The 110,977-nt window shown below is 67.3% G+C and carries 105 protein-coding genes, 1 tRNA gene, 1 other RNA gene, 1 pseudogene and 1 riboswitch (2 of these 109 running past the window's edge); of the genes and pseudogenes, 57 read left to right on the forward strand and 51 right to left on the reverse strand.

The features are described from left to right. The 3 genes from ACZ42P_RS10335 to ACZ42P_RS10345 all read left to right on the forward strand — a co-directional run. Window positions 1–524: the final stretch of an MFS transporter gene (locus ACZ42P_RS10335; RefSeq protein WP_464897460.1), read on the forward strand. Its footprint begins 871 nt before the window's first position; only the last 524 of its 1,395 coding nucleotides appear in the window; its start codon lies off the left edge, out of view; its stop codon occupies window positions 522–524. Next, on the forward strand, window positions 508–966 hold the full coding sequence (gene ssb, locus ACZ42P_RS10340) for a single-stranded DNA-binding protein (RefSeq protein ID WP_464897461.1): 459 nt from the start codon (window positions 508–510) through the stop codon (window positions 964–966). Before ACZ42P_RS10335 ends, ssb begins: the two co-directional genes overlap by 17 nt. A gap of 324 nt (window positions 967–1,290) precedes the next feature. Then, window positions 1,291–2,190 carry an HDOD domain-containing protein gene (locus tag ACZ42P_RS10345; RefSeq protein WP_464897462.1) on the forward strand — a complete coding sequence of 300 codons (900 nt, stop codon included), beginning with the start codon at window positions 1,291–1,293 and terminating at the stop codon, window positions 2,188–2,190. Here ACZ42P_RS10345 and xth read toward each other — a convergent pair. Genes xth through ACZ42P_RS10360 form a run of 3 tightly spaced genes read right to left on the reverse strand, consistent with a single transcriptional unit; the run spans window position 2,180 to window position 3,969 of the window. Beyond that, on the reverse strand, window positions 2,180–2,947 hold the full coding sequence (xth, locus tag ACZ42P_RS10350; RefSeq protein WP_464897463.1) for an exodeoxyribonuclease III: 768 nt from the start codon (window positions 2,945–2,947) through the stop codon (window positions 2,180–2,182). The genes ACZ42P_RS10345 and xth overlap by 11 nt on opposite strands. A 27-nt stretch (window positions 2,948–2,974) precedes the next feature. Then, a complete protein-coding gene (locus ACZ42P_RS10355) occupies window positions 2,975–3,499 on the reverse strand; it encodes a glutaredoxin family protein (RefSeq protein ID WP_464897464.1) in 525 nt (174 codons plus the stop codon). Then, window positions 3,499–3,969: an SH3 domain-containing protein gene (locus tag ACZ42P_RS10360; RefSeq protein ID WP_464897465.1), complete on the reverse strand. Its 471-nt coding sequence runs from the start codon at window positions 3,967–3,969 to the stop codon at window positions 3,499–3,501. Before ACZ42P_RS10360 ends, ACZ42P_RS10355 begins: the two co-directional genes overlap by 1 nt. Before the next feature lie 151 nt (window positions 3,970–4,120). On the opposite strand from ACZ42P_RS10360, the gene ACZ42P_RS10365 reads away from it, so the two are divergent. After that, a complete protein-coding gene (locus tag ACZ42P_RS10365) occupies window positions 4,121–7,723 on the forward strand; it encodes a hydantoinase B/oxoprolinase family protein (protein WP_464897466.1) in 3,603 nt (1,200 codons plus the stop codon). Between the two features lie 43 nt (window positions 7,724–7,766). Here ACZ42P_RS10365 and folE read toward each other — a convergent pair whose 3' ends face one another. From folE to ACZ42P_RS10410, 9 genes are all read right to left on the reverse strand, one after another. Further along, window positions 7,767–8,405 (reverse strand): GTP cyclohydrolase I FolE, encoded by a 639-nt coding sequence (gene folE / locus ACZ42P_RS10370; protein WP_464897467.1) that lies wholly within the window; start codon window positions 8,403–8,405, stop codon window positions 7,767–7,769. Window position 8,406: 1 nt separating this feature from the next. Further along, complete coding sequence (locus ACZ42P_RS10375; RefSeq protein ID WP_464897468.1) at window positions 8,407–9,015, reverse strand: nitroreductase family protein; 609 nt, start codon at window positions 9,013–9,015, stop codon at window positions 8,407–8,409. 198 nt (window positions 9,016–9,213) lie between these two features. Then, a complete protein-coding gene (gene hemW / locus ACZ42P_RS10380; RefSeq protein ID WP_464897469.1) occupies window positions 9,214–10,404 on the reverse strand; it encodes a radical SAM family heme chaperone HemW in 1,191 nt (396 codons plus the stop codon). Window positions 10,405–10,455: 51 nt separating this feature from the next. Beyond that, the gene (locus ACZ42P_RS10385) at window positions 10,456–11,799 is read right to left on the reverse strand and encodes a nicotinate phosphoribosyltransferase (RefSeq protein WP_464897470.1); all 1,344 of its coding nucleotides are present in this window, start codon (window positions 11,797–11,799) and stop codon (window positions 10,456–10,458) included. Window positions 11,800–11,806: 7 nt separating this feature from the next. Next, the gene (locus tag ACZ42P_RS10390) at window positions 11,807–12,391 is read right to left on the reverse strand and encodes a nicotinamidase (protein WP_464897471.1); all 585 of its coding nucleotides are present in this window, start codon (window positions 12,389–12,391) and stop codon (window positions 11,807–11,809) included. A 96-nt stretch (window positions 12,392–12,487) separates the two neighbouring features. After that, the gene (rdgB, locus tag ACZ42P_RS10395; protein ID WP_464897472.1) at window positions 12,488–13,090 is read right to left on the reverse strand and encodes an RdgB/HAM1 family non-canonical purine NTP pyrophosphatase; all 603 of its coding nucleotides are present in this window, start codon (window positions 13,088–13,090) and stop codon (window positions 12,488–12,490) included. An 84-nt stretch (window positions 13,091–13,174) separates the two neighbouring features. Beyond that, window positions 13,175–13,891, reverse strand: a complete 717-nt coding sequence (gene rph / locus ACZ42P_RS10400) for a ribonuclease PH (RefSeq protein WP_464897473.1) — start codon at window positions 13,889–13,891, stop codon at window positions 13,175–13,177. Between the two features lie 67 nt (window positions 13,892–13,958). Further along, window positions 13,959–14,879 carry a PP2C family protein-serine/threonine phosphatase gene (locus tag ACZ42P_RS10405; RefSeq protein ID WP_464897474.1) on the reverse strand — a complete coding sequence of 307 codons (921 nt, stop codon included), beginning with the start codon at window positions 14,877–14,879 and terminating at the stop codon, window positions 13,959–13,961. Window positions 14,880–14,888: 9 nt separating this feature from the next. Then, on the reverse strand, window positions 14,889–15,830 hold the full coding sequence (locus ACZ42P_RS10410; protein WP_464897475.1) for a serine/threonine protein kinase: 942 nt from the start codon (window positions 15,828–15,830) through the stop codon (window positions 14,889–14,891). 105 nt (window positions 15,831–15,935) lie between these two features. Between ACZ42P_RS10410 and ACZ42P_RS10415 the strand changes: the two genes are divergently transcribed. The 7 genes from ACZ42P_RS10415 (at window position 15,936) to ACZ42P_RS10445 (ending at window position 23,282) form a co-directional block, all read left to right on the forward strand. Further along, window positions 15,936–16,802 carry a YicC/YloC family endoribonuclease gene (locus tag ACZ42P_RS10415; protein ID WP_464897476.1) on the forward strand — a complete coding sequence of 289 codons (867 nt, stop codon included), beginning with the start codon at window positions 15,936–15,938 and terminating at the stop codon, window positions 16,800–16,802. A gap of 9 nt (window positions 16,803–16,811) precedes the next feature. Beyond that, on the forward strand, window positions 16,812–17,423 hold the full coding sequence (gene gmk / locus ACZ42P_RS10420; RefSeq protein ID WP_464897477.1) for a guanylate kinase: 612 nt from the start codon (window positions 16,812–16,814) through the stop codon (window positions 17,421–17,423). A 33-nt stretch (window positions 17,424–17,456) separates the two neighbouring features. Beyond that, window positions 17,457–17,663: a DNA-directed RNA polymerase subunit omega gene (gene rpoZ, locus ACZ42P_RS10425; protein ID WP_347307327.1), complete on the forward strand. Its 207-nt coding sequence runs from the start codon at window positions 17,457–17,459 to the stop codon at window positions 17,661–17,663. Between the two features lie 40 nt (window positions 17,664–17,703). Then, the gene (locus ACZ42P_RS10430) at window positions 17,704–19,809 is read left to right on the forward strand and encodes a RelA/SpoT family protein (RefSeq protein ID WP_464897478.1); all 2,106 of its coding nucleotides are present in this window, start codon (window positions 17,704–17,706) and stop codon (window positions 19,807–19,809) included. Between the two features lie 88 nt (window positions 19,810–19,897). Beyond that, window positions 19,898–20,281 carry a RidA family protein gene (locus ACZ42P_RS10435; RefSeq protein WP_464897479.1) on the forward strand — a complete coding sequence of 128 codons (384 nt, stop codon included), beginning with the start codon at window positions 19,898–19,900 and terminating at the stop codon, window positions 20,279–20,281. Between the two features lie 10 nt (window positions 20,282–20,291). Next, window positions 20,292–22,355, forward strand: coding sequence for an ATP-dependent DNA helicase RecG (gene recG, locus ACZ42P_RS10440; RefSeq protein WP_464897480.1), 2,064 nt, complete (start codon window positions 20,292–20,294; stop codon window positions 22,353–22,355). 120 nt (window positions 22,356–22,475) lie between these two features. Beyond that, window positions 22,476–23,282, forward strand: coding sequence for a phosphate/phosphite/phosphonate ABC transporter substrate-binding protein (locus tag ACZ42P_RS10445; protein WP_464897481.1), 807 nt, complete (start codon window positions 22,476–22,478; stop codon window positions 23,280–23,282). 28 nt (window positions 23,283–23,310) lie between these two features. Here ACZ42P_RS10445 and ACZ42P_RS10450 read toward each other — a convergent pair whose 3' ends face one another. Together ACZ42P_RS10450 and thiS are read right to left on the reverse strand one after the other, a co-directional pair. Further along, window positions 23,311–24,099, reverse strand: coding sequence for a thiazole synthase (locus ACZ42P_RS10450; protein WP_464897482.1), 789 nt, complete (start codon window positions 24,097–24,099; stop codon window positions 23,311–23,313). Window positions 24,100–24,152: 53 nt separating this feature from the next. Beyond that, window positions 24,153–24,353, reverse strand: coding sequence for a sulfur carrier protein ThiS (thiS, locus tag ACZ42P_RS10455; protein WP_464899400.1), 201 nt, complete (start codon window positions 24,351–24,353; stop codon window positions 24,153–24,155). 103 nt (window positions 24,354–24,456) lie between these two features. Here thiS and ACZ42P_RS10460 point away from each other — a divergent pair. The 4 genes from ACZ42P_RS10460 to ACZ42P_RS10475 all read left to right on the forward strand — a co-directional run bounded on the left by ACZ42P_RS10460 (window position 24,457) and on the right by ACZ42P_RS10475 (window position 29,141). Next, window positions 24,457–24,530, forward strand: a tRNA-Gly gene (locus tag ACZ42P_RS10460). A 338-nt stretch (window positions 24,531–24,868) separates the two neighbouring features. After that, complete coding sequence (locus ACZ42P_RS10465; protein ID WP_464897483.1) at window positions 24,869–27,079, forward strand: AsmA family protein; 2,211 nt, start codon at window positions 24,869–24,871, stop codon at window positions 27,077–27,079. A gap of 2 nt (window positions 27,080–27,081) precedes the next feature. Continuing rightward, window positions 27,082–28,143, forward strand: a complete 1,062-nt coding sequence (gene mutY, locus ACZ42P_RS10470) for an A/G-specific adenine glycosylase (RefSeq protein WP_464897484.1) — start codon at window positions 27,082–27,084, stop codon at window positions 28,141–28,143. Next, window positions 28,125–29,141 carry a sodium:calcium antiporter gene (locus ACZ42P_RS10475; protein ID WP_464897485.1) on the forward strand — a complete coding sequence of 339 codons (1,017 nt, stop codon included), beginning with the start codon at window positions 28,125–28,127 and terminating at the stop codon, window positions 29,139–29,141. Before mutY ends, ACZ42P_RS10475 begins: the two co-directional genes overlap by 19 nt. A gap of 18 nt (window positions 29,142–29,159) precedes the next feature. On the opposite strand, the gene ACZ42P_RS10480 is transcribed toward ACZ42P_RS10475, so the two are convergent. Then, window positions 29,160–29,837, reverse strand: coding sequence for a mechanosensitive ion channel family protein (locus ACZ42P_RS10480; protein WP_464897486.1), 678 nt, complete (start codon window positions 29,835–29,837; stop codon window positions 29,160–29,162). A 167-nt stretch (window positions 29,838–30,004) separates the two neighbouring features. Here ACZ42P_RS10480 and ubiD point away from each other — a divergent pair, with 167 nt between their 5' ends. From ubiD to ACZ42P_RS10510, 6 genes are all read left to right on the forward strand, one after another. After that, window positions 30,005–31,468: a 4-hydroxy-3-polyprenylbenzoate decarboxylase gene (gene ubiD, locus ACZ42P_RS10485; protein WP_464897487.1), complete on the forward strand. Its 1,464-nt coding sequence runs from the start codon at window positions 30,005–30,007 to the stop codon at window positions 31,466–31,468. Between the two features lie 263 nt (window positions 31,469–31,731). Then, window positions 31,732–32,139: a gamma-butyrobetaine hydroxylase family protein gene (locus ACZ42P_RS10490; RefSeq protein WP_464897488.1), complete on the forward strand. Its 408-nt coding sequence runs from the start codon at window positions 31,732–31,734 to the stop codon at window positions 32,137–32,139. A 6-nt stretch (window positions 32,140–32,145) separates the two neighbouring features. Beyond that, window positions 32,146–32,877, forward strand: coding sequence for a bifunctional demethylmenaquinone methyltransferase/2-methoxy-6-polyprenyl-1,4-benzoquinol methylase UbiE (ubiE, locus tag ACZ42P_RS10495; RefSeq protein WP_464897489.1), 732 nt, complete (start codon window positions 32,146–32,148; stop codon window positions 32,875–32,877). A gap of 79 nt (window positions 32,878–32,956) precedes the next feature. Next, on the forward strand, window positions 32,957–33,526 hold the full coding sequence (locus ACZ42P_RS10500; protein ID WP_464897490.1) for a ubiquinone biosynthesis accessory factor UbiJ: 570 nt from the start codon (window positions 32,957–32,959) through the stop codon (window positions 33,524–33,526). Next, entirely contained in the window at window positions 33,526–35,052 is a 1,527-nt protein-coding gene (ubiB, locus tag ACZ42P_RS10505) for a ubiquinone biosynthesis regulatory protein kinase UbiB (protein ID WP_464897491.1), read from the forward strand. The genes ACZ42P_RS10500 and ubiB overlap by 1 nt, the downstream gene beginning before the upstream one ends. A gap of 76 nt (window positions 35,053–35,128) precedes the next feature. After that, complete coding sequence (locus ACZ42P_RS10510) at window positions 35,129–36,565, forward strand: high affinity choline transporter 1 (RefSeq protein ID WP_464897492.1); 1,437 nt, start codon at window positions 35,129–35,131, stop codon at window positions 36,563–36,565. A gap of 10 nt (window positions 36,566–36,575) precedes the next feature. On the opposite strand, the gene ACZ42P_RS10515 is transcribed toward ACZ42P_RS10510, so the two are convergent. After that, window positions 36,576–37,013, reverse strand: coding sequence for a GNAT family N-acetyltransferase (locus ACZ42P_RS10515; protein ID WP_464897493.1), 438 nt, complete (start codon window positions 37,011–37,013; stop codon window positions 36,576–36,578). Continuing rightward, window positions 37,010–39,049 (reverse strand): M3 family metallopeptidase, encoded by a 2,040-nt coding sequence (locus tag ACZ42P_RS10520; RefSeq protein ID WP_464897494.1) that lies wholly within the window; start codon window positions 39,047–39,049, stop codon window positions 37,010–37,012. Before ACZ42P_RS10520 ends, ACZ42P_RS10515 begins: the two co-directional genes overlap by 4 nt. A gap of 66 nt (window positions 39,050–39,115) precedes the next feature. Between ACZ42P_RS10520 and ACZ42P_RS10525 the strand changes: the two genes are divergently transcribed. Further along, a complete protein-coding gene (locus tag ACZ42P_RS10525) occupies window positions 39,116–39,649 on the forward strand; it encodes a gamma carbonic anhydrase family protein (RefSeq protein WP_464897495.1) in 534 nt (177 codons plus the stop codon). Between the two features lie 111 nt (window positions 39,650–39,760). Next, window positions 39,761–41,383, forward strand: coding sequence for a tetratricopeptide repeat protein (locus tag ACZ42P_RS10530; RefSeq protein WP_464897496.1), 1,623 nt, complete (start codon window positions 39,761–39,763; stop codon window positions 41,381–41,383). 192 nt (window positions 41,384–41,575) lie between these two features. On the opposite strand, the gene mpl is transcribed toward ACZ42P_RS10530, so the two are convergent. After that, window positions 41,576–42,928, reverse strand: coding sequence for a UDP-N-acetylmuramate:L-alanyl-gamma-D-glutamyl-meso-diaminopimelate ligase (mpl, locus tag ACZ42P_RS10535; RefSeq protein WP_464897497.1), 1,353 nt, complete (start codon window positions 42,926–42,928; stop codon window positions 41,576–41,578). A 161-nt stretch (window positions 42,929–43,089) separates the two neighbouring features. Here mpl and ACZ42P_RS10540 point away from each other — a divergent pair, with 161 nt between their 5' ends. Continuing rightward, window positions 43,090–44,016, forward strand: a complete 927-nt coding sequence (locus ACZ42P_RS10540) for a CobW family GTP-binding protein (RefSeq protein WP_464897498.1) — start codon at window positions 43,090–43,092, stop codon at window positions 44,014–44,016. Here ACZ42P_RS10540 and ACZ42P_RS10545 read toward each other — a convergent pair. Further along, window positions 43,997–44,911, reverse strand: a complete 915-nt coding sequence (locus ACZ42P_RS10545) for a DUF1853 family protein (RefSeq protein WP_464897499.1) — start codon at window positions 44,909–44,911, stop codon at window positions 43,997–43,999. The genes ACZ42P_RS10540 and ACZ42P_RS10545 overlap by 20 nt on opposite strands. A gap of 76 nt (window positions 44,912–44,987) precedes the next feature. On the opposite strand from ACZ42P_RS10545, the gene ACZ42P_RS10550 reads away from it, so the two are divergent. Then, the gene (locus ACZ42P_RS10550; RefSeq protein WP_464897500.1) at window positions 44,988–46,451 is read left to right on the forward strand and encodes a DegQ family serine endoprotease; all 1,464 of its coding nucleotides are present in this window, start codon (window positions 44,988–44,990) and stop codon (window positions 46,449–46,451) included. 54 nt (window positions 46,452–46,505) lie between these two features. On the opposite strand, the gene ACZ42P_RS10555 is transcribed toward ACZ42P_RS10550, so the two are convergent. Continuing rightward, on the reverse strand, window positions 46,506–48,341 hold the full coding sequence (locus ACZ42P_RS10555; protein WP_464897501.1) for a TonB-dependent receptor domain-containing protein: 1,836 nt from the start codon (window positions 48,339–48,341) through the stop codon (window positions 46,506–46,508). Between the two features lie 117 nt (window positions 48,342–48,458). Continuing rightward, a riboswitch (cobalamin riboswitch) is annotated at window positions 48,459–48,678 on the reverse strand. Between the two features lie 116 nt (window positions 48,679–48,794). Here ACZ42P_RS10555 and zapB point away from each other — a divergent pair. The 6 genes from zapB (at window position 48,795) to ACZ42P_RS10585 (ending at window position 51,598) form a co-directional block, all read left to right on the forward strand. Beyond that, the gene (gene zapB, locus ACZ42P_RS10560) at window positions 48,795–48,989 is read left to right on the forward strand and encodes a cell division protein ZapB (protein ID WP_464897502.1); all 195 of its coding nucleotides are present in this window, start codon (window positions 48,795–48,797) and stop codon (window positions 48,987–48,989) included. Between the two features lie 2 nt (window positions 48,990–48,991). After that, window positions 48,992–49,306 carry a cell division protein ZapA gene (locus ACZ42P_RS10565; protein WP_464897503.1) on the forward strand — a complete coding sequence of 105 codons (315 nt, stop codon included), beginning with the start codon at window positions 48,992–48,994 and terminating at the stop codon, window positions 49,304–49,306. Window positions 49,307–49,341: 35 nt separating this feature from the next. Then, a non-coding RNA gene (ssrS, locus tag ACZ42P_RS10570) (6S RNA) lies at window positions 49,342–49,518 on the forward strand. Window positions 49,519–49,661: 143 nt separating this feature from the next. Further along, on the forward strand, window positions 49,662–50,246 hold the full coding sequence (locus ACZ42P_RS10575; RefSeq protein WP_464897504.1) for a 5-formyltetrahydrofolate cyclo-ligase: 585 nt from the start codon (window positions 49,662–49,664) through the stop codon (window positions 50,244–50,246). Between the two features lie 97 nt (window positions 50,247–50,343). Then, window positions 50,344–50,793, forward strand: a complete 450-nt coding sequence (locus ACZ42P_RS10580; RefSeq protein ID WP_464897505.1) for an EVE domain-containing protein — start codon at window positions 50,344–50,346, stop codon at window positions 50,791–50,793. A 7-nt stretch (window positions 50,794–50,800) separates the two neighbouring features. Then, the gene (locus ACZ42P_RS10585) at window positions 50,801–51,598 is read left to right on the forward strand and encodes a sulfite exporter TauE/SafE family protein (protein ID WP_464897506.1); all 798 of its coding nucleotides are present in this window, start codon (window positions 50,801–50,803) and stop codon (window positions 51,596–51,598) included. A 45-nt stretch (window positions 51,599–51,643) separates the two neighbouring features. On the opposite strand, the gene ACZ42P_RS10590 is transcribed toward ACZ42P_RS10585, so the two are convergent. From ACZ42P_RS10590 to htpX, 9 genes are read right to left on the reverse strand one after another with little or no spacing between them, the layout of a single operon-like run. Next, window positions 51,644–51,997: a S24 family peptidase gene (locus ACZ42P_RS10590; RefSeq protein ID WP_464897507.1), complete on the reverse strand. Its 354-nt coding sequence runs from the start codon at window positions 51,995–51,997 to the stop codon at window positions 51,644–51,646. A gap of 37 nt (window positions 51,998–52,034) precedes the next feature. After that, complete coding sequence (locus tag ACZ42P_RS10595) at window positions 52,035–53,213, reverse strand: OmpP1/FadL family transporter (RefSeq protein ID WP_464897508.1); 1,179 nt, start codon at window positions 53,211–53,213, stop codon at window positions 52,035–52,037. 31 nt (window positions 53,214–53,244) lie between these two features. Then, window positions 53,245–55,086 carry an AMP-dependent synthetase/ligase gene (locus tag ACZ42P_RS10600; RefSeq protein WP_464897509.1) on the reverse strand — a complete coding sequence of 614 codons (1,842 nt, stop codon included), beginning with the start codon at window positions 55,084–55,086 and terminating at the stop codon, window positions 53,245–53,247. A gap of 3 nt (window positions 55,087–55,089) precedes the next feature. Then, on the reverse strand, window positions 55,090–55,968 hold the full coding sequence (locus tag ACZ42P_RS10605; RefSeq protein WP_464897510.1) for a phosphoribosylaminoimidazolesuccinocarboxamide synthase: 879 nt from the start codon (window positions 55,966–55,968) through the stop codon (window positions 55,090–55,092). Window positions 55,969–55,971: 3 nt separating this feature from the next. After that, entirely contained in the window at window positions 55,972–56,406 is a 435-nt protein-coding gene (locus ACZ42P_RS10610) for a phosphate-starvation-inducible protein PsiE (protein WP_464897511.1), read from the reverse strand. 15 nt (window positions 56,407–56,421) lie between these two features. Then, window positions 56,422–57,597 (reverse strand): 5-(carboxyamino)imidazole ribonucleotide synthase, encoded by a 1,176-nt coding sequence (locus ACZ42P_RS10615; RefSeq protein ID WP_464897512.1) that lies wholly within the window; start codon window positions 57,595–57,597, stop codon window positions 56,422–56,424. Beyond that, entirely contained in the window at window positions 57,594–58,088 is a 495-nt protein-coding gene (purE, locus tag ACZ42P_RS10620; RefSeq protein ID WP_464897513.1) for a 5-(carboxyamino)imidazole ribonucleotide mutase, read from the reverse strand. The genes ACZ42P_RS10615 and purE overlap by 4 nt, the downstream gene beginning before the upstream one ends. A 59-nt stretch (window positions 58,089–58,147) precedes the next feature. Beyond that, window positions 58,148–59,122, reverse strand: coding sequence for a TerC family protein (locus ACZ42P_RS10625; RefSeq protein ID WP_464897514.1), 975 nt, complete (start codon window positions 59,120–59,122; stop codon window positions 58,148–58,150). Window positions 59,123–59,126: 4 nt separating this feature from the next. Then, on the reverse strand, window positions 59,127–60,002 hold the full coding sequence (htpX, locus tag ACZ42P_RS10630; protein WP_464897515.1) for a protease HtpX: 876 nt from the start codon (window positions 60,000–60,002) through the stop codon (window positions 59,127–59,129). A gap of 102 nt (window positions 60,003–60,104) precedes the next feature. Between htpX and nhaR the strand changes: the two genes are divergently transcribed. Further along, window positions 60,105–61,010: a transcriptional activator NhaR gene (nhaR, locus tag ACZ42P_RS10635; RefSeq protein ID WP_464897516.1), complete on the forward strand. Its 906-nt coding sequence runs from the start codon at window positions 60,105–60,107 to the stop codon at window positions 61,008–61,010. 4 nt (window positions 61,011–61,014) lie between these two features. Here nhaR and ACZ42P_RS10640 read toward each other — a convergent pair whose 3' ends face one another. From ACZ42P_RS10640 to ACZ42P_RS10655, 4 genes are all read right to left on the reverse strand, one after another. After that, window positions 61,015–61,635, reverse strand: coding sequence for a glutathione binding-like protein (locus ACZ42P_RS10640; RefSeq protein WP_464897517.1), 621 nt, complete (start codon window positions 61,633–61,635; stop codon window positions 61,015–61,017). Then, a complete protein-coding gene (locus tag ACZ42P_RS10645; RefSeq protein ID WP_464897518.1) occupies window positions 61,632–62,864 on the reverse strand; it encodes a multifunctional CCA addition/repair protein in 1,233 nt (410 codons plus the stop codon). Before ACZ42P_RS10645 ends, ACZ42P_RS10640 begins: the two co-directional genes overlap by 4 nt. A gap of 40 nt (window positions 62,865–62,904) precedes the next feature. Further along, window positions 62,905–63,951 (reverse strand): complex I NDUFA9 subunit family protein, encoded by a 1,047-nt coding sequence (locus tag ACZ42P_RS10650; protein WP_464897519.1) that lies wholly within the window; start codon window positions 63,949–63,951, stop codon window positions 62,905–62,907. A 139-nt stretch (window positions 63,952–64,090) separates the two neighbouring features. Then, window positions 64,091–64,846, reverse strand: a complete 756-nt coding sequence (locus tag ACZ42P_RS10655; RefSeq protein ID WP_464897520.1) for a 3',5'-cyclic-nucleotide phosphodiesterase — start codon at window positions 64,844–64,846, stop codon at window positions 64,091–64,093. A gap of 98 nt (window positions 64,847–64,944) precedes the next feature. On the opposite strand from ACZ42P_RS10655, the gene ACZ42P_RS10660 reads away from it, so the two are divergent. Beyond that, entirely contained in the window at window positions 64,945–66,825 is a 1,881-nt protein-coding gene (locus ACZ42P_RS10660; RefSeq protein WP_464897521.1) for a pyruvate kinase, read from the forward strand. A gap of 16 nt (window positions 66,826–66,841) precedes the next feature. Here the strand turns inward: ACZ42P_RS10660 and pap are convergent, their stop codons facing one another. The 9 genes from pap to ACZ42P_RS10705 form a co-directional block, all read right to left on the reverse strand. Further along, window positions 66,842–68,308, reverse strand: a complete 1,467-nt coding sequence (gene pap, locus ACZ42P_RS10665; protein ID WP_464897522.1) for a polyphosphate:AMP phosphotransferase — start codon at window positions 68,306–68,308, stop codon at window positions 66,842–66,844. Between the two features lie 5 nt (window positions 68,309–68,313). Continuing rightward, entirely contained in the window at window positions 68,314–69,828 is a 1,515-nt protein-coding gene (locus tag ACZ42P_RS10670; RefSeq protein ID WP_464897523.1) for a CYTH and CHAD domain-containing protein, read from the reverse strand. Next, on the reverse strand, window positions 69,821–71,902 hold the full coding sequence (gene ppk1 / locus ACZ42P_RS10675; RefSeq protein ID WP_464897524.1) for a polyphosphate kinase 1: 2,082 nt from the start codon (window positions 71,900–71,902) through the stop codon (window positions 69,821–69,823). Before ppk1 ends, ACZ42P_RS10670 begins: the two co-directional genes overlap by 8 nt. An 89-nt stretch (window positions 71,903–71,991) precedes the next feature. After that, complete coding sequence (locus ACZ42P_RS10680) at window positions 71,992–73,809, reverse strand: GGDEF domain-containing protein (protein ID WP_464897525.1); 1,818 nt, start codon at window positions 73,807–73,809, stop codon at window positions 71,992–71,994. Between the two features lie 107 nt (window positions 73,810–73,916). After that, window positions 73,917–74,192 carry an oxidative damage protection protein gene (locus tag ACZ42P_RS10685; RefSeq protein WP_464897526.1) on the reverse strand — a complete coding sequence of 92 codons (276 nt, stop codon included), beginning with the start codon at window positions 74,190–74,192 and terminating at the stop codon, window positions 73,917–73,919. Window positions 74,193–74,246: 54 nt separating this feature from the next. Further along, window positions 74,247–77,063, reverse strand: coding sequence for an EAL domain-containing protein (locus ACZ42P_RS10690; protein ID WP_464897527.1), 2,817 nt, complete (start codon window positions 77,061–77,063; stop codon window positions 74,247–74,249). 199 nt (window positions 77,064–77,262) lie between these two features. After that, window positions 77,263–78,609, reverse strand: a complete 1,347-nt coding sequence (gene argA, locus ACZ42P_RS10695) for an amino-acid N-acetyltransferase (protein ID WP_464897528.1) — start codon at window positions 78,607–78,609, stop codon at window positions 77,263–77,265. Between the two features lie 42 nt (window positions 78,610–78,651). Continuing rightward, window positions 78,652–79,383, reverse strand: a complete 732-nt coding sequence (locus tag ACZ42P_RS10700; RefSeq protein WP_464897529.1) for a 16S rRNA (uracil(1498)-N(3))-methyltransferase — start codon at window positions 79,381–79,383, stop codon at window positions 78,652–78,654. A gap of 5 nt (window positions 79,384–79,388) precedes the next feature. Next, the gene (locus ACZ42P_RS10705) at window positions 79,389–80,246 is read right to left on the reverse strand and encodes a phosphate/phosphite/phosphonate ABC transporter substrate-binding protein (protein WP_464897530.1); all 858 of its coding nucleotides are present in this window, start codon (window positions 80,244–80,246) and stop codon (window positions 79,389–79,391) included. 144 nt (window positions 80,247–80,390) lie between these two features. On the opposite strand from ACZ42P_RS10705, the gene ACZ42P_RS10710 reads away from it, so the two are divergent. The 8 genes and pseudogenes from ACZ42P_RS10710 to ACZ42P_RS10745 all read left to right on the forward strand — a co-directional run. Next, the gene (locus ACZ42P_RS10710; protein WP_464897531.1) at window positions 80,391–80,954 is read left to right on the forward strand and encodes a thioredoxin family protein; all 564 of its coding nucleotides are present in this window, start codon (window positions 80,391–80,393) and stop codon (window positions 80,952–80,954) included. Beyond that, window positions 80,951–81,757, forward strand: a complete 807-nt coding sequence (locus ACZ42P_RS10715) for an inositol monophosphatase family protein (protein WP_464897532.1) — start codon at window positions 80,951–80,953, stop codon at window positions 81,755–81,757. Before ACZ42P_RS10710 ends, ACZ42P_RS10715 begins: the two co-directional genes overlap by 4 nt. Before the next feature lie 255 nt (window positions 81,758–82,012). After that, window positions 82,013–83,998, forward strand: a complete 1,986-nt coding sequence (gene tkt / locus ACZ42P_RS10720; RefSeq protein WP_464897533.1) for a transketolase — start codon at window positions 82,013–82,015, stop codon at window positions 83,996–83,998. A gap of 90 nt (window positions 83,999–84,088) precedes the next feature. After that, entirely contained in the window at window positions 84,089–85,090 is a 1,002-nt protein-coding gene (gap, locus tag ACZ42P_RS10725) for a type I glyceraldehyde-3-phosphate dehydrogenase (RefSeq protein ID WP_464897534.1), read from the forward strand. Between the two features lie 106 nt (window positions 85,091–85,196). Further along, window positions 85,197–86,378: a phosphoglycerate kinase gene (locus tag ACZ42P_RS10730; protein WP_464897535.1), complete on the forward strand. Its 1,182-nt coding sequence runs from the start codon at window positions 85,197–85,199 to the stop codon at window positions 86,376–86,378. A 107-nt stretch (window positions 86,379–86,485) separates the two neighbouring features. After that, window positions 86,486–87,922, forward strand: coding sequence for a pyruvate kinase (pyk, locus tag ACZ42P_RS10735; protein WP_464897536.1), 1,437 nt, complete (start codon window positions 86,486–86,488; stop codon window positions 87,920–87,922). A gap of 67 nt (window positions 87,923–87,989) precedes the next feature. Continuing rightward, entirely contained in the window at window positions 87,990–89,054 is a 1,065-nt protein-coding gene (gene fba / locus ACZ42P_RS10740; RefSeq protein WP_464897537.1) for a class II fructose-bisphosphate aldolase, read from the forward strand. Window positions 89,055–89,123: 69 nt separating this feature from the next. Next, window positions 89,124–89,381: pseudogene (locus ACZ42P_RS10745) on the forward strand (STAS domain-containing protein); the annotation flags it as partial. Here ACZ42P_RS10745 and ACZ42P_RS10750 read toward each other — a convergent pair. After that, a complete protein-coding gene (locus ACZ42P_RS10750; protein WP_464897538.1) occupies window positions 89,326–90,240 on the reverse strand; it encodes a LysR substrate-binding domain-containing protein in 915 nt (304 codons plus the stop codon). The pseudogene ACZ42P_RS10745 and the gene ACZ42P_RS10750 overlap by 56 nt on opposite strands. 152 nt (window positions 90,241–90,392) lie before the next feature. Between ACZ42P_RS10750 and ACZ42P_RS10755 the strand changes: the two genes are divergently transcribed. The 7 genes from ACZ42P_RS10755 (at window position 90,393) to ACZ42P_RS10785 (ending at window position 98,148) form a co-directional block, all read left to right on the forward strand. Beyond that, window positions 90,393–91,814 (forward strand): form I ribulose bisphosphate carboxylase large subunit, encoded by a 1,422-nt coding sequence (locus ACZ42P_RS10755; protein ID WP_464897539.1) that lies wholly within the window; start codon window positions 90,393–90,395, stop codon window positions 91,812–91,814. An 86-nt stretch (window positions 91,815–91,900) separates the two neighbouring features. Beyond that, a complete protein-coding gene (locus ACZ42P_RS10760; RefSeq protein ID WP_464897540.1) occupies window positions 91,901–92,257 on the forward strand; it encodes a ribulose bisphosphate carboxylase small subunit in 357 nt (118 codons plus the stop codon). A gap of 164 nt (window positions 92,258–92,421) precedes the next feature. Next, on the forward strand, window positions 92,422–93,225 hold the full coding sequence (locus ACZ42P_RS10765; RefSeq protein ID WP_464897541.1) for a CbbQ/NirQ/NorQ domain-containing protein: 804 nt from the start codon (window positions 92,422–92,424) through the stop codon (window positions 93,223–93,225). A gap of 96 nt (window positions 93,226–93,321) precedes the next feature. After that, window positions 93,322–95,670, forward strand: coding sequence for a nitric oxide reductase activation protein NorD (locus tag ACZ42P_RS10770; protein WP_464897542.1), 2,349 nt, complete (start codon window positions 93,322–93,324; stop codon window positions 95,668–95,670). 22 nt (window positions 95,671–95,692) lie between these two features. Then, window positions 95,693–96,877, forward strand: coding sequence for a class II fructose-bisphosphate aldolase (locus ACZ42P_RS10775; RefSeq protein ID WP_464897543.1), 1,185 nt, complete (start codon window positions 95,693–95,695; stop codon window positions 96,875–96,877). Next, the gene (locus ACZ42P_RS10780) at window positions 96,870–97,172 is read left to right on the forward strand and encodes a hypothetical protein (RefSeq protein WP_464897544.1); all 303 of its coding nucleotides are present in this window, start codon (window positions 96,870–96,872) and stop codon (window positions 97,170–97,172) included. Before ACZ42P_RS10775 ends, ACZ42P_RS10780 begins: the two co-directional genes overlap by 8 nt. A 7-nt stretch (window positions 97,173–97,179) precedes the next feature. Next, window positions 97,180–98,148, forward strand: a complete 969-nt coding sequence (locus ACZ42P_RS10785) for an L-threonylcarbamoyladenylate synthase (RefSeq protein ID WP_464897545.1) — start codon at window positions 97,180–97,182, stop codon at window positions 98,146–98,148. A gap of 17 nt (window positions 98,149–98,165) precedes the next feature. Here ACZ42P_RS10785 and ACZ42P_RS10790 read toward each other — a convergent pair whose 3' ends face one another. Beyond that, window positions 98,166–98,366 carry a DUF2905 domain-containing protein gene (locus tag ACZ42P_RS10790; protein ID WP_464897546.1) on the reverse strand — a complete coding sequence of 67 codons (201 nt, stop codon included), beginning with the start codon at window positions 98,364–98,366 and terminating at the stop codon, window positions 98,166–98,168. Window positions 98,367–98,383: 17 nt separating this feature from the next. Here ACZ42P_RS10790 and ACZ42P_RS10795 point away from each other — a divergent pair, with 17 nt between their 5' ends. The 4 genes from ACZ42P_RS10795 (at window position 98,384) to merB (ending at window position 102,114) form a co-directional block, all read left to right on the forward strand. After that, on the forward strand, window positions 98,384–98,806 hold the full coding sequence (locus ACZ42P_RS10795) for an archease (protein ID WP_464897547.1): 423 nt from the start codon (window positions 98,384–98,386) through the stop codon (window positions 98,804–98,806). A gap of 147 nt (window positions 98,807–98,953) precedes the next feature. Beyond that, window positions 98,954–100,384: an RtcB family protein gene (locus ACZ42P_RS10800; RefSeq protein WP_464897548.1), complete on the forward strand. Its 1,431-nt coding sequence runs from the start codon at window positions 98,954–98,956 to the stop codon at window positions 100,382–100,384. Between the two features lie 485 nt (window positions 100,385–100,869). Next, a complete protein-coding gene (locus ACZ42P_RS10805) occupies window positions 100,870–101,379 on the forward strand; it encodes a GlcG/HbpS family heme-binding protein (protein ID WP_464897549.1) in 510 nt (169 codons plus the stop codon). 84 nt (window positions 101,380–101,463) lie between these two features. Beyond that, complete coding sequence (merB, locus tag ACZ42P_RS10810) at window positions 101,464–102,114, forward strand: organomercurial lyase (protein WP_464897550.1); 651 nt, start codon at window positions 101,464–101,466, stop codon at window positions 102,112–102,114. Between the two features lie 5 nt (window positions 102,115–102,119). Here merB and ACZ42P_RS10815 read toward each other — a convergent pair whose 3' ends face one another. Both ACZ42P_RS10815 and ACZ42P_RS10820 read right to left on the reverse strand, forming a co-directional pair. Further along, a complete protein-coding gene (locus ACZ42P_RS10815; protein WP_464897551.1) occupies window positions 102,120–102,746 on the reverse strand; it encodes a hypothetical protein in 627 nt (208 codons plus the stop codon). Window positions 102,747–102,806: 60 nt separating this feature from the next. Further along, the gene (locus ACZ42P_RS10820) at window positions 102,807–103,010 is read right to left on the reverse strand and encodes a YgaP family membrane protein (RefSeq protein ID WP_464897552.1); all 204 of its coding nucleotides are present in this window, start codon (window positions 103,008–103,010) and stop codon (window positions 102,807–102,809) included. Between the two features lie 235 nt (window positions 103,011–103,245). Here ACZ42P_RS10820 and ACZ42P_RS10825 point away from each other — a divergent pair, with 235 nt between their 5' ends. Then, window positions 103,246–103,551 carry a hypothetical protein gene (locus tag ACZ42P_RS10825; RefSeq protein WP_464897553.1) on the forward strand — a complete coding sequence of 102 codons (306 nt, stop codon included), beginning with the start codon at window positions 103,246–103,248 and terminating at the stop codon, window positions 103,549–103,551. A gap of 7 nt (window positions 103,552–103,558) precedes the next feature. Here the strand turns inward: ACZ42P_RS10825 and ACZ42P_RS10830 are convergent, their stop codons facing one another. The 5 genes from ACZ42P_RS10830 to ACZ42P_RS10850 all read right to left on the reverse strand — a co-directional run bounded on the left by ACZ42P_RS10830 (window position 103,559) and on the right by ACZ42P_RS10850 (window position 107,898). Further along, entirely contained in the window at window positions 103,559–104,602 is a 1,044-nt protein-coding gene (locus tag ACZ42P_RS10830; protein WP_464897554.1) for a transglutaminase-like domain-containing protein, read from the reverse strand. Window positions 104,603–104,720: 118 nt separating this feature from the next. Further along, window positions 104,721–105,761 carry a hypothetical protein gene (locus ACZ42P_RS10835; RefSeq protein WP_464897555.1) on the reverse strand — a complete coding sequence of 347 codons (1,041 nt, stop codon included), beginning with the start codon at window positions 105,759–105,761 and terminating at the stop codon, window positions 104,721–104,723. Between the two features lie 4 nt (window positions 105,762–105,765). Continuing rightward, window positions 105,766–106,572, reverse strand: coding sequence for a DUF2189 domain-containing protein (locus ACZ42P_RS10840; protein WP_464897556.1), 807 nt, complete (start codon window positions 106,570–106,572; stop codon window positions 105,766–105,768). 102 nt (window positions 106,573–106,674) lie between these two features. Continuing rightward, window positions 106,675–107,091, reverse strand: coding sequence for an OsmC family protein (locus ACZ42P_RS10845; protein WP_464897557.1), 417 nt, complete (start codon window positions 107,089–107,091; stop codon window positions 106,675–106,677). A 48-nt stretch (window positions 107,092–107,139) separates the two neighbouring features. Continuing rightward, window positions 107,140–107,898, reverse strand: a complete 759-nt coding sequence (locus ACZ42P_RS10850) for a YdcF family protein (RefSeq protein WP_464897558.1) — start codon at window positions 107,896–107,898, stop codon at window positions 107,140–107,142. Between the two features lie 364 nt (window positions 107,899–108,262). On the opposite strand from ACZ42P_RS10850, the gene rplM reads away from it, so the two are divergent. The 4 genes from rplM to ACZ42P_RS10870 all read left to right on the forward strand — a co-directional run. Continuing rightward, on the forward strand, window positions 108,263–108,691 hold the full coding sequence (gene rplM / locus ACZ42P_RS10855; RefSeq protein ID WP_464897559.1) for a 50S ribosomal protein L13: 429 nt from the start codon (window positions 108,263–108,265) through the stop codon (window positions 108,689–108,691). A 9-nt stretch (window positions 108,692–108,700) separates the two neighbouring features. Then, window positions 108,701–109,093, forward strand: a complete 393-nt coding sequence (gene rpsI, locus ACZ42P_RS10860; protein WP_464897560.1) for a 30S ribosomal protein S9 — start codon at window positions 108,701–108,703, stop codon at window positions 109,091–109,093. A 227-nt stretch (window positions 109,094–109,320) separates the two neighbouring features. Then, a complete protein-coding gene (argC, locus tag ACZ42P_RS10865) occupies window positions 109,321–110,349 on the forward strand; it encodes an N-acetyl-gamma-glutamyl-phosphate reductase (protein WP_464897561.1) in 1,029 nt (342 codons plus the stop codon). Window positions 110,350–110,355: 6 nt separating this feature from the next. Continuing rightward, window positions 110,356–110,977 carry the 5' portion of a DUF6776 family protein gene (locus ACZ42P_RS10870; protein WP_464897562.1) on the forward strand. It continues 122 nt past the right edge of the window, so the window shows 622 of its 744 coding nt (coding positions 1–622); it begins with the start codon at window positions 110,356–110,358; its stop codon lies off the right edge, out of view.

Below are 110,977 nucleotides of genomic sequence, written 5' to 3' on the forward strand. Positions count from 1 at the left end.
TCGTCACCCAGCTGCTGCTGGCGCGCTTCATCGATGAGTTCCCCGCGCTGCTTGCTCTGCTCACCGCCTATTTCGTCTCCTTCAACCTGCTGGAAGCGAGCCTGCCGTCCCTCATTTCCAAGATCGCGCCCGCCTCGGCCAAGGGCACCGCCATGGGGGTGTATAATGCCTCCCAGTCCTTCGGCATGTTCCTCGGCGGCGCGGCGGGCGGAGCCCTCTCCCAGCATTACGGTCCTTCGGCGGTTTTCCTGTTCTGCAGCGTGCTGGTCGGCATCTGGCTGCTCGCCGCGAGCCCCATGAAGCGTCCCCCCGCCGTGCGCACCCGCCTGTTCCACGTCCGCGAGATGGATGCCGGACAGGCCGCCGAGCTGGCGCGGCGCCTGGCCGCGCGCCAGGGTGTGTCGGAAGCCGTGGTGGTGGGCGAGGAAGGTGTCGCCATCCTGAAGGTGGACCAACGCGGCTGGGACGAGGCCGGCGTGATGCAATTGATCGAGGAGGAACGAGCCCATGGCATCAGTCAATAAGGTCATCCTGATCGGCAACCTGGGGGCCGATCCGGAAGTGCGCTACACGACGGGTGGCGATGCCATTACCAGCATCCGGGTGGCCACCACCGAGGTTTGGAAGGACAAGAACGGCGAAAAACAGGAACGCACCGAATGGCACCGCGTGGTGTTCTTCGGCAAGACTGCCGAGATTGCCGGCGAATACCTGAAGAAAGGCAGCCAGGTCTATGTGGAGGGCCGGCTGCAGACGCGCAAATGGCAGGACAAGGACGGCCAGGACCGCTACACGACGGAGATCGTCGCCGACCGCATGCAGATGCTGGGTGGCCGCGCCAGCGGGTCCGCCGGCAACGGCTTCGAAGTGCAGGAGCGTCCGGCACCCGCGCCCGCCGGCGGGGCCACCAAACCCGCGAAGAAAGGCGGGGACTTCGAGGATTTCGAGGACGACATTCCCTTCTAGACACGGAGCGCCCGCGCCTGCATGGCGCGCGACGACGGCCTGCCGAGGGGACACCGCCAGACCAGCGGCCCCCCGGCGGGTTTTGAGGCCTTCACGGGGGCTGGATTCTGCCCCCCGCAGGGCACGCATCGAAGCCAGGACCCCGCCTGCCCGCCAACCCCTCCATGATCCCATAGGGATTCCCCCGGCCTGGCTCTCCCCCTGGCCTGGGGCGGGCCGGATTCCCGCCGGGGCTTTGCCCCCGCCTCCTTCCCCTTGCCGCAAAGCGGTAAAGTCGGCGCGGCGCCGGCCGTTATATCGGTGAGGCGTTTGCGGCGGATGACCATGATCGACCGGCCACTCAAGGACGTTAAGGCCTGGGTCCAGTACTTCGACCAGGTGGACGTGCCGGTGTTACAGCGCACCGTGGAGATGCTCGCCCATTTCAGGGCACGGGAGGACGACCTGGACGCGCGGGAGCTGGCCGATGCCATCATGCACGACCCGCTCATGACCCTGCGGGTGCTGCGCTTCCTGCAGGTGCATCACAGCCGGCGGCAGAGTCGCGACATCACCACCATCGCCCATGCGCTCATGATGGTGGGTACCACCCCCTTCTTCCGGCACTTTTCCAACCTGCCGGTGGCGGAAGAGGTGCTCAGGGACCAGGTGGCGGGCCTCACCGGCCTGCGCCGGGCCATGAGCCGGGCGCGCCATGCCGCGCTGTTCGCCCAGGACTGGGCGGCGCTGCGTCACGACATCGAGTCGGACGAGGTCATGGTGGCGGCCCTGCTGCGGGATCTGGCGGAAATGCTCATGTGGTGTTTCGCGCCGCGTCTGATGATGATGGTGCGGACCCTCCTTCAGCGGGAGCCGGGCCTGCGCAGCGCGGAGGCCCAGAAAAGGGTGTTCGGCTTCCGGGGCATCGAGCTGCAGCTGGCCCTGGTGCGGGCCTGGCATCTGCCGGAGCTCCTCCAGACACTGATGGACGAGGACCATGCCGACCATCCGCGGGTGAAGAACGTGGCCCTGGCGGTGCGGCTGGCGCGGCATCTCGCCAATGGCTGGGACGATCCGGCGCTGCCGGACGACTACCGCGACATCGCCCAGTTTCTCCATCTGCCGGAGGAGGCGGTGTACGCCCGGGTGGTCAGGACGGCGCTCCTTGCGGCACGCAGCTGGACCTGGTACGGCGTGCCGCCGGTGGCGGCGGGTCTGCCCCTGATCGCGGCGCCTAGGGCTTGAGCTCGGCGATCACCGGGGCGTGATCGGAGGGACGCTCGAGCTTGCGCAGGTCCCGTTCGATGCTGCAGGCCGTGCAGCGGCGGGCGAGGGTTTCCGACAGCAGGATGTGGTCGATGCGCAAGCCGTGGTTGCGGCGGAAGGCCATCATGCGGTAATCCCACCAGGTGAAGGACTTGTCCGGCTGCTCGAACAGCCGGAAGGCATCCCGGAAGCCCAGGGCCAAAAGCGCCTGAAAGGCGGCGCGCTCCGGCTCCGAGAACAGCACCTGTCCCTCCCACAGGGCCGGGTCGTGCACGTCGCGCGGCTCCGGCGCGATGTTGAAGTCGCCCAAAAGGGCCATGTCGGGGTGGCGCGCGAGTTCCAGGCGCAGCCACTCCTTCAGCGCCGCCAGCCATTTCAGCTTGTATTCGTATTTGTCGGTGCCCACCGCCTGGCCGTTGGGGACGTACAGGCAGACGAAGCGGATCCCTTCTATCGTGCTCGCCAGCACCCGCTTCTGGTCGTCGGCAAAGCCGGGAATGCCCACGCTCACATCGGACTGGGGCGCCCGGCTCAGGATGGCCACGCCGTTGTAGGTCTTCTGGCCGGCGAACACGGCCTCGTAGCCCGCCTCTTGCAGGGCCTGCACGGGAAAGGCGTGGTCCTCCAGCTTGGTCTCCTGCAGGCACACCACATCGGGCGCGGCGCGGGCCAGCCATTCCAAAAGCTGGGGCAGGCGAACCTTGAGGGAATTGACGTTCCAGGTGGCGATCTTCATGGAAGCAGGCGGCCGGCGCCGCCCCGGTCACTGGCCCGGCTTGGCTGCGGGCGTCTCGTCCTTGGGCAGGGGCGGTTCCCGGTAGCCGTAGGGCCGGCTCCTGGGGTAGCCGGCGGCATCCAGGGCGGCATCCCAGGCTGCGGCGTCATAGCCGGTGAGCGGGCGCTTGCCCACCACCAGCACCGGCACCTGGGGCGAGCCCACCAGTTTGGCCAGGGCGTCGGCATCCGCCTGGTTTGCCGCCGGATTGCGCGCCGTGTAGGGAATCCCGCGCCGGCTGAGATGGGCGCGCGCCTGGGTGCAGGGTTCGCCACAATCGGACACGAACAGGGTGACGGGAAAGGCTTCCGCGGCACGGCGGGTGGCATAGGGCAGGTCACCCCCCGAGGCGGTGTTCGCGGGGACCCGCTTCTCCTCCACCTGGCGGGCGCCGGGAGGCGGCGGCGAGTCGCTGTAATGCACCTTGCCGTCCCGGTCCACCCAGCGGTAGAGCTCGGCGCCGGCCATCGGGGCAAGGGCCAGGGTCAGAAGAAACAACCAGAGGGGGCGCATCAGATCCGCAATCCGTTGAGACGCTTCCGATAATACGCTTCATGGGCGGCGATGCCCACCACCGCGCCGAGCAAGAAGCCCAGTCCGCCCGCGACCCAGGCCCAGGGGAAGGCGCCGGCAGAGGTCCGCGGCGCTGCGGCCGGCTGGGCCGGCCCGGGGGCCGGTGCGGCAGGCGCTGCCGAGGGCACGGGCTCGGCAGCGGGTTTCGCCGCCGAAGGCGGTTCCGGTGCCAGGACCAGCAGGCGCAGGGGCAGCCAGCCCGTTTCCCCCGTCTCCGTGCGCACGCGCGCCACCTGGCCTTCGGTCTCCAGCACTTCCAGCGGGGTGCCCGGCGGCAGCACGCGCACGATGCGGAAACTTTCCGTCTTGCCGGCCCGCAGGTTCACGTGGCTGCCGGGTGCCACCGTGGCGTTGCCGGCCCACAGGCTCGGGGCGCACCCCAGGAGCAGGACCAGGAGAACACGCCGCATATGCGAAAATCCCCCTTTTTCGAGGCCAGGTCAAAGCCGGATTTTCCACGAGGTCGGCCCCGGGTTCAATGACGGCGTCACGGCCCGCGCGTGGTCCCGGCGTTCCGGGCATCATTGCGGCCACCTGGCACATTTTCTTGAGAGCCAAGCAATGGGCAACGGCCGTTGGGAATTCTGGATCGACCGCGGGGGCACCTTCACCGACATCGTGGCGCGCCGTCCCGACGGCAGCCTGGTGAGCCACAAGCTCCTCTCGGAAAACCCGCGGCGCTACCGCGATGCGGCCCTGGCGGGGATCCGGGAGTTGATGGGACTGGCGCCCGGGGCGCCCCTGCCCACCGGGGCCATCGGTGCGCTGAAAATGGGCACCACCCTCGGCACCAATGCGCTGCTCACCCGGCGCGGTGCCCGCGTGGCCCTGGTGATCACGGCGGGCTTCGGCGATACCCTGACCATCGGCTACCAGAACCGGCCCGACATTTTCGCCCTGCGCATCGAGCGGCCGGCGCCCCTGTTCGAGCGGGTGATCGAGGTGCAGGAACGCCTGGGCGCGGACGGCCGGGTGGTAGAGCCCCTGGACGAGGCGGGGCTCAAAGCCCGGCTCGATGAGGCGCGCGCGGCGGGCATCGAGGCGGTGGCCATCGTGTTTGTGCATGGCTACCGTTATCCCGAGCATGAGGCCCGCGCCGCGCGCATCGCCCGGGAGCTGGGGTTCCGGCATGTCGCGGTGTCCCACGAGGTGAGCCCCCTTGCCAAGCTGGTGGCGCGCGGCGACACCACCCTGGTGGATGCTTATCTGACGCCGCTTCTGGCGGAATACGTGGCGGGCATCCGCGCCGCCCTGCCCGAGACGCAGGTGCTGTTCATGCAATCCCATGGCGGGCTCGTGCAGGCGGAAGCCTTCCGCGGCCGGGACTGCCTGCTGTCGGGGCCGGCGGGCGGCATCGCCGGCGCGGTGAAGACTGCGGCTCAGGCGGGCCTGAACAAGCTCATCACCTTCGACATGGGTGGCACCTCCACCGACGTGGCCCATTACGACGGCGAGCTGGAACGCAGCTTCGAGACCGAGGTGGCCGGCTGCCGGGTGCGCGTGCCCATGCTGGCCATCCACACGGTGGCGGCCGGGGGTGGCTCCATCCTGCACTTCGACGGCCGGCGCTTCCTGGTGGGACCGGATTCCGCCGGGGCGCAGCCCGGTCCGGCCTGCTACCGCAATGGCGGGCCGCTCACCGTGACCGATGCCAACCTGTTCCTGGGCCGGATTCAGGCGCGGCATTTTCCCCGGGTGTTCGGGCCCACGGGCGATGCCCCCCTGGACGAAGCCGTGGTGCGCGCAGGCTTCGCGGCGCTGGCCGGGCGGCTCCATGCCGCGGGCATGGCGCGCAGTCCCGAGGCAGTGGCCGAGGGCTTCCTCGCGGTGGCGGTGGAGAACATGGCCCAGGCCATCCGGCGCATCACCCTGGAACGGGGCCATGATCCCGCCGAATACACCCTGTGCTGCTTCGGGGGCGCGGGCGGCCAACTGGTGTGCCGGGTGGCCGATGCCCTGGCCATTCCCCGGGTGTTCCTGCATCCCCTGGCCGGGGTGCTGTCGGCCTTCGGCATGGGCGTGGCGGACCAGCGCCTGGTTTACGAGCAGGCGGTGGAACTGGCGCTGGAGTCCAGCCAATTGGCCCGCCTTGCCGACGCCATTGATGCCCTCGCGCGCCGGGGGCGGGACACGCTGCTTGAACAGGGGGTGAGGGCAGACTGCATTCGCACCGAGGCGCGCCTGAAACTCCGCTATGCCGGCACCGACACGCCCTTGCCGGTGGCCTGGGACAGCCTCGAAGCCATGCGGGCGGCCTTCGAGGCGGCCTATCGGCGCCTGTTCGGTTTCGTCGAGACGGAGGTGCCCATCCAGGTGGAGGCGGTCCTGGTGGAAGCCATAGCCGAGACACCGCCGCCCGCCCTGACGGTGGCGCCCCCTGCGGGCAGCGGCCATGCCCGCGAGACCTGCCGCCTGTTCACGGCGGGACGCTGGCAGACCGCGCCCCTCTATCTGCGGGAGGACCTGCGTGCCGCCCAGTGCATCGCTGGCCCGGCGCTGGTGATCGAACCCACCTCCACGCTGGTGATCGAGCCCGGCTGGCAGGCCACCGTGGGAGAAAGGGGCGAGCTTTGGCTCGAGCGCGTGAGCGCGCGCGGGGAAGCCGCGAGCCTGTCCGCCACGCCGGGACGCGATCCGGTGGCGCTGGAACTCTTCAACCGGCGTTTCATGGCCATCGCCGAGGAAATGGGGGTGGCCCTGCAGCACACCGCCCACTCGGTGAACATCAAGGAACGCCTGGATTTTTCCTGCGCCATTTTCAACCGGCGGGGCGAGCTGATCGCCAACGCCCCCCACATCCCGGTGCATCTGGGCTCCATGGGCGATGCGGTGCGCGCCGTGCGCGAGCGCTTTGCCGACGGCATGCGCGTGGGGGACGTGTTCCTGATCAATTCCCCCTATCATGGCGGCACCCATCTGCCGGACATCACCGTGGTCACGCCGGTCTGGGACGAGGCGGGGCGGGAGGTCTGGTTCTACACCGCTTCCCGCGGCCATCATGCCGATGTGGGGGGCATCACACCGGGTTCCATGCCGCCGGGAAGCCGCGTGATCGACGAGGAGGGCGTGTGGACGCCGGGCCTGCGCATCGTCGCCGACGGCCGCTTCCTGGAAAGGGAGGTGCGCGCCTGGCTCGCCGGCGGGCCCCATCCCGCGCGCAATCCCGCCCAGAACCTGGCCGACCTCAAGGCCCAGATCGCCGCCAACGAAAAGGGGGCCCAGCAGTTGCGGGCGCTGGTGGCGCGCCACGGACTCGCCCTCGTGGAAGCCTACATGGACCATACCCTGGACTTGGGCGAGGCCGCGGTGCGGGAAGTCATCGGCGGGCTTGCCGACGGCCGCTTCGAGCTGGAAATGGACAGCGGCGCGCGCATCGTCGTGAACCTCGGCATCGACCGCGAGCGGCGCGCGGCCGTGATCGACTTCACCGGCACCTCGCCGCAGCAGGCCGACAACTTCAACGCCCCCGCCGCCATCGTGCGCGCGGCCGTACTCTACGTGTTCCGCACCCTGGTGCGCCGGGACATTCCCCTCAATGCCGGGTGCCTGCGGCCCCTCGTGATCCGCATCCCGGCGGCCTCCCTGCTCGACCCGCGGCCGCCGGCGGCAGTGGTGGCGGGCAACGTGGAGACCTCCCAGGCCATCGTGGATGCCCTGTTTGGCGCCCTGGGCGTGCTCGCCGCCTCCCAGGGCACCATGAACAACCTGAGCTTCGGCGATGCCAACCACCAGTATTACGAAACCATCTGCGGCGGTGCCGGCGCGGGGGCGGATTTCGATGGCGCCGATGCGGTGCAGACCCACATGACCAATTCCCGCATGACGGACGTGGAAGTGCTGGAGAACCGCTTTCCCGTACGCGTGGAGACCTTCGCCATCCGGCGCGGCAGCGGCGGGGCGGGACGTCACCGGGGCGGCGACGGCGTGGTGCGGCGCATCCGCTTCCTTGCGCCCATGCAGGCGGCGATCCTTTCCCAGCGGCGGCGGGTGCCGCCCTTCGGCCTCGCGGGCGGCGCCCCGGGTCGGGTGGGGGCGAACCGGCTCATTCGCGCCGATGGCCGGGTGGTGATGCTGCCTGCCTGCGCCGGGGTGACGGTGGCGCCGGGCGATGCGCTGGAAATCGCCACGCCCGGGGGCGGCGGCTACGGGACGCCGCCGGACTGAGGAACGGGAGCAGGGCGCAGCGCCCTGCCAGGCAGGGCCGGACTCAGGGACGGCGCGCCTCCAGGGCCCGCAGGAATTCGTTGCGCAGCTGGTCGCTGTCGCGGAACACGCCCTCGAAGGCCTGGGTGTAGACGCGCTCGTCGCCGCGCCGGTCTTCCCCCAGAAGCAGGCAGAGCTGTTCGGCCTCGATGACGCAGGCCGCGCCCCTGGCATGGCCGTGTACCACCAGGGCCTCGGCGATGTCCCGCGTCATCCATTCCTGGTAGGTGAAACGGTGGCCGATGGCATCCACCATGCGCGCGATGCGGCCGAAGCCGTGCAGGCGCCCGCCCGGCACGTAGGCCACATGGGCCACTCCCCGGAACGGCACCAGGTGATGGGGGCACACGCCGTGAATGGCGATGCCGCGCACCACCACCATGTCGTCGCGGGGATCGGGAAAGCCTTCGCCCAGGGCGTCGGCGGGGTCGAGGCCATAGCCGCCCAGCAGTCTTTTTTCCCACAGTTCCCGCACCCGGCGGGCGGTCTTGCCGGTGTGCTGGGAGGCGGGATCGATGCCGGCGGCGGTGAGCAGGTCGGTCACCGCGCGCTCGAAGGCTGCACCGTCGAAGGGACGCAGCTGGGGAATGCCGATACCGGGCGGGCGGGCGACCGGCGCCTGGTCGGCGCAGCACAGGACCATGTCAGGCTCCGAAGCGGTCGGTGATGAGGACCTCAGACAGGGGCAGTTGCCCACCCCGCGGCCAGGGTTCCTTCACCGCCTTGCCCACCGCGATCATGAAGGCGATCACGTGATCGGCGGGCAGGTTGATGAGGCGCGCCACGGCGTCGAAATCGAAGCCGTCCATGGGACAGGTGTCGTAGCCCATTTCCTTCGCCGCCAGCATCAGGGTCATGCCCGCCAGGCCGCAGGAGCGCATGGCTTCGTCCCGCTGCACCTGTTCCCGGCCGGCGTAGTAGTCGTGGATGGCGGGCACGATGAAATCCTGCACGGCCTGGGGTGCGTTGCGCCAATAGCGGGCGGGCTCCTTCGCCCAGGCCTTGAGGTCGGCGCACAAAATCACCAGCAGCGAGGCGTCGGTGACCTGGGGCTGGTCCCAGGCCACCTTGCGAATCTCCGCGCGCAGGGCGGGATCGCGCACCAGCACGAAGCGCCAGTGCTGGATGTTGAAGGCCGTGGGCGACAGGATGGTGAGGCCCAAGAGCCTCGTGATCTCCTCCTCCGTCATGCGGTGGCCGGGATCGAAGCCCTTGATGGAGCGACGGGTTTCGATGGCGGTGTGGACATCCATGCATTCCCTCCTTGCGTGTCTGGGTCCCATGGTAGGCCACAAGCTCCTGGGCAACAAGGGCAGGCCTGTGAGGACGTAGTGGGGAATGGCCGGCTGCAGGGCGCGCGGTGCGCAGTAGCCGCAACATCGACAGCAGTCGAGCGAGCGACCCCGCGCCCCGGCGCAGGGGGTCCGCCCCAGCCGTTTTTCACCGCGTTGTCAGTCCGGCAGGAACAGCGTCAGCAGGTCGTTGAGGAAACGGCGGCCCAGGGGGGTGGGGCGGATGCACGCCGGCGTGTGCTCCAGGAGGCCGCGTGCCTGGGCGTCGCGCAGGACGGGTTCCACCACCGCCAGCGGCAGTCCGGTGCGTGCCGAAAACAGCCCGGGCGGGAAGCCCGCAGTGAGGCGCAGGGCGTTCATCATGAATTCGAACGGCCGCTCGTGCGCAGAAACCGCCTGTCGCGTTTGCACCGCGTCGCCCCGTTGCGTGGCCTCCATGTAGGCTCTGGGCTGCTTCACGCGCATTTCGCGGGTGATGGTCTTGCGCGTGCTCAGCTTGCCGTGGGCGCCGGCACCGATGCCGAGATAGTCGCCAAACAGCCAGTAGTTGAGGTTGTGGCGGCATTCGTGGCCGGGGCGGGCGGCGGCCGACGTCTCGTAGCGAACGAGCCCCTCGGCTTCGAGCCTGGCATCGATGGCCTCCTGCATGGCCGCCACGGTGTCCTCGTCCGGGAGGGTGGGCGGCCGCGCGTGGAACAGGGTGTTGGGTTCGACGGTGAGGTGGTAGGTGGAAAGGTGGGCCACACCGCTGGCCAGCGCGGTTTCCACGTCGGCCAGGGCCTCTTGAACGCTCTGGTTCGGCAGGCCGAACATGAGATCCACGTTCACCCGGGGAAACAGCTCCAGGGCGCACGCCAGCGCCGCCCGCGCCTCGCGCCCGCCATGGATGCGCCCCAGGGCGGCGAGGTGACGGTCGCTGAAGCTCTGGATGCCCAGGGACAGGCGGGTGACGCCCGCTTCCCGGAAGGCACGGAATTTCTCCACTTCGAAGGTGCCGGGATTGGCTTCCAGGGTGATCTCCGCCTCGGGATCCAGGGGCAGCAGGGTGTGCACCGTGGTGAGCAGCCGCTCGATCGTGGCCGGTGCAAACAGGCTGGGCGTGCCGCCGCCGATGAACACCGTCTGCACCCGCCGGCCGGCCACGGCCGGGAGGGTGGATTCCAGATCCCGTGTGAGGGCCTTCAGGTATTCCTCTTCCGGCACTCCGGTGCGCAGCTCGTGGGAGTTGAAATCGCAGTAGGGGCACTTGCGCACGCACCAGGGCAGGTGGATGTAGAGGGCGAGGGGCGGTAGGGCAGGCAGCTCCGGGCTCACCGCCTGGGGGCTGCTGCCGGAAACCGTCGCGGACATGGGCAGTGCCGGAGGGACGATGGAACGGGCGGCGTGCCGCGGCGCAGCGCCTCAGGCGCGGTGCTCATCCACCGCGGCCGCCATTGCCCTCAGGCCGCGGGAGATGGTGACCGGATAGGGCGGCGCACCGTCCAGGCTTTTCAGGGACTCGGGCAGACGGGCGAGATCTTGGGCGCACAACCGCCGGGCCTCGGCAAGCCCGGGCAGATGCCCGGTGCGCTTGCCTCCCTTCATCACCAGTCTGAGCAGCGGCTCCCCGGTGTAGCCCTCGCTTTCCAGACAGAGCGTGTCGCCGGCCATGCGTCCTGCGCTGTCGTATTCCCGATAGACCTGCTTGCGGCCGGGCCAGGTGGCCTTGCCCTCGGAGCGCTTGCGGCGCGCGTGGCCGGCGTATTCCATGAGCTTGTAGGCACAGTCGAGATAGGGGGCGTCGCTCGAGGTGAGCATGCGCGTGCCCACGCCAAAGCCGGTGATGGGAGCGCCCTGCGCCAGCAGACGCTGGATCTCGTATTCGTCCAGGTTGCCGCTGGCGAAGATGCCGGTGTCGGTGAGCCCGCCTGCGTCCAGGATCTGGCGCACGGCAAGGGCGTGGCGGGCCAGATCGCCGCTGTCGATGCGCACCGCGCGGATGGGGATGCCGGCGGCTTTCAGTCGGGGCGCGATTTCCACCACCTTGCGCGCGGCCGCCTCGGTGTCATAGGTGTCGATGAGCAGCACCACGTTGCCGGGCTGGGCGCGGGCGAAGTGCTCGAAGGCGGCGGCCTCATCGTCGTGGGCCTGGATGAAGGAATGGGCCATGGTGCCGTAGCTGGGAATGCCGAACAGATGCTCGGCCAGCACATTGGAGCTGCCACTGAAGCCTGCGATGTAGGCCGCGCGTGCCCCCAGCAGCGCCGCCTCGGCTCCGTGGGCGCGGCGCAGGCCGAAATCCACCAGCAGCCGGTCGGGCGCCGCCAGCACCACCCGCGCCGCCTTCGACGCCACCAGGGTCTGGTAGTGCAGCAGGTTGATGATGCGGGTCTCCACCAGCTGCGCTTCCAGGATGGGCGCGGTGATGCGCAGAATGGGCTCGTCCGGAAAGAACACCCGCCCCTCCGGCATGGCATGCACGTCGCCGGTGAAGCTGAAATTCTCCAGATAGTCGAGGAAGCGCCGGTTGAAGCGGCCGGTTTTTGCCAGGAAGCGGATCTCGTCCGGCGCGAAGCGCACCGTGAGCAGGTAGTCGAGCACCGATTCCAGTCCGGCGGCCACCAGGAAGTTGCGTCCGGGTGGCAGCTTGCGCACGAAGAACTCGTACACCGCCACCTCGTCCATGTGGCTCTCCAGGTAGCCCTGGAGCATGGTGAACTGGTAGAGATCCGTGAGCAGGCCGCTCACCTTGCCGCTGCTCAGCATCCGGCTCTCACTGGATGTCGCGGCTTTCGGCTTCCACCACGCCGAGGGCGCGCATTTCCGCCAGCGCCTTGTCGCCATCGCCCGGGTGCACGTTGACGGCGCGCACGGCGTCGGTGAGCAGGACCACGGAGAAGCCGTTTTTCACTGCGTCCCGCACCGTGTTGAGCACGCAGTAATCGGTCGCCAGCCCCCCCACCAGCACCCGTTTCACGCCATACATCATGAGCTGCATCGCCAGGGGGGTGTCTTCGAAGGCGGAATAGGCGTCCTTTTCCGGGGTGGTCGCCTTGGAGACGATGGCGGTGAAGGCCGGCAGTTGCAGGGCTTTGGGAAACTGGGCGCCTTCCGTGTCGGCGATGCAGTGGGGCGGCCAGGGTCCGCCCTGCTCCCGGAAGGAACAATGGTTGGCCGGGTGCCAGTCCCGGCTGGCGAAGATGGGCAGGCCCCGGGTGTGGAAGATGTCCAGCACCCGGTTCAGGGGTTCGATCACCGCATCCCCGTCCGGCACGGCCAGCGCGCCGCCCGGGAGGAAATCGTTCTGCACATCGACGATGATGAGGGCATCCCCTTCGGTGGCCTTGATGGTGGTCATGGTCGTTCCTCGCAATCCTCAAAGCAATGGGTCGCGCGGCAAAGCCTGTCGCCGGGCTCTGCGACCGCTTTGCCCGTTCCCGGCAAAGGCCCTGTTTCAGAGCTGCAAAATGCCGCCCGCCTTCAATTTCTCCACCAGCGCCGCCAGGGCCTTGCCGCGGTGGCTGATGCGGTTCTTCACGTCCATGGGCAGCTCGGCGCCGGTCTTGCCCAGTTCCGGGATCAGAAAATGGGGATCGTAGCCGAAACCACCGCTGCCGCGCGGCTGGTCGATGATCTCCCCTTCCCAGCGTCCTTCCGCGATCAGGGGCTCCGGGTCGTGGGGGTGGCGCACCAGCACGATCACGCAATAGTAATGGGCCCGGCGGTTGGATTCGTTCTTGAGCAGGGCTATTAGCTTCTCGTTGTTGCGCTGGTCGGATTTGGGCTCGCCGGCGAAGCGCGCGGAATACACGCCGGGCGCCCCGTTGAGGGCGTCCACGCAGATACCGGAATCATCGGCGAGGGCGGGCAGGCCCGAGTGCTCCGCCGCATGGCGCGCCTTGGCCAGGCAGTTCTCGATGAAGGTGCAGTGGGGCTCTTCCGCCTCCGGGATGTTGAAGGCGGATTGCGGCAGCACCTCCAGCCCCAGGGGCTCCAGGATGCGGTGGATCTCCCGGAGCTTGCCGGGATTGTTGGAGGCGATGACGAGTTTCTTCATGTGCCTGAACGTCCTGGATGCCATGGGCGCAGCTCAATCCGGCGGCCGTTCGCCGCGGACCAGCCACCGCCTGCGCACGATTCTCTAGTCTGCGAGCGCCGCCCTTTGCGCCGCAATCAGTTCCCGTATGCCCTGCTCCGCCAGATCGAGCAGGGCGTTCATCTCGCCACGGCTGAAGGGCGCGCCTTCCGCCGTACCCTGCACCTCCACGAAGCCGCCACTGCCCGTCATCACCACGTTCATGTCGGTGTCGCAGCTGGAATCCTCGGCATAGTCGAGATCCAGCACCGGCACGCCCTGGTAGATGCCCACCGACACCGCGGCGACGAAGTCGCGGATGGGGGATTCCCCGATCAGGCCCTGCCCGATGAGCCAGGTGACGGCATCGTGCACGGCCACGAAGGCCCCCGTGATGCTGGCGGTGCGGGTGCCGCCATCCGCCTGGATCACGTCGCAATCCACGTGGATGGTGCGCTCGCCTAGTCTGGTGAGGTCCACCACCGCACGCAGGGAGCGGCCGATCAGGCGCTGGATTTCCTGGGTGCGCCCGGACTGTTTGCCCCGCGCCGCCTCGCGGTCGGTGCGGGTCCCGGTGGAACGGGGCAGCATGCCGTATTCCGCCGTGACCCAGCCGCCACCGGTGCCCTTCACATGGGGCGGCACCTTGTCCAGCACGCTGGCGGTGCAGATGACGCGGGTGTCACCGCATTCGATCAGCACGGCCCCTTCGGCGTGCTTGGTATAGCGGCGGGTGATGCGCACGGGGCGCAGCTCATCGGGTCGGCGCTGGCTGGGACGCATGGCAGGAGCGGGGAAAAAAGAACCGGGCGCCCATTATCCCAGATTCCCGCCCGGCTTGCCGACCGCCCTACTTGGAATATTTGCGGATGGCTTCCTGGATTTCCGCGATGGCCTTTTCGATGTCGGCCTCGGTGATGGGCGTCCTGCCGGCGGGATCGCGCGCCACGCTGAAGGGATCGAGCTGGGTGCTCACCTCGTCCATGGGCATGGCATGGGTGGTGACCAGCTCCTGGGGCAGGCCGCGCTTGACGGGTTCGCCCCAGGTCATGCCGATGGCGGAGAGGTTGTCGCCGTCCTCGCCGCCACGGAATTCCGCATGGTCCAGGAGCTCCGGCACGGCGCTGGTAATGGTGTAGGTATCCAGGATGGAGGCGATCTCCGTCTCCGAGAGCACGCTCCAGACGCCGTCGGTGCACAGCAGGAGGGTATCGCCCTGCTGGATGGGGACCCGCCGGGACAGTTCCACCTCGGGCGGCAGCAGCCCGCCCAGGCAGTTGTAGATCTTGTTGCGCTCGGGATGGGTGAGCATTTCGGCCTCGCTGATGCGGCCCTGGTCAAAGAGCTGCTGCACCTTGGAGTGGTCATGGGTGCGCGCGATGAGCTTCATGCCCCGGAAGAAATACAGGCGCGAATCCCCCACGTGGGCCCAGCACGCGCTGTTGTTCTGCACCACGCAGGCGACACAGGTGGTGCGCGGCGACTCCAGCAGACCATGTTTGTCGGCATAGGCGGTAATGGCCTTGTGTGCCGAGTGCAGGGCGTGGTTGAGGAAGGCCAGCGGATCCTTGAGCAGCGGCCGCGCGTGTTTCTGGAACAGGTCCGTGACCATCTGCACCGTGATCTGGGCCGCCACCTCGCCGTGGAAATGGCCGCCCATGCCATCGGCCACCACCATGAGCAGCGCGTCCCGGCTGTAGGAATAGGCTACGCGGTCCTGGTTGTATTTGCGCCCGCCCTGGCGGCTGGCCTGGGAAATGGAGAATTTCATGGGCGCTGCTCAGAAGATTTCCCTGGTAAGGGTGGTCTTGATGCTGTCGATGAGGGATTTTTTCTTTTCCGGCGCGGGCACCACTTCCATCAGCGCCTTCTGCAGCTGGAACACGCTCTGGGGACGGTCCATGTAGTTGAGCTGCAGGCACCAGTCGATGATGTCTAGCAACTGGTCCGAATACTGGCCGCCCCACAGCTTGCGCGCCGAGGCCAGCTTGTCGTTCTGCAGGCGCTGGTCGGCGGCCTGGGGCGCGAAGCCCGCCAGACAGGCGAACATGCTGGCGCCGACGCTGTAGATGTCGGTCCAGGGGCCGAGGATGTCCCGGTTCTTGTATTGCTCGGGCGCGGCAAACCCCGGCGTGTACATGGGCGACAGCCGGCTTTTTTCGTTGGTGAGGGTCTGGCGGGCGGCTCCGAAATCCAGCAGCACCGGCGAGCCGTCGATGCGGATGTAGATGTTGGCCGGCTTGATGTCCAGATGCAGGATCTTGTGCGTGTGCACCTCGCGCAGGCCGTTGAGCATTTCCGCGAATACGCGCCGGATGAAACTTTCCTTGACCGTGCGCTTGCGCGACTGGATTTCCTCCTGCAGGGTCTTGCCGCGCTCGTAGCGCATGACCATGTACACCGTCTCGTTGGCGCGGAAGAAATTGATCACGCGCACCACGTTGGGGTGGTTGATCTTGGCCAGCGCGCGCCCTTCCTCGAAGAAGCATTTCATGCCGTAGCGGAAGGTGGCCAGGTTCTCGGCGGTGGTGGCCTGCACCACGGAACCCTCCTCCCGCAACACCAGCTGGCTGGGCAGGTATTCCTTGATTGCCACGGGCACGCCGTTTTCGTCGTGGGCGAGATAGACGATGGAAAAACCGCCCCCCGAGAGCTGCTTGGCGATCTTGTAGTTCAGCAGCTGATAGCCATCCGGAAGCGCCCGGTTGGGTTGTGTCGCCATCTGTGAGAGCCCGAATGTGTGCTTCTGTTTGACAAACCGCGGGTTTGTTGCCATTTTCGGCATTTGCCCGGGGGAAGTCAAAGGGCGTTTTTGGGAGCAGTGTCAATGATCTACAGCATGACCGGCTATGCCGTGGCAAGCCGGGAGTTGCCCAACGGCACCCTCAACCTGGAACTCAAGTCGGTCAACAGCCGCTATCTCGATCTCCAGTTCCGCATCGCCGAGGAATTCCGGGCGCTGGAACCGCTGCTCAGGGAAACCATCATGGGCCGGCTGTCCCGGGGCAAGGTGGAATGCCGGCTGGGCATGACACCGAGAACCGGCGAGGCGGCGGCGCTGCATGTGAATCGCGCCCTGCTGGACCGGCTCCTGGAGCTGGCGGCCGGGATCCGCGCGGCCGCTCCCGAGACCGTGCCGCTGTCGGTGGCGGACATCCTGCGCTGGCCGGGCATGATCGCGGTGGAGGAAGTGTCGCGGGAGACGGTGCGCGAGGCGGTGCTGGAGCTGGTTGCCCGGGCCCTGGACGAACTCAACGCCACCCGGGCGCGGGAGGGGGAGAAGCTTAGCGGGCTGATCCGGGAACGGGTGGCGGCCATGCGCGCCCTGGCGGAACGGGTGCGGCCGCGCCTGCCGGGGGTCATCGCTGCGCTGCAGGAGAAACTGGCGGCGCGCCTGCGGGAAGCGGGCGCCGCGGCCGACGACGAGCGCCTGCGTCAGGAGATCGTCCTGTTCGCCCAGCGCGTGGACGTGGACGAGGAGCTCTCCCGGCTCACGACCCATCTGGACGAGGTGGAGCGGGTGCTGGCCAGGGGCGGCGCCGTGGGCAAGCGCCTGGACTTTCTCATGCAGGAGCTAAACCGCGAGGCCAATACCCTGGGCTCCAAGTCCATGGACGCGGAGGTCTCCCAGATCGCCATGGAACTCAAGGTGCTGATCGAGCAGATGCGCGAGCAGGTACAGAACATCGAGTGAGGAAAAGACATGTCGGGAAACGTGTTCGTGGTGTCGGCGCCCTCCGGTGCCGGCAAGACCAGCCTGGTGCGGGCGCTCCTGGAAGCCGACCCCCAGGTGAAGCTCTCCGTGTCCTACACCACGCGCCCGCCGCGGCCCGGCGAAGTGGACGGCGTGCACTACCACTTCGTGTCGGTGGAGCAGTTCATGGCGATGCTCAATCGGGGCGATTTCCTGGAAAGCGCCCAGGTCTATGGCAACTACTACGGCACGTCCCAGCGCTGGATCGAGGAACAGCTCGCGGCCGGCACCGACATCCTGCTGGAGATCGACTGGCAGGGGGCGGCCCAGATCCGGCGCCTGATGCCCAAGGCGGTGTCCATATTCATCCTGCCGCCCTCGCTGGAGGCGCTGCGGGTGCGCCTCAGGGGGCGCGGCCAGGATGCGGAGGAGGTGATCGAACGGCGCCTCGCGGCGGCGCGCGAGGACATGAGCCACGTGGGGGAATTCGACTATGTTATCATTAACGACGATTTCTCCACGGCCAGCCTGGATCTGCAGGCCGTGGTGCGCGCCCAGCGCCTGCGGGTGGAGGGCCAGCTGGCCCGCCACGCGTCCCTGCTCAAGGAGCTTTTGGGCTGAAGGGCGCATTCCCGAGATTCCCATGAGGTCACCATGGCACGCATCACCGTAGACGATTGCCTGAAACACATTCCCAACCGCTTCGAGCTGGCCCTGGCCGCCACGGCCCGCGCACGCCAGATCGCCAACGGCGCCACCCCCCTGGTGGAACCCAACCGCGACAAGCCCACGGTGATCGCCCTGCGCGAGATCGCCGCGGGCAAGGTGGGGCTGGAAGTGCTCAACAAGGGACAGGCCTGACGCCCGCACCCCTGCTGCCACGCGAGCGCCATGATCGCCCATGCACCTGATCGAGCTTCGTGAGCAGCTAACCTACCTCAAGCCCGAAGACGTCGCCCTCGTCGAAAAGGCTTACCAGTTCAGCAAGCAGGCCCACGAGGGCCAGTTCCGCAAGAGCGGCGAACCCTACATCTCCCATCCGGTGGCGGTGGCCAGCCTGCTGGCCAAATGGCATCTGGATGCCCAGGCCCTGTGCGCCGCCCTGCTCCACGACGTGGTGGAGGACACCCAGGTCTCCCAGGAGGAGATCGCCGCCCAGTTCGGCAAATCCGTGGCCGAGCTGGTGGACGGGGTGTCCAAGCTGGACAAGATCGAGTTCCAGACCGAGGCCCACCAGCAGGCGGAGAACTTCCGCAAGATGCTGCTGGCCATGGCGCGTGACGTGCGCGTCATCCTCATCAAGCTGGCGGACCGGCTGCACAACATGCGCACGCTGGATGCCATGCCGCCCGACAAGCGCAAGCGCATCGCGCGGGAAACCCTGGAAATCTATGCCCCCATCGCCAACCGGCTCGGGCTCAACGCCCTCTACCAGGAACTGGAAGACCTCGCCTTCCGCTACCTCTATCCCACCCGCTACCAGGTGCTGGCCAAGGCGGTCAAGGCGGCGCGGGGCAACCGGCGGGCCATCATCGAGAAGGTGCAGGAGGCCATCGCCCAGAAACTGAAGGAGGCGGGCATCGAGGCCACGGTCACCGGCCGTGAGAAGCATCTCTACAGCATCTACCGCAAGATGCAGGAAAAGGGCCTGAGCTTTTCCGAGGTCTTCGACATCTACGGCTTCCGGGTGGTGGTGAAGGACGTGCCCAGCTGCTATCTCGCCCTGGGGGCGCTGCACAGCCTGTACAAGCCCATTCCGGGCAAGTTCAAGGACTATATCGCCATCCCCAAGGCCAACGGCTATCAGTCCCTGCACACCCATTTGTTCGGCCCCTTCGGCACGCCCATCGAGGTGCAGATCCGTACCCAGGAGATGCACAAGGTCGCGGAGGCGGGCGTGGCCTCCCACTGGTTGTACAAGACCGGGGAGGAACCCATCGACGGGGCCCAGCAGAAAGCCCACCAGTGGCTGCAGAGCCTGCTGGAAATCCAGAGCGAATCCGGCGATGCGGTGGAATTCCTGGAACACATCAAAGTGGACCTGTTCCCGGACGAGGTCTATGTGTTCACCCCCAAGGGCAAAATCATGGCCCTCCCGCGGGGCGCCACGGCCGTGGATTTCGCCTATGCCGTGCACACCGACGTGGGCAATCACTGTGTCGCGGTGAAGATCAACAACGAACTCGCGCCCCTGCGCACCGAGCTCAGGAACGGCGATCAGGTGGAAATCATCACCTCCCCCACGGCCCGCCCCAATCCGGCCTGGCTCAACTACGTGGTCACCGGCAAGGCCCGCTCCCACATCCGCGCCTGGCTCAAGCGCATGCGCACCGAGGAGGCGGCCAGCCTGGGCGAGCAGCTGCTGGCCCAGGCCCTGCGTGCCCTCAACAGCGAACTTTCGCGCATCGACGAGGCCCACTGGAACGAGCTGTTGCGGGAGTATGGACTGTCCAGCAAGCAGGAACTGCTGGCCGAGATCGGCCTGGGCAAGCGGCTCAATCTGGTGGTGGCGCGCCGCCTGCTGGCCATCGGTGAGGAGCCCGCCGACCGCAAGGCCCTGGGTTCCATCACCATTCGTGGCACGGAAGGTCTGGCGGTGCAGTTCGCCAAGTGCTGCCGGCCGATCCCGGGCGACCCCATCATCGGTTTCATCAACAAGGACCAGGGACTGGTGATCCACACCCATGACTGCCCGGCGGTGGCGAAATACCGGGAGGATCCGGACAAATGGGTGGACGTGGAATGGGACCCGGATACCCGCCGGCTGTTCGAGGTGAGTCTGAAACTGGTGGTGGCCAACCAGCGCGGGGTGCTGGCCAAGGTGGCGGCGGCCATCGCCGGGGCCAACTCCAACATCGAGAACGTTAGCATGGAGGAGGAACCGGGCAGCGCCTACACCGCCATGTATTTCACCCTGCAGGTGGAGGATCGCAACCACCTGGCGCGGGTGATGCGCGAGCTGCGCAAGATCCCGGACGTGGCACGCATCTCGCGCATGAAGGGGTGAGTGGATTTGCGCCGGGGGACGCGGTCCGCACCGTCGGCCTGGTCCCCGGTGGAGCAGGCGAACCGGCAACGACAAGGGGGAATCGGAAATGAGCAGACAAATCATCAGGACGGATCAGGCGCCCCAGGCCATCGGCACCTACTCCCAGGCGGTGCGTGCGGGCAGCACCGTCTATCTCTCCGGCCAGATCGGGCTGGATCCGGCCAGCATGACGCTGGTGGAGGGCATCGAAAACCAGATCCACCAGGTGTTCCGCAACCTGCAGGCGGTGGCCCAGGCGGCGGGGGGCAGCCTCGCCGACGTGGTGAAGCTCAATGTCTTCCTGACCGACCTCGGCCACTTTGCCCGGGTGAACGAGATCATGGCCCAGTATTTCCGCGAGCCCTATCCGGCGCGTGCGGCGGTGGGGGTGGCTTCCCTGCCCCGGGGCGCGCTGGTGGAGGCGGACGCGGTCATGGTCATCGGCGCCTGAGGTTGGGCGGGTGAAGCGCGGGGCGCCGCCGGAACCGGGCGCGCCGGAAGGGATCATCGCCGGCGCGCCGCAGGCGCTGCGCGAGAAGCTGAAAAAGCTTGGCATCCGGCGCGACTTCGATCTGGTGCTGCACCTGCCCCTGCGCTATGTGGACGAGACCCACCTCTATCCCATCCGCGAGGCGCCCCTCGGCCGCACCGTGCAGGTGGAAGGGGTGGTGGTCAAGGCCGAGGTGCGGTTCCGGCCGCGCCGTCAGCTCGTGTGCCTGATCGAGGATGCCAGCGGCAGCCTCTACCTGCGCCTTTTGCATTTCTACCCCAACCAGGTGAAGGCCCTCGAGGAGGGGGCGCGTGTGCGCCTGCTGGGGGAGATACGCCAGGGTTTCCTCGGCCCGGAAATGGTGCATCCCCAGTTTCGGGTGGTGAAGGAGAGTGCGCCGCTCAAGGACAGCCTCACGCCGGTCTATCCCACCACCGCCGGCTTGTCCCAGCCGGCCCTGCGCAGCCTGGTGACCAAAGCGCTGGCGCGCGCCGATCTCAGCGATACCCTGCCCGAGGTCCTGCGGGCGGAACTGGGCCTGCCGGAATTCGGCACCGCCGTGCGCTATCTGCACCAGCCACCGCCCGATGCGTCCCTGGCGCAGCTGGAGGGACGCGACCATCCCGCCTGGCAGCGGCTCAAGTTCGACGAGCTCCTCGCCCAGCAGCTCTCCTTGCGCCGCCATCACCAGCGCCGACGCCAGCGGGGTGCCCCGGTGCTGGACCGGCAGGGAGAGCTGACCGCTCGCCTGCGCGCCCGGCTGCCCTTCCGGCTCACCGCCGCCCAGGAGCGGGTGGTGGCCGAGATCGCGCGGGATCTTGCCCAGCCCCATCCGATGCACCGGTTGCTGCAGGGGGACGTGGGCAGCGGCAAGACCGTGGTGGCCGCGCTCGCCTGTGCCCAGGCCATGGACAGCGGCTGGCAGGCGGCGGTGATGGCGCCCACCGAGATCCTCGCCGAGCAGCACTACCGCAAGCTGGCCGACTGGTTCGAACCCCTGGGCGTGCGGGTGGCGTGGCTGTCCTCCAGCGTGCCGAAACGGGAGCGGGCGGACATGCTGCGGCTCATCGCCGCGGGCGCCGCCCCCCTGGCGGTGGGCACCCATGCCCTGTTCCAGGAGGAGGTGGAGTTCGCGCGCCTGGGGCTCGCGGTGGTGGACGAACAGCACCGGTTCGGGGTTGCCCAGCGGCTCGCCCTGCACAACAAGGGCGTGAACCCCCACCAGCTCATGATGAGCGCCACCCCCATCCCGCGCACCCTGGCCATGAGCTACTACGCCGATCTCGACGTTTCCGTGATCGACGAGCTGCCTCCGGGGCGCACCCCCGTGGTGACCAAGCTGGTGGACGAGTCCCGCCGCGACGAGGTGATCGCCCGCATCCGCGCCGCCTGCCGGGAGGGACGCCAGGCCTACTGGGTCTGCCCCCTGGTGGAGGAGTCGGAAAAGCTGCAGCTGAAGGCCGCCGAGGCAACCTACGCGAACCTGTCCGCCACCTTCCCCGAGCTTCGCGTGGGTCTGGTGCATGGCCGCATGGGGGCGCGGGAGAAGGCGGAGGTCATGGACGCCTTCAAGGCCGGGACCATCCAGCTCCTGGTAGCCACCACCGTGATCGAGGTGGGAGTGGATGTCCCCAATGCTTCCCTGATGGTGATCGAGCACGCCGAGCGCATGGGGCTGGCACAGCTGCACCAGCTGCGCGGCCGGGTGGGACGGGGGGCGGCCGCCAGCGTCTGCATCCTGCTCTACCAGCGGCCCCTGTCGGAAACCGCGCGGGCGAGGCTAAAGATCATCTACGAATCTGCCGATGGTTTCGAAATCGCCCGGCAGGATCTCGCCCTGCGGGGGCCGGGAGAGTTCCTCGGTGCCCGCCAGAGCGGCGTGCCCATGCTGAGAATCGCCGACCCGACCGCCGACTCGGCCCTGCTGGAGGTGGCGCGAAATCTGGCGCCGCGGCTCCTGGCGCAATACCCGGAGGTCGTGGAACGGCACCTGGCCCGCTGGCTGCCCCAGGCGGAGGAATTCATGAAGGCCTAGGCCCGGCAGATTCCGGCCGGAGCGCGGACCCTCGACGGGCCTGGCTTGACGGAGGAAGGATGCCGGCTTGTAATGGCCCGGCCCCCAGGGGACAACATCCACAACGACAAGGAGACAAGCATGAAACTCGGCACTGGTTTGATCGGCATCATCCTGCTACTCGTGAGCCTGCCCGGACGGGCGGCGGACTACTACATCCTCGGCGTGCAGGACTACGTGCGCAGCCCCATCATCGTGGTGCGGGAATATCAGGGCCTGGCCAACTACCTGGCGCGGCAGCTCAAGAAGCCGGTGCGGGTGGAGGCGGTGAAAACCTACGACGAATACATGAAGCAGGCCCAGGCGCGGCGCTACGACTTCATGTACGCGCCGCCGTCCATGATCGTCAAGGCCAACCGGCTGGCGGGCTATGAGCCAGTGGTCAAGATCCCGGGGCTGCTTTCCGCCGCCTTCATGGCCCTGGCCGACAGCGGCATCGCCTTCCCCGAGGACATGAAGGGCAAGCGCATCGGCTTCTACGAGAAGGACGCCATGATCACCCAGCTCGCCCTGGCGGAGCTCAAAACCATGGGCATCGATCCGGCCAAGTACTTCCAGAGCGTCACCTTCTACAGCGATGCCACGGCCGTCCTCAACGCCCTCCAGTACCGGCTCATCGACGTGGGGGTGGCGGCCAGCCCCCTGTTCAACGTCTGGACCAACCGGGGCTACAACCTGGTGATGGTCCTGCAGGGCAAGGGCATGCCCCACCTGACCTTCGCCGTGCGCAAGGATTTCCCCCAGACGCAAACCGTGGTCCAGGCCCTGCTCAAGGCCCACGAGGATCCGGAGGCCTCGGAATATTTCAAGTTCAACGGCTACACCCATTTCGAGCCGGCCAAGCTCTCGGATTACGACGAGCTGGCCCGGTTTCTCGACATCAGGTGAGGCCCGGGCGCGGCCTGCGTTGCGTCGTTCAGCCGTTGCTGCCGATGATGCCGGTGGTGGGCGAGCTGGGGCTTGCGCTGTAGATCTTCTTGGGCATGCGGCCGGCGAGATAGGCCTCCCGTCCGGCCTCCACCGCCTTCTTCATGGCGGAAGCCATGCGCACCGGATCCCTGGCTGCGGCGATGGCGGTGTTCATGAGCACCGCGTCGCAACCCAGCTCCATGGCGATGGCGGCATCCGAGGCCGTGCCCACCCCTGCGTCCACGATCACCGGCACCGAAATGCGGTCGATGATGATCTGCAGGTTCCAGGGATTGAGAATGCCCATGCCGGAGCCGATGAGGGAAGCCAGAGGCATGATGGCCACGCAGCCGATGTCCTCCAGCCGCTTGGCGACAATGGGATCGTCCGAGGTGTAGACCATCACCTTGAAGCCTTCCTTCACCAGGATTTCCGCTGCACGCAGGGTTTCCACCACGTTGGGGTAGAGGGTCTGGGGGTCGCCCAGCACCTCCAGCTTGACCAGATCGTGGCCGTCCAGGAGCTCCCGCGCCAGGCGCAGGGTGCGGATGGCTTCCTCCGCCGTGTAGCAGCCGGCGGTGTTGGGCAGGTAGGTGTACCGGTCCGGGGGCAGCACGTCCAGCAGCGAGGGCTGGCTCGCGTCCTGGCCGATGTTGGTGCGGCGGATGGCCACCGTGACGATTTCCGCGCCACTGGCTTCCACCGCCCGGCGGGTCTCGTCGAAGTCCCGGTATTTGCCGGTGCCGACCAGAAGGCGTGAGCGATAGCTCCTGCCGGCGATGACCAGATTGTCCATGGTGTGTTCCAGGTGGGAATGGAGAAAGCGGCAGCCGGGGCTGCGTCTGCGGTTCAGCCGCCGCCCACGGCGACGACGATTTCGAGCCGGTCGCCCGGCTGGAGTTCCACCTCTGCGTGGCGGCTCCGGGGGACGATTTCCCCGTTGCGTTCCACTGCCAGGCGCTTGCCGGCGAGGTTCATGCTCTCGATCAGCCCCGCCACCGTGGTATGGGGCGGCACCCGTTGTGCCTGGCCGTTGACCCAGAGCTCGATCACCTTCAACAACGCCTCGAAACCCAGTATGATAAGCGCCCGATTCTACCACAGCCGGGTACGCGCCTCGAGCGCGGCCGGTCAGGTCAAACGTTTTTACCAGGCGGGTGTAGTTCAATGGTAGAACGGGAGCTTCCCAAGCTCTTAACGTGGGTTCGATTCCCATCACCCGCTCCAAATTCAAAGGGCCCCGCACGGGGCCCTTTGAATTTGGAGTGGGCGGTGGGTGAGAAGCCACCGGGTTCGACAAGCCGAGCACTGCTCGGCTTGGACGCCCGGAGGGCGGTCCCGAACCGCCGGAGGCGGTGAGGGATGGCCGGATCGCCCTGAGGCGAGCCGGCCACATTCCCATCACCCGACCTCTTCGGGTTCGTTGGCTGGGTGGTTTGCGCCCCGCACGGGGCCCTTTGAATTTGGAGCGGGCGGTGGGTGAGAAGCCACGGGGCGGGTCGTCCCCCCAGTCCCGGCGACGCTACAATGACAGGTCCCATCCCACCGCGCAGGAGCTGCCGTCCGTGCCCAAGGCCCTCAAATACCTGCTGATCTCCGTCGGCGGTCTGGTTGCGCTGTTTCTGATGGCGCTTGCGGTGATCGCCTTCACGGTGGACCCCAACGCCTTCAAGCCCGAGATCGTGAAGCTGGTGCAGGAAAAGAAGCAGCGCACCCTGACTATCGAGGGCGACATCACACTCAAGCTTTTCCCCAAACTGGGCATCGATCTCGGCAAAACCCGTCTGTCCGAGCACAGGGGGACGGACGAGTTCGCGGCCGTGGACAGCCTACGGCTCTATGTCGCGTGGCTGCCGCTGCTCAGGAGGGAACTGGTGGTGGACAGGATCGTGGTCGAGGGCGCGCGCGCCCAGCTGGTGCGCAACGCGGACGGTTCCACCAATTTCGATGACCTCCTTTCGCAGGAGGAATCCCGGCAGGTGAGGTTCGACATCGCGGGGGTGCGGGTGAGCCGCAGTGCGCTGAGCTTTGACGACCGCATGGCAAACCGCAAACTGACGGTGAGCGACTTCGACCTGGAAACCGGGCGCATTCGCGACAACACCCCTACCGACATCGAGGCGCACTTCAGGCTGGCGGCGAGCGAGCCGGCGGTCGCCGCCCGGGTGGACATCAAAAGCGGGCTGCTGTTTGCCCTGGCGGACAGGCATTACGCCCTCGACAAGCTGGACCTTAAGGTGACCGGCGACGCCGCCGGTTTGAGCGGGCTCGATCTCTCCCTGTGCGGCAATGGGGACTTTCGGCTGCCGGCGGCCGGGAGCGCCCAGTCGATCCTCCTCAAGGACGTCACGCTCAGCCTCAAGGGCACGCGCGGCCCCGACCGGCTCGATATCGCCCTCGATGCCCCCCGGCTGCTGCTCGCCCAGGACAAGGCCGAAGCCGGCCGGCTCAGCCTCCAGGCGAAAGTCGAGCAGCCCGGGGGCCTGTTGACGGCGGCCCTGGTGCTGCCGGACCTGACCGGCAGCACCCGTCGCTTCCAGGTCAGTCAGGCAAGCCTCGACATCGAGGGCAGGCAGGGGGAGCGCACCATCAAGGCGCGGCTTGCGAGTCCCCTGGCGGGCAGCCTGGAGACGCGTACCCTCGAGCTGGGGAAACTCGCCGGCACCCTGGAGCTCGCCCATCCGGGGCTCGCCCGGGGCGGGCTCAAGTTGAGCCTCGGCGGCCGGGCACGCGCAGACCTGGCGAAAAAATCCGCGGGGGCCGAGCTCGTCACCCGGCTGGACGACAGCACCCTGCAGGCGAAGCTGGAAGCCACGTCCTTCGAACCCCTGCAGCTCGCCTTCGACATCGCCATCGACCGGCTGGATCTGGACCGCTACCTGCCCCCGAAACCCAAGGGTGCGCAGCCGGAAGCGGAGCGTCCCATCGACCTGTCCGCGCTCAAGACCCTGAATGCCAGGGGCAGCCTTCGCGTCGGTGAGCTGAAGATGGCCAGGGTGAAGACCCGCAACCTGCGCCTCGAGCTGCGTGCCGGTGACGGCCGCATCGTCGTCGATCCGATCTCCGCGAATCTGTACGAAGGGATGCTGCAGGGGTCGGCTTCGGCCACCACCAGCGCCAGCCCCCGTGTGAGCCTGCGCCAAAACCTGTCCGGCATCCGCATCGGTCCCCTGTTGCGGGACCTGGCCGAGAAGGATGTGCTGGAGGGACGCGGCAGCGTCACGCTGGACGTCACCACCGAGGGTGCCACGGTGAGTGCCATGAAAAGGGCCCTGGACGGCACGGCCGCCGTGAATTTGACCGACGGTGCCATCAAGGGTGTCAACATCGCCGCCATGCTGCGCCGGGCGCAATCGGCCCTCACCGGCGGGCTGCAGACCCAGAGCGCGGCTGCCACGGAGCAGACCGACTTCTCCGAACTGCATGCCAGTTTCCGCATCCGCAAGGGGGTCGCCCACAACGACGATCTCGTGCTCAAATCGCCCCTGCTGCGGGTGGCCGGCGGCGGCGACATCGACATCGGCGCCGGCACGCTGGACTATCTGGCCAGGGTGGCCGTGGTGGGCACCCTGGAAGGCCAGGGAGGGCGGGAACTCGCGCAGCTCAAGGGCGTGACGATCCCGTTGCGGGCCAGTGGCCCCTTCGATGCGCTCAAGTACAGCGTGGATCCGCGCGCCCTGGTCACCGAATCGGCCAAGGCCAGGGTCGAGGAGAAAACCCAGGCAATCAAGGAAAAGGCCCGCGAGGAGTTGCTCAAGGGTCTGTTCGGACGTTGAGGATGCCCGGACCGGATTTCGCTGCCCGCCTCATCGCCTGGCAGCGCAGCCACGGCCGCCACGATCTGCCCTGGCAGGGCACGCGCGACCCCTACCGCATCTGGGTCTCGGAGATCATGCTGCAGCAGACCCAGGTGGCCACGGTGATCCCCTATTACCAGCGCTTCATGCTGCGCTTTCCGGATGTGGCCACGCTGGCCGCCGCGGCGGAAGACGAGGTGCTCGCCCAATGGAGCGGGCTCGGCTACTACGCCCGCGCGCGCAACCTGCACAAGGCTGCGCGCGTCATCGTCGATGCCTACGGGGGACGGTTTCCCTCCGATTCTTCCGCGCTCGCCGCGCTGCCCGGCATGGGGCGCTCCACCGCGGCCGCGGTGGCGGTGTTTGCCTTCGGCCAGCGCGCGGCCATTCTGGACGGCAACGTCAAGCGGGTGCTGGCGCGCCATGCCGGGGTGGCGGGCTGGCCCGGTGACAGGCAGGTGCAAGCCCGACTGTGGCGGATCGCGGAAGACCGGCTGCCCGGGCAGGAAGTGGAAACCTACACCCAGGGTCTCATGGATCTGGGGGCGACGGTCTGCACCCGCAGCCGGCCCGCCTGTGACCGCTGCCCGGTGCAGGAAGATTGCGTGGCCCACCGCGCCGGCCGCACCGGTGAACTGCCGAGCCCCCGTCCGCGCAGGCCTTTGCCCGAGCGGGCCACGGCCCTCCTGGTGCTTTTGGCCGGCGATGAAGTGCTGCTGGAAAAACGGCCCCCGACGGGTGTGTGGGGTGGGCTGTGGAGTCTGCCCGAAACGACCCTGGAGGAGGATGGTTTCACGCAGGCGCGACGTCTGGGCTATCACCCCTTGCGTTGCCAGACACTGCCGCCGCTGGTGCACGACTTTACCCATTTCCGCCTGCGCATGTGGCCGCGCCTGGTCCAGGTGCAGGCGGCGCGGGGGGTGGCCGAGGCCGGCCGGCTGTGGCTGCCCCTGGAAGAACTGAAGGGCGCCGCGCTGCCGGCGCCGGTGCGCCGGCTGCTCGAGCAAATAACTAAGGAACGACCGTGGCAGACCCCACCCTGATCTGGGGCAAGCTTTTCCTCTGTCTTCTGATCATCGGCGTGGCCGGCTCGCGGCTCTCCCGCTATGGGGATGTGATCGCCGAAAAGACCGGTCTGGGCGGCAGCTGGATTGGCCTCGTGCTCATGGCCACCGTCACCTCCCTGCCGGAACTGGTCACCGGGGTGTCGTCGGTGACGGTGGCCAATGTACCCAACATCGCGGTGGGTAACGTGCTGGGGGCGTGCGTGATGAATCTGGCGATGATTTTCCTGCTGGACTTTTTGCACCGGGAGGCCTCGGTTTACACCCGCGCCAGCCACGGCCACATTCTCGCGGCCGGTTTTTCCCTGGTGATGCTGGCGGTGGTGGGCTTCAACCTGCTGGTGGCACCCACGGGCATTGCACCGCAGCTTGGACATGTGGGGCTCTACACCCCGGTCATCCTCGTTCTCTACCTGGTCGCCATGCGGGTGCTCTATCTCTACGAAACCGCGCAGCAGGATGCCTATGTGGCGGAGCGGGCCGCCCGCTATCCGGACATCACCCTGCGTCAGGCGGTGGCGCGCTATGCCGCCTTCGCAGGCGTGGTGGTGCTCGCGGCGCTGTGGCTGCCCTTCGTGGCAGAAGAACTGGCTGCGGCCATGGGCTGGCAACGCAGCTTCGTGGGCACCATTTTCGTCGCGCTGGTGACCACCACGCCGGAGCTGGTGGTGACCCTCGCCGCGCTCAGGCTGGGTGCGCTCGACATGGCCATCGGCAACCTGTTCGGCAGCAACCTGTTCAACCTCACCCTGATCGCAGTGGACGACCTTGCCTATCTGGAGGGTTCGCTGCTTGCCCAGGTGGCGCCGGTGCATGCGGTCTCGGCCTTCTCCGCCATTGCCATGACGGGGGCCACGGTGGTGGGGCTGTTCTACCGCGACGAGGGCCGGCTGTACCGGCGCATGGGCTGGGCCAGCATCTTTCTCTTCCTGGCCTACCTGCTCAACAGCTACGTGCTCTACCTGTACCAGGAGTGAGCACAGGGCCACGGGCGTTCAGGATTTCTTGTCGCGCGAGGCCCATTTCTGGATCACGCCTGCCGCCCAGTCGCGCCCACCCAAACCAAAGGCCAGGGCCAGGGCAAGGCAGGCCGCGCCGAACAGGATGGCGAAGGCCGTGGTGAGCAGGTGGGTGGCGATGGCGAGCTGCTCCAGCGCCACGAACACGGCGAAGATCTGCACCGCATATTCCGCGATGGTGCTGATGGTGAGGGCCCCCTCCACGCCGAGATTGCGCAGCCAGGCGAACACCAGGCGGTTGATGAAGCGTGCCAGCAGGGTGCCGAAGATGATAATCAGCACCGCCACCACGATGTTGGGCAAATACAGCACCACGCGGTTGAACAGCTCCGCCACGGCGGTGAGGCCGAGACTGCTGGACACGGTGACCAGCACGATGAACAGCACCAGCCAGTAGCTGACCTCGGCGATGATGCCGGACAGGGTGACCTGCATTTCGCCGTGCTTGAGGAATTCCTCGATGCCGGTCTTCTCCGCCAGGGCATCGAAGTGCGCGAGCGCGAGCAGACGGCGCACTGCACTGCGCGCCAGCTTCGCCACCAGCCAGCCCACGAACAGCAGCACCAGGGCCACCAACAGCTTGGGCAGGAAATCGGCCACCTGGCGGATCACCGCGTTGAAGGATGCCAGAAAAATGTCGAGCTCTTGCTGCATGGCTGTCTCCTTTCTTTACCTGTCAGTCTGGGCTGGGGATTGGCGCGACGATGCGCAGGGGCGGGGAACCGGGGCAATGATAGAAGGCCGGGTGAGCGGACGCAACCCGACGCTTCGCTGCTGTCCGTCCCTTCGCGTATGATCGTGGCCTGCCGGAGGAACGCCCCATGAAATATGCCGACCTGCGCGACTTCATCGCGCAACTGGAAGCCCGCGACGAACTCAGACGCATCCGCATCGAGATCGACCCCTATCTGGAAATCACCGAAGTCTGCGACCGTGTGCTGCGTGCCGGCGGTCCGGCATTGCTGTTCGAGAAACCCAAGGGGCATGCCATGCCCGTGCTGGGCAACCTGTTCGGCACCACCCGGCGCGTGGCCCTGGGCATGGGCCAGGAAGACGTGGCCGCGCTGCGCGAAGTGGGCCGGCTGCTCGCCTTCCTCAAGGAGCCGGAGCCTCCGCGCGGGCTCCGGGATGCCTGGGACAAGCTGCCCCTGTTCAAACAGGTGCTGCACATGGCGCCCAGAGAGGTGACGCGCGCTCCCTGCCAGGAAATCGTCTGGGAGGGAAACGAGGTGGATCTCACCCGCCTGCCCATCCAGACCTGCTGGCCCGGCGACGTGGCGCCCCTCATCACCTGGGGTCTCACCGTCACCCGCGGTCCCTACAAGCCGCGCCAGAACCTGGGCATCTATCGCCAGCAGCTTTTGGGGCGCAACAAGCTCATCATGCGCTGGCTGGCCCATCGCGGCGGTGCGCTGGACTTCCGGGATTTCGTCGCCGCCCATCCGGGAGAACGCTTTCCCGTGGCAGTGGCCCTGGGCGCGGACCCGGCCACCCTCCTCGGTGCCGTGACCCCGGTGCCGGACACCCTGTCCGAATACCAGTTCGCCGGCCTTCTGCGTGGTGCGAAGACCGAGGTGGTGCGTTGTGTCAGCTGCGACCTGCAGGTGCCGGCGGGCGCCGAGATCGTGCTGGAAGGCTACATCGATCCCGACGAGACCGCACTGGAGGGCCCCTTCGGCGACCACACCGGCTACTACAACGAGCGCGAAACCTTCCCGGTGTTCACCGTCACCCACATGACCATGCGGCGCGATCCCATCTATCACAGCACCTACACCGGCAAGCCCCCGGACGAACCCGCCATGCTGGGGGTGGCCCTCAACGAGGTGTTCGTGCCCCTGCTGCAGAAGCAGTTCCCGGAAATCACGGATTTCTATCTGCCGCCCGAAGGCTGCAGCTACCGGCTTGCCCTGGTGAGCATGAAGAAGCAGTATCCGGGCCACGCCAAGCGCGTGATGTTCGGCGTGTGGAGTTTCCTGCGCCAGTTCATGTACACCAAGTTCGTGATCGTGGTGGACGACGACATCGACATCCGCGACTGGAAGGAGGTGATCTGGGCCCTCACCACCCGCGTGGACGCGGCGCGCGATACCCTCATCGTGGAGAACACACCCATCGACTACCTGGATTTCGCCAGTCCGGTGTCCGGTCTGGGCAGCAAGATGGGAATCGACGCCACCCACAAGTGGAAGGGCGAAACGAGCCGCGAGTGGGGCACGCCCATCACCCGTGATCCCGCCGTGGTGGCCCGCATCGACAGCCTGTGGAAGGATCTGGGGCTGTGAGGGCTCGCCCCCCTGCCCTGCGCTGTATCGAGGCAGTGCCTTTGTGGAAGGCGCTTCGGCGGCGGGCGGGATGGGTGCGGCGGCGGGTGATCGCGGCTGAAGCCGCTGCCACGGGGGGCTTCCACAGAGCACTTGCCCAAGCCGCGCCGCCGGCCCCCGCCGGTTGACACCCTGCGCGGGGCCTGAAAACCCCGGCCGGCGTCGCCGTTTTCAGCGTCATGCCCCCTCGGGTATCATCTCCCTTTTGAAGCGAGGAAGTCGGCATGAGCACACAGGAGACCCCGCAGCCCACCGAAATCAAGCTGCACCAGAAGTCACGCATCCTGGAGATTGCCTTCTCCGACGGCAGCCGCTTCGAGCTGCCCTGCGAGTTCCTGCGCGTGTACTCGCCGTCCGCCGAGGTGCGCGGCCACGGGCCCGGCCAGGAGGTGCTCCAGGTGGGCAAGAAGAACGTGGAAATCACCGCCATCGAACCCGTGGGCACCTACGCCATCAATCTCGTTTTCTCCGACGGTCACGATTCCGGGATCTATTCCTGGAGTTATCTTTACGACCTGGGCAAGAACCAGGCCGAACTGTGGCAGCGCTATCTGGACCGTCTCGCCGCAGCCGGCGCGAGCCGCGAGCCCACGGCGGAATCGCCCATCCCCATCCGTCCCAAGTCCAAGTAAGCCATCATGGCCGAGACCCATTTCGGCTTCACCAAGGTCGAGGAGTCGGAAAAGGCGCGCCGGGTGGCGCAGGTGTTCCACTCGGTCGCCCGGCGCTACGACCTGATGAACGACCTCATGTCCGCGGGGCTGCACCGCCTGTGGAAGGCCTTTACCATCGAACAGGCGCGGGTGCGGCCCGGCGAGCGTGTGCTGGACATCGCCGGCGGCACGGGTGATCTCGCCATCGCCTTCGCCAAACGGGTGGGCGCCACCGGCGAGGTGTGGCTCACGGACATCAACAACTCCATGCTCACGGTGGGGCGCGACCGGATGCTGGACCAGGGGCTTGTGCCCTGGGCGGTGCAATGCGACGCCGAGAAGCTGCCCTTTCCGGACGGCCATTTCGACGTGGTGACGGTGGCCTTCGGGCTGCGCAACATGACCCACAAGGAAATCGCCCTCAGGGAGATGCGCCGCGTGCTGCGGCCCGGCGGGCGCCTTCTGGTGCTGGAGTTTTCCCGCGTGTACAAGCCGCTGGCCCCCCTCTATGACCTGTATTCCTTCAAGGTGCTGCCTCTCATGGGCCGCCTGGTGGCCCGGGACGAGGCGAGCTACCGCTATCTGGCCGAGTCCATCCGGGTCCATCCCGACCAGGAGACCCTCAAGCACATGATGGAGGAGGCCGGACTCGAACGGGTCGAGTATTTCAATCTCACCGGCGGCGTGGTGGCGCTGCACAAGGGGTATAAGCTGTGAAGCCCGCCGACGACTACTGGCAGCGCGTGGGCCGGGCAAAACGGCGCGTCCCGGCGCATCGCTAAGCCAAGATCCGTCCATGCAACTCGCCGTCTCCGCGCTCAATCATGTGCTGGCCCAGAATCCCGGCGCGCGCGAGCGCCTGGCGGCCTTTGCCGGCATGGCCTTCGCCCTGGATGGCTTTCCGCTGCCCCGCCTCGCCTTCACCATCGCAGAGGACGGCAGTGTGACCGATCCCCGTGGGCAGGCGCCGGACGCCGTGTTGAGTGCCACGCCGGATGCCCTGCTGCGGTTCCTGCTGGTCCGGCCCCGGGACCGCAGTCTCATCCGCATTCACGGCCATCACGCCTTCGGCGAGGCGGTGACCGAGGTGTTGATGGGACTGGAATGGGAGGCGGAGGAAGATCTCTCGCGCCTGTTCGGTGACGTGCTCGGCCATCGCCTGGCGGCCTTCGGCCGTGCCTTCTGGGGCTGGCGCATGCAGTCCGCGCAGAGCCTGGCCGGCGCGCTGGTGGAATTCCTCACCGAGGAACGGCCCCTGCTGGCCAAGCGCGCGGACCTGGAACGTTTCGCCGCGGAGGCAGCCGAGCTCGCCGCCGCCGTGGAGCGTCTCGAGGCCCGCATCGCCCGGCTCGGCGGGCGTGGCTGATGCACCTGCTGCGCCTCATCTACATCCTGCACATCGCGGTCCGCTACGGACTGGACGAATTCTTCCTGGCCCACGCCCGGCTTGCCTGGCTGCGTGGCCTGGTGCGCGCCGCCCTGTTCTGGCGCCGGCTGGCGGCGCCCCGTGCCGTGCGTCTGCGGCGCGCCCTGGAGGATCTGGGCCCGATCTTCGTGAAGTTCGGCCAGGTGCTGTCCACCCGGCGCGACCTGCTGCCGGACGACATCGCCGACGAACTGGCCAAACTCCAGGACCAGGTGCCGCCCTTCCCGCCGGAGCAGGTGGCGGCGGTGATCGAGCGCGTCTATGGCCGCCCCCACGACCAGGTGTTCCGCGAATTCGATCTGCTGCCCGTGGCCTCCGCCTCGGTGGCCCAGGTGCACTTCGCCCTGCTGCCGGACGGCCGCGAGGTGGCGGTGAAGATCCTGCGCCCGGGCATCCGGCGCGTGATCGAGAGGGATCTCGCCCTGCTCGACACCGCTGCCGGCCTGGTCGAGGTGCTGTTCGCGGACGGCAAGCGGCTGCGTCCCCGCGAGGTGGTGGCGGAATTCGCCCACCACCTGGACGAGGAGCTGGATCTCCTGCGCGAGGCCGCCAACGCCAGCCAGCTGCGGCGCAATTTCCAGGACCAGCGCCTGCTCATCGTGCCCGAGGTGTTCTGGGACTGGTGCCACAGCGAAGTGATGGTCATGGAACGCATCCATGGCATCCCGGTGTCCCACGTGGAACGCATGCGGGAGGCGGGCATCGACATTCCGGCCCTGGCGCGCCGGGGCGTGGAAATCTTCTTCACCCAGGTGTTCCGCGACGGTTTCTTCCATGCCGACATGCATCCGGGCAACATCTTCGTCGCGCCGGACGGACGCTACATCGGCGTGGATTTCGGCATCATGGGCACGCTCAACGAGCGCGACAAGCACTACCTCGCCCAGAACTTCCTCGCCTTTTTCAACCGCGACTACAAACAGGTGGCGCGCGCCCACCTGGAAGCCGGCTGGGTGCCGCCAGAGACACGCGAGGACCAGTTCGAGGCAGCCATACGTTCCGTGTGCGAGCCGGTGTTCGACCGTCCCATCAAGGAGATTTCCTTCGGCCGCTTCCTGCTGCGCCTGTTCCAGATCTCCCGCCGCTTCAACATGGAGATCCAGCCCCAGCTGGTGATGCTGCAGAAGACGCTGCTCAACGTGGAGGGGCTGGGGCGTCAGCTCGATCCGGATCTCGACCTGTGGACCACGGCCAAGCCCTTCCTGGAGCGCTGGATGAGCGAACAGGTGGGCTGGCGCGCCCTGGTGCGCCACCTGAGGGCGGAGGCCCCCCGCTGGGCGGCGCTGCTGCCGGCCCTGCCGCGCAGGCTAAACGAGGCCCTGACGCGCGATCCCCTGCCCGCACTGCAGCAGGGTTTCGCGCTGCTGCTGGCGGAAGAGAGGCGACGCAACCGCTGGCTGGCCGTGATCGCCGGGCTGCTGGCCGCCTTGCTGCTCTTGGCCCTCTGGCCGCTGGTGGCCGGCTGACACGGGTCGGCCCGGGCGTCTGCCCGGGCTATAATCCGCCGCGCGCCCGGCCACCGCGCAAAAAGGAAAACACGTCATGCTCATCGGTTTCGTCGTTCTCTACCTGGTGCTCTCCATCGGCATTGGCATCTACGCTGCCACCAAGGTGCACAATGCCCGGGATTACATCACCGCCGGGCAGTCCCTGCCCATGATCATCGTGGTGGCCATGGTGTTCGCCACCTGGTTCGGGGCGGAGACGGTGCTGGGCATTCCCGCCACCTTCATGAAGGAAAACCTGGGGGGTACGATTTCCGATCCCTTCGGCGCCTCCCTGGCCCTGATCCTGTTCGGGCTGCTGTTCGCCCGGCCCCTGTACCGGATGAAGCTGATCACCCTGGGGGACTTCTTCCGCAAGCGCTACAGCCGCCCCGTGGAGATCGTGATGGCCCTGGCCATTGCCGCCTCCTACCTGGGCTGGGTCTCGGCCCAGGTGGTGGCCCTGGGCCTGGTGTTCAACGTGCTCTCGGACGGCAGCATCACCCAGGCCCAGGGCATTCTGATTGGCGGCACCGTGGTGGCCCTCTATACTCTGTTCGGTGGCATGTGGTCGGTGGCGCTCACCACCTTCGTGCAGATGACGGTGATCGTGATCGGCCTGCTCTGGATCGCCCACCTGGTGGCCGACATGCCCCAGGTGGGCGGCGTCATGCCCGTGGTGGAACACGCGGCGGCGGCGGGCAAGTTCCAGTTCTGGCCGCCCCCGGAGTGGGGCGCTGTGATCACCTTTGTCGCCGGCCTGCTGACCATGGGGCTGGGCTCGGTGCCCCAGCAGGACGTGTTCCAGCGCGCCAATTCCTCCCGCAATGAATTCGTCGCGGTATGGGGCACGGTGATCGGCGGCGCGCTCTATCTCCTGTTCGCCGCGGTGCCCATTTATCTCACCTATGCCGCGTCCCTGGTGGACCCGGCCGCCGTCTCGACATTGCTGGAAACCGACGTGCAGAAGCTTCTGCCCACCTTCGTCAGAGACCACCTGCCGCTGGTTGCCCAGGTGGTGTTCTACGGAGCGCTCCTGTCCGTGATCATGTCCACCGCCTCCGGGACCCTGCTGGCGCCCGCGGTGACCATTTCCGAGAACATCATCAAGGAGCTCATGCCGGCACACCGCCTGAGCCAGAAGGCCCTGTTGCGTGTCACCCAGGGGGTGGTGGTGGCCTTCGCGGTATTGGTGATGGGCTATGCCCTGATGTCGGTGGAATCGGAGACACCCATCCACACCATGGTGGAGAATGCCTACAAGGTGACGCTGGCGGTGGCCTTCGTGCCCCTGGCGGCAGGTGTTTACTGGAAACGCGCCAACAATGCGGGCGCGCTGCTTTCCATCGTGCTGGGGTTTACCGTCTGGATCGGTGCGGAGCTTCGGCTGGCGGAGAGTTTCCCGCTGCCGCCGCAGTTTTTCGGGTTCTTTGCCAGTCTCGCCGGCATGATCGTCGGCTCGCTGCTGCCGGCCCGCCGCCACGGCAGCCACTGAACCGCTGCCGCTAGGGCAGGGGTCGCGTCATGCGGTAGTGGGGTATGCCGGCGTCCAGGAATTCTTCGCCTTCGCGCCGGAAGCCGAAGCGTTCATAGAAGGGCAGGGCCCGGGTCTGGGCGTTGAGGAAGGCGCTGGTGGCGCCCCTGGCGCGGGCTTCCTCGAGCAGCAGGCGCAGCATGGCGCTGCCCACGCCGCGCCCGCGCCAGGGGGCCAGCACCGCCATGCGCCCGATGTGGGCGACGGTGCCGTGGATGATAAGGCGCGCGGTGCCGATGGCGTCATCCCCCTCTGCAGTGGCCAGCGCGTGCAAAGCGGCCGCATCCCCGCCGTCCCATTCCAAGGCTTCCGGCACGCCCTGCTCCTCGATGAACACGGCGCGCCGCACACGGGCAAGCGCCGGCGCCGCCGCCTCCCAGCAAACCAGCCGGACGTTGAAGGCGTTCATGCGTTCTCGGGTTCCACCATCCCGGAGTGACGCAGCAGCGCGTCGATGGTGGGTTCGCGCCCGCGGAAGGCGACGAAGGATTCCAGCGCGCTGCGGGAGCCCCCCTGGCCGAGGATCTCGCTCCAGAAGCGGTGGCCCACTTCGGGATTGAGCACGCCGTTTTCCTCGAACAGGCTGTAGGCGTCGGCGGAGAGCACCTCTGCCCACTTGTAGCTGTAATAGCCCGCCGCATAACCGCCCGCGAAGATGTGGGAGAAGTTGTTGGGAAAGCGGTTGTAGGCGGGCGGGAAAACCACTGCCACCTGGCGCCGGATTTCGTCCAGCAGCGCAAGCGGCGTCTGCATGCCTTCCGGGTCGAAGTCGTAATGCAGATGCATGTCGAACAGGGCGAATTCGATCTGGCGCACGGTCTGCATGCCACTCTGGAAATTCTTTGCCGCCACCATCCTGTCGAACAGCGTCCGCGGCAGGGGCTCCCCCGTGTCCACGTGCCGCGTCATGGGCTCCACCACCTCCCACTCCCAGCAGAAGTTCTCCATGAACTGGGAGGGCAGTTCCACGGCATCCCACTCCACGCCGTTGATGCCGGACACGCCCAGCTCTTCCACCCGGGTGAGCAGGTGATGCAGCCCGTGGCCGAACTCGTGGAACAGGGTGATCACCTCGTCGTGGGTGAACAGGGCCGGCCTGCCCCCCACGGGCGCAGAGAAATTGCAGGTGAGATAGGCCACCGGCGTCTGGATGCCGGTAGCCTTGCGCCGGCGCGTGATGGCATCGTCCATCCAGGCACCGCCACGCTTGTTGTTGCGTGCATAGAGGTCGAGATAGAACTGGCCGACCAGCTGCCCGGTGTGGTCGGTGATGTTGAAGAAGCGCACGTCCGGGTGCCAAACGGGCGCGTGGGTTTCGTGGATCTTCAGTCCGTAGAGGGTTTCCACCAGCCGGAACATGCCGGGCAGCACCGTGGTCTCCGGGAAATACTGCTTCACCTCGTCATCGGAGAAGCCGTATTTTTCCTGGCGCAGTTTCTCCGAGTAGTAGGCGATGTCCCAGGCTTCCAGTTTTTCCATGCCGAAGCGCTCCCGCGCGAAGCGGCTGAGCTCGGCCAGATCGCGCTCGGCAAACGGCTTGGCGCGGCGGGCCAGCTCGTGCAGGAAATCCAGCACCTGCCGGGGCGTCTGGGCCATCTTGGTGGCCAGGGACAGTTCCGCGTAATTGGCGAAGCCCAGAAGCCGCGCGGCTTCCTTGCGCAATTTCAGGATGCGCGTGATGAGGGAGGTGTTGTCCCACTCGGGCGGACCGAATTCCGAAGCGCGCGTGACATAGGCGCGGTACATCTCCTCGCGCAGCGCCCGATTGTCCGCGTATTGCATCACAGGCAGCCACGAGGGGGCATGCAGCGTGAGCTTGTAGCCGGAACGCCCGTCGCGCTCGGCGGCTTCCCGCGCCGCCTGCAGCACGTCCGCCGGCAGACCGGCCAGTTCCGCCTCGTCTTCCACGTAGCGGGCGAAGGCATTGGTGGTATCGAGCAGGTTTTCCTCGAAGCGTGCCGAAAGCGAGGCCAGCTCTTCCTGGATGGCCTTGAAGCGCGCCTTCTGTTCGGCCGGCAGCTCGGCGCCGCCGAGACGGAAGTCGCGCAGCTCATTTTCGATGACCTTCCGGCGCGGCCGGCTCAGGCTGTCGTATTCGGGGCTTTCCCGCAGCGCCTTGAATTTCCGGTACAGGCCCAGGTTCTGGGACAGCTCCGCATAGTATTCCGTGATCCTGGGCAGGTTGGCGTTGTAGGCCTCGCGCAGCTCGGGCGTGTTCACCACGGCGTTGAGGTGGGACACCTGGCCCCAGGCGCGGGACAGGCGTTCGTTGCCATCCTCCAGCGGTTGCACGAAGCCCTCCCAGGTGGGCGGCGCAGGATCCGCCACCAGCCGTTCCACCAGCGTGCGGTTTTCCGCAAGGAGCGTGTCCACCGCGGGGGTCACGTGCTCCGGGCGGATCTTGTCGAACTGGGGCAGGCCGGAGAAATCCAGTAACGGGTTCATGGTTGTCTTCCTCGGGAATGGAACGGGCGATTATACTGTCCGCCCGGTTTGCGATTGGTTCCCGCCATGGCCCCGAACATTCTCCCCCATCACGGCGCCACGCCCGTGATTCCCTCCAGCTGCTATGTCCATCCCAGCGCCCAGATCATCGGCGAGGTCACCCTGGGCGAGCACGTGTCCGTCTGGCCGGGTGCGGTCATCCGCGGCGACGTCAATTACATCCGGATCGGCGCGGGCAGCAACATCCAGGACCTGGCCGTGCTGCACGTCTCCCACCGCAGCGAGTGGGATCCGGAGGGTGCGCCCCTGGTCATCGGTGCCCGGGTGACCGTCGGCCACAGCGTGATCCTCCACGGCTGCACCATCGGCGACGAATGCCTGATCGGCATGGGTTCCATCGTCATGGACAAGGCAGTGATCCAACCACGCGTCCTGCTGGGCGCGGGCAGTCTGGTGCCGGAAGGCAAGGTGCTGGAATCCGGCCATCTCTACCTGGGACGCCCCGCCAAGGCGCTGCGGCCGCTCACTGCGGAGGAGCTTGCCTACTTCGACTATTCCGCCCGCCATTACATGAGCCTCGCGCAAAGCTACCGGGGTTGAGGGCACACTTTCCCGACGTCCCTGCATGGCCAGGCGACCGCGCTGACCCGCAGACGCCCAGACATTCGACCGACAGCTAAATAAACCCGGGCTTTCGCCGCTAACAGCGGCATGACCGACTTTTCCGTCAAGCGCTTCCTGATCGTGGACGGCCAGGCCGGGATGCGTTCGTCCCTGCGCATCATCCTGAGCAGCTTTGGCGTGGTGTACGCGGAGATGGCCGCCAGTGCCAACGACGTGGTGCGCCGCCTGCAGACCAGGACCTACGACGTGATCCTGTGCGATTACTTCCTGGGCGAGGGCTCGGACGGTCAGCAGCTGCTGGAGCAGCTGCGCCACGGCAGGCTGATCGGGCTGCAGACGGTGTTCGTCATGATCACCGCCGAACGGGGCTACGAGCGCGTGGTGTCGGCGGTGGAGCTCGCCCCGGACGACTACCTCATCAAGCCCTTCACCGCCGAGACGCTGCGCCTGCGGCTGGAACGGGTGTTCGAGAAAAAGGCGGCCTTCGCCCCCATCCACGAACTGATCGAGGCGCAACGCATCGGCGAGGCCATCAGCGTCTGCAGCCGGGCGGTGGCGGCGGGCGGCCGGTACACCGTGGACCTGCTGCGCCTGCTGGCGGAACTGCACGTCACCCAGGGCGATTTTGCGCAGGCCGAGGGAATCTATCAGCAGGTGCTGGACATGCGCGCCATTCCCTGGGCACGCATGGGCCTGGCCCGGATGCTCCACGTGCAGGGCAAAAGCGAGGAGGCCGAGGCGCTGCTGGTGAGGGTGGTGGAGGAGGCGCCGGAATACATGGCGGCTCACGACCTGCTGGCGACGGTCTATGCGGCCAATGGCAAGAGCGGGCAGGCCCAGGCCGTTCTCGCGCGGGCGCTGGCTGCCTCGCCCTATACCCTCCACCGTCAGAAGCAGATGGGCGAGATCGCCCTCTGCAACGATGACCTGGAAACGGCCGAACGGGCCTTCAGCGCCGTGGTGGAACGGGGCCGCACGTCCTTTTTCCGCGCGCCGGAGGACTACGTCCGGCTCTCCCGCGTGCAGCTCAAGCGCGGCAGGGTGACGGAGGCGCTGGCGACGGCGCGCGATCTGCGCAGGCGTTTCGACGACACACCCCAGACCGAATTCGCCGCCGCCGTCATGGAAAGTCTCATCCACAGGGAAAGGGGAGACGCCGGGGCGGCCAATGAGGCTTTGGAAACGGCTCTGGATCTGCACCGGCGCGGTCTGGCGCAGCCGGGCGAGGACGCGGCGCTGGGGCTTGCCGAGGCCTGCCTGCGGGGCGGCCGCGAGCAGGAGGCACGGGACATCGTCGAGCATCTGGTGCGCAGCAACCATGACAGTGCCGCACTCATCGAAAAGGCCAAGCGTGTCTATGCCGACGCGGGACGGGCGGCAGAAGGCGCGACGCTGGTGGAGGGCAGCGTGCAGAGCATCATCCACCTCAACAACGAGGGCGTGCGGCGCGCCCAGCAGGGTGACCTGGAAGGTTCGGTGCGGCTGCTCACGGAGGCGGCGGAAAAACTGCCCAACAACCTGCAGATCGTGCTCAACGCCGCCCAGGCCCTGCTCGTGCTCATGGACCGCCAGGGTTACAGCGAAACCTTCATGGAAAGTGCCCGCCACTATCTGGAACTCGCCCGGGCGCGCGACCCCCACCACCCCAAGCTGCTGCGGGTGAACCGGCTCGCCCAGGACGTGGCGCGCAAATACGGCGTCGCCGCCTGAAGAGCCGCCCTGATTTTTCGGCGCGAAAGGTGTGGGCGGGTGCGTCCAAAAGCCTGCAGGCGCGGGCAGGAGGCCCCGTGGCAGCGGCCGGGACCGGCCGTGGGGCGCCGCTCACGCGCCTCCCGCGCTGTGGGAGCGGCTTCAGCCGCGATGGCCCTGATCCGATGACGCCCCAGGTCCCTGGCGCAGCACTCAGGCCGGGCCTGCCGACAGGCGAGCCAGCAGTTTGTCGTGCAGGCCGCCGAAGCTGCCGTTGCTCATGATCAGCACATGGTCGCCGGGACGGGCGGTGCGGGCGATGGCCTCCACCAGGGTATCGAGATCCCCGTGCACTTCGGCCTTTTCGCCCATGGAGGCGAACACGGCGCCGGCATCCCAGCCCAGGTTCGCGCCGTAGCAGAAGACGTGGTCGGCCTCGCGCAGGCTGTCCGGCAGGCGGTCCTTGAGCACCCCCATCTTCATGGTGTTGGAACGGGGCTCCAACACGGCGAGGATGCGGGCATTGCCCACCTTGCGGCGCAGGCCTGCAACGGTGGTGGCGATGGCGGTGGGATGGTGGGCGAAGTCGTCATAGACGGTGACGCTATTCACGACGCCACGCACTTCCAGCCTGCGCTTGACGTTGCGGAACCCCGACAGCGCCTCGATGGCCACCGCAGGCGGCACGCCGGCGTGGCGCGCGGCGGCGATGGCCGCCAGCGCATTCAGGCGGTTGTGCTCGCCCAGCAGCGCCCAGCGCACGCGTCCCTGCAGCTCACCGGCGAAGTGCACCTCGAAGCTGCTTTCCTCCGCCTCGCGGGCCTCCCACCCCTGGGCGATGCCGAAGCGTTCCACCGGTGTCCAGCAGCCCCGGGCGAGGATGCGTGCCACACTGTCCTCCCGACCGTTGGCGACGATGAGGCCCGTGCCGGGCACGGTGCGCACGCAGTGGTGGAATTGGGTCTCGATGGCCGCCAGGTCGGGGAAGATGTCGGCGTGGTCGAATTCCACGTTGTTGATGATCAGCGTGCGCGGCCGGTAGTGCACGAACTTGGAACGCTTGTCGAAGAAGGCCGTATCGTATTCGTCCGCTTCCACCACGAAGAAGGGCGAGTCCGTGAGGCGCGCCGAGACGCCAAAGTTTTCCGGCACGCCGCCCACCAGGAAGCCGGGATCGAGACGGCCGTATTCCAGCATCCACGCCAGCATGGAAGTAGTGGTGGTCTTGCCGTGGGTGCCGGCCACGGCAAGCACCCATTTGCCCTGCAGGATGTTCTCCAGCAGCCACTGGGGTCCCGAGACGTAGGGCAGGCCGCGGTCGAGGATGGCCTCCATGAGGGGATTGCCCCGTGTGACCACATTGCCGATCACGAACAGATCCGGCTTCAGCGCGATCTGGTCCGGGTCATAACCTTCGATGAGGCGGATGCCCTGGGCTTCGAGCTGGGTGCTCATGGGCGGATAGACGTTGGCGTCGCAGCCGGTGACGGTATGCCCGGCCTGGCGGGCGAGTACCGCGATGCCGCCCATGAAGGTGCCGCAGATGCCGAGGATGTGGATGTGCATGAATGTCCCGGGTGGATGGTTGCGGACCCGAAAAGGGCCTGCCCGCGGCGGGCCCGGGCCGCAACCGGATTTTTTCTGCGGCCCATGCACCGGGCAGAGGCGCCGCCGGCGCGCTGACAGGTTTTCGGGAATGGCGCACTATAGCGAATTTCCGGCCGAACATGAAAATCCCCACCAACCTGATCACCGGCTTTCTCGGCGTGGGCAAGACCACTGCCATTCTGGATCTGCTCGCACGCAGGCAGGGGCCGGGACGCTGGGCCGTGCTGGTGAACGAATTCGGCCAGGTGGGCCTGGACGGCGCGCGCTTCGAGGCCGAGGGTGTGGTGGTGCGGGAAGTGGCCGGCGGCTGCATCTGCTGTGCCGCCCAGCTGCCCATGAGGGTGGCCGTCACGCGGCTTTTGCGTGAGGTGCGCCCGGCGCGGCTCATCATCGAGCCCACCGGCGTGGGCCATCCTGCGGGCATCATCGATGCCCTGCGCGATGTCTGGCTGGCGCCCCACATCGAGTTGCGCAGCATCATCACCCTGGTGGATCCACACCAGTTCGCCGATACCCGCTTCCAGGCACTCGATACCTATCGCGACCAGCTCGCGCTGGCGGACGTGCTGGTGGGCAATCGCTGCGATCTCGCCACGCCCGGTGAAGTAGAGGCCTTCCTCACCGCGGCCCGGGCCTGCTATCCACCCAAGCTGCACGTGGCCCTGACCGAGCAGGGCCGCCTCGATCCCGCGTGGCTCGATCTCGGCCACGACGACAGGCGTCCGACACCCGCTTCACACCACGCCGACGCGGGCCGTTTCGTGTCGCGCGGCTGGCGCTTCGGGCCGGAGGTGGTGTTCGAGGGGACGCGGCTTGCCGCGTGGTTCGCGGCACTCGCCACGGATGCCCGCATCCTGCGCGCCAAGGGGGTGCTGCGCGTGGGTCATGACTGGCAACACTACGAACTCGCGGGCGGGCAGCTCGCGGCGGCGCCCATTGCCTGGCGTCGGGACAGCCGGGTGGAAGTGGTGGCCGAACTCCCCGGGCCCGACTGGGAGACCCTCGAGGCCGGCCTGCGGGAGGCGGTCAGGGCCAGTCCGGGCTGACCACGAAACCGCGGCTGTCTTCGCGCCACAGGCCGTCGCCGGCCGGCGCGAGCCGTGCCAGCAGAAGCGGTGTGCGGGCACGGGCGAAATGAGTGGCGAGGACTTGTTCCAGGCGGCCGGTCTCGAACAGGGTGCGCTCGCCTTCCTGCCCCAGCGCCGGTGCCAGCCACGCCAGCCGCGGCAGCACCTTCCAGCGGTACTCGCCGGAGCCGCCGGCCGGCAGCTCCGCCGTTCCGTGGCGCAGCCACCAGCCGCTGGGGGCGGCCTCCGACACACCCGCCAGCTGCGGCCGCGGCGCCCCCAGGGGATAGAAGAGCCACCCCTTCACCAGCGCCTGGGCCCGCGGGAGTCGGCCCCCCAGCGCCGCGCGCCCCGCCGGCGTGCGGGACAACAGGAGCTGATGGCCAAACAGATGATCGAGCTTGGCCGCCAGCCGGTCGCCGGGATCGGGGCCCACGAAACCTGCAAGTCCCGCCCCGGGTTCCGTCAGGAGGTAGAACTTCACCGCCACTTCCCAGTGGACGAGTCCGCCCAGCTCGCTGTGTTCGAAAACGAAATCGTATTCACCCAGCGTCCGGCCTGCGTCCTCTACCGTGAGCCCCCTGCGCAGCGCCTGCGCACCGGCGTGGCTGAGCCAGAAGGCCACCAGGCGCTCGAAATATTCGCCGAGCCGGTGGGTGTGCTGGGCTTCGAGCCAGGCAACAAGCGGCGCGGGATCGTGCTCCAGCGCCTGCACGAGGTCTGCGAGGCGGGCCGCCTGGGCAGCGCAGAAGGCATCGGGCACCACGGCGCCAGCCGCCGGATGATCGGGCGCGATGAGTCCGGGCGAGGCAATGGACCAGGCCAGATCCCGTACTGCAGGGTGGCGGGCTTCCAGAGCCGCGAAGGCCGTCATGGGGAGTAAACTTTTGCGCGGGCCGGCTGTCTTTGCGTGGCCGGCAAGACAAATCATAGCGCAAGGAGTGTTTCCCATGTCCCGATGGCTTACCCGGGCGGCTGCTTTGTTGGCCGTCGTGTTTCCTCTCGCTGCCTGTTCCCAGCCCAATGCCTCCGGCACTGCGGCGCCCCGCACCGAATCTGCTCCGGCCGCCGCGCCGGCCTCCGGCGCGGTGGTGGCCCTGCCCGATTTCAGCGCCCTGGTGGAAAAGGAGGGGCCGGCGGTGGTCAACATCAGCACCACGCAGAAAATCCGTGGCCGGGCGTTCCCGGGCTTCCCCGGCCTGGATCCGGACGATCCCTTCTATGACTTCTTCCGCCGCTTCATGCCCCCCATGCCCAACGGGCCCCAGGAATTCGAGACCCATTCCCTGGGTTCCGGCTTCATCATCAGCCCCGACGGCTACATCCTCACCAATGCCCATGTGGTGGACAACGCCACCGAGGTCGTGGTGAAGCTCACGGACAAACGCACCTTCAAGGCCAAGATCGTGGGCAAGGATCGCCGGACCGACGTGGCGCTGCTCAAGATCGACGCCAAGAATCTGCCCACCGTGCCCATCGGTGATCCCAACAAGTTGAAGGTGGGTGAATGGGTGGTGGCGATCGGCTCGCCCTACGGCTTCGAGAACAGCGTGACCGCGGGCATCGTCAGCGCCAAGGGACGCAACCTGCCGGGCGACGGCTACGTGCCCTTCATCCAGACCGACGTGGCGGTGAACCCGGGGAACTCCGGCGGCCCCCTGTTCAACATGCGCGGCGAAGTGGTGGGCATCAACGCCCAGATCTACAGCCGTACCGGCGGCTACATGGGCCTGTCCTTCGCCATTCCCATCGACGTGGCCATGGATGTGGCCAACCAGTTGAAGGGGACCGGCAAGGTGTCGCGCGGCAAGCTGGGGGTGGTGATCCAGGAAGTCACGCCGGATCTCGCCGCTTCCTTCGGTCTCAAGGAGGCCAAGGGGGCCGTGGTGAGCCAGGTGGAGCCGGGCAGCGCCGCGGAGAAGGCAGGCATCCAGCCGGGCGATGTCATCCTCAAATTCGACGGCAAGGAGGTGGCGGATTCGGCCACCCTGCCGCGCATGGTGGGCGCGGTCAAGCCGGGCACCCGGGTCAAGGTGGAAGTGTGGCGCGACAGGCGGGTGAAGGAGCTCACACTCACCTTGGGTGAGTGGGATGAAAGCAGCGCCGCCGCCGAGGAAAGTGCGGACCAGGGCGAGAAAACGGGCCGCCTGGGCGTGGCGGTGACCAACCTCAGCGCCCAGCAGAAGGCGCGGCTCAAGGTGAGCCACGGCGTGCTGGTGCAGAGTGTATCGGGCCCGGCGGAACGCGCCGGCGTGCAGCCGGGGGATGTGATCCTCGCCGTCAACAGCGAGCCCGTGCGCGACGTGGACCATTTCGCAAAACTCATGAAGCAGAACGAGGGGGCGAAGGTGCTCGCGCTGCTGCTGCAGCGGGGCGATCGCCGCCTGTTCGTCCCGGTGCGGGTGGGCGACTGAGTCCTCCCGAGAGGGAAAAAAGCCCGCCGCAAGGCGGGCTTTTTTCGACCCGGTTTAGCGTGGCGTGTAGCGCAGTTGCACGAAGACCGTGGAGGGGCGGGCGGGATAACCCTTGGCCAGTTCGTATTCCCGGTCGAACACATTGTCCCACCGGGCCGTCAGCGCGACTTCCCGGTTGACTGCATAGGTCGCGTGCAGATTGAGGAAACCGTAGCCCGGCAGGCGGCTTCCTGGCGGCTCGTTCACCGAATCGAAACGGTTGCCGCTGGCCGCCACCTCGCCGCCCACCTGCCAGGGCCCGGATTGCCAGTCGAGCCCCAGGCTGCCGTAGTACTCCGCCCGTCGCGGCAGCCGGCGGTTGGTCGCGGTGTTCACTGCTTCCTGCATCGTGGCACGGGCGCTCGCGCGCCATTGCGCGGACAGGGGCAGGCTGGCAGCCAGCTCCACTCCCTGGGTCCTGGCGCGGGCGATGTTCACCGGGCAGCCCCATGGGCAGGTGGGTTTGGTCGCCATCCAGTCAAAGGCGATGAGATCGCGGATACGGTTGGAAAATCCCGTGAGCGAAACATCGCGGCCTGCCTCCGCGTAGCGCAGGCTCAGCTCGCCTCCCACCGACTTCTCCGGCTTGAGATCCGGGTTGGCAAAGTTGGGGTAATACAACTGATCGAAGGTCGGCGCGCGGAAGGCCGTGGCCACGTTCGCGCTCACCCGCCAGGCGGGCGCGAGCTGATAGCCGTAGCCCACCCCGCCGGTCGTATGACCGCCGAACTGGCTGTTGTCGTCGTGGCGCAGGGAGAGTTGCACGCCATGGCGGCCTGTGTCGAGGCGATAGATGCCGAAGGCGGAAGTCACGTGACGGCTGGTGCGGTCATAGGCCGTCGTGCTGGTCAGCTTCTGGGCCAGGTACTCGATGCCGGCGGTGAGACGGCCGCCGTGACCGAGCCCGATGTCGTTTTGCCAGGTGAACTGATCCTGGGTGGATTTCACCGGCGCGTAGTTGACATTGACCCAGCGGTAGTCGTCCACGCCCCGGGCAATACGCACCAGACTTTCCCAGTCGTCCGTGAGGCGATTGCGGCTCACGGCCGCCACACTTTGCAACTGCTCTTTCTTGACCGGATCCCCGGGCATACCGGCATCGAAGTGGACCACCCCGTCCGTGGCGAACAGGGCAAGTCCCAGGCTGTTGCGCGCATCCAATTCATGGGTTAGGGCGGCGCTCACGGAGGTATTGCGGTAGGGGTCCCGGTCCGGATTGAAGGTCCAGGCGCCGGCCCGCGCATTGGTGGCGGAGGGGGCATCGATGGTTTCGTGGCTCACCCGCAGATCGAGCTGGGTGGTATTCCAGCGCCGCCACAGGCCGAGGCTTGCCCGGCCCGCGTGGTCGCTGCCCAGTCCCACGCTGGCGTCGAAGCCGGAGCCCGAGGGGCGGCGCGTGAAGATCTGGACGACGCCACCGATGGCGTCGGCGCCGTACAGGCTGCTGCCGGGGCCGCGCAGGATCTCGATGCGCTCGATCTGCGCAAGCGGAATGTGTTCCAGCGCGGTGGTGCCGGCCGTGATGTTGTCCATGCGTACGCCATCCACCAGCACCACCGTGTGATTGCTGTTGGCGCCGCGAATGAACACCGACGCGGTCTGGCCCGGCCCGCCATTGGTGGCGATTTCCACGCCACCTCTAGTCTGCAGCAGCTCCGGCAGCGTCTGCTGGCCTGCGCGCAGGATCTCGTCGCGGGTGATGACCGTGGTGCTTTGCAGCGTCTGGGCGAGGGGCTGGGCATGGCGCGCCGGCGTGACCACGATGGTACCGAGATCGAAGCTCGCGACATCCTCGCCAAAGGCCGGCGTAAAGGCACAGGCGAGGGCGCCTGCAATGAGGGTCTTTTTCATGATGGCTCCCTGGTCGGGCGGCATGCAGCCCGCATGCCGCGCACGTTGCGAATGCGGCCGCTGCAGGGAGCAGTGGAAAGCAAAGAAACGCCACCGGAACGCCGCACCCCCGCAGCCTCCGCGCTTGCGTTTCAGGCCGGTCTCCGGGCTCGCGAGGGGAGCATCGCTCCGGCATGCCGCCTTCCCGGGCGTTCCCAGTGGCTGGATGGCCGGGGTGGCCATCGGGGCATGCCTTGACTCGCCTACCGTTGCGGGTGCAGCGCAGGCTTGGTACCTGACTTCCCAGTTTCACCCCCCTGCCTGCCGGCAGGGGGACACCTGAAACGAGGGCGCATTGTACCCGCTCGGGCCGGCGAGGCCAAATGAAGGAGGTGTCCGGAAAGATGACAAAGTACTTGCAAAAGAAGCCGTTATAATTTGACTCGGCTAAACTTTTGAAACTATAGTGTCGCCATGGACGCGGAGCTGAAAAGCCTCGAAGAAAAGGTCTCGCAACTGGTGCGCTTCTGTCAGCGCCTGCGGGACGAGAACCACGCCCTGCGTCAACGCCTCGCCGCCGAGCAGAACGAGAACAAGAGGCTGCACGAGAAGCTGGACGGCGCGCGGGCGCGTCTGGAAAACCTCCTCGACCGCATTCCCGAAAGCTGACCATGGCCGCCAATTCCAAGGGCGTGGACGTCACCATCATGGGACGCGAGTTCCGCGTCGCCTGCCCGCCGGAGGAGCAGGAAAAACTCCTGCAGGCGGTGGAGTATCTGGACCGCAAGATGCGCGAGATCCGCGATGCGGGCAAGGTGATCGGGGTGGAACGCATCGCCATCATGGCCGCGCTCAACATTGCCCACGAGCTGCTCAACACGCGCATGGGGGGCTTTGACCTGGGCGACATCAAGCGTAGAATCCACAGCCTGGAAAGACAGATCGACGAGGCCATGGCCGATCAGGACGATCTGTTTCAGCAATGACCGGCTGAACACCGCCGGTGACACTGCAAGCCCGTCATCCCCTGCGGTGTCCGTTACGGCCAAAACTTCCTTGAACCAATGCCACTGTGCTTGGTTGCGGCCTTCCGGACGCTTTTGTGCGCGTCCCACGCGGACGTACCTGCGGCGCCCCGGCTGCGACCCCCTGAACCTCAGGTTCAGGAGACTGGCCGGACGGCATTCGCGGGGGGCCCCTTTCCCCTTTCCCAGGAAGCGTGTGCGCTGCGCAGCAGGCTGAACGTGCGCGCGCCGTTCGGTCCGTGATTGCAGCCGGTGCGGGCTGCGCCAGGCGGCTCTGTGTCCGCTGTGCACGTCGTGATTCAGGATCGTATCCGGAATGGACAAGTCTGACCTCCGCCGCGAAATCCGCGCCCGGCGCCGGGCGGTGACCGTGGAGGATGCGCGTGCCGCGGCGCATCGGCTGCTGCGCCTGGCGCTGCATCACCGGCTGCTGCTCAAGGCGCGGCGCATCGGCTTCTATCTGCCGATGGCGGAGGAGATCGATCTGCTGCCCCTGATCAACGCGGCGCTCTGGCTGGGGCGCGCATGCTATTTGCCGGTGGTGCCACGCCGGGGCACGGCAGCCCTGTGGTTTTCCCGGCTCACGCCCCTGCCCCGCTGGTACGTCAACCGCTTCGGCATCCACGAACACGCCTCGCCCGAGCGGGTGCGTGCCCGCCAGCTGGATCTGCTGTTCCTGCCCCTGGTGGCCTTCGATGCACAGGGCAACCGTCTGGGCATGGGCGGCGGTTTCTACGACGCCAGCCTGGCCTATCTGCGCCACCGCCGTGTCTGGCGCAGACCCCGCCTGATTGGGGTGGCCTATGACTTCCAGCGCGTGGAGCGGCTGCCCCGTGAACCCTGGGACGTGCCCCTGGACGCGGTGCTCACGGACCGGCGCCTGTACCGTTTCTCCCGGTGACCCGTCTCGCCTGGCGAAATCGCGCCGCGCATCTCGCAGGATCCCGGGCCTGCGGTTACCATTCGGCTTTCTCTTCCGTGACCCGAGACGAGCCCCCATGCGTTACTGGCTGATGAAATCCGAACCCTCCGAATACAGCATCGACGACCTGGCGCGCGATGGCAGCGTGGCCTGGTTCGGTGTGCGCAACTATCAGGCACGCAATTTCATGCGCGACCAGATGAAGCCCGGCGATCTGGCCTTCTTCTATCATTCGAGCTGCGCCGAGCCCGGTATCGCCGGCATCTGCGAGGTGTCCAAAGCGGCTTATCCCGATGCCACCCAGTTCGATCCCGCAAGCAAGTATTACGACCCCAAGGCCACGCCGGACAATCCGCGCTGGTTCAACGTGGAGGTGCGCTTCGTGCGCAAGACCCGGCTGGTGCCCCTGAGCGAGCTGCGGGCCCATCCGGAACTCGCCCACATGCGGATTCTTAAGCGGGGCAACCGCCTGTCCATCACGCCGGTGGATCCGCGCGAATGGGCCTTCATCGAAAAACTCCTGTAAGCGGCCGATGCTGATCGAATGGCTCGCCTATGGCGCGCTGGGCGCCTTTGCAGGATTCCTGGCGGGGCTGCTGGGTGTGGGCGGCGGGCTCATCATCGTGCCGGTACTCACCTTCATCTTCACCGCCCACCATTTCCCCGAGGCCTACGTGGTGCACCTGGCGCTGGGCACGTCGCTCGCCAGCATCGTGTTCACGTCCATCTCCAGCTTCCGTGCGCACCACGCCCATGGCGCGGTGAACTGGCGCATCTGGCGCCAGATCACACCCGGCATCATCACCGGCACCCTGGCCGGCAGCGTGCTGGCAGCCTGGCTGTCCACCGCGTTTCTCAAAGCCTTCTTCGTGGTGTTCCTGTTCTACGTGGGCACCCAGATGCTGCTGGACATCCGGCCCAAGGCTTCGCGCGTTTTGCCGGGGTGGCCCGGCATGTTCGCCGCGGGTAACGTCATCGGCGCGGTCTCCAGTCTGGTGGGGATCGGCGGCGGCACCCTGTCCGTGCCTTTCATGACCTGGTGCAACGTCAGGCTGCACGAGGCCATCGGCACCTCGTCGGCGATCGGTTTCCCCATCGCGGTGGCGGGGGCCGTCGGCTACGTGGCCAATGGCCTGCGGGTGGCGGGCCTGCCGGAGGGCAGTGTCGGCTTCGTCTATCTGCCGGCGCTGGGGGCCATCGCCGTGGCCAGTGTCCTCACCGCGCCCCTGGGCGCCAGGCTTGCCCACCGCCTGCCCGTGAAAAAGCTCAAGAAGATTTTCGCCCTCCTGCTCTACACCCTGGGGGCGAGAATGGCGTGGACCCTGTTCTGAGAGGGGGCCGGCCAGGCGGGGTCGCATTCGGCCCCGCAGCGACCGTCAGGTGTAGCGTTTCATTTCCCGGCGGCGGCCGGGTTTTTTCTTGAGGATCACCACCCCGCGCACGGCGCTGGGGCCGGCGATCTCGAAGGAGGGATATTTCGGGTTCAGGGCGTGCAGGCTCCACACGCCGTCGATGATGCGCAGCTGGCGGAAATAGAATTCCCCCTCGTGTTCGGCGACCACGAAGGAGCCATCGCGCGCCAGGCCCTCCGGTTCACACACGATGATCTCGCCGTGGAGGAACTCCGGCTCCATGTAGTCGTCGAGCACCATCAGGGCGAAGGGTTCCGCCCCGGCGCAGTTGCTCACTTCCGCCAGCGGGTTGATGGGGATGACTTTCTTGTCGCTCATGGCATCAGGATAACGCCGCCGCGCCGGGAAAACCACCCTAGAAGGTGTGGGTGTATTGCAGGCCCAGGATGTCCACCTGGCTCTGGTAGCGGCCCGTGACGCCGTTGTCGATGGGCGCGTCCTTCACGAACAGGTGACTGTAGGCCACGTCCAGCACGTCGTGGGTATTGAGACGGAAGCCGATCCCCACCGCCAGCCAGGTGCGGTCGTTGTCCGGAATGCGCACCGTGCGGTGCCGGGCGTCGGGCACCGGCGTCTGGTCATAGCCTATTCCCATGCGCAACGTCGTGCGCTCGGTCAGCTGGTAGTGGGCGCCCAGGGAGTAGCGGAAGGTGTTCTTCCAGTTTTCGGGTGTGACGCCCAGCACCGCGCCATTGGACCGGACCACGCGCAGTTCCTGGAAGCTTGACCAGCCGGTGCGGGCGAGGTCGGCGAGCAGCACCCAGCGCGGAGCAAGGCGGTGATAGAGGCTGAGCGTCCAGGTGTCGGGCAGGGTGATGTCGGCGCTGCCACCGCTGTTGAGCGTGGGCACATTGCTGAAGCTGATGTCTCCCGTGAGATGCTGCTTCACCCGGGAGCGGTAGGACAGACCCACGCGCGTGTCCCGGCCCGCTTCATACAGCAGCCCGAGGTTGTAGCCGTAACCCCAGTCATCCCCCTTCACCGTGAGGGTGCCTGCTGGCCCCGCGAAGCTGGTGAGCTCCGCCTCGATGTCCATGGCATTGAGGCCCGCGCCCAGGGAGAGTCGGTCGTTCACCCGCCAGGCAAGCGCGGGGTTGAGGTTCACCGTCTTCATTTCGGATTTGATGCCCTGGAAGCGTCCGACCCAGTTGGCATCGTATTCGGTCTTGAGGCCGAAGGGCACGTTGATGCCCAGGCCGAACCAGACGTTGGCGTTGATCGGCATGGCATAGTAGAGATTGGGCAGGACGCTCACATCGCCGGCATCACCGCCGTCGTGGGTGGCGGGATTGCCGTCGTCGAATTTCGCGCTGATGTCGATGGTGTGGAGGGAGGCCACGATCTGCCTGCCGGGCAGGAGGGTCATGCCCGCCGGATTGAAGAAGATCGTGCTGGCGTTGTCGGCCTTGGCGCCGCTGCCGGCATAGGCGGCGCCCTGGCCGTCGGCATTGGCCTCGATCAGGCTGAAGCCGGAGGCATGGGCACCGGCCGGCATGGCCAGGCACAGGGCCAGAGCGAGGAATCGGATGTTCATGGGGTCTCCTCCCTTGGAGTTGTGCTGGAAATCAGCGGCGCAGGTCCGCGTACAGGGCCTCGATGGCCTCGCGGTATTTTTCGAACAGCGGCCTGCGTTTCATCTTCAGGGTGGGGGTCAGCAGGCCGTTTTCCACGGTCCATTCGTCGAGGGTGGCGTGCACCCGGCGCACCTGGGCGTAGCCCGGGAAGTCCCGCAGGCGCTGGGCGATGCGGGCCAGCAGTGCCTTCTGCGCCCGGGCATCCCCCAGGGCGGCGGGATCGTCTGGATCCAGCCCCAGGTCCCGGGCGAAGCCCGCCCACTGCTCCGGATCCAGGCTCGCCACGGCAATGAGGCAGGGCTGCCCTTCGCCCACCAGCATCACCTGGGCGAACAGGGGATCGAGCTGGATGGCGGATTCCATGTCCGCCGGCGGCACCTTCTCGCCATTGGAGAGGACGATGATGTCCTTGATGCGGCCCACGATGTGGTAATGGCCATATTGGTCCACCGTGGCCTTGTCCCCGGTGTGCAGCCAGCCTTCCGGGTCGATGGCGGCGCGGGTGGCGTCCGGGTCGGCCCAGTAGCCCTGCATCACGCAGCGGCTGCGGGTGAGCAGCTCGCCATCCTCCGCGATGCGCACCTCCACCTGGGGCAGCGGCAGGCCGATGCTGGAAGGAATGTTGGACGTCGGCCGGTTGACGGTGACCACCGGGCTGGTTTCCGTGAGACCGTAGCCCTGGTAGAGGGGCAGGCCCAGGCCGACGAAGACGCGGGCGATTTCCGGGTTGAGGGCGGCGCCCCCGGAGACGGCGTAGCGCAGCCGGCCGCCCAGTTTCTTGACGACGGGGGTCGCCACCCGCGCGGCCAAAAGCGGCCAGGCAAGCAGCCTGGGATGCCAGGCCGCGCGGCCCTGCTGCCATTCGAAGCGATGCCAGCCCACCTCCACCGCCAGTTCGAACAGGCGCCGCGCGATGGCCGGCCTCTTGGCCAGGGCATCCCGGATGCGCGCGTGGAAACGCTCATAAATGCGCGGCACGGAGATGAGCACCGTGGGCCGGATCAGTTCCAGATCGTGGGCGAGCAGGGACACCGAACGGGCGAAGGCCACCTCCGCGCCCAGCGCCATGGGCAGATAGACGCCCGCGGTGCGTTCCAGGGTGTGGGACATGGGCAGGAAGGACAGGAACACCTCGTCCGGCGCGAAGGGTCCGCAGTGGAGCACGTACCAAATGTTCCAGAGGATGTTGCCGTGGGACAGCATCACCCCCTTGGGCCGCCCCGTGGTGCCCGAGGTGTAGACGATGGAGGCCAGGGCATCGAGGTTGAGCTTCACCGGCGGCACCGGTGTGCCCTCTGCCGCGGTGAGCCATTCTTCGGCCACCACCACGCGCGCATCCTGCACGGCGCCCGGTTCCGGCGCGTGGAGGCTCACCACGCGCCGCAGGAAATGGCTGCCCTCCAGGATGGCGGCGAGCTTGCGATGCTGCACCCGGCCCTCCACCAGCAGCAGGCGCGCGCCGGCATGGTCGATGATGTAGCTGGCGTTTTCCGGCCGGTCGTCGAGATAGAGGGGCACCACCGTGAGGCCGAGACTCATGGCGGCGAGGTCGAAGATCACCCAGTGCGGGCAGTTGCGCAGCATGACCGCCACCCGCTCCCCCGGCGCCAGGTTCTCCCGGGCCAGGGCCATGCGCCAGCGGGCGACCTCCTGCGCCACCTCGCGCCAGGTGAGCGCCTTCCAGGTCTGTTCGTCGTTGTCGTAGTAACGGTAGGCGACCTTGTTGGGCATGGCCGCCACACGCGCCTGGAACAGGCCCGGCAGGGAACCCGCGGTTTCCGGATGGATGGCGGTGGCGGCCAGGTATTCCGGCGGGTCGGTGTAGGGCGGCATGGCTCAGCCCACCAGGCGGCGCAGGGCTTCCCGGTATTTTTCCGCGGTTTTCGCGATGACTTCCGGCGGCAGGGCGGGCGGGGGCGGATGCTTGTCCCAGCCGGAGGCTTCCAGCCAGTCGCGCACGTACTGCTTGTCGAAGCTGGGCGGGTTGGTGCCGGGCCGGTACTGGTCTGCCGGCCAGAAGCGTGAGGAATCCGGGGTCAGCGCCTCATCGATGAGATGCAAAATGCCGCAACCGTCGGTGCCGAACTCGAATTTGGTGTCGGCAATGATGATGCCCCGTTCCAGGGCATAGGCCGCCGCTTCCCGGTACAGGGCGAGGGCCACCTCGCGTACGCGCGCCGCCGCGCCGGTGCCGATCAGCTCCGCCATGCGCCCGAAGGGGATGTTCTCGTCGTGACTGCCCAGCGCCGCCTTGGTGGAGGGCGTGAAGAGGGGCTCGGGCAGACGGTCGGCCAGGCGCAGGCCGGGCCGCAGGGGAATGCCGCACACGCTGCCCGTAGCCTGGTATTCCTTCCAGCCGGAGCCCACCAGATAGCCGCGCACGATGGCTTCGATGGGCAGGGGCACCAGCCGCTTCACCACGATGGCGCGGCCCTTCACCTGGGCCACCTCGTCCGGCGCCACCACGGACTCCGGGGCATCGCCGGTGAGATGGTTGGGGATGATGTGCTGCAGTTTCCCGAACCAGAAATTCGACACCGCCGTGAGCACCTCGCCCTTGCCGGGGATGGGCTCGTTCATCACCACGTCGAAGGCGGACAGGCGGTCGGTGGTGACGATGAGCAGCCGCTTCGCGTCCACCTCGTAGATGTCGCGCACCTTGCCCCGGTGCAGAAGTTTCAGGCTGTGGAGTTCGGACTGGTAGAGGGCGGTCATGATTCAGCCTTCATGGCGGTGGGGCGGACGCAGTTCCGCATGGGCATCGTCCTGGGGATAGGGATAGCGCGTGTGTCCGTAGCGGATGGCGAGCACGGCCAGCGCCAGCAGCAGGATCGCCGCGGTCACCGCGAGCATGCGCCAGACATCCATCTCCTTCATGTCGAGGATGAGATAGCGCGCCAGGGCCACCATGGCGATGTAGAGGGGAAAGCGCACCGGCAGCTTGCCCGAGCCATAGTAGAGGCCCACCATGGTCAGTACTTCCAGATAGATGAAGAGCAGCAGCAGATCCGCCAGCCGCACGTGGCGCGCCTCGATCATGGTGGCCACTTCCTGGGCGGTGGCGATCACCGTCGCGACCGCGATGATGAACAGCCCCACGTGTTCGGTGAAGGCCAGGGCGCGTTTGTTCCAGTCGGACAGTAAACCAGCCATGGGCACACTCCGGGGTCAGGCAGCGGGTTCGCGCACGTTGGGCGGCGGGCCTTCCACGCCGATGGCGGCACGGGCGGCCAGCGCCGTGGCGAGTGCCGCCTCCAGGGTGGGTGCGACGACGTTGAAGTGACCCATCTTGCGTCCGGGCCGTGCCTGGCGCTTGCCGTAGAGGTGCAGTTTCAGGTCCGGGTGGGCGAGCAGGGCGCTCCAGTCGGGCGCGCCATCCCGCCACACATCCCCCAGCAGGTTCACCATCACCACCGGCGAGAACAGGCGCGTGTCGCCCAGGGGCAGGCCGCACAGCACTCGCACCTGCTGCTGGAACTGGCTGGTGAGGCAGGCATCCAGGGTGTAATGGCCGCTGTTGTGGGGACGCGGCGCGATTTCGTTGACCACCAGCCGGTCGCCTTCCAGCAGGAAGAATTCCACTGCGAGCACGCCGCAGTAGTCGAGCTTTTCGGCAATGGCCACCGCCATGGCGCGTGCCTGCTCGGCCACCGCCGGGCTCACCTGCGCCGGCGCCATGCTGATGTCGAGGATCCCGTTGCGGTGGCGGTTCTCCGCCACCGGATAGCAGGCGGTCCGCCCGGCCGCATCGCGTCCCAGGACCACCGACAGTTCCGCCGCCAGCGGCAGGAAGGCCTCCAGCACGCAGGGTTCGTTGCCCATGGCGGCGAAGGCGGCGCGCGCCTCATCCAGGTTTTCCACGCGCGCCTGGCCCTTGCCGTCATAGCCGAAGCGGCTCACCTTGAGCAGGGCGGGAAATCCCGTGCGCGCCGCCGCCTGCGGTAGCGCCTGCGCGTCCGGCACCAGGCCGAAGGGCGCAGTGGGAAAGCCCGCCTCGGCCAGGAAGGTCTTCTCCCGGGCCCGATCCTGGACGATGGCGACTGCATCCCCCGAGGGACGCACCACGGTATGCCGGGCCAGCAGGCGCAGGCTGTCGGCATGCACGTTCTCGAATTCGGTGGTGACGGCGGCGCACTCGCGGCCCATGCGCTCCAGGGCAGCCGCGTCGCGGTAGTCGGCACGGAGGTGTTCGGTGGCGATCTGGCCGGCAGGACTGTCCGGGTCCGGGTCCAGCACCAGCACCCGGTAGCCCATGGTGAGCGCCGCCATGGTGAACATGCGGCCCAGCTGCCCGCCGCCCAGCACCCCCAGAGTGGCGCCGGGCAGGATCATGCCCGCCGTCATGGCTGCTCCGGCAGCTTCATGGCCAGCACCGCCTCGGTCTGGCGGGCGCGGAAGGCTTCCAGCCGCGCCGCCAGGGCGGAATCCTCCAGCGCCAGGAGGGCTGCGGCGAACAGGCCGGCATTGGCCGCCCCCGCCTCGCCGATGGCAAAGGTGGCCACCGGCACGCCCTTGGGCATCTGCACGATGGAAAGCAGGGAGTCCATGCCCTTGAGATGGCGCGAGGGCACGGGCACGCCCAGCACCGGCAGGCGCGTCTTGGCGGCAAGCATGCCCGGCAGGTGGGCCGCGCCGCCCGCGCCCGCGATGAGGCATTTCAGGCCGCGACCGGCCGCGGTTTCGGCATATTCGAACAGCAGGTCCGGGGTGCGGTGGGCGGAGACCACGCGCGCCTCGTGGGGCACGTGGAGTTCCCGGAGCATGGCGCAGGCGTGCTGCATCACCTCCCAGTCGGAGGTGCTGCCCATCACCACGCCCACCAGCGGCTTGTCCATGTTCGCTCCCCTTGCCGGCCGGGCCGGCGCAAAGAGCGAATTATAGCGGAGCAGGCTGCTCAGTCGCTCCGGGAGGCGCGCTGCCCGGAGCGGGTCGCGGCCAGGCTGGCGAGCATGGAGGCGGCGATGATGAGCGCCACCACGCCCAGGGCGAGCCCGGTCGGCACCTTGTAGAAATCCGCCACCAGCATCTTGGCGCCCACCAGTACCAGCACCAGGGCAAGGCCGTATTTGAGCAGGTGGAAGCGCGCGTGCATGTGCGCCAGCAGGAAGTACAGCGCCCGCAGCCCCATGATGGCGAAGATGTTGGAGGTGAACACGATGAAGGGGTCGGTGGTGATGGCGAAGATGGCGGGAATGGAATCCAGCGCGAAGATCAGATCCGAAGTCTCGATCAGCACCAGCACGAGAAACAGGGGGGTGAACCAGCGCACGCCGTCTTGCCGCACGGTGAACTTCTCGCCGTGGTAGCCCGTCGTGATGCGCAGGTGGCCGCGCATCCATTTCAGCACCGGGTTGCTGTCCAGGCTGGGCTCGTGCTCGGCGAAGATCAGCATCTTGATGCCGGTGATGACGAGAAATGCCCCGAACAGATAAAGCACCCAGTGGAACTGGCTGACCACCCACACGCCGGCGAGGATCATGGCGGCGCGCATGACGATGGCGCCCAGCACCCCGTAGAGCAGCACCCGGCGCTGGTACTCGGCGGGTACGGCGAAATAGCCGAAGATCATCAGGAAGACGAAGATGTTGTCCACTGACAGGGACTTCTCGATGAAATAGCCCGTCAGGAACTCCAGCGCCTTGGCGTTGGCCACCGCGCGGCCCACGGTGCCATCGAGATGCCACCAGAGCAGGGCGCAGAAGGCGAGGGCGAGCAGCACCCAGACGATGCTCCATCCCAGGGCCTCCCGGAACGAGACCCGGTGCGCCGCGCGCCCGCCCAACAGGAACAGGTCCACGGCCAGCATGGCCAGGACGAACAAAACGAACCCCGCCCAGAGGGCGGGGGTGCCGACGCTCACGCCGTCCACGGAATCAACCCAGGGCGCGCAGAGCGGCGATGCGTTCCTCCAGCGGCGGGTGGGTCATGAACAGCCGCTTGAGACCATGACCAATGCCGCCGGCGATGCCGAAGGCCGCCATCTTGTCCGGCAGGGGCGCGGTGTGCACCCGGGCCAGGCGCTCCAGGGCGGCGATCATCTTGTGGCGGCCCGCCAGCTGCGCCCCGCCCCGGTCGGCGCGGAACTCGCGCTGGCGCGAGAACCACATGACGATGAGGGAGGCGAGCAGGCCCAGGACCAGCTCCGCCACGATCATGGTGACGAAGAATGCCGGGCCGTGGCCTTCCTCGTTCTTGAAGACGACCCGGTCCACCGTGTGGCCGATCACCCGCGACAGGAACATCACGAAGGTGTTGACCACGCCCTGGATCAGGGCCAGGGTCACCATGTCGCCGTTGGCGATGTGGGAGACTTCGTGACCCAGCACCGCCTCCGCCTCATCCCGGGTCATGGAGTGGAGCAGGCCGGTGGAGACCGCCACCAGGGCGCTGTTTTTGTTCCAGCCGGTGGCGAAGGCATTCACCTCGGGCGAATCGTAGATGGCCACCTCAGGCATGCCGATGCCGGCCTGGCGGGCCTGGCGGCGCACCGTCTCCACCAGCCACTGCTCGGCTTCCGTGCGGGGCTGGTCGATCACCCGGGCCCCCACCGCCATCTTGGCGCTCCATTTCGAGAGCAGCAGGGAAATGAAGGCGCCGCCGAAGCCGAACACCGCGGCGAAGATGAGCAGGGCCTGCAGGTTCAGGCCCTGGGCGGTGAGGTAGGGTTCCACGCCCAGGATGCGCAGGGTGATGGACAGCATCACCACGATCGCCAGGTTGGTGGCGAGGAACAAAAGGATTCGTTTCATGGCAGGACTCCTTTCAGAGCAGAATTTGGCACGCCATCATTGTAGGGGCGGTGCGCTGGAATTAAAGTCGAATATTTGTGAACAACCATTCGGAAATATCGAATGATCAACCTGAAGCACTTGTACTACTTCTGGACCGTGGCCAAGAGCGGCAGCGTTGCCGCCGCCGCGGAACGCCTGCACCTCACGCCCCAGACGGTGAGCGCCCAGGTGAAGCTCCTGGAGGACAGTCTGGGCACGCCGCTGTTCCAGCCGGTGGGGCGGCGCCTCACGCTGACGCCGGCGGGCAGCCGGGCGGCGGCCTACGCCGACGAAATCTTCGCCCTGACCGAGGCGCTGGAGACCAGCCTGCGCAATGCCGGGGAGCCTGCCCAGCCGCTGCGTGTGGGCGTGTCCGATGCCGTGCCCAAGAACGTGGCCTACCGGCTCCTGGCCCCGGTGACGGAACTCGCCGAGCCGGTGCGCCTCGTCTGCCAGGAGGGCAAGCTCGACCGCCTGTTGGCGGAACTCGCCCTGCACCGCCTGGACATGGTGGTGGCGGACCGCATGCTGCCCGCCACGGTGCGGGTGAAGGGTTACAACCACCGGCTGGGGGACTCGGAACTCGCCTTCTTCGCCGCACCCGCCCTGGCGCGGGGCTGCCGGCGCTTCCCCGCCTGTCTGGACGGCGCCCCCCTGCTGCTGCCGGGGGAGGATTCCGCCTCGCGCCTGCGTCTGGAGGAATGGTTGGAGGCCCAGGGGCTGCGGCCGCGCATCGTGGGCGAGTTCGACGACGCGGCCCTGATGAAGGCCTTCGGCGAGGCAGGGCGCGGGATTTTCCCGGCGCCCGCCGTGCTGGCGCGGGAAGTGGAGGCGCAATACGGGGTAAGGGAAATCGGCCGGGCCACGGGGGTGCGCGAAGCCTATTACGCCATCACGGGGGAGCGGCGCATCAGCCATCCGGCACTGCGTCTCGTTACGGAGGCCGCGCGCGACCGGCTGTTTCCGGACAGCGGCCGCGCGGCTTAGGTCCTCAGGCGGGCACCGCCATGCCCCGCTGGACGGCCGGCCGGCTGCCGATGCGCTCGAACCAGTCCTTCACCCGGGGGAACTCCGCGAGATCCACGCAGTGCCACTCGCAGCGCGCTACCCAGGGGTAGGTGGCGATGTCGGCGATGGTGTACTCGCCGGCGGCGAGCCAGGGCGTTTGCTCCAGCCGCGCATCGAGCACGCCATAGAGCCGGCGCACTTCCCGCGTGTAGCGTTCGATGGCGTAGGGCACGGGTTCCGGCGCGAATTTCAGGAAGTGATGGGCCTGACCGAACATGGGGCCGATGCCGCCCATCTGGAACATCAGCCACTGCAGGGTCTCGTAGCGGCCGCGCGCGGCTCGGGGCAGAAAGCGGCCCGTCTTTTCCGCGAGATAGATGAGGATCGCACCGGATTCGAACAGGGTGAGGGGCGCGCCATCCGGGCCTTCGCCGTCCACGATGGCCGGAATCTTGCAGTTGGGATTGATGCAGGCGAACTCCGGGCGGAACTGCTCCCCCTTGGTGATATCCACCGGGTGCACCCGGTAGGGCAGGCCGCATTCCTCGAGCATGATGGAAATCTTGCGCCCGTTGGGCGTGGACCAGGTGTAGAGATCGATCACGTGTTTTCCTCCGCGGACGGTTGCAATGCGGCCTGCACGGCCGCCACCCGCGCAGCGAATACTGCGGCGCGAATCGCCTCGCCTCCTTCATGCTGGCGGGCGATGGCACCGGCATCCACTGCGGCAGCGGCCTCGAAGGCACGGGCCAGACGCTGCGCGCCCGGCATGGGCCGCTCCTCGTAGCCGGGGCGGCCCTGGTAGTCCGCCGTGCAGGCATCGAGAAAGGCGTGGAAGCGTGCGGGCTGGCGAAAGGCGTCGAGCCGGGTGAGGAGAGTGACCAGGGATTCCGCGTCGGCCTCGTCGGCGCGATGGGCCTCGCCGTGCCAGCGCGCCACCAGCACGGCCAAGTCGCGGCAGTCGTGGGGGATGCGCAGGCGCGCCGAGACGGCCTGCACCAGGGCGACCCCCGCCGCCTCGTGGCCATCGTGGAAGGGCCACTGTTCCCGGGGGGTCACGCCTTTCCCCAGATCATGGGTGAGGGCGGCGAAGCGCACCGGCAGGCTGCCTTTGAGGGACGCCGCCCGGTCCACCACCAGCATCACGTGCACGCCGGTATCCACTTCCGGATGGCTTTTCGGGTTCTGGGGCACGCCGAACAGGCGGTCCACCTCAGGCAGGATCTTCGCCAGGGCGCCGCACGCGCGCAGCACCTGGAACATGCGCGACGGACGCGCTTCCATGAGGCCGCGCGCCAGTTCCTGCCAGACCCGCTCCGGCACCAGGGCATCCACCTCGCCGTTTCGCACCATCTCGCCCATGAGGGCCAGCGTTTCCTCGGCCACGGTGAAATCCGTGAAGCGTGCCGCGAAGCGTGCCACCCGCAGGATACGCACCGGATCCTCGACGAAGGCGGGGCTTACGTGGCGCAGCAGGCGCGCTTCCAGATCACGCCGCCCGCCGTAGGGATCGATGTACTGCCCGTTCTCGTCCTTGGCGATGGCGTTGATGGTGAGATCGCGCCGGGCCAGGTCCTCTTCGAGTGTCACCTCGGGGGAGGCGTAGACGGTGAATCCCTTGTAGCCGCGTCCGCTCTTGCGTTCCGTGCGGGCGAGGGCGTACTCCTCGTGGGTGACGGGATGCAGGAACACCGGAAAGTCCCTGCCCACCGGCAGAAAACCCTGCTTCACCATTTCCTCCGGTGTGGCGCCCACCACCACCCAGTCGCGATCCGAGACGGGCAGCCCCATGAGCTCGTCCCGCACCGCACCGCCCACCATGTAGAGCTTCATGGCCGGCTGCCGGCAGGGCTGGGTGTGGCGCCCACGGCGTCTAGCGGCGTGCCGCGTGGCGCAGGGCGTCGTACCGGGAACACACCGCCTGCGGGCCGATGTAGTGGGGCGCCACGGCTTCCAGCGCCATGGGCTGGAAACCGAACAGCGCGGGGAAAGGGCAGCGGCAGACGCTGTCCACCTGCATGGAGTAATAGTTGTCCCGGGTCATGAGCCGCCCCGGCAGGTGTTCCAGCAGCCAGGCATGCCAATAGGAGAGGCGGTTCGACAGGGGAAGAATGAGGGGACGCCTGCCTTCCAGGCTGGCCACGTACTGCACCAGCTCACGGAAAGTATAAGTCTTGGGACCGCACAGTTCGTAGGCCTGGCCGTAGGTGGCGGGATTCTCCAGCGCGTCGGCGAAGGCACGCGCCACGTCCTCCACGAACACGGGCTGGAAGCGCGCATTGGGGCAGGCGAGGGGAATCACGGGCAGGCGCCGCACCAGTTGGGCGAGCAGGGTGAGAAAGGAATCGCCGCGACCGAAGATCACCGAGGGCCGGAACACCGTGGTGGCCATGGCCTGCCCCTGGATGAACTTCGGCCCGTCCAGATACCAGTTCTCGTGTTCGCGATGGGGCAGATCGGCTTCCCGCACCAGCGCTTCGCCCACGCCCTTGGAACGCAGGTAGGCGCTTTGCGCCACCGGGTTGGCATTGAGGGCGCTCATGTGCAGCAGCCGGCGCACGCCCTGGGCGCGGCAGGCGTGGATGATGCGGCGTGGCAGTTCCACGTGCACCTCGTGGAAATCGCCCCGCCGCGCCGTGGGCAGATCGACGCGACCCACCCGTTCCTCGTGCAGGATGCCCACCAGATTGATGGCGGCATCCATGCCTGCGAGGAGGCGCGCCAGGCTCGCAGGATCGTGGACATCCGCTTCCACCACCTCCACGTTGGGCAATACCAGAAGCTCCCTGGCACGCGCCGGCCGGCGGGTCGGCACCCGCACCTGATAGCCCGCCTCGTGCAGGCGGTGCACCACGTGCTGGCCGACGAAGCCGCTGCCGCCGAAGACGCACACGGCGCGGATTTTGGGCAGGGTTTTCACTGGGACGGGAGTCGATGCGTGGGCTTCCATGGGAACCTTGGGAATGGCAGACAGGCACGACGCCGCGCGTCGCGCAGCATGAGCATTCTACCAAAGGCCGGCAGCCGCCAAGGCCGAAACGGCGGCCGAGGCGTTGGGCTCAGAACTCGATGACCTGGCCGCGTTCCAGCCGCCGTGGCGCAAAGGGGGCGCAGCTTGCCAGGACCTCGGCCCAGGTGTCCGCCTCGCGTCCGGGCTCCATGTGGGTGACGTGTACCTCGACCGGACGATTGAGGCGGGCCAGCCCGAGGGCCAGGCGGCGGGCATTGGTGTGGCCGGAAGCCTCGCAGCCGGCTTCGTTGTCGTTGAGGAAGGTGGTCTCGATGATGAGATGGCGCAAATTGGCAATGGCGGCGAGGGCGTCCCAGAACGGCTCGCTGTAGGTGGTATCGCCCGAGAACACCAGGCTCGCCGCGCCGCTGTCCATCTGCCAGGCGACGGCGGGCACTGCATGACGCACCGGCAGGGGCGTGAAGCGTCGGTCTCCCAGCGCGAGGGTGGCGCCGATGGCCACGGACACCAGGCGCACGTAGGGCATGGCGGAGGAGGTGTAGTCCGGCCACAGGCGGTCGTTGAACAGGCATTCCTTCACCGCCGCCAGGGTTTCCGGCAGGGCATACACGGCAAGCGGTTCGCTGCGTCGTCCCACGCGGGCGTCCGCCAGCATGGGTAGCAGGGCCACATGGTCGAGGTGGGCGTGGCTGAGCAGCACGTGGTCGATGGCCACCAGTGCGGCCAGCGGCAGATCGCCCACGCCGGTGCCGCAGTCCACCAAGCAATCGTCATCCACGCGCAGGGCGGTGGTGCGGCAGTCACCGCCGATCCCGCCACTTGCGCCCAGCACCTGCAGTCGCATCCTCGGGGCCTCCCGGTGAGCCCAGTATAGGCGAGGAGAAGCCGTCACGTTTCCGTCACAAAGGTGGCGTAGGCTCGGGCCGAGTCCTTCCCGCCCCCATGGATTTCGACGCCACCGCCGACCTCAAAGCCGCCCTTGCCGACCTGGAACAGCAGGTGGCGGCGCTGCGTCGTACCGTGCGTCAGGGCGCGCGCGAGCTTCTGCGGGAGTGGGAGCCCTGGCTCATGCGCCGCGCCTTCCAGACAGGCGCGGAAAACCTCGCCGCCTACATCATCCTGCGCCGCCACGACCTGCGCCCGCTGCAGACCCGCTTGGCCACCTATGGTCTGTCCTCCCTGGGGCGCGCCGAAGGCCATGTCCTGCCGGCCCTGGAATCGCTGCACCAGGCCCTCAAGCTGATGCTGGGCAAAGCCGTGGACGCCGGCCGGGCGCGCAGGCTGGCGCGGGCCATGGATCACCGCGAGGATCTCGCCCGCCAGACGGCCGCTCTCCTGGGCCCGCCGCCCGCGCGGCGCGAGGTGCGCATCATGGTTACCCTGCCCGGCGAGGCGGCCACGGATTATCCCTTCGTGCGGGAACTGGTGCTGCGCGGCATGGACTGCGCACGCATCAACTGTGCCCACGACGATGCCTCCACCTGGGCCCGCATGGTGGCCCATGTGCGGCGGGCGGCGGAGGAAGCGGGGCGCTGCTGCCGGGTGCTGATGGATCTGGCCGGGCCCCGGGTGCGCACCGGCCCGGTCAAGCCCGGCCCGGCGCTTGTGCACGTGAAACCCCGGCGGGACAGCCTGGGCCGCGTGGAACGGCCGGCGCGGCTGGTGCTGGACGGCAGCGGCGCACCGGGGCGCCCCGCCCAGAAGGATCCCCTGGGGCGGGTGACGCCGGCGCGGGTCTCGGTGGATGCGGCCTGGCTGAAGACGCTGGTGCCGGGCGACGTGATCCACTTCGTGGATGCACGGGGCCGCAAGCGGGATCTGACGGTGCGCGTGCGGCTGACGGAAGACCAGGTGCTGGCCGACGGGGAAGCGGGCTTCTATCTCCAGCCGGGCACGCGCCTCGTGCGGCGCTCTGCCGCTTGCGCCGGAGAACAGAGCACCGTGTGCGGCCCCATCGAGCCTGCACCCCTGGAGATCCGGGTCCGGCAGGGGGACTATCTTCACCTCACGCGCGCCTGCGTGCCGGGTGAACCGGGCTGGAACGGGACGGGCGGGCGGGAGCCGGCCTTCGCCCACATCGCCTGTTTGCCCGCCCAGGTATTCGACTACCTGAAGGAAGGGGAACCGGTTTTGATCGACGAGGGCCGCATCGGCGCGCGCATAGAGCATCTGGATGGGGACGGCGCGCTGCTGCGCATCGTGCATGCCCGTCCCGAGGGGGAGAAGGTGCAGCCGGAAAAGGGCCTCAATTTTCCTGAGAGCGACCTTGCGCTGCCGGCGCTCACGGACAAGGATCTGGAAGACCTGGATTTCGTCGTGGGCCATGCCGACATGGTGGGCTACTCCTTCGTGCAGACCGCCGCCGACATGGACCAGCTGGTGGCGGCCCTTGCCGAACGCAACGCGGCAGGGCTGGGCATCGTCGCCAAGATCGAGACCCGGGGCGCGGTGCAGAATCTCCCCGCCATCATCGTGCACGGGGCGGGGCGTCATCCCCTGGGCGTGATGATCGCGCGCGGTGACCTGGCGGTGGAAATCGGCTATGAGCGGCTGGCGGAAATCCAGGAGGAAATCCTGTGGCTGTGTGAGGCCGCCCACGTGCCCGTGATCTGGGCCACCCAGGTGCTGGAAGGGCTGGTGAAGCGCGGCCAGCCCTCCCGCGCCGAGATCACCGACGCCGCCATGGCCGAGCGCGCCGAATGCGTGATGATCAACAAGGGTCCCTTCGTGCTGGACGCCATCGCGCTGCTCGACGACGTGGTGGCACGCATGCAGGCCCACCAGCAGAAGAAGACGGCGCGGCTGCGGGCGCTGCACTGGTAGGGGTGGCGGCCAGCTATCACTTGAGCTTCGCTTCGATGCGCCGACACAGATCCTTGAGCACCTTGATGCGCGCGTAGTGCTTGTCTTCCGCTTCCACCAGCAGCCAGGGGGCGAGCTCGGTGCTGGTGCGGTCGAACATGTCGCAGGCGGCGCGCTGGTAGGCATCCCACTTCGCACGGTTGCGCCAGTCCTCGGGCGTGATCTTGTATTTCTTGTAGCCGGTTTTCTCACGCGCCCGGAAGCGGGCGAGCTGCTCGCGGTGACTGATGGCGAGCCAGTACTTGGCGACCAGGATGCCGCCGGCGGTGAGCTCCGCCTCGAAATCGTTGATCTCGCCATAGGCGCGCAGCCATTCCGCGGGCGTGGCGAAGCCTTCCACCCGTTCCACCAGCACGCGTCCGTACCAGGAACGGTCGAAGATCGCGATGCGGCCCCGGGGCGGGACATGGCGCCAGAAACGCCAAAGATAGGGGTGGGCACGTTCCTCGTCGGTGGGCGCGGCAATGGGAATGACACGGTAGATGCGGGCATCCAGCGCCGCGGTGATGCGCCGGATGGTGCCGCCCTTGCCCGCGGCGTCCGGTCCCTCGAACACCGCCACCACCGCGAGATCCTGGAAGGCGGCCGCGCGCGTCAGGCGTGCCAGGCGGTTCTGCCAGCGCTCCAGGGCCTTTTCGTAATCGGGGCGCGCAAGACGGAGACCGAGATCGAGCCGGTCGAGGATCAGGGTGTCGCGCTGGGGATCCACCATGGGCAGTTCCGCCGGCCCGGGTTGTGCCGGTGTCTGTGCCGGCGCGTCGAGCACGTCCGTCATGGCTTGCAGCACCCGCGTCGCCACGGTGTGGTGGCGCCAGCGGGCGTCGGTGGCTTCCACCACGATCCAGGGGGCGTGGGGCGCATCGGTGGCCCGCAGCACGGCGGCGGCGCGTGTCCGATAGCGCTCGTAGCGGGCGTGGTGTTTCCAGTCGCGCCTGGTCACGCGCCAGCGGGTGGCCTTGCGCCGTTCCAGTTCCCGCAGACGGGCGTATTGTGCGGCCTTGGACAGATGCAGCCAGAACTTGAGGATCACCACCTTCTCCCGGGCAAGCATCTGCTCGAAACGGCGGATGCGCTCCAGGCGGGCCTTGTCGCGTCGGCCGGGCTTGAGGGCCTGGGAGTACCAGGAACCGGACAGGATGGCCGTCTTGCCCCGCGGCGGCAGCAGGCGCCAGAAGCGCCAGAATTCGGGGCGGCGCTTCTCCTCTGCGCTGGGCTTGCCGATGCCCCAGGTGCTGATGTGGCGCGCGTCCATCCAGGCGTTGAGGACGTTGAGGGTCTCGCCCTTGCCGGCGCCGTCCATGCCGTGAATGAGGATCAACAGCGCCGCCGGCGCCTGGGTGAGCCAGTCGTACTGGGCATCGATGAGGCGCTTGCGCAGCCGAGGCAGCTCCCGCTCGAACACGCTTCGGGCAAGGCGGTGACCGGCTTCGGCAGATTCGAACACGGCTGTCAGTCTTTCCAGAAAATCGGACAGCGGCGCAGGCGTTTCCACGCGCGGGGCAGGTTCCCCACGGCCTGCGCCACGGAGGCGGCGGCCCAGCCGGTGAACAGGGCGGCCTCTTCCCGGCAGCGGCTGCCGCGGCTGCGCGCGCACAGGGCCTGCACCCGGGCCACCGCGCCGGCCAGGTCATTGAGCCGGCCCAGGTCGTCCTGCAGTCCCGCCAGCAGCTTGACATAGCGGCGCACGGCCTTGCCCGCAAACAGGCTGCCCAGGAATTCCGCCGCGTAGCGCATCTGCTTGGCCTGGATGCGCAGGGCGTGGCGGGCGGCGTCGTCCATCCGGGCGAGGTGGCGGCCCCGCGCGAGGAGTTTCCGGTGCCGGGCCTCCAGCCAGGCCACCGCCTGGGAACGCAGCGGCTCGTCGAGCCGTGCGCGCCGGGTCTCGTCGAGGCCGGCACGCCAGTCCCGCGCCACGAGCCAGCGGCCAAGCGCCAGCATGAGCTGCCCGTAGCGGGGCGAGGCGGCTGCTTCCCGGGCCAGGCTGCGGGCCGCGCGGCGCTGCTGGCGGATGCGCCGCGGCAGATCGGTGAGGGTGGCGCGTCCGGTCAGGGCCTTTGCACACGCGGGCAGAACTTCCTCCTCCAGCACCTCCCAGTCCCGGGCCGCGCCCAGGGCCTGGGCCAGCCACACCAGGTCCTCGCGCCACGCGGCGATCGCTCCTTCGCCCAGGGCAGGCCGGAACAGACGAAACAGGGCACGCAGGCGGCGCAGTCCCACGCGCATCTGGTGGACGAACTCCGCCTCTTCCGTTTCCAGCACACCCGGCTGGTTGCGCTGGATCTGCTCCAGACACTGGCCGGCCAGGATCACGAAGGCGTCTTCCACGGTCACGTGTTCGGGCAGGGAAACGGGCTGCGCCTTCACCGGCTGCCAGACCAGGCCCTGGAACAACTGGTAGCCGCGTTCCGCCTTGGAGCGTGCCTCCGGCGCCAGGGCGAAATCCCGGGCCAGTGCGAGGGCGAGCTCGTAGAGGCGGGCGACCGGGCCCCTGCGCAATTCCAGCTCCAGCTCCAGCACGGGGACCTTCTGGTCGCCGGCAGTGATCTCGCCCTGGTCGAGGGCGACCTCGAACTCCGCTTCGCCCCCGGAAAAATGCCAGAGCTGGCGCCGGAAATCGGTGCGGAAAACGGGTGTGAGGGTATCGGCGGCGATGTCCGGCAGCTCCGCGGCCAGGCGCAGGGGATCGGGCAGGGGGCGCGCAAGACGCGCTTCCCGTTCCTCCCGCCGGTGCAGGCCGCCGGAAACATTGCCGCCGCCCTTGAGGGTCTGTATCCAGTGCCGCCCCACGCGCCGCACGCGCAGGGCCCAACCGCGGCGCAGGAGATCGAGGTCGGGCGTGTCGAAGTACACGCTCACCAGATGCTGGTTCACCGGCGGGGCGTGGGCAAGGCGGGTGAGGGCGGCACGCAGGCCCCGGAGGTCGGCCTGCGTCAGGCGCAGCTTGAGTTCGGTTTCCTCAGCCATCCGGCTTGGCCCGCGCGAGCTGGGCGAGTAGGGTGCTCTGGGCACACCGTGCCTTGCCGCGCCGGGGCGACAGGCGCTGGTATTCGCCGTCGGGGCGCATGTCCCAGGCCTGGACGTTGTCCTGGAGATAGGGCAGCAGCCCCTCGCGGATCACGCGCCGCTTGAGCCGCGGGTCCAGCACGGGGAAGGCCACCTCGATGCGGCGGAACAGGTTGCGGTGCATCCAGTCGGCGCTGGCCAGCCAGACGTCATCGGCACCGTCGTTGCGAAACCAGAAGATGCGGCTGTGTTCCAGGAACCGCCCCACCACGGAGCGCACCCGGATGCGTTCGGACACCCCGGGCAAGCGCGGGCGCAGGGCGCACACGCCGCGCACGATGAGATCGATCTCCACCCCCGCCTGGGAAGCCTCGTACAGGGCCTGGATCACCTGGGGCTCCACCAGGGCGTTCATCTTGGCCACGATGCGCGCGCGGCGCCCGGCCCGGGCGTGCTCGGCCTCCCGGGCGATGGCCGCGAGCAGGTTGGCCGCCAGGGTAAAGGGCGCCTGCCAGAGATGGGCCAGATTGCCTGCGTGGCCCAGGCCCGTGAGCTGCACGAAGATCTGGGCCACGTCGGCGCAGATGCCCTCGTGGGCGGTGAGCAGTCCCAGATCGGTGTAGAGCTTGGTGGTGCGCGGATGGTAGTTGCCGGTGCCCAGATGGCAGTAGCGGCGCAGGGTGTTGCCCTCGCGGCGCACCACCAGCGCCATCTTGGCGTGGGTCTTGTAGCCCACCACGCCGTACACCACGTGGGCCCCGGCCTCCTCCAGCTTCTCCGCCCAGTTGATGTTGGCCTGCTCGTCGAAGCGGGCGAGCAGTTCCACCACCACCGTCACCTCCTTGCCACGGCGGGCCGCGTCGATCAGCGCTTCCATGATTTCCGAATCGGTGCCGGTGCGGTAAACCGTCTGCCGGATGGACAGCACATTGGGATCGCGCGCCGCCTGCTGGATGAATTCGATCACCGGGCTGAAGGACTGGAACGGGTGGTGCAGCAGCACGTCACCCCGCCGGATCACCGCGAACAGGTCCTCATCCTTGGCCTGGGCCAGCGCCGGCGGCAGCCCCGGCACGAAGGGGGGATACTTGAGATCGGGACGGTCCACCCAGTCCGGCACCTGTATCAGGCGCACCAGGTTCACCAGCCCGTGCACCTGGTAGAGATCCTCGGCTCCCAGACGGAACTGGGAGAGCAGGAAGCGGGCCATTTCCTCCGGGCAGTTGTCCGCCACCTCCAGACGCACCGCATCGCCGAACTGGCGATGGGGCAGCTCGCCCTGCAGGGCTTCCCGCAGGTTGGTGATCTCCTCCTCGTCCACGAACAGGTCGCTGTTGCGGGTGACGCGGAACTGGTAGCAACCCTTCACCGTCATGCCTGCGAACAGCTCGCCCACGTGGGCGTGCAGGATGGAGGACAGGAACACGAAGCCGTAGTCACAGCCGGCGATGTCCGAGGGCATGCGGATCACCCGCGGCAGCACGCGCGGCGCCTGCACGATGGCGGTGCCGGAGCTGCGGCCGAAGGCGTCGCGGCCCTCCAGCTCCACCGCGAAGTTGAGGGACTTGTTGAGCACCCGGGGGAAGGGATGGGCCGGATCCAGGCCGATGGGGGTGAGCACCGGCATCACCTGCTCGAAGAAATAGCGGCGCACCCATTCCGCCTGGGCGGCGTTCCAGTGGGTGCGGCGCAGAAAGCGGATGCCCTCCTGCGCCAGGGCCGGCAGGATGTCCTCGTTGAGGAGCTGGTACTGGCGCGCGATCAGGGCGTGCGCCGCGGCCGAGACGCGCCGGAACACCTCGCGCGCGGGCAGGCCGTCCGGGCCGGGCACGCCGCCCCAGGCGATCTGCTGCTTGAGCCCCGCCACCCGAATCTCGAAAAACTCGTCGAGATTGCTGGAGACGATGCACAGGAAGCGCAGACGCTCCAGCAGCGGGGTCGTCGGATCCTCCGCCAGCGCCAGCACACGACGGTTGAAGGCGAGCTGGGACAGCTCGCGGTTGAGGAAGAGCTCCGGGCCAGGGGGGGCAAGCATGGGGAAACCACCGAAAGCGCCCGATTTTAGCGGGCGCGATGCGGTGGATTATGACACTTTCGTGACAAGCCCGCCCGCGGGATGCGGCCTCAGTCGGTGCGTGGAGCGTAGCGGCGCCGGTTGACGAACACCCCGTCGGGGGTCCGCTTGGCGGCCTTCTTGGCCTCGGCCGCGACGTCCGCGACCTCGTGTTCCGTGCGGAAGACGCCCGGCGGGATTTCCACACAGCCGATGGCCACTGATACCAGGGGATGGAACACGTGGCGGCCCTGGCGATCCTCCATCACATAACCGCCCGCCGCGCGGTCCTCGGGCCGGAACAGGGGCGCCACCTCCTCGGCGAACCTGGCGACGATACTGCGGGCACGGTGTTCCCAGTCGGAGCTCTGGAACAGGACGATGAAGTCGTCGCCGCCGATGTGACCGACGAAATCCCGCTCCGCGTCGGTGTGGGCCACCAGCACCCGCGCCAGGGTCTGGATGGCGTCGTCGCCGCGGCGGTAGCCGTAGCGGTCGTTGAAGGCCTTGAAGGCATTGAGGTCCACGTAGGCCACGGTGAAAGGGATCCTGCCCTGGAGCAGGCGGTTCATGTGCTCGCTGATGGGTACGTTGCCCGGCAGCAGGGTGAGGGGGTTGGCATAGCGGGCCGCCGTGATCTGCAGCTCGGTGATGTGAAGGATCAGATCGTGGCTGGTGCCGATGCCCGCGTAACGGCCACCTTCCGTCAGGATGAAACCTTCCGCCAGGTAACGGCGGTCACTGGTCACCACCAGGCGCGACAGATCCTGGATGCTCATGTTGCGGTCCACCACCAGGGGAAGGGAGTCCATGAAGACCCGGCAGGGCTTGCGTCCGTGCAGTTCCAGGAAGAAGCGCTGGGTGGCGATCTCCAGGAAACGGTGGCGGTTGATGAGACCTACCGGGATGCCGTCTTCCACCACCGGCAGGGCGGGCAGGTCCCGCCGCTCCATGAACAGCCGCTGCACTTCGGTATTGGATGTTCGCGGCGAGACGCAGGGCGCCTCGATCAGCAGGGCGCCGGCGGTGACCCGGTGCAGGGGGCCGTTTTTCCCCGCCGGCAGCGGTGGCTTCCGGAAAATCTCGCTGAGTGCCGGTGACAAGGTCGAGGCGGGGGTGGCGGACGGGCGTGCGATCACGTAACCCTGACCCAGGCCAATGCCGATTTCGCGCACCGTGCACAGCTCCGCCTCGGTCTCGATGCCTTCGGCGATGACCGTGGAGCGGGCCTGTTCGGCGATGCGCTGGATGGATTCCAGAAACTTGTGCTTCACCGGATCCCGGTTGACCCCCTCGACGAAATGGCGGTCGACCTTGACGAAGGCCGGGCGCAGCTCCGACCACAGACGCAGGCCGGAGAAACCTTCGCCCAGATCGTCGATGGCGATCTGGAAACCCATTTCCCGGTAATGATCCGTGGCTGCGCGCAGCACCTCGTAGTCCAGCGTGGGCCGGTGCTCGGTGAGCTCGATGATGATGCGATCGGGGCTCAGGCCCAGCGCCTCCAGCAGGCGCAGCGTTTCGCCCCGGGTGAAGCCCGGCTGCAGCAGGCATTCCGGATCGACATTGAGAAACAGCCGCCCCGGCAGGTCGCGCGCGGCGAAGCTGCCGAGTACCACCTTGCGGCAGACGCGTTCCAGGTCGAGCGACAGGCCATGACGCTGGGCGACGCCAAAGAGGGCGAGCGGCGACTGCAGCGGCGTGTTGGAGGGACCGCGGATCAGGCCTTCGTAGCCCATGATCGCGCCATTTTTTAGGTCGATGATGGGCTGGAACACGGCGGTCAAGCGCTCGTGATCCAGGATGTCACGCAGGATTCGGAAAGAGGCATCCTGGGGCGGTGGAACCGCCTGGGAGGCTTTTTCGACGGTGGTCGTCTGGCGGGACATGGTGGGACGTCCGGGCAAGGCACCGGGACCCCGTGCCCCGGGCGGCCCACCATGCTAGGCGGGGTGTGTGACGGCAGTGTGACGGGCGGCCTGCCCCGAAGGGAACCCTATTTGCTCCGCGGCGGCACGTAGCCCGCCGGCATGTCCGCCCCCGGGCCGAAGAAATAGGCTTCCATCTGTTCCATGAGGTATTTGCGTGCCCGGGGATCGGCCAGGTTGAGCCGGTTCTCGTTCACCAGCATGGTCTGCAGGCGGATCCAGCCCTGCCACGCCTCCTTGGACACGTTCTCGAAGATCCGCTTGCCCAGCTCGCCGGGATAGGGGGGGAAGTCCAGCCCTTCCGCTTCGCGTCCGAGCTTGACGCAATGAACCATTCTCGCCATGGGGATTTCCTCGCGGGTTGCAAAGCCGGAATGATAGCGCAAAACCCGCGCGCCTCAGGCCTGTGCGCCGGACAGCGCCGGATGGTCGGCACGGGGCATGTCCAGGTGATAGCCCTGGACCAGGTCCACGCCGAAGCCGCGCAGCATGGCCAGGGTTTCCGCGTCCTCCACGTATTCCGCGATCACGGTCTTGCGCATGCCGCGCGCCACGTCCACGATGGCCTTGACGAACACCTGGTTGTCGTAGTCGTTGGGCAGGTCGCGGATGAACAGGCCGTCGATCTTGAGGATGTCGGCCTTGAGGTGCTTGAGGTAGGCGAACGAGGAAAAGCCGCTGCCGAAATCGTCCAGGCAGATGCGGCAGCCGGTCACGTGCAGCGCCTCGATGAAGCGCTGGGCATCGTGCAGGTCGGACACCGCCGCGGTTTCCGTCAGTTCCACCATTAGCCGGTAGGGTTCCACGCCGTGACGGGTCAGGGTCTCGCTGATGAACTGGGGCAGAAGCGGATCGTCGAAGGAGCGGCCCGAGATGTTCACCGCCAGCGACGGCACCTCCGGTGCCCCGGCCAGAAGCTTGACGCTCTCCGCAATCACCCATCGGTCGATGTCCAGGATCTTGCCGCTGGCCTCCGCCACCGGGATGAAATGGCCGGGCATGATCAGGCGCTCGGGATCGGCTTCGTCCACCATGCGCACCAGCACTTCCAGGTGGGACAGCCGCCCGTCCTGCGCGCCGTACACACCCTGGAAGTGCAGGCGCAGCAGCCCCTTCTCCAGGGCGTTGACGATGCGCTCGTTCCAGGTCAGGCGCGACAGCATCTGGCGCGAGGTGTCGAGGTCGGCGCGATACACCCGCCAGGCATTCTTGCCCGCCTCCTTGGCCTGATACATGGCGGTGTCGGCGTGGGCGATCAGCTCTTCCGCGTTGTCCGCATGTTCGGGATAGAGGGCGATGCCCAGGCTGGTGGTGAGGCGGATGTTCTGCCCCTCGAAACGGAAGGGAATCTGGGAAATGGCGCGCACGATGCGCTCGCCCAGCATGGCGGCTTCCTTTTCGCCCGCGTCCGGCAGCAGCACCGCGAACTCGTCGCCCCCCAGGCGGGCGAAAATCTCGTTGCGCCGGACCAGGGCGCTCACCTCGCCCGCCACGCGGATCAGCATGGCGTCCCCGGCGCGATGGCCGAAGGTGTCGTTCACGTACTTGAATTCATCCAGGTCGAAAAAGAGCAGCGCGCCGTGGGAATTGCGCCGGTCCACGTCGGCCATCATGCGTGACAGCTCCTCCTGGAAGCGGTGGCGGTTGTACAGGCCGGTGAGGGAATCGCGCTCCGCCAGGTAGATGAGCTGTTCCGCGGTCTGCCGCTCGCGGGTCACGTCCTCATAGATCCACAGGCGGCCGATGAAGCGGCCTTCCACGTCGCGCACCGGGTAGGAGACCTGGGTCACCACGCGGCCGTCGGCCATGGTGATCTCGAAGGTTTCGCTCACCTCGTGGGTGCCCGTCACCTCCAGCACGTGACGGGAAAAATGGTCGGGACGTGCCAGCACGTTGGCGGAGTAGGCCAGCACATCGGTGGTCAGCCGGCCGGTGAGATCGACGCCGTCCCGGATCAGCCAGATGCGGCGGAAGGCGGCGTTGACGTAGATCACCCGGTTCTCCGCACTCTCGAACAGGATGCCGATGTTCATGGCCGACAGCAGCGAGGCCAGACGCGCCTGTTCCTGGCGTGCCTGTTCCAGCAGGCGGCGCTGGATGTCCTCCGACTGCTTCAGTTCCTCGATCGCCTCCTGCAGCACGAACTGGGATTCCTTGAGCTCCGAGATGTCGCGGATGCCCATGCGGATGCCCAGGTACTCGCCCTGGCTGCCATAGATGGGCTGCCAGGCGGCGGAACACCACACCACGCTGCCGTCCTTGCGCCGGATGCGCAGCTCGTAGTTGTCGCCGGACGTGCCGCCGATGGCGCGCTTGAAATCCGCATAGACGGTCTCGCGGTCCTCGGGCGGAAGCAAAGGCAGGGGGTAGTCCGCCATCGCCATCACTTCTTCCGGCGTGTAGCCGGTGATACGGCGCACGGAGGGATTCACCCACACCAGCCTGCCGTCGGGCGCAAGCCACGATTCCCAGTCATAGGTGTAATCGGCGATGGCATGGAACCGGCGTTCGCTGTCCCGCAGTGCCTGCACGCGGCTTTGCACCGCCGCCGACATCTGGTTGAAGCTGCGGGTGAGGCTGGCCACCTCGTCCTGGCCCTGGACCGGCAGCCGGATGTCGAAGTGGCCGGCAGCCACCTGCTGGCTGGCCTGGGTGAGCAGCGCCAGCGGGCGGGTGAGCCAATAGCCGAGCAGGGCCAGCAGCAGCAGCGACAGCAGCATCACGGCTAGGGCGATGGTGACGCCGTCGCGCAGGAGCTTGCGCTGCGTGTCCTTCAGCAACCGGGTGGACAGGCCGTAGCGCAGTTCGCCATGCACCACGCCGGCAACGGCAATGGGCATGCGGGTGTGGAACACCTCGCCGCGGCCGAGGCTGGTCTCGGCGTCCACCGACGGCAGGGGGCTTGCGCGGTCCCAGCCCGCCGAGGCGGCAAGGCGTCCCAGATTGTCGAGCAGCACGAGATAGGGCAGCCCCTCCCGGCTTTGCAGCTCGGTCAGGATCTCCTGCAGGGTGGCATAGTCGCGCTGGGCCAGGGGGCCGGCCAGGGCGGCGCGCAAGAGGGGTTGCAGCTCCCGGTTGCGGGCCTGCGCCTGGGCGGTGAGGCTGTCGTCCACCAGGCGTGCGCCATTGGCAAGCAGCAGGCCGACGATGGCGAGCTGCACCAGGGCGGTGACCGCCACCAGGCGGAAGCGCAGGGAGTGAAACAGGCGCATCATGGCCGCGGCTGCCTGCCGCCCGGCGCAGGCGTGGGCGCGAAGCCGTGCGCCCTGGTGTCGTGGGGTTTGTGGTCCATGCTCCTCCGTCGCCCCGGGAATCGGACATGCAGACCCGGTGGTTTCTTGTTATCGGAGGAATGCTAGCATGGGCGCGCCTGGTGAAAAATGCTCGGGGCCAGGTGCGTCGCGGGTCGCGCCGTCACAATTGCTTGACGAAGACCTTGGAGCGGCGCTGGTAGTTGTAGAGGGCCTGCTTCTGCTGCGGCAGGGCCTCCACGCCGGTTTCCACGAAACCGTGTTCCACGAACCAGTGGGAGGTGCGCGTGGTGAGCACGAACAGGCGCTTCAATTTCCTGCGCCGCGCGATTTCCTCCATGCGGGTCAGGATCAGGGTGCCGCGGCCGGCATCGCGATAATCCGGGTGCACGGCGAGGCAGGCCAGTTCCGCGGCCTTCTCTTCCGGGAAGGGATACAGGGCGGCGCAGCCGATGATGATGCCGTCGTGGTCCAGCACGTAGAAACGGTCGATCTCCATTTCCAGGAGTTCCCGGGAGCGGCGCACGAGGATGCCCTCGGCCTCCAGCGGCTCGATCAGGGCCAGGATGCCGCCCACGTCGTCGATGGTGGCCTGCCGGAAATGTTCCACCGGCTCCCGGGTGATCATGGTGCCCACCCCTTCCCGGGTGAACAGCTCCTGGATGATGGCGCCGTCCAGGTGCCGGCTGATGAGGTGGGCACGGCCGACGCCGTTGCGGCAGGCCTTGACCGCATAGGGCAGGTACAGGGCGACGTCGGAGCTGGCGTCCTTCAGCCCCCGCAGCACCTGCTCCGCCTGCTGGGTGGTGAGTTCCTTGAGCAGCCTACCCTTGCGGTCGGTGACGCCGGGCGTTTCCATCAGGAAGATGAGTTTTTCCGCCTTGAGGGCGATGGCGGCGGCGGTGGCCACGTCCTCCAGGGTAAGGTTGAACACCTCGCCCGTGGGCGAGTAACCCACGGGCGAAAGCAGCACGATCTCGTTTTGGTCCAGCCGGCGCTGGATGGCCGTGGCGTCGATCTTGCGCACTTCGCCCGTGTGCTGCAGGTCCACGCCCTCGCGCACGCCCATGGGCTGGGCGGTGACGAAGTTGCCGCTGGCCACCCGGATGTCGGCTCCTGCCATGGGCGAATTGGGCAGACCCATGGACAGCAGCGCCTCGATTTCCACCCGCACCGAACCCGCGGCCTCCTTGACGCAGGCCAGGGCCTCGGCGTCGGTGATGCGCAGGCTTCCCGCGTATTTCATGGCCACGCCCCGTTCCCTGAGCTCGGCCTCGATCTGGGGGCGCGCGCCGTGCACCAGCACCACGCGCACATCCAGGGCGTTGAGCAGGTTGATGTCGTGGGCGAGGCGCACGAAATCCCCCTCGCTCACCACCTCGCCACCGAAGGCGATGACGAAGGTGCGCCCGCCGAAGGCGTGGATGTAGGGCGCGGCGGAGCGGAACCAGTTGACGAAGTCCTGGCTTCTGGCCGGGCTGCGCCGCTTGGAATTGGTTTTGTTGGTCATGCCGGGGTCGCTCGCAGGATTTGAAGTGTAATCGACTGGCGCTCAGAAATCGCCCCACAGCGCGTGCATGGCGGCCAGGGCGGCCAGGGCGGCGGTCTCGGTGCGCAGGATGCGCGGTCCGAGCCGCAGCGGCAGGAAACCCTGGCTCACCGCGACGCTGCGCTCCGCCTCGCTCAGGCCCCCTTCCGGTCCCACCAGCAGCAGTACCGGGCCCCGGGGTGGGGGTAGATCCCGCAGGCGCGTGTCGGCGTCCGGGGCGAGCATCAGCCGCACACCGCCGGGTTCCAGGTGCGCGAGCCAGTCTGGGAGCGTCTCGGGCGGGTGTACCGGCGGCACCCGGCTGCGGCCGCTCTGTTCGCAGGCAGCGATCACCACCCGCCGCCAGTGCAGCAGGCGCTTCTCCGCGCGCTCCCCCACGAGCCGCACCACGCTGCGCTCCGCTGCGATGGGCGAGATCCCGGCCACGCCCAACTCCACCGCCTTCTGCAGCGTATAGTCCATGCGTTCGCCGCTGGAAATGCCCTGGGCGAGGATCACCGTCAGGGGCGGCTCCCGGTCGCTGGCGGCGGCTTCTTCCAAGCTGACCCGCACCTCGCCGCGCTGGATCTGCTGGATACGGGCGTGGAATTCACGACCCTGGCCGTCGAACACCCGCAGGGCCTCGCCTTCCTTCATGCGCAGGACACGCAACGCATGGTGTGCCGCCTCCGGCGGCAGGGCCAGGCGCGCGCCAACAGCGAGCGGGCCGGGACAGTAGAAGCGGGGCAGACGCACGGGACTCAGCGCGGTGCGCCCAGGGCGGCGCGCAGCGCCGGCAGATAGGCATCCAGGCTCTTGAGCTCGGCGTCGGTGGGCGGACGCAGCCCGAGGTAGCCCAGCCGGTCGATGAACTCCCGCCCCTCGGGCGTCTGTTCGACGAATTCCCGAATCAGCCGCGCGAAGCGCTCGGTTTCCCCTGTCCCCATATCCCGTCGGGCCAGGATCATCACGTGGGGCACGGCATCGCTGCGGGCGAGCATCGCCAGCCCCGCGCGCTGGTCTGGCGGCAGCTGCAGGAAGGCGGTGTTGGAGATGGCGGCGGCAGCCACGGCGCCCTGGCGCACCGCCAGGGCTGCGGAATTGTGGCTGGGCATTTCCCTGAGCACCACGTCGCGGCCGGGGGAAAGCCCGTGCTCCCGCAGCAGGTTCACCGCCAGCTGGGTGACGATGGCCAGACCATCCGGCGTGGCCACCTGCCTGCCGCGCAGATCGGCCAGACTGCGCACCGGGCCGCCGCGCTCGGCTATGAACACCGCCGCGAGATCCCGCTGGGCGCGCAGCAGGGGCTGGTAGCCCGCCTCCAGCTGCGCCAGGCGCGCGAAATGGGGCGCGGTCACCACCAGCGGATAGGTGCCGGTGAGGGTGCGTTCCACGAAGGTGCGCATGTCCGGGGCGGTGACCACCACGACCGGCCGACCCAGCCGGCTTTCCAGGAAGGTTTGCAGCGGCTGCCAGGTGGTGAGCAGGGTGCGCGTGGAAAGGTAGGGGAAAACCCCGATCTCCAGCGGCGCCGTGGCGGGCGTCTGGGCCTGTGCCGGAAGGGCGGGCAGGCACAACAGCAGCAGACACAGCAGCAGGCGGAGCGTGGTCGTTCTCATGCACGCAAGACGGGGCGGTTCCCAGCGGATGCTAGCACGCACCCTTTGGCGATCCAAGCCGCGCGGCCCCGGGGCGGACTGGTGGAATCCCGAGGGGCCGTTATACACTGCCGGCCTGAGCCCTGTTTTTTCGGGAGGACTTCGATGGTCAGTCTCACCACTCCTGTCTGCGAGTTCGGGCGCAAGGCGCCGGACTTCGATCTGCCCGGTGTTGATGGCAGGCGCCACACGCTGGCCAGCACGCGCGGCCCGCGCGGCCTGCTGGTCATGTTCATCTGCAACCACTGCCCCTATGTCAAGGCCGTGCGCAGCCGCATCATCCGCGACGCGCGCGACCTGGCGGCGGAAGGCATCGGCGTCGTGGCGATCAATTCCAACGACGCCAGCCAGTATCCGGAGGACTCCTTCGAGGCCATGAAACAGGTGGCGGCGGAATACGGCTACCCCTTCCCCTACCTGTACGACGAGAGCCAGGAAGTGGCGCGCGCCTATGGCGCCGTGTGCACACCGGACTTCTTCGGCTTCAACGCCGATCTGGAGCTGCAGTATCGCGGCCGGCTCGATGCCTCGCGCAAGGAAACCGCCCCCGAAGATGCGCGCCGCGAACTCTATGAGGCCATGGTGCAGATCGCCCGCACCGGCCGCGGGCCGGCGGAGCAGATTCCCAGCATGGGCTGTTCCATCAAGTGGAAGAACGGGGGCGCGTGAGTTTCCGTTCCGACGGCATGCTCGCCGCCATCATCCGGGTCACCAAGCAGGTCGCGCAGCACGAGATCGTGCCCCGCTACCTGCGGGTGGCCCATGAGCACAAGGTGGACGGCAGCCTGTGCACCATCGCCGACACCGAGGCCCAGGCCGCCCTCGTGCGGGAGCTGCGGGAGATCGCCGACTGCCCCGTGCTGGGGGAGGAGATGGGTGCCGAGGAACAGCAGCGCCTGTGGCAGGCAGGGCGGGAAGGGCTGTGGGTGATCGACCCCATCGACGGCACGTCCAACTTCGTCAACGGCCTGCCCTACTTTGCGGTGTCCATTGGTTTCCTGCGCGAGGGCCGGCCCGAGCTGGGCGTCATCTACGCCCCGGAACTGGACGAAATGTTCTGGGCCGAGCGCGGCCGCGGCGCCTTCCTCAACGGGGAACGCCTGCCCATCAAGGAGCGGCCGCCGCGCAATTTGCGCGCCGCCCTGGCAGGGGTGGATCTCAAGCGCCTGGACCGCAGGCTCGCGGCCGAGCTCGCCGCCCGGCCGCCCTACAGTTCCCAGCGCAACTTCGGTTCCAGTGCCCTGGACTGGTGCTTCGTCGCCGCCGGCCGCTTCGACATCTATCTCCACGGCGGGCAGAAGCTGTGGGACTACGCCGCCGGTGCCCTGATCCTGGAAGAGGCGGGCGGGCGGCTCGCCACCCTCGATACCGACGACTTCTGGTCAACCAACCCCTGGAAACGCTCGGTCATCGCCGCCTGGCACGGCCCGACCTTCGAGGCGTGGCGGGACTGGGTGCGCCAGCCACGGTGAATCCCGGCCACCCTTCGCCGCACACCTCTCTAAGCCATTGAAAATTCGTCAATCTTCTCCTGTTGCCAAGCTTTGGCCGGGTAGGGGATAATTTCAGCTTTCGCTTAAGAAGACTCCGCGTCCCAGCGGGGCACGGCTGGCGCCCCGGTTTCATTCCGACCCCAATACCCGCCCAGCACGACACGATGCGACGGAGTTGCCCGGCCGAGGTCGCCGGGTGGAGTAGGTTTCCCAAAAACAGAAGGATGTTCTGACATGGCAACTCGCAAAGACCTGGCCAACGCGATTCGCATTCTGGCCATCGACGCCGTGGAAAAGGCCAAATCCGGCCATCCCGGCGCGCCCATGGGCATGGCGGAGATCGCCGAGGTGCTCTGGAACCACCACCTGCGCCACAACCCCAACAATCCCAAGTGGCCGGACCGCGACCGCTTCGTGCTCTCCAACGGGCATGGCTCCATGCTGCTCTATGCCCTGCTGCATCTGACGGGCTACGACCTGCCCATGGAGGAGATCAAGCGCTTCCGTCAGCTCCATTCCAAGACACCCGGGCATCCGGAATACGGCTACACCCCCGGCGTGGAGACCACCACCGGCCCCCTGGGTCAGGGCATTTCCAACGCCGTGGGCATGGCGCTCGCGGAAAAGATCCTGGCCCAGCAGTTCAACAGGCCCGGCCATGAGATCGTGGACCACTACACCTACGTGTTCCTGGGCGATGGCTGCATGATGGAGGGCATTTCCCACGAGGCCTGCTCCCTGGCCGGCACCTGGGGCCTCAACAAGCTGATCGCCATCTACGACGACAACGGCATTTCCATCGACGGTCACGTGGATGGCTGGTTCACCGACGACACGCCGGGCCGCTTCGAGGCCTACGGCTGGAACGTGATCCGCAACGTGGACGGCCACGACCCGGCGGCCGTGGATGCCGCCATCCGCGCCGCCAAGGAGTCCAAGGACAAGCCCACCCTGATCTGCTGCAAGACCATCATCGGCAAGGGTTCCCCCAACAAGGAAGGCACCCATGACGTCCATGGCGCCGCCCTCGGGGAGGCCGAGGTGGAAGCCACGCGCAAGCATCTGGGCTGGACCTATCCGCCCTTCGAAATTCCCCAGGACATCTACGAGGGCTGGGACTGCCGCACCAAGGGCCAGGGGCTGGAAAACCTCTGGAACAACAAGTTCGCGGAATACAAGAAGGCCTACCCCGCCGAGGCGGCCGAGTTCGAGCGGCGCATGAAGGGCGAGCTGCCGGCCAACTGGAAGGAACACGTGGCGCAGGCCCTGGCCGCCATCAACGAGAAGGCGGAAAGCGTGGCCACCCGCAAGGCGTCCCAGATCGCCATCAATGCCCTGGCGCCGGTGCTGCCCGAGTTCGTGGGCGGCTCCGCCGACCTGACCGGCTCCAACCTCACCAACTGGACCGGCTGCCATCACACCCACGGCAAGAAGATCGGCAACTACTTCAGCTACGGCGTGCGCGAGTTCGGCATGGCCGCCATCATGAACGGCATGGCGCTGCACGGCGGCGTGCTGCCCTTCGGCGGCACCTTCCTGATGTTCTCCGAATATTCCCGCAACGCCCTGCGCATGGCCGCGCTCATGAAACAGCGTGTGATCCACGTGTTCACCCATGACTCCATCGGTCTGGGCGAGGACGGGCCCACCCACCAGCCGGTGGAGCAGACCGCCACCCTCCGGCTGATGCCCAACATGGAGGTCTGGCGGCCCTGCGACACCGTGGAGACCATGCAGGCGTGGGTGGCCGCGGTGGAGAAGAAGGACGGGCCCACCAGCCTCATCCTCTCCCGCCAGAACCTCAAGTTCCAGAAGCGCACGCCGGAGCAGATCGAGGCCATCCGCCGGGGGGGCTACGTGCTCGCCGATGCGGCCAATCCCAAGGTGGTGCTGATCGCCACCGGCTCGGAAGTCCAGCTCGCGCTGGATGCCAAGAAGGTTCTGGACGAGCAGGGCATTCCCACGCGCGTGGTGTCCATGCCTTCCACCACCACCTTCGACCGTCAGGACCAGGCCTACCGGGACAGCGTGCTGCCCAGGGGCGTCAAGCGCGTGGCCATCGAGGCCGGCGTGACCGACGGCTGGTACAAGTACGTGGGCGAGAGCGGCGCCATCATCGGCATGAACCGCTTCGGTGAATCCGCGCCTGCAGCCGACCTGTTCAAGGAGTTCGGCTTCACCGTCGAGAACGTGGTGAATACCGTCAAGAGCATTCTCTGAAACGCCGCCGGGCACGCGGACGGCCCTCGGCCGTGGCGCGTGCCCCGTGGCTGCAGGATTTCTGTTCTTTTACCCTAAGGAGAGCGAATCATGGCAATCAAAGTCGGCATCAACGGCTTCGGGCGCATCGGCCGCATGGCGTTCCGCGCCATCGCGAAGGAGTTTCCCAATCTGGAAGTGGTCGCCATCAACGACCTGCTGGAGCCGGATTATCTGGCCTACATGCTGCGCTATGACTCGGTGCACGGGCGTTTCAACGGTGACATCAAGGTGGATGGGAACTACCTGATCGTCAATGGCAAGAAGATCCGCCTCACCGCCGAGAAGGATCCCGCCAACCTGAAATGGAATGAAGCCGGTGCCGACCTCGTCCTCGAGTGCACCGGCTTTTTCCTGGATGAGGAATCCTGCCAGGCCCACCTCAAGGCCGGCGCCAAGAAGGTCATCATGTCCGCGCCGTCCAAGGACAAGACGCCCATGTTCGTGTACGGCGTGAACCACAACAGCTACGCCGGCCAGGCCATCGTCTCCGCCGCCTCCTGCACCACCAACTGCCTTGCGCCGGTGGCCAAGGTGCTCCATGACAACTGGGGCATCAAGCGTGGGCTGATGTCCACCGTGCATGCCGCCACCGCCACCCAGAAGACCGTGGACGGTCCTTCCAAGAAGGACTGGCGCGGCGGCCGCGGCATCCTGGAAAACATCATTCCTTCCTCCACCGGTGCGGCCAAGGCGGTGGGCAAGGTGTTGCCCGAGCTCAACGGCAAGCTCACCGGTATGGCCTTCCGTGTGCCCACCTCCGACGTGTCCGTCGTGGACCTGACCGTGGAGCTGGAAAAACCCGCCAAGTACGAGGAAATCTGCGCCGCCATGAAGAAGGCCTCCCAGGAAGGCGACATTTCCCGCACCCTGGGTTACACGGACGAGAAGGTGGTCTCCACCGATTTCCGCGGCTGCGGCTATTCGTCCATCTTCGATGCCGAAGCCGGCATCGCCCTGGATGACACCTTCGTCAAGGTGGTGGCCTGGTACGACAACGAGTACGGCTACACCTGCAACATGCTCCGCTTCGCCGAGCACATCGCCAAGTAAGGTGACGGGGGGGGCCGCCCGGCGGCCCCCTCTGCCATGCAGGCGGTGAGCTGTAAGGCATGGCCGCTCGCCATGCCCTACACCTTATCGCAATCAGGAGAGAACCATGTCCGTCATCAAGCTCACCGATCTCGACCTCAAGGGCAAGCGCGTGTTCATCCGTGCCGACCTCAACGTCCCGGTCAAGGACGGCAAGGTCACCAGTGATGCGCGCATCGCCGCCTCCATGGCCACCATCGAGTACTGCCTGAAACAGGGCGCGCGCGTCATGGTGACTTCCCACCTGGGCCGGCCGACCGAAGGCGAATTCTCGGAGGAGAACTCCCTCAAGCCGGTTGCCGACAACATCTCCCAGCGCCTGGGCAAGCCGGTGCGCCTGATCCGCAACTGGGTGGACGGCGGCTTCGACGTGGCCGAAGGCGAGCTGGTGGTGCTGGAAAACGTGCGCATCAACAAGGGCGAGAAGAAGAACGACGACGAGCTGGCGAAGAAATACGCCGCCCTGTGCGACGTCTTCGTGATGGATGCCTTCGGCACCGCGCATCGCGCGGAAGCGTCCACCCACGGCATCGCCAAGTACGCGCCGGTGGCCTGCGCGGGTCTGCTTCTCATGCAGGAGCTGGAGGCCCTGGAAAAAGCCCTCGCCAACCCGGAGCGGCCCATGGTCGCCATCGTCGGCGGCTCCAAGGTGTCCACCAAGCTCACCGTGCTGGAGTCCCTGTCGGAAAAGGTGGACCAGCTGGTGGTGGGAGGCGGTATCGCCAACACCTTCATCAAGGCGGCCGGCTACAACGTGGGCAAATCCCTGTGCGAGGATGATCTGGTCCCCACCGCCAAGGCGCTCATGGAAAAAATGTCGGCGCGGGGGGCGCGCATTCCCATCCCGGTGGACGTGGTGGTGGGCAAGAAATTCGACGCCAGCGAACCGGCGGTGTTGAAGGACGTGAAGGACGTGGCCGATGACGACATGATCTTCGACATCGGGCCCCGGAGCGCCCAGGAGCTGGCTGACATCATCATGGCGGCTGGCACCGTGGTCTGGAACGGTCCGGTGGGTGTGTTCGAGTTCGACCAGTTCGGTGAGGGCACCAAGAAAATCGCGGAGGCCATCGCCGCCACCAAGGCCTTCACCCTCGCGGGCGGCGGCGACACCATCGCCGCCATCCAGAAATACGGCATCTATGACAAGGTGTCCTACATCTCCACGGCGGGCGGCGCCTTCCTGGAATACCTGGAAGGCAAGACCCTGCCGGCCGTGGCGATCCTGGAAGAACGGGCCAAGGGGTAAGCAGGACGCAGGAACCGGGCGCGGTGAGCGGGCGGGGCCCGGCGCCCCCGCGCTCCCCGCCTCGGCCTTTCAGCTCACCGCCCACCGTTCACTGCTCCCCCAAATCTATGCAACGCAGAACCAAAATCGTCGCCACCCTCGGCCCCGCCTCGGACGATCCCAAGATCCTCGACAAGATGATCGCCGCCGGGCTCGACGTGGTGCGTCTCAATTTCTCCCACGGCACGGCGGAGGATCATACCCGTCGTGCCGAGATGATCCGCTCCCTGGCCCGCGCCCGCGGCAAGACCGTGGGTGTGCTGGCCGACCTGCAGGGACCCAAGATCCGCATCGGCAAGTTCGCGCAGGGCTCCGTCACCCTCAACAGCGGTGACCGTTTCATCCTCGATGCCCAGTGTGCCCTGGGCAACCAGGAGCGGGTGGGCCTGGACTACAAGGACCTGCCGCGCGACGTGCATCGCGGCGACACGCTGCTGCTCGACGACGGCCGCATCACCATGTGGGTGGAGGAGGTGCGCGGCTCGGAAATCATCTGCAGCGTGGTGCAGGGTGGCGTGCTGTCCAACAACAAGGGCATCAACCGCCTGGGCGGCGGGCTGTCGGCGCCCGCGCTCACCGAAAAAGACCTGGAGGACATCCGTACCGCGGCCGCCTTCAAGACCGATTACCTGGCGGTGTCTTTCCCCCGCAGCGGCGAGGACATCGAACGCGCACGCCGCCTGCTGCGCGAGGCGGGTGGCCGCGGCCAGATCATCGCCAAGATCGAGCGCGCCGAAGCAGTGGCCGCCCTCGATGAAATCATCGACGCGGCGGACGCCATCATGGTGGCCCGGGGCGATTTGGGCGTGGAAGTGGGCGATGCCGCGGTGCCGGGCCTGCAGAAAAAGATGATTCGCCTCGCGCGCCAGAAGAACAAGCTCGCCATCATCGCCACGCAGATGATGGAATCCATGATCGAAAACCCCATCCCCACCCGGGCGGAAGTGTCGGACGTGGCCAACGCGGTGCTGGACGGCACGGACGCGGTGATGCTCTCGGCGGAAACCGCGGCGGGCAAGTACCCGGTGGAGACCATCGCCGCCATGGACCGGATCTGCGCCGAGGCCGAGAAGGAGGTGGACATCTCCTTCATGAGCCAGTACAAGGTGAAGAAACAGTTCGACCGGGCGGATGAGGCCATCGCCATGTCCGCCATGTTCACCGCCAACCACATCAAGGTAAAGGCCATCTGCGCCCTGACCCAGTCCGGTTCCACGGCGCTGTGGATGTCGCGCATGCACGCCGAGGTGCCGATCTACGCCTTGACACCCGAAGTCGAAACCCGTAGAAAGTTGACCTTGTTTCGCGGCGTCTATCCCGTCAATTTCAAGACCACGACGAAGGATCGGGAACAGCTCCTGGTCGAGGCGGAAGACGAACTGCGCCGCCGGGGCGCGGTGCGTGACGGCGACCTGATCATCATCACCTTCGGTGAGGCCATCGGCAAATCCGGAGGGACCAACACCATGCGCATCGTGCGGGTGGGCGACCACAGAAAGGCGTGACCGGTGAACCTGACCTGGCCGCGCCGGGCTGCCCGAAACGTTTAGTCAAAACCTCAAGGAGAAAGCAATGGCACTGATCACCCTGCGCCAACTGCTGGACCACGCGGCCGAACATGGCTACGGCGTGCCGGCATTCAACGTCAACAACCTGGAACAGATGCGCGCCATCATGGAAGCCGCCGATGAAACCGACAGCCCGGTGATCGTGCAGGCCTCCGCCGGCGCGCGCAAGTACGCGGGCGCGCCCTTCCTGCGCCACCTGATCCTGGCCGCCATCGAGGAGTGGCCCCACATTCCCGTCTGCATGCACCAGGACCATGGTACCTCGCCCGCCGTGTGCGTGCGTTCCATCCAGCTGGGCTTCTCCTCCGTGATGATGGACGGCTCCCTGCTGGAAGACGGCAAGACGCCCTCCAGCTACGAGTACAACGTGGAAGTCACGCGCAAGGTGGTGGAAATCGCGCATGCCTGCGGCGTTTCCGTGGAAGGCGAGCTGGGCTGCCTGGGTTCCCTGGAAACCGGCAAGGCCGGCGAGGAAGACGGCATCGGCGCCGAGGGCACCCTGGACCACTCCAAGCTGCTCACCGACCCCAATGAGGCCGCGGATTTCGTGCGCAAGACCGGCGTCGATGCCCTGGCCATCGCCATCGGCACCTCCCATGGCGCCTACAAGTTCACCCGCCCGCCCACGGGGGACATCCTCGCCATCGACCGGGTCAAGGAAATCCATGCCCGCATTCCCAACGTGCACCTGGTGATGCACGGTTCCTCCTCCGTGCCGCAGGAGTGGCTCAAGATCATCAACGAATACGGCGGCGACATGGGCGAGACCTACGGCGTGCCGGTGGAGGAGATCGTCGAGGGCATCAAGCACGGGGTACGCAAGGTGAACATCGACACCGACCTGCGCATGGCCGCCACCGGTGCGGTGCGCAAGTTTCTCACCGAGAACAAGAAGGAATTCGACCCGCGCAAATTCCTCACCGCCGCCACCAAGGCGATGAAGGACATCTGCAAGGCGCGCTACGAAGCCTTTGGCACCGCCGGCAATGCGTCCAAGATCAAGGTGCTGTCCCTGGAGGCCATGACCAGCCGCTACGCCAAGGGCGAGCTGGATCCCAAGGTCAACTGAGCAAGGCTTTCTGCAGCGCATGAGGACGGCCCCGCAAGGGGCCGTTTTTTCTTTGGGCTCGACGCTTCCTGCGCGGCCCAGCTCCGGGCGGTGGCGCGCCAGCTCAAGGCGCGTGGTGTGGAACTTTATTTCAGTGGCCTCAAGCGCCAGGTGCGGACGGCCTTGGAGCGGGGCGGGCTGGCCGAGGTGATCCCGCCGGATCACCTGTTCGCCACCAAGGACCTGGCGCTTGCCGCCCTGGAAGCACGCTACGGTGCGGGCGGCGACGGGCTCACGCCACCGGGCGGGACAATACCGCCGTCGCCTCGTCCAGCAGGAAGTTCTTGAAGGCCAGTGCCGCGGCGGACAGGCGCTTGTCCTTGCGGTGGACGATATGCCAGTGACGGCGGATGGGCAGACCTTCCACGTCCAGCACCCGCAGGCGGCGTGCGGAAAGTTCGAGCTCGATGGTGTGCAGCGACACCACACCCAGACCCAGTCCGGCCTGCACCCCCTGCTTGATGGCCTCGGTGCTGCTCATCTCCATGCCCGTCTGGATGGTCACGCCGTGCGCCTCGAAGTAGCGTTCCATGGCGATGCGGGTGCCCGAGCCCTCCTCCCGCATGAGGAAGGTTTCTTGGGCCAGGCGGGCGAGGGGGATGTTCTTCTGGCGGGCCAGGGGATGGTTCATGGGCGCGATCACCACCAGCGGGTTTTCCATGAAGGATTCCGCCACCAAGTCCAGCCCCTCCGGCGGCTGGCCCATGATGGCCATGTCCATCTCGTTGTTCGCCAGCTGCATCAGCAGGGTTTGGCGGTTGGTCACGTTGAGGCTGACGGTGATGGTGGGGAAACGCTGGCTGAAGGTGGCCAGAAGCTGGGGCGCGAAATAGTTGGCGGTACTGGCCACGGAGATCTTCAGCTTGCCGCGCTTGAGGCCCTTCAGTTCCGAGAGCACCGCCTCCAGCTCGTTGAGCTGCTGGGCGATGGTGCGGCTGTAGTGGTAGAGCTCGTGCCCGGCCTCGGTGAGATAGATCTTCTTGCCCAGCTGCTCGAACAGGGCGGTGCCCACGTTTTCCTCCAGTTGCTTGATCTGCATGGAGACCGCAGGCTGGGTCAAATGCAGCTCCTGGGCCGCGCGCGAGAAGCTCAGGTGGCGGGCCACGGCCTCGAACACGGAAAGCTGGCGAAAGGTGACGTGCAGCATGGCGGAGGTTCGCTATAAGATAAGCGATAGCTTATCCTAATCATCAAAAACTTTCACTATCCCTTATATGGCCATTGGTCCTATAGTTCGGACTCACGTTGCTTTGACCCCATTGCGACGTCAGCTTTGTTCACGACTAACTGGAGGTTCCCATGGCCGTCAAAACCTACAACGCCGGTGTGAAGGAGTACCGGCAGACCTACTGGATGCCCGATTACCAGCCGCTGGATACCGACATCCTGGCGGTGTTCAAAATCACCCCGCAGCCCGGCGTGGACCGGGAAGAGGCCGCTGCCGCGGTGGCCGCGGAATCCTCCACCGGCACCTGGACCACCGTCTGGACCGACCTCTTGACCGACCTGGACTACTACAAGGGTCGCGCCTACAAGATCGAGGACGTGCCGGGTGACGACACCTGCTTTTACGCCTTTATCGCCTACCCCATCGACCTGTTCGAGGAAGGCTCGGTGGTCAACGTGTTCACCTCCCTGGTGGGCAACGTGTTCGGCTTCAAGGCCATCCGCGCCCTGCGCCTGGAGGACGTGCGCTTCCCCATCGCCTACGTGAAGACCTGCGGCGGCCCGCCCCATGGCATCCAGGTCGAGCGCGACATCATGAACAAATACGGCCGTCCGCTGCTCGGCTGCACCATCAAGCCCAAGCTGGGCCTGTCCGCCAAGAACTATGGTCGCGCCGTGTACGAGTGCCTGCGCGGCGGTCTCGACTTCACCAAGGACGACGAGAACGTCAACTCCCAGCCCTTCATGCGCTGGAAGCAGCGCTTCGACTTCGTGATGGAGGCCATCCACAAGGCGGAGCGCGAGACCGGCGAGCGCAAGGGTCACTACCTGAACGTGACCGCGCCCACCCCGGACGAAATGTTCAAGCGGGCCGAGTACGCCAAGGAAATCGGCGCGCCCATCATCATGCACGACTACATCACCGGCGGCTTCTGCGCGCACACGGGCCTGGCCAACTGGTGCCGCGAGAACGGCCTGCTGCTGCACGTGCACCGCGCCATGCACGCGGTGATCGACCGCAACCCGCACCATGGCATCCACTTCCGCGTGCTGACCAAGGTGCTGCGCCTGATGGGCGGTGACCACCTGCACACCGGCACCGTGGTGGGCAAGCTGGAAGGCGACCGTGCCTCCACCCTGGGCTGGATCGACCTGCTGCGCGAGTCCTATGTCAAGGAAGACCGCAGCCGCGGCATCTTCTTCGACCAGGACTGGGGCTCCATGCCCGGCGCCTTCGCCGTGGCTTCCGGCGGCATCCACGTCTGGCACATGCCGGCCCTGGTTACCATCTTCGGTGACGACGCGGTGCTCCAGTTCGGCGGCGGTACCCTGGGTCACCCCTGGGGCAACGCAGCTGGTGCCGCGGCCAACCGCGTGGCCCTCGAGGCCTGCGTGCAGGCGCGCAACGAAGGTGCCCAGCTGGAGAAGGAGGGCAAGGAAATCCTGACCCGCGCCGCCCAGCATTCCCCCGAACTCAAGGTCGCCATGGAAACCTGGAAAGAGATCAAGTTCGAGTTCGACGTCGTGGACAAGCTGGACGTGGCCCACAAGTAAACCTGTGCCTGGCGCAGGGCCGGCCCGGGCGGGCGCAGGGCCCGCCCCGGCAACCCAATTGATGAGCTGAAGCGAAAGGAAACCGAATGTCTGAAATGATGGATTACAAATCGCGGCTGTCCGACCCCGCGAGCCGCAAGTTCGAAACCTTCTCCTATCTGCCGGCCATGGACAAGGAGCAGATCCGCAAGCAGGTGGAGTACATCGTGAAGAAGGGCTGGAACCCGGCCATCGAGCACACCGAGCCGGAAAACGCCTTCGACCACTACTGGTACATGTGGAAGCTGCCCATGTTCGGCGAGACCGACGTGGACAAGATCCTGGCCGAGGCAGAGGCCTGCCACAGGGCCAATCCCAATCACCACGTGCGCCTGATCGGTTATGACAACTACGCCCAGTCCCAGGGCTCGGCCATGGTGATCTACCGCGGCAAGCCGGTGTAACGCGGCGCGGGCAAGTCCGTGAGTGAGCCCCCGTCGCCGCGAGGTGGCGGGGGTTTTTTGTCTCTGCACCCCAGAGACACGGGGACACGGGCCAGGCGGGCCCAGAACGGTCCGTGCCTCCATGCCTCTGTGGTGAAAACTCGAAAGCGATCCAGGAGCCAGCAATGAGCGACATCATCAAACAGTACATGATCGAGAAGGAGCCCTATTACCGTCCCGTGGCGGACGAAGTGGAGCTCTATGAGGCGGCCTATTCCGTGCGCATGCCCATGATGCTGAAAGGGCCCACCGGCTGCGGCAAGACGCGCTTCGTGGAATACATGGCGTGGAAGCTCAAAAAGCCCCTGATTACGGTGGCCTGCAACGAGGACATGACCGCCTCCGACCTGGTGGGCCGGTTCCTGCTCGATGCCCAGGGCACCCGCTGGCAGGATGGCCCCCTTGCCATCGCCGCCCGTTATGGCGCCATCTGCTATCTGGACGAGGTGGTGGAGGCGCGCCAGGACACGACGGTGGTGATCCATCCTCTCACCGACAACCGGCGCGTGCTGCCGCTGGAAAAGAAGGGCGAGCTCATCCACGCCCATCCGGATTTCCAGCTGGTGATCTCCTACAACCCGGGCTACCAGTCCCTGATGAAGGACCTCAAGCAGTCCACCAAGCAGCGTTTCGGCGCGCTCGACTTCAACTATCCCGAGCACGACATCGAAACCGAGATCGTCGCCCATGAGACCGGCGTGTCCAGGGACATCGCCGACAAGCTCGTCTCCATCGCCGAGCGCGCGCGCAACCTCAAGGGACATGGCCTCGATGAAGGCATTTCCACCCGCATGCTGGTCTATGCCGGCAGCCTGATCGCCAAGGGCGTGGATGGCAAGGCCGCCTGTCGCGTGGCCCTGGTGCGCCCCATCACGGACGATCCCGACATGCGCGATGCGCTGGATGCGGCGGTCACCACCTTCTTCTGAACCGGGACGACACACCATGGCGACGTGGCGCGTCCGGGGACATGCGCCCGAAACCGGCGCGTCACGCCGCCGTGCCTTCGTGGGTAAGGATTGGCCATGTCAGTGAACCTCGACGATTACAAGGATCTGGTGGCGGAGCTCAGCCCCGACTCCCAGGAGGCGCTGCGCGCCACCTGGGTGGAGGCGACCAAGATCTATTCGCCCCGCGGCCTCGACAACTACCTCAAGGGGGCCGTGGCCCTGAAGAGCCTTGGGCGCGGCTGCGATCTCGTGGTGGCGTGGCTGGAGAATGCGCCGCTGGTGGCCAAGGAAGTGGGCGAGGACGTGGTGTCCGACCTGGCCACCACCGCGCTCACGCTGGCGTCCAAGACTTCCGGCGCGGTGATCGAGATGATTCTCGCCACCGCGCCCACCGCCGCGCGGCGCCTGGGCGATGCCGACCTGTTCCGCAAATACCTGCAGTTTCTCAACGTGCTGGTGGCGCAGGCGCCCCGCGGCGTGCGTCCCATGCTGGACAAGCTGGACGTGCTGCTGTCTCAGCTCACCCTGGGCGGCCTGCGGCGCTGGGCGCTGTGGGGCGCCCATGCCCACCGCACGGACTATGAGGCGCAGGTCCGCTACTTCGGGCTGGAAAGCAAGGAGTCGCTGGCCGTCCTGCAGAAGGAGCGCAAGGGCACCCTGTTCATCGACGTGCAGCGGCGCATCAACATGTATCTGCGCGCCCTGTGGGGACGGGATTTCTTCATGAAACCCACCTCGGGGGACTTCGAGACCCGCGAGGGCTACAAGCCCTACATCGAGGACTATTTCATCCATCTGCCGGATGCCTATGACGACTTCGTCACGCCAGACGGCCAGACGGTGTCCGGCCTGGAGGTGTACCGGGCCGCGGCCGCCCACGCCGCCGCCCACGTGGTGTACACCCGCGAACCCATCTCGGCGGAGGCCCTCAACAGCTGGCAGATGGCAGTGATTTCGGTGATCGAGGATGCGCGCGTGGAGACGCTCGCCATCCGCCGCTTCCCCGGTCTCAAGCAGCTCTGGCAGCGTTTCCATATGGTGACACCTGATCAGTCGGCGACGGCCGGCAATTATCTGGACCGCCTCGCCCGCGCCCTGCTGGATGAGGGCTACCGGGACGACGATCCCTGGATCGCCCAGGGCCGGGCCCTGTTCCGGGAGGCGCTGGAACAACCCGGCCGGCTGGACAGCAATCAGACTTCCTGGGACATCGGCGTGACCCTGGCCCATGCCTTCCTGGAGAAGAAGATCCCCTTCAGCCCACGCACCGATGTGCTCAGCGCGGTCTATCGCGACGACAACCGCTATTTCTGGGCGTTCGAGGAGTTCGACTTCGAAAAGGCCATCGCCGCCGGCTACGATAGGCCCAAGCAGGTGCGCAAATACGTCTCCGTCATGGAAATGGTCAACGAGGTGGACAACGAGCTGGCGGGCGACGACGCCCAGGAGATCTGGGTGTTGCCCACCGAGTTCTACCTGGACCAGGAGGGCGTGACCATCAACGAACTGGAAGGCAAGGAGCCGGTCTCGCCCCCCTTCCACTATCCCGAATGGGACTACCAGATCCAGCTGGAGCGTCCCTCCTGGGTCACCGTGGTGGAAAAACGTCCCAAATTCGGCGAGCTCAGCGTCATCGACGCCATCGCCGCCCAGTACAGGCGGCTCATCTCGCGCATGAAGTTCCTGCTCGACGCCATGCAGCCCCAGGGCGTGCAGCGCATCCGCAAGCTGGAGGATGGCGACGAGATCGACATCAATGCCGCCATCCGCGCCCAGATCGACATCCGCATGGGCATGCAGCCGGATCCCCGCATCATGATGCGCTCGGTGCGCAAGACGCGGGACATCTCCGTGCTGGTGCTGCTGGATCTTTCGGAATCCACCAACGAGAAGGTTTCCGGCCAGGAATACACCGTGCTGGAACTCACGCGTCAGGCCTGTGTGCTGCTGGCCGATGCCATCGCCAAGGTGGGCGATCCCTTTGCCATCCACGGCTTCTGCTCGGACGGGCGCCACGATGTGCAGTATTTCCGCTTCAAGGACTTCGACCAGCCCTACGACGACAAGCCCAAGGCCCGGCTGGCGGGCATGACCGGGCAGCTCTCCACGCGCATGGGGGCGGCCATCCGCCACGCCAGCCACTACCTGCGCCAGCAGAAATCCTCGAAGAAACTGCTCATGGTCATCACCGACGGCGAGCCGGCGGACGTGGACGTGCGCGATCCCCAGTATCTGCGCTACGACACCAAGAAAGCGGTGGAGGAGGCGGCACGCGCCGGCATCGTCACCTACTGCATGAGCCTGGACCCGAGGGCCGACCAGTACGTCTCGCGCATTTTCGGCGCACGCAACTACATGGTGGTGGACCACGTGGAGCGGCTGCCGGAGAAACTGCCGCTGCTCTACGCCGGGCTGACACGCTGACTCCGCTTCCGGGAGGCATCCCATGCTGATCCACCTGGCCGATCTGTTGCAGCATGCCCGCCGCAATGGTTACGCGGTGGGCGGTTATGACATCGTGAGCCTGGAATTCCTGGAGGCCATCGTCGCCGCCTGCGAGCGCGACGCCGCGCCGGCCATCCTCAGTCTGGCCGAGTCCCACTTCCACCACTATGACTTCGCCACCCTGATGCCCGCGGTGGTGGAGGCGGCGCGCCGCGCCCGGGTGCCCTTCGCCATCCATCTGGATCACGGGGCCAGCCGGGAATCGGTGATCCAGGCGATCCGGCTGGGCTGCAACGCCGTCATGATCGACGGCTCCCATCTGCCCTATGGCGACAACGTGGCCCTCACCCGGGACATCGTCGCGCTCGCCCACGGCTGCGGCGTTCCCGTGGAGGCCGAGCTGGGTTACGTGCCCGGCGTGGAAGGGGAGGATGCCGCCCTGCATCCCGGCGAAGTGCGCATGACGGAGCCTGAAGAGGCGGCGCGTTTCGTGGCGGAGACGGGTGTGGATTGCCTCGCCGTGTCCGTGGGCACGGTCCATGGCCGCATGCGGGGCACGCCCGCCCTCGACTTCGCGCGCCTGGCCGCCATTCGTGACGCGGTGGAGGTGCCCCTGGTGATCCACGGCGGCACCGGCCTCACGGATGAGCAGTACCGGCGGCTGGTGGCCAGCGGCATGACCAAGCTCAACTACTACACGGCCCTGGCCGATGCCGCCGCCGCCAGCATCCGCGCCCAGGTGGAGGCGGTCCCCGGCGCCGGCTTTACGCAACTTTTGGCCGGCGTGCGCGCCGCCATCGCCCGGGAGGTGTCGCGCATGAACGAACTGCTCGGGGCGGCGGGGCGCGCCGGCGCAGTGGCTGCGGAATGCCGGCCCTGGCGCGAGGTGCTGCACGCCATCGGCTTCAATCTCGCGTCCGAACTCACGCCCGAGGCGCGGGAACGCCTGGTGCGCGAAGGGGTGCGGGTGCTGTCCGCCATCCCGGGTGTGCGCAGCGTGGAGGCGGGGATCGCCCTGCGCGACGATGCCCGTTATCATTACTGCTGGAACATTCGCTTCGCCGCGCCCGAGGTGGTGGCAAGCTATGCCGAACATCCCAGCCACCGCGACTACGCCGACCGCCTGTTCCGGCCTGCGGCGGCGGACCGTCTCACCATCGACTACTCCCTGGACTACCATGGCTGAGCCGAAAATCTATGTAGGACTCAATCAGGACAGCCACGGCCTCACCCAACTGGGACGCATCGTGGTGGATGCCTGGCTGTTCGGCTTCCTGCCGGAAACGGAAGACTGTGCCGGCTGGGATCTGGGCCGCATGCAGGCCCTGATGGAGCGCGTGGACGCGGAATGGGACAAGTACGGCAACCTGCCCAGTCGTCTGCCGCCCGAGCTGCGCGAGCGCCACGCCGCCCTTTACGCGCGCATCATGGAAGAGGCACGCCGCAAGGGCTGGAATCCGGAACTGGACGACGAAGAGTAAGCCCGGCGTGCCCGCAATCTCCACAGATCTCGACCGCGCCGTGGCGCTGCTGCGGGCGGGCGGGGTGGTGGCCATTCCCACCGAGACCGTTTACGGCCTGGCCGCCGACGCGCGCAACCCGCAGGCGGTGCGGCGGGTGTTCGCCATCAAGGGCCGGCCGGCAGATCATCCCCTGATCGTCCACATCGCTGCGGCGGAGAGCCTGCCCCAGTGGGCGCGGGACATTCCCGACGCCGCCTGGCGGCTGGCCGAGCGCTTTTGGCCCGGCCCCCTCACCCTCATCCTCAAGCGCGCGCCGGGGGTGCCGGACGAGGTCACCGGCGGCCAGGACACCGTGGGCCTGCGGGTGCCCGATCATCCCCTCACCCTGGAACTCCTGCGCCGTTTCGGCGGCGGGCTGGCCGCCCCGTCCGCCAACCGCTTCGGGCACGTGAGCCCCACCCGCCCGGAACACGTGGCGCAGGAGCTCGGCGAGGCGGTGGACCTCATCCTCGACGGGGGCCCCTGTCGAGTGGGCGTGGAGTCCACCATCCTGGACCTCTCCGGCGACGTTCCCACCGTGCTGCGTCCCGGGGGCGTGAGTCTGGCGGCGCTGGAAGAGGCGCTCGGGCAGCCGGTGGCCCTGCGCACCGGCGCGTGTGGCGTGCGGGCGCCCGGCACCCTGGCCGCCCATTACGCTCCCGCGACCCCCCTCGTGCTGCTGCCCGCCGGGCGGCTTTGGCAGGAGGCGGCGCGCCGGGCCGCGGCGGGTGAGCGCGTCGGCGTACTCACCCATGGTCTGCCCCGGGCACTGCCCGGCGTGTTCGTGCTGCGACTGCCCGCTGAGGCCGCGGCTTACGCACGGGAACTCTATGCCGCCCTGCGCGCCATGGATGGCGCGGGCTATGATTGCATTCTGGTGGAGGCCGTGCCTGATGCACCCGAGTGGCTCGCCGTGGCCAACCGGCTGGAACGGGCGGCCAGGGCCCACCGCTGACAGGGCGGTGCGCGCCCTCAGCGCCGGAACAGCCACAGAATCAGGGTGAGCAGGAGCGAGACCAGGAGGCTGCTGGTCAAGGGGAAGTAGAAGGTGAAATTCTTGCGCTCGATGCGGATGTCCCCGGGCAGGCTGCCCAGCCCCAGCTTGGACACCAGCGGCCAGAGCAGTCCCAGGACCACGAGCAGGATGCCGAGGGTGATGAGCCACTTCGCCATGCACGGATTATAAGACCATGGCCACTGCCCGCTGGGAACATTTCCATCACGGGGCCGACATCGGTGTGCGCGGCATCGGCCCCACCCTGGCGGCCGCCTTCGAGCAGGCGGCGCTGGCCCTCACCGCCGTCATCTGCGACCCGGCGCGCGTGGTCCAGAAGGAAAGCGTGACGGTGAGCTGCCGCGCGCCCGATGCGGAGTTCCTGCTGGTGGACTGGCTCAACGCCATCGTCTATGAAATGGCCACCCGCCACATGTTGTTCTCCCGCTTCCAGGTGGCGATCAGCGGTGACCGGCTCGCCGGCACCCTGTGGGGCGAGCCGGTGGCGGTCGGCCGCCACCAGCCCGCGGTGGAAGTGAAGGGCGCCACCTATACTGAACTCAGGGTGTTTCAAACCCCCCAGGGCGAGTGGGTGGCCCAGTGCGTGGTGGATGTCTGAAATACGTTCTCCAACGGGGACAAGGCGAGCCGCCCAGGCCCGGGAGTTGCGGAACCGGGCCTGACCGCCCGTGAAGAGGGGGCATGTCCCCGCCTGTCCCGGGCCGGGCTTTCGTCCCGGTCTGCCGGCTCAAGCGAGGAAGGAATCATGGAGCTATCGCGTTTCCGCAGAGTTTCCGATTACGAATGGCGCGTCGAACCCTTCGGGAAAATGCGTGTCCCCGCGGTGATTTACGCCAGTGAGGCGCTGATGCGGGAGATGGACGAGAAGGTGTTCGAACAGGTGACCAACGTGGCCACCCTGCCCGGCATCGTCAAGGCCGCCTATGCCATGCCGGATGCCCACTGGGGTTACGGTTTCCCCATCGGCGGCGTGGCGGCCTTCGACCCGGAGCAGGGCGGCGTGGTGTCCGCCGGCGGTGTGGGGTTCGACATTTCCTGCGGCGTGCGCAGCCTCACCACCGGGCTCACGGTGGCGGACGTGGAACCGCTGAAGAAGGAACTTGCCGACGTCCTGTTTGCGCGCATTCCCGCCGGGGTGGGCAGCACGGGCAGCCTGCATCTGTCCATGGCGGAAATGGATGCCATGCTCAAGGGCGGGGCGCGCTGGGCGGTGGCCCGCGGCTTTGGCACCGAAGCCGATCTGGAGCGCATCGAGGAGGGGGGCATGATGGCCGGTGCGCTGCCGGAGGAAGTGTCCCAGCAGGCCAAGAAACGCCAGAAGGACGAAGTCGGGACCCTCGGCTCCGGCAACCACTATCTGGAAGTCCAGCAGGTGGCCGAGATCTATCATCCCCGTATCGCCCAGGCATTCGGGCTGAAGCAGGGAGACGTGGTGGTGTCCATCCACTGCGGCTCGCGCGGGCTGGGCCACCAGATCGGCACCGAATTTTTGCGCAGCATGGCGCTGGCGGCCAGGGAATACGGCATCGACCTGCCGGACCGCGAGCTCGCCTGCGCGCCCATCCGCTCCGACATCGGGCAACGCTATCTGGGCGCCATGCGTGCCGCCATCAACTGTGCCCTGGCCAACCGCCAGGTCATCACCCACCTCACCCGCGAGGCCTTCGCCACCCTGTTCCCGCAGGCGCGGCTCGAGCTCATCTACGATGTCTCCCACAACACCTGCAAGGAGGAAGTGCACCTGGTGGATGGCCGCCCCCGCCGGCTGTTCGTGCACCGCAAGGGGGCCACGCGCGCCTTCGGACCGGGGCGCCCCGACATCCCGGCCGTGTTCCGCGACGTGGGGCAGCCGGTGCTCATCGGCGGGTCCATGGGCACGGCCTCCTATGTGTTGGCGGGGCGCGAGGAAAGCGAGGAACACGCCTGGGGCTCCGCCTGCCATGGCGCGGGCCGCAGCATGAGCCGCATCCAGGCCACCAAGCGCTGGCGCGGGCGGGAAATCATCGATGCCCTCGCCGCGCGCGGCATCGAGATTCGCAGCCCGTCCCTGCGCGGCGTGGCGGAAGAGGCCCCCGACGCCTACAAGGACGTCTCTGCCGTCGTGGACGCGGCCGACCGCGCGGGGCTCGCCCACAAGGTGGCGAAGCTCACGCCCCTGGTCTGCATCAAGGGCTGAGCAAGCGGCTGCTGATGTCCGGAAGGCCACCGGCGGCAACCGGACGCCTTTAAGGGACTGGGGTCTTTACTTTGCGGTCAAGCCCCTGGGTGCCGCTGAAACGACTCCTGCAAGCAATGGGGGCAATCCCTGCAATCACCCCCACCCCGGCCCTCCCCCGTCGAGGGGGAGGGGGCCTGTGGCGGAAGCCAAGGCCTGTGGGAGCGGCTTCAGCCGCGATTATCGTTGAGCCTGGCAGTCGCCGCTGAAGCGCCTCCCACGGAGGTGGGGCTGCGATAGAGCGAAAGGGGGTCACGAAAGGGGGTCAGGTCTTTACTTTATACCGGAAGAAAGGAAAAAGCCCCGACCCTGGCACGCCGGCCTCCCCGCCCACCCGCGCCTGCCGTGTCACGCCGTGGGAACCCAAGGGGGCCGAATTCCTCTATAAAGAGACCGTGGGCGGGTGGTTCCGCCCGCGTCCGCACACAACAAAGAGGAGTTCGATCATGCGTCATGTCCTTTCCCTGGGTGCGGTGGCCGCCGCGTTTGCCCTTGCGGCCCCGCCCGCTGCGGCCGCCGAAATGCCGGTGGCGGTGAAGATCCCGCGTCTGACGGTGGAAGCCTCGGAAAAGCTCGCGCGCGCGACGCTGGAAGCCTGCCGCAAGCAGGGCATCCAGATCGCGGTGACCGTGGTGGACCGCAGCGGCGACCCAATGGTGGTGCTGCGCGATACCCTTGCCCCTCGTCTCACCCTGGAAATCAGCCGTCAGAAGGCTTACACCGCCGTGAATTTCAATGCGTCCACGGGCAGTATGGCCGGCCGCTTCACCCATCCCTTCTCCGTGGGCAAGGTGGAGGGTCTGGTGTTTTCCGCCGGGGGCCTGCCCATCGAGGCGGCGGGCAACATCGTGGGTGCCGTGGGCGTTTCCGGTGCTCCCACGGGCGAACAGGATGAAGCCTGCGCCAGGGCAGGACTGGAGGCCATCGCGCTGGACCTCGAATCCGCATCCCTGTAAACCCATCACCGTGGCGGGGTTGCCTCGCGGCCGCCCGCCCGCTAAAAGGAAAGCCCGCCCGCGCGGGCTTTTTCCCGATTGACCATGAATGCAACGATAACCGCCCCGGTGGATCCCCAGCGGGTGCTGGCGGCGCTTGCCGCCCTGCACCGGGCCTGGCCTCTGGAACGGCGCATCCGGCAGGAGGCGTGCGATGCCACCCGCGAGACTTACCTCGCCGTGCTGCTGCGCTGGGTGCAGACGGGTGCGGCGCCCGCCCCCGACGGCTTCGACCAGGAAGCCCTGGAGGAGCTCACCGCGCTCGATGCCCTGCAGCTCGTGGACGGGCGCATCACCTGTCCGCCCTTCAGCGCCGCCGCCACTGACATCGTGGTGCACTTGCCCCACGAAACCGTATCTGTGCTGTCGGCCCTGGATGCGCTGGCGCTGCCGCGGCTGGTGGGCACGCCGGCCGCCATCGAGGCGACCTGCCCCGTGAGTGGCGCGCGGCTCAGCCTCGCAATCGGCGAAGGGGGCACGCCGCGGGCGGAAGACCTGGGTGTGGCGCGGGTGGCGCTGCGCAAGGTGGCGGATCAGGTCCTGCGTTACGCCTTCGACCTTGCCCCGGGCATCCGCTTCGTAAAGCCGACGGAGGCGGACGGCCTGCGGCAGACCCTGTCGCTGGCCGAGGCGTCGGCCGTGGCCAATGCCTTTTACGCCTTTCAGCGCAAGCTGATTCGCGGCGAGCCGCTCTGACGCCGTTACTTCTTCCTGCGCGCCCAGACGTAGAAGTAACGCGGCTCCTCGTCCATGAAGCGCTCGATGCTCGCCGAGTAGGCGCGGCTTTCGCCCGGGATCATTTCGGTACGATCGGTGATGTCACCCGATCCCACCTGGATGCCACGCTGATCGAATACGAACACGCGCACCTCCGGCCGGAGCATGGTGTCGCTGGCGTTTTCCAGCACGACCCGGTATTCGTAGCGGGTTTGGCCGTTCTGGCGCAGCACGGTGAAGACGATGTTCTTGACGTAGCCCGCATCGACGGCAATGACCTTGTCCGGTGTGAGTTCCTTGAGATGGGGCAGACGTCCGCGCGTGATGCTGGCAAGTTCCTGGCGCGTCCTTTCCAGTTCCGGCTCGAGACGTTCCAGCCGTTGCCGGGCGTGGAAGAGATCGTTGGCGAGGGTGGCGTTTTCGGCGGTGAGGTGGTGGATCTGGATGCCCGATACCACGACCACCACCAGGAGCATCACCAGACTCACTCCCAGCGCGATCGCCAGCATCAGACGCTGGCTGCGCCGCCGGCGGGCCTCGCGTGCGGCATGGGCCGCGGCCCGCCGGGAGGCGCGGACCGTCTCCCCGCTGCCGGATTCAGCGGCGGACATGGGCTCCCTGGGCGCGTGCGGCGCCCCGGCCGCAGGCGCCCCTGGCTGTTTGCGCCGGCCTCACTCGTGTTTGCAGGTGGAAATCTTGAAGGGCACGTAGAGGGGGCACCAGCCGATGAGACTGGTGACCAGGAAGGCGATGGCGACGATGCCCAGAATGATGGCCAGCGTGCCGCTGATCTGCCCGGTGAAATACAGCACCGCGATAATGGCCGCAATGATGAGACGGATGATGCGGTCTGCGCCGCCCATGTTCTTCTTCATGATGCTCTCCTTGGTTGGGGATGGATGAAACGGTTACCGCCAGCCCTCCACTAGCAGCACCAGCACCGTGATGCCGCCGATACACACCAGACACGCCAGCAAAAGCCGGCGCCAGGGAAAGCCTCGTGTCATGCGTGGACGCCTTGCCTGGAAACGGGAGGGCTGCTACAGCATAGAACATTCCCCGTGACAATTCGACGGCCACGCCCGGCGCGGCGTGCGGGAGGCGGACGGTATGGCAGTGAAATGGCTTTTCTTCTGGATGGGGCTGGTGGGTGCGATGGCCGGGCCGGCCACCGCCCAGGAGGCCGTGTTTCCCCAGCACCCGGCGGCCCGCCCGGAGCAGGCCCCGGCGGCCGGACAGGTGCCCGCCCCCCACCGGCCGCGCGCGGAGATCGAGGAAGACATCCGCAGCCTGGAAGCGCGGCGGGCAGACCTGCTCACCCGCTACGCGCCTGCCCACCCCGATGTGCGCGCCGTGGAGCGGCGGCTTTCCATCCTGCGCCGGCAGCTGGAGATGCTGCCGCCCCCCGGCCGCTAGCGCAGCCTCACACCACTTCGCGGCTTGTCAGGCGAAACTTCATCGCCTCCGGCTCGCGTCCGTCGATCACCTTGTCGCCGAAGCGGGCGTAGGGATACATGAGGTAGGGCACGGTGTCGCCCTGGGGCAGGGTGAAATCCCGCCCGTAATTGAACCCCACCCAGTTCATTTCCCAATAGCCGAACAGGCGCTTTCTGAGTGCAACGATCCGGGGGTCGTCGAGGGGCAGCTTTTCTTCCAGCACCGCCTTGCGCACGTCCGCCGGATCCACGGCCACCCAGCCGCGCCGCGGCGAGAAATATTCCGCGCGGCAGTGTTGCGCCTTGGAGATATCGCCCGCCTTGCCCAGGCTCTTGAACTGGGCGGAGTCTGCAACCCGCACGCCATAGAACTCCCGCGCGGGGACGCCGGCGGCGCGGGCGAGCCCCACGAACAGGGAGTTGATGTCGGCACACTTGCCGCCCAGGTTGCCCGATTCCAGCATGAACTTGATGTCGCCGAGCCCGCAGCCGCGTGTCTTGGGATCGCGAAAGGTATTGTCCACCACCCATTCGTAGATGGCCCGTGCCTTGGCGTCGGGTCCGCGCAGGCCGCGCGTGATGCGAAGCGCCGTGTCGCGCACGATGCCATCCACCGGCATGTGCTCGGTGGGCTGCAGGTAGAGCGCGGCTTCCGCGGCGTCCTTCAGGTGCCGCCCAGGCAGGGGCGCGGCCCGGTCGCGGGTGGCCACGCGCGCGCTCACCGTGAGCGTGCGGTTGCGCTCCTCGGCGCCCAGGGCCACGCGCAGGATGGGTGCGTGATAGGTGTCATCCCAATGCAGGGTGGCCGGTACGGGGCTGGCACAGTGAACGGACAACACACGCTGGTAATCCCCTGCGTCCTGGGGCAGGGGCAGCCAGAGCTGGCCGGCACCCGCATGAGCCGAAAGGTCGAATTCGTAGGTGAGGTCGAACGTGCGCCAGGAAGCATCGCGCGCCGCCTGCGCCACACGGGGCGTGGCGAGGTAGAGGGGCACGAAAGCGGTAAGGCGCAGAAAATCACGTCGTTTCATGGTTCCTCCTGAAAACGCTTTTCCCGGATTTCTGCCTGTGCTTCCGCACCACGAGGGGATGGCCGAAAACCGTCGGCCGCAGTGTTCCCGGCGGAAGCGGGCACAGTGTAACGCGGTTTCAGGGGAACAGCGGGCGCGCGCGCCGGGCCAGCGCCTCCGGCGCGAGCAGGATGAGTTCCGTGCCGAGCAGCCGTTGCAGGAAGTAATCGTCGTTGCGGTAGGCGGGGGCCGGGTGCTGGCGCGCGATGAGGCGCAGAAACAGGCGCGCACCGGGTGTGTCCGGCTGGCTGTAGAGGGCGAAGTTGAAACTCACGTGGCCCAGGCCTTCATAGACGCGCAGGGCGCGCGACAGGCCGTCGGCCAATGCCGCGAGGTCGGATTCACCGAGGCGGTCGAAACGGGCGGCTTCCGTGTGCACGGCCTGGATTTCGTGCAGCCCCAGCGGCGCAAAGGCGGCAAGCCAGTGCCAGCGTCCGGTCTGGCCCAGATAGCGCTCGCCGAGTGTCCGTTCCGTTTCCACCAGGGCGTCGGCGAACACGCCGCCATGGCGTGCGTGCCAGTCCGCCCAGGCCCGGCACAGTTGCGCCTGGTGGGCATGGGGCTCGGCTCCGGCGAGGAGCTGGAAGTGGGGATGGATCAGGCTTGCGCCCGCCGGGAAGAGGTAGTTCGCCGCCACCACCAGGTAAGCGCTGACGGGATCGCGCCCGGCGAGCGTGGCGCCCAGCCGGTGCAGGGCCGTGAAGGCGTCCTGCAAACGCGCCGGCGTGAATCCGGACAGTTCCAGGAAGTGGCTCGCCCCCACCACCGCCACGGCGTGATGGCGCGCCAGGGGAAACAGATTGGGCATCGCCACTGCCTCGCCCACCCGGATCTGCCCTTCCGGCACCAGGTGGGGATCGAATTTGGGCGTGGCTGCCAGCCCCGAAGGGCAGAACACACAGCCGCTGCGGGTTTTTTCTACCCACTCGGCGAGCCACGCCCGGTCCACGGGGGGAAACAGCAGGGGCGCCTTGTCCGCCAGGGCCGGGTTCAGGATGGCGGTGTGTCCCAGCAGCGGGTCGCGCCGCAGCTCGAGCGGCTGGGAGACCGTTGCGAAATCCGCCAGGGGCGTGGCGAAGCGTGCCCGGTCGGTACTGCTCAGGAATTCGATTCCGGCCATCCCGTCAGGGCGTCTCCGGCCGGTTTTCCGGCCAGGCGGAGGCGTCGATGGTCTCGCGATAGGCATGCCAGGTGGCGTGGCCGATCACCGGCAGGAGGACGACAAAGCCCAGGGTCAGGGTGGCAAAGCCCAGCATCACCGCCCCCACGATGAGGAGACCCCACAGCAGCATGGGCCCCTTGTTGCGCAGCACGCCATGGATGCTGGTGATCACCGCGGTGATGGCATCCACCCGCCGGTCCAGGATCATGGGCAGGGAGAACGCCGTGGCGGCGAACACCACACTGGCGAACACGGCACCCACCAGGCTGCCCACACCGAGGAAGGTGGCCAGGGCCCTGAGGTCCACTGCGCCTTCCGTGGGAAAGAACACATGCACCATGGCGGCGGCGCGGGCCCACAGGAGCAGCACCACCAGCAGCACCATGCCGAGGATGAGCAGCTCCCGGATGTGGTCCCGGCCTTCGCGCAGGCAATAACCCAGCACCGGCGTCTGGTCGCGGGCCAGCTGGCGGCTGATGGAATAGAGGCCCACCGCCAGCACCGGTCCCACGAAGACGAAACCGGTCGCCAGCCCCAGGTAGAGGGCCAGCAGGCCAAACTTCCAGGTGGCGAGCAGGATGGCGAGGCTCAGGGCGGTGAAAAGCACGCCATAGGTCAGGCTCACCGGCAGGGCACGGCGGAAATCCAGCCACCCGGCCTTCAGCCAGCGCAGGGGCGCCGTCGGCTCCAGGGTGCGGCAGGGGGCGACGAAGGGAAGCTGCTCCGGCGGCAGGCTCCCCGCGGAAGATGGGGGGATCAACGTGGCCATGGTCTCCTCCTCGAAAATGGCCGTTCGGGGCGACGGCCTTCTGCTTATATAGACCGGCCGGCGGGGGGAAGCCAGGGAGGGGCGCCGCTGGGGGGGGGAAGGTCAGACCTGCACGATCTCGTAGTCGTGGGTGACCGTGGCCACCTTGCCCAGCATGATGGAGGCGGAACAATACTTCTCCGCGGACAGATTGATGGCGCGCTCCACCGCCTCGGGCTTGAGGTCACGCCCTTTGACCACGAAATGGATGTGGATGCGGGTGAACACCTTGGGGTCGGTGTCCGCGCGCTCGGCATCCAGTTCCGCGATGCAGTCCACCACCTGCTGACGCTGCTTGCGCAGGATGGCCACCACATCGTAGGCGGTGCAGCCGCCCGTGCCCAAGAGCAGCATCTCCATGGGCCGTGGCCCCAGATTGCGGCCGCCGCCTTCCGGCGGGCCGTCCATCACGACGGCATGACCGCTTTCCGTCTCGCCCACGAAGGCGGCGTCTTCTATCCATTTCACCCGGGCTTTCATCGCATCGTTCCTTCCGCTTTGCGTCAGTCGTTGGTGGGAGACCGGATTCTAGCCAATGTGGCCGCGCAGGCGATACCAGGCAAGACCCACCAGCTCGTGCAGGGCGTGGCTGCTGTCGAGCAGGGCGCGGGCATCCGGCAGCCAGTCGCTCAGGAGGTCGCCGCGGGGTGCGTAAAAGCGCGTGGCGGCGGGCACCACCTCCAGCCCCGCGCCCTCGAAGGCGGCCCGGGCTCGAGGCATGTGCCAGGCATGGGTGACCAGGACGATGCGCCCGATGCCCGCGCGTGCCAGGATGCGCTGCGTGAACCGGGCATTCTCCCAGGTATTGCGCGATGCCGGTTCCACCCAGCGCACGGGGATGCCGAACTCCTCTTCCAGGATGGCTTTCATGAACAACGCTTCCGGGTCGCGTCCCTCGGGGCTGCCGCCGCTCACCAGCACCGGCAGACCGCTGGCGCGGGCCAGGCGTGCCGCGTAGCGCAGCCGCTCCAAGGCCAGGCTGCTGGCGGTGTCCCCGCCGTATTCCGGCGCATTTTGGTAGCGGCCCGCACCCAGCACCACGATGGCCTGGGCCCGGTCCAGGTCGGGCAGGGGAGTGGGCTTCCCGGCCAGCATCCCCAGCAGGGAGGCCGACACCACGGGCAGCGACAGCGCACCCAGGGCGAGGGTCCCGGCCAGGCAGAGCGCCCGGCCCAGGCGGGGCCGGCGTCGCCAAAGGGCGAGGCCCAGCACGAGCATGACCAGCAGGCTCCCGGGGGGCAGGAGGAAGGCTTTCAACAGGCGGGTGAGCGGCCAGGCGATGTCCATCGGGGCTCCCTCAAATGGGTTTGCCATTGTAGCGGGCGCCTGGATCCGCCGCGCAGACGGCCCGCTCCGACGGGCTGCCATGCAGCATAAGGCATTGATTCTAAAAGATGTGCCAAACCCAACACGGGCGGACGCAAAAAAGTGCTTGCAAAAAGTATCGGAATATTAGAAACTGCTCATACGTAAGACGCGCCTGCGTCTTATCGTTGTCTCCTCCATCCTCCTCCTTTGGTGGATTTGAACGCAGCCTCGCAAGGGCTGCGTTTTTTTTCGTCGGTGGCCGGGCGCGGCGGCGGTTTGACACCCGTGCACGAAGGCCCCTATAATCCGCCTCTTTCTCAAATTCAGCATCGGGATTTTCGGTATGCGTACCTATTCCGCAAAACCGGCAGACATCAGGCGCGACTGGTACGTCGTGGACGGCACCGACAAGGTGCTGGGGCGCCTCGCCAGCGAAATCGCCCGTCGTCTGCGGGGCAAGCACAAGACCATCTACACGCCGCACATGGATACCGGTGACTACATCGTCGTGGTCAATGTGGAAAAGCTGCGCGTCACCGGCAACAAGGCGGAAGACAAGAAGTATCACCGGCATTCCGGTTACCCCGGCGGCATCTACACCACGAATTTCGCCAAGCTGCAGGCCAAGCATCCGGAGCGCGTGCTGGAGAAGGCGGTCAAGGGCATGCTGCCCAAGGGCCCCCTGGGGTATGCCATGCTCAAGAAGCTCAAGATCTACAAGGGCCCCGAGCATCCCCATGCTGCCCAACAGCCCAAGGTTTTGGAAATCTGAGGACCCATCATGATCGGCAACTGGCACTACGGAACGGGCCGGCGCAAGAGCTCCGTCGCGCGCGTGTTCATCCGGCCCGGCAAGGGCAGCTTCATCGTCAACGACAAGCCCGTGGACGAGTATTTCTCCCGTGAGACGGGGCGCATGGTGGTGCGCCAGCCCCTGGTGGTGACGGAGAGCGAAGGCCGGTTCGACATCATGGTGAACGTCTCCGGCGGTGGCGAGAGCGGCCAGGCAGGCGCCGTGCGCCACGGCATCGCCCGCGCGCTGGCGGAATACGACGCGGCGCTCAAACCCACCCTGCGCAAGGCCGGGCTGCTCACGCGCGATGCGCGCGAGGTGGAGCGCAAAAAGGTCGGCCTGCACAAAGCCCGCCGGCGCAAGCAGTTCTCCAAGCGCTGAGCGTCGTTACAGTTGCGACAGAAAGCCGCCTGCGGGCGGCTTTTTCATTAGTGGCCACGGTGGCGTCCTTTATCATTGGGGAATCCCTGTTCGCCCCGGGGCCGGTGTGACGCCGTCGCAAACGGGGAAGGGGACGTTCTCCGGGAGCGCGAGCGGCCCAGGTTCCCGAGTCCTGCGCCCGGCGCGTGCGTCCTGGTCCAAAACTGACTGCTTCGAGGTAATCGCCCATGATCAAGATCGGCATCGTCGGCGGCACGGGCTACACCGGCGTGGAGCTCCTGCGCCTGCTCGTCCAGCATCCGGAGGCGGAGCTTACCGCCATCACGTCGCGCAAGGAGGCCGGCATGCCCGTGGCGGACATGTTCCCCAACCTGCGTGGCCGGGTGAAGCTGGCCTTCAGCGACCCCGCGCAGGCACCCCTGGCACAGTGCGACGTGGTGTTTTTCGCCACCCCCAACGGCATCGCCATGACCCAGGCACGTGACCTGCTGGATGCCGGCGTGAAGGTCATCGACCTGGCGGCGGATTTCCGTATCAAGGACGTCGCCCTGTGGGAAAAGTGGTACGGCATGGAACACGCCTGCCCTGACCTGGTGGCCGAAGCCGTCTATGGTCTGCCGGAACTCAATCGCGAGCGCATCCGGGGGGCGCGCCTCGTCGCCAATCCCGGCTGCTACCCCACGGCGGTGCAACTGGGTTTCCTGCCCCTGATCGAGGCTGGCGTGGTGGACACCCGGCACCTCATCGCCGATGCCAAATCCGGTGTCTCGGGCGCGGGCCGCAAGGCCGAGGTGCATACTCTGCTGGCGGAGGCCGGCGACAACTTCAAGGCCTATGGGGTGGCCGGGCACCGTCATCTGCCGGAGATTCGCCAGGGCCTGTCCCAGGTGGCCGGCCATGAGGTGGGACTTACCTTCGTGCCCCATCTCACTCCCATGATCCGGGGCATCCATGCCACGCTCTATGCCCGTCTCACCCGCGAGGTGGATCTGCAGGCCCTGTACGAAGACCGTTACCGCGACGAACCCTTCGTGGACGTGCTGCCCGCGGGGGCCCACCCGGAGACGCGTTCCGTTCGGGCCGCCAACGTTTGCCGCATCGCCGTGCACCGCCCCCAGGGAGGCGACACCGTCGTGGTATTGTCGGTCATCGACAATCTGGTGAAGGGGGCCTCCGGCCAGGCGGTGCAGAACATGAACATCCTGTTCGGCCTGCCGGAGCGCCTCGGGCTGGATCAGGTGCCGGTGCTGCCCTGACGCGGCATGGCCTCCCGCCTCCTGCGCAGCCTGAAGAGTCGCTTCGGCATCGCGGCGGCGCGCATGCGGGTGCGCACCCACATTCCCCTGCCGTTGCGCCTGCTCGTGGTGGTGTTGCTGGTGGGGGCGGGTTTGGCGCTTGCCGACTGGGTCTATACCACAGGCATGCGCCTGGCGGGCTTCGAAAGGAGCCGAGCTGAGGAGGCCCTGACCCGCCTGTCGGAGCAGGTGGCGCGCCTTGAGCGCGACAACGCCGCCCTGCAGGCTGAGAGTGCGCGCCTGCGTCAGCAGCTGGAGATCGAGCAGGCCACCCAGCGCAACCTGGCCCAGAGCCTCAAGGCACTGCAGGAAGAGAATGCGGCGCTGCGCGAGGACGCTGCCTTCTTCCGCAATCTGCTCTCACCCAATCCGGGGGCGGTGGGGGTCACCATTTACCACGCCAAGCTGGAGCGCAATCCGTTGTTGCCTGGCGAATACCGGTACCGGCTGCTACTATTGAACGCCGGGCCGCGCGACCAGGAATTTTCCGGCAGCGTGCAGCTGCTGGTGAGCGGGGTGAAAGACGGGCGGACGCTTACCCTGGCCGAGCCCGGGCCCAAGGGTCAGCTCGCCGTGCGCTTCCGTTACT

Source organism: Thiobacter subterraneus, assembly GCF_055379455.1.

Bases quoted from the DNA above. Each gene is read 5' to 3' on its own strand.
- ssb (WP_464897461.1), top strand. From the start codon at position 508: ATGGCATCAGTCAATAAGGTCATCCTGATCGGCAACCTGGGGGCCGAT.
- ACZ42P_RS10345 (WP_464897462.1), top strand. From the start codon at position 1,291: ATGATCGACCGGCCACTCAAGGACGTTAAGGCCTGGGTCCAGTACTTC.
- xth (WP_464897463.1), bottom strand. From the start codon at position 2,947: ATGAAGATCGCCACCTGGAACGTCAATTCCCTCAAGGTTCGCCTGCCC.
- ACZ42P_RS10355 (WP_464897464.1), bottom strand. From the start codon at position 3,499: ATGCGCCCCCTCTGGTTGTTTCTTCTGACCCTGGCCCTTGCCCCGATG.
- ACZ42P_RS10360 (WP_464897465.1), bottom strand. From the start codon at position 3,969: ATGCGGCGTGTTCTCCTGGTCCTGCTCCTGGGGTGCGCCCCGAGCCTG.
- ACZ42P_RS10365 (WP_464897466.1), top strand. From the start codon at position 4,121: ATGGGCAACGGCCGTTGGGAATTCTGGATCGACCGCGGGGGCACCTTC.
- folE (WP_464897467.1), bottom strand. From the start codon at position 8,405: ATGGTCCTGTGCTGCGCCGACCAGGCGCCGGTCGCCCGCCCGCCCGGT.
- ACZ42P_RS10375 (WP_464897468.1), bottom strand. From the start codon at position 9,015: ATGGATGTCCACACCGCCATCGAAACCCGTCGCTCCATCAAGGGCTTC.
- hemW (WP_464897469.1), bottom strand. From the start codon at position 10,404: ATGTCCGCGACGGTTTCCGGCAGCAGCCCCCAGGCGGTGAGCCCGGAG.
- ACZ42P_RS10385 (WP_464897470.1), bottom strand. From the start codon at position 11,799: ATGCTGAGCAGCGGCAAGGTGAGCGGCCTGCTCACGGATCTCTACCAG.
- ACZ42P_RS10390 (WP_464897471.1), bottom strand. From the start codon at position 12,391: ATGACCACCATCAAGGCCACCGAAGGGGATGCCCTCATCATCGTCGAT.
- rdgB (WP_464897472.1), bottom strand. From the start codon at position 13,090: ATGAAGAAACTCGTCATCGCCTCCAACAATCCCGGCAAGCTCCGGGAG.
- rph (WP_464897473.1), bottom strand. From the start codon at position 13,891: ATGCGTCCCAGCCAGCGCCGACCCGATGAGCTGCGCCCCGTGCGCATC.
- ACZ42P_RS10405 (WP_464897474.1), bottom strand. From the start codon at position 14,879: ATGAAATTCTCCATTTCCCAGGCCAGCCGCCAGGGCGGGCGCAAATAC.
- ACZ42P_RS10410 (WP_464897475.1), bottom strand. From the start codon at position 15,830: ATGGCGACACAACCCAACCGGGCGCTTCCGGATGGCTATCAGCTGCTG.
- ACZ42P_RS10415 (WP_464897476.1), top strand. From the start codon at position 15,936: ATGATCTACAGCATGACCGGCTATGCCGTGGCAAGCCGGGAGTTGCCC.
- gmk (WP_464897477.1), top strand. From the start codon at position 16,812: ATGTCGGGAAACGTGTTCGTGGTGTCGGCGCCCTCCGGTGCCGGCAAG.
- rpoZ (WP_347307327.1), top strand. From the start codon at position 17,457: ATGGCACGCATCACCGTAGACGATTGCCTGAAACACATTCCCAACCGC.
- ACZ42P_RS10430 (WP_464897478.1), top strand. From the start codon at position 17,704: ATGCACCTGATCGAGCTTCGTGAGCAGCTAACCTACCTCAAGCCCGAA.
- ACZ42P_RS10435 (WP_464897479.1), top strand. From the start codon at position 19,898: ATGAGCAGACAAATCATCAGGACGGATCAGGCGCCCCAGGCCATCGGC.
- ACZ42P_RS10445 (WP_464897481.1), top strand. From the start codon at position 22,476: ATGAAACTCGGCACTGGTTTGATCGGCATCATCCTGCTACTCGTGAGC.
- ACZ42P_RS10450 (WP_464897482.1), bottom strand. From the start codon at position 24,099: ATGGACAATCTGGTCATCGCCGGCAGGAGCTATCGCTCACGCCTTCTG.
- mutY (WP_464897484.1), top strand. From the start codon at position 27,082: ATGCCCGGACCGGATTTCGCTGCCCGCCTCATCGCCTGGCAGCGCAGC.
- ACZ42P_RS10480 (WP_464897486.1), bottom strand. From the start codon at position 29,837: ATGCAGCAAGAGCTCGACATTTTTCTGGCATCCTTCAACGCGGTGATC.
- ubiD (WP_464897487.1), top strand. From the start codon at position 30,005: ATGAAATATGCCGACCTGCGCGACTTCATCGCGCAACTGGAAGCCCGC.
- ACZ42P_RS10490 (WP_464897488.1), top strand. From the start codon at position 31,732: ATGAGCACACAGGAGACCCCGCAGCCCACCGAAATCAAGCTGCACCAG.
- ubiE (WP_464897489.1), top strand. From the start codon at position 32,146: ATGGCCGAGACCCATTTCGGCTTCACCAAGGTCGAGGAGTCGGAAAAG.
- ACZ42P_RS10500 (WP_464897490.1), top strand. From the start codon at position 32,957: ATGCAACTCGCCGTCTCCGCGCTCAATCATGTGCTGGCCCAGAATCCC.
- ubiB (WP_464897491.1), top strand. From the start codon at position 33,526: ATGCACCTGCTGCGCCTCATCTACATCCTGCACATCGCGGTCCGCTAC.
- ACZ42P_RS10510 (WP_464897492.1), top strand. From the start codon at position 35,129: ATGCTCATCGGTTTCGTCGTTCTCTACCTGGTGCTCTCCATCGGCATT.
- ACZ42P_RS10515 (WP_464897493.1), bottom strand. From the start codon at position 37,013: ATGAACGCCTTCAACGTCCGGCTGGTTTGCTGGGAGGCGGCGGCGCCG.
- ACZ42P_RS10520 (WP_464897494.1), bottom strand. From the start codon at position 39,049: ATGAACCCGTTACTGGATTTCTCCGGCCTGCCCCAGTTCGACAAGATC.
- ACZ42P_RS10525 (WP_464897495.1), top strand. From the start codon at position 39,116: ATGGCCCCGAACATTCTCCCCCATCACGGCGCCACGCCCGTGATTCCC.
- ACZ42P_RS10530 (WP_464897496.1), top strand. From the start codon at position 39,761: ATGACCGACTTTTCCGTCAAGCGCTTCCTGATCGTGGACGGCCAGGCC.
- mpl (WP_464897497.1), bottom strand. From the start codon at position 42,928: ATGCACATCCACATCCTCGGCATCTGCGGCACCTTCATGGGCGGCATC.
- ACZ42P_RS10540 (WP_464897498.1), top strand. From the start codon at position 43,090: ATGAAAATCCCCACCAACCTGATCACCGGCTTTCTCGGCGTGGGCAAG.
- ACZ42P_RS10545 (WP_464897499.1), bottom strand. From the start codon at position 44,911: ATGACGGCCTTCGCGGCTCTGGAAGCCCGCCACCCTGCAGTACGGGAT.
- ACZ42P_RS10550 (WP_464897500.1), top strand. From the start codon at position 44,988: ATGTCCCGATGGCTTACCCGGGCGGCTGCTTTGTTGGCCGTCGTGTTT.
- ACZ42P_RS10555 (WP_464897501.1), bottom strand. From the start codon at position 48,341: ATGAAAAAGACCCTCATTGCAGGCGCCCTCGCCTGTGCCTTTACGCCG.
- zapB (WP_464897502.1), top strand. From the start codon at position 48,795: ATGGACGCGGAGCTGAAAAGCCTCGAAGAAAAGGTCTCGCAACTGGTG.
- ACZ42P_RS10565 (WP_464897503.1), top strand. From the start codon at position 48,992: ATGGCCGCCAATTCCAAGGGCGTGGACGTCACCATCATGGGACGCGAG.
- ACZ42P_RS10575 (WP_464897504.1), top strand. From the start codon at position 49,662: ATGGACAAGTCTGACCTCCGCCGCGAAATCCGCGCCCGGCGCCGGGCG.
- ACZ42P_RS10580 (WP_464897505.1), top strand. From the start codon at position 50,344: ATGCGTTACTGGCTGATGAAATCCGAACCCTCCGAATACAGCATCGAC.
- ACZ42P_RS10585 (WP_464897506.1), top strand. From the start codon at position 50,801: ATGCTGATCGAATGGCTCGCCTATGGCGCGCTGGGCGCCTTTGCAGGA.
- ACZ42P_RS10590 (WP_464897507.1), bottom strand. From the start codon at position 51,997: ATGAGCGACAAGAAAGTCATCCCCATCAACCCGCTGGCGGAAGTGAGC.
- ACZ42P_RS10595 (WP_464897508.1), bottom strand. From the start codon at position 53,213: ATGAACATCCGATTCCTCGCTCTGGCCCTGTGCCTGGCCATGCCGGCC.
- ACZ42P_RS10600 (WP_464897509.1), bottom strand. From the start codon at position 55,086: ATGCCGCCCTACACCGACCCGCCGGAATACCTGGCCGCCACCGCCATC.
- ACZ42P_RS10605 (WP_464897510.1), bottom strand. From the start codon at position 55,968: ATGACCGCCCTCTACCAGTCCGAACTCCACAGCCTGAAACTTCTGCAC.
- ACZ42P_RS10610 (WP_464897511.1), bottom strand. From the start codon at position 56,406: ATGGCTGGTTTACTGTCCGACTGGAACAAACGCGCCCTGGCCTTCACC.
- ACZ42P_RS10615 (WP_464897512.1), bottom strand. From the start codon at position 57,597: ATGACGGCGGGCATGATCCTGCCCGGCGCCACTCTGGGGGTGCTGGGC.
- purE (WP_464897513.1), bottom strand. From the start codon at position 58,088: ATGGACAAGCCGCTGGTGGGCGTGGTGATGGGCAGCACCTCCGACTGG.
- htpX (WP_464897515.1), bottom strand. From the start codon at position 60,002: ATGAAACGAATCCTTTTGTTCCTCGCCACCAACCTGGCGATCGTGGTG.
- nhaR (WP_464897516.1), top strand. From the start codon at position 60,105: ATGATCAACCTGAAGCACTTGTACTACTTCTGGACCGTGGCCAAGAGC.
- ACZ42P_RS10645 (WP_464897518.1), bottom strand. From the start codon at position 62,864: ATGAAGCTCTACATGGTGGGCGGTGCGGTGCGGGACGAGCTCATGGGG.
- ACZ42P_RS10655 (WP_464897520.1), bottom strand. From the start codon at position 64,846: ATGCGACTGCAGGTGCTGGGCGCAAGTGGCGGGATCGGCGGTGACTGC.
- ACZ42P_RS10660 (WP_464897521.1), top strand. From the start codon at position 64,945: ATGGATTTCGACGCCACCGCCGACCTCAAAGCCGCCCTTGCCGACCTG.
- ACZ42P_RS10670 (WP_464897523.1), bottom strand. From the start codon at position 69,828: ATGGCTGAGGAAACCGAACTCAAGCTGCGCCTGACGCAGGCCGACCTC.
- ppk1 (WP_464897524.1), bottom strand. From the start codon at position 71,902: ATGCTTGCCCCCCCTGGCCCGGAGCTCTTCCTCAACCGCGAGCTGTCC.
- ACZ42P_RS10680 (WP_464897525.1), bottom strand. From the start codon at position 73,809: ATGTCCCGCCAGACGACCACCGTCGAAAAAGCCTCCCAGGCGGTTCCA.
- ACZ42P_RS10685 (WP_464897526.1), bottom strand. From the start codon at position 74,192: ATGGCGAGAATGGTTCATTGCGTCAAGCTCGGACGCGAAGCGGAAGGG.
- ACZ42P_RS10690 (WP_464897527.1), bottom strand. From the start codon at position 77,063: ATGATGCGCCTGTTTCACTCCCTGCGCTTCCGCCTGGTGGCGGTCACC.
- argA (WP_464897528.1), bottom strand. From the start codon at position 78,609: ATGACCAACAAAACCAATTCCAAGCGGCGCAGCCCGGCCAGAAGCCAG.
- ACZ42P_RS10705 (WP_464897530.1), bottom strand. From the start codon at position 80,246: ATGAGAACGACCACGCTCCGCCTGCTGCTGTGTCTGCTGCTGTTGTGC.
- ACZ42P_RS10710 (WP_464897531.1), top strand. From the start codon at position 80,391: ATGGTCAGTCTCACCACTCCTGTCTGCGAGTTCGGGCGCAAGGCGCCG.
- tkt (WP_464897533.1), top strand. From the start codon at position 82,013: ATGGCAACTCGCAAAGACCTGGCCAACGCGATTCGCATTCTGGCCATC.
- gap (WP_464897534.1), top strand. From the start codon at position 84,089: ATGGCAATCAAAGTCGGCATCAACGGCTTCGGGCGCATCGGCCGCATG.
- ACZ42P_RS10730 (WP_464897535.1), top strand. From the start codon at position 85,197: ATGTCCGTCATCAAGCTCACCGATCTCGACCTCAAGGGCAAGCGCGTG.
- pyk (WP_464897536.1), top strand. From the start codon at position 86,486: ATGCAACGCAGAACCAAAATCGTCGCCACCCTCGGCCCCGCCTCGGAC.
- fba (WP_464897537.1), top strand. From the start codon at position 87,990: ATGGCACTGATCACCCTGCGCCAACTGCTGGACCACGCGGCCGAACAT.
- ACZ42P_RS10750 (WP_464897538.1), bottom strand. From the start codon at position 90,240: ATGCTGCACGTCACCTTTCGCCAGCTTTCCGTGTTCGAGGCCGTGGCC.
- ACZ42P_RS10755 (WP_464897539.1), top strand. From the start codon at position 90,393: ATGGCCGTCAAAACCTACAACGCCGGTGTGAAGGAGTACCGGCAGACC.
- ACZ42P_RS10760 (WP_464897540.1), top strand. From the start codon at position 91,901: ATGTCTGAAATGATGGATTACAAATCGCGGCTGTCCGACCCCGCGAGC.
- ACZ42P_RS10765 (WP_464897541.1), top strand. From the start codon at position 92,422: ATGAGCGACATCATCAAACAGTACATGATCGAGAAGGAGCCCTATTAC.
- ACZ42P_RS10770 (WP_464897542.1), top strand. From the start codon at position 93,322: ATGTCAGTGAACCTCGACGATTACAAGGATCTGGTGGCGGAGCTCAGC.
- ACZ42P_RS10775 (WP_464897543.1), top strand. From the start codon at position 95,693: ATGCTGATCCACCTGGCCGATCTGTTGCAGCATGCCCGCCGCAATGGT.
- ACZ42P_RS10780 (WP_464897544.1), top strand. From the start codon at position 96,870: ATGGCTGAGCCGAAAATCTATGTAGGACTCAATCAGGACAGCCACGGC.
- ACZ42P_RS10790 (WP_464897546.1), bottom strand. From the start codon at position 98,366: ATGGCGAAGTGGCTCATCACCCTCGGCATCCTGCTCGTGGTCCTGGGA.
- ACZ42P_RS10795 (WP_464897547.1), top strand. From the start codon at position 98,384: ATGGCCACTGCCCGCTGGGAACATTTCCATCACGGGGCCGACATCGGT.
- ACZ42P_RS10800 (WP_464897548.1), top strand. From the start codon at position 98,954: ATGGAGCTATCGCGTTTCCGCAGAGTTTCCGATTACGAATGGCGCGTC.
- ACZ42P_RS10805 (WP_464897549.1), top strand. From the start codon at position 100,870: ATGCGTCATGTCCTTTCCCTGGGTGCGGTGGCCGCCGCGTTTGCCCTT.
- merB (WP_464897550.1), top strand. From the start codon at position 101,464: ATGAATGCAACGATAACCGCCCCGGTGGATCCCCAGCGGGTGCTGGCG.
- ACZ42P_RS10815 (WP_464897551.1), bottom strand. From the start codon at position 102,746: ATGTCCGCCGCTGAATCCGGCAGCGGGGAGACGGTCCGCGCCTCCCGG.
- ACZ42P_RS10820 (WP_464897552.1), bottom strand. From the start codon at position 103,010: ATGAAGAAGAACATGGGCGGCGCAGACCGCATCATCCGTCTCATCATT.
- ACZ42P_RS10825 (WP_464897553.1), top strand. From the start codon at position 103,246: ATGGCAGTGAAATGGCTTTTCTTCTGGATGGGGCTGGTGGGTGCGATG.
- ACZ42P_RS10830 (WP_464897554.1), bottom strand. From the start codon at position 104,602: ATGAAACGACGTGATTTTCTGCGCCTTACCGCTTTCGTGCCCCTCTAC.
- ACZ42P_RS10835 (WP_464897555.1), bottom strand. From the start codon at position 105,761: ATGGCCGGAATCGAATTCCTGAGCAGTACCGACCGGGCACGCTTCGCC.
- ACZ42P_RS10840 (WP_464897556.1), bottom strand. From the start codon at position 106,572: ATGGCCACGTTGATCCCCCCATCTTCCGCGGGGAGCCTGCCGCCGGAG.
- ACZ42P_RS10845 (WP_464897557.1), bottom strand. From the start codon at position 107,091: ATGAAAGCCCGGGTGAAATGGATAGAAGACGCCGCCTTCGTGGGCGAG.
- ACZ42P_RS10850 (WP_464897558.1), bottom strand. From the start codon at position 107,898: ATGGACATCGCCTGGCCGCTCACCCGCCTGTTGAAAGCCTTCCTCCTG.
- rplM (WP_464897559.1), top strand. From the start codon at position 108,263: ATGCGTACCTATTCCGCAAAACCGGCAGACATCAGGCGCGACTGGTAC.
- rpsI (WP_464897560.1), top strand. From the start codon at position 108,701: ATGATCGGCAACTGGCACTACGGAACGGGCCGGCGCAAGAGCTCCGTC.
- argC (WP_464897561.1), top strand. From the start codon at position 109,321: ATGATCAAGATCGGCATCGTCGGCGGCACGGGCTACACCGGCGTGGAG.